Source organism: Arthrobacter sp. Soil761 (assembly GCF_001428325.1).
Classification (GTDB): Bacteria; Actinomycetota; Actinomycetes; order Actinomycetales; family Micrococcaceae; genus Arthrobacter.
Map to the genome: position 1 here is coordinate 56500 of NZ_LMSF01000003.1, position 83915 is coordinate 140414.

Consider the following 83915-nt stretch of genomic DNA (forward strand, 5'->3'; position numbering starts at 1 on the left):
AAAATATTATATCGCCTCATACTCCTGTATAGACTACTCAGGTGGACCCCGACTTGAACCCGTTTGCTCCCGGCTCCGGCCTTAAGCCCCCAGCTCTGGAGGGACGCCAGGCAGAAATAGAGGCCTTCGACCGCCTGATTGCCAGGACAAAGCGGAAGGCGGCCGAACGCGGCATGCTCTTATCCGGACTTCGGGGCGTCGGTAAGACCGTTCTGCTGAATAACTTCGCTGCACAAGCGGAGCGGCACGAATGGTTCGTTGTTCAAATAGAAGCTCAGCCCTCGACCGAGGGCCGCAAAGCGACCCGGCAAAAGCTCGCAAGAGCGATCGAGGCCGGCGCCCGGCGGCTACGGGCAAAGTCTGCTTGGGGATACGTAAAGGACGTTTTGGGCAGTATCGGGTCGTTCAACATCTCCCTTGGTGCCGCCGGAGTGTCAGCCACCCTAGGAACCACAACCGGTCGAGCGGACTCAGGGAACTTGGACATCGACCTTGAGGAGCTCGTTGAAGACCTGGCAACGGCCATGGCCAAGAGCAAAGCCGGCTTCGGGATCTTCATAGATGAAATGCAGGACCTGGACGACGAACTGCTAGGTGCCCTCATATCTGTGCAGCACTTGTCGGGGCAGAAGGGGTGGCCCTTCTTCATAATAGGAGCCGGACTACCCAACCTACCCGGCAAGCTGAGCGCAACTAGGTCCTATTCTGAACGGCTCTTTGATTACCGAACCATCGGGGCGCTCGATCCGGCATCTGCGGCCGACGCCATCGGACTCCCCATGAATGAACTAGGGGTCCACCTCGATGCAGACGCCCTCCGCGCTCTTGTTACCGCAGCAGACGGTTATCCATTTTTCCTCCAGGCCTACGGCAAGGCAGCCTGGGACGTTGCCTCGAGCAAGATCGTCAACCTTGACGATGCAAGGTTGGCCATCGAAATCGGCACTGAACAACTCGATGCCGGATTCTTCCGGTCACGCTGGCAAAGGGCCACCCCCGCCGAACGCCAGTACCTTCGTGCAATGGCTGACGACCACGACGAGGCATCGTCAACCGCTCAGGTAGCGTCACGTTTAAACAGGACTGCCAGTCAACTGACAGTGGCCCGGTCAAATCTCATCAGCAAGGGCCTCATCTACGCACCCGACCATGGGGCAGTTCGTTTTACCGTGCCTGGTATGTCCGCCTTCATCAGCCGGCAGTTCGAACCCTAAGTCGATAGGGTCGCTCCACCCCTTAAAAGCAATCCATGAGAACCCCTCAACTCCCCCGCCGTAGTCCTTCTACCTGACCGAAGGTGTTTACACGTGGTATCCCAGACCGAACCCGAGCAGGAAATTTCAGAGTTCGCAAGTGGAAACCTCGCGCTAGTGCTGGCGACAAAACAGCGCGGAACGGAGGTAACTGTTCGTTTCCGCAACGGAAACGAAGCACGGTTCACCCATGACGACTACTCCACAATCAAGCGCGGTGATGTCATCCTCGTTGGCAACAACGGGTGGGTGAAGGTCCCGAAAAGCGCGTGGCAGGAACACCCCGTCGTTTACGTCGTGCGACGAGTACTGCCGGGCCGACTGCTCGTCGAGGCCGGAAGCATCACGAAAACTGTGCCGTATTCAGGCGAGGAGGAGCTCCTACCCGGATACACAATTGAGTACTTTGAAATCTCTGAGAAGGTCACTGTCCTTGCTGAAGCTCCGATCCGTGCCCTCGATCACCGAGACAGCTACCAAGATCTGGCTTCACAATTCGAAATCAACTTCGAGGAACCTCTCGGACTTGAGCGATTCGGTGGATACAAAAGCGTGGTGCAGAGAGCCAACGAGATTCTTCGCCTTCAACTAGACCAGCAGGATTCCATCAAAGCCATCGGTGCCAGACCCATCCGCGGCGTCATCTTTTCCGGCCCGCCGGGCACAGGAAAGACGATGCTCGCGCAGATCATAGCTAGCCTTTCCCAAGCGAAGTTCTTTGTCATCAGTGGACCCCAAATCGTTTCAAAGTGGCTAGGCGAAAGCGAAGAAATCCTGCGGAGTATTTTCGAAGCAGCCAGTAAGGCCCCCAAGGCGATCATCTTCTTTGACGAGATAGACAGCGTCGCCTCACGGAGGTCCGAAGACACACACGAAGCATCAAATCGTCTCGTTGCTCAACTCCTGACGCTGATGGATGGAACAAACAAGGATGAAGGCAACGTCGTCGTCGTGGCAGCCACCAACAGGATCAAGGAAATCGACCCTGCTCTGATGCGCCCCGGACGATTCGACTGGGAAATCGCCTTCGACCTTCCAGACCTCGATGACCGCTACGAGATCCTCCACAGGAATGGCGCCTCCATAGCCAGCGTCGGGGACCTGCCCTACGAACTCGTTGCTGAGGAAACGGAGGGTTGGTCCGGCGCGGAACTTGGTGCCATCTGGACCGAATCCATGATCTGCGCCCTCCGGCACGGGGCAAGAGCAGTGTCCAGCGATGACTTCATCGAAGGTCTCGAGCGTGCTGCCGTTAATCGTGAGCAGAAAAGGAAGGGGTCGTCGAATGCCGACTAAGTGGAAGTGGTGGTTCTGGCTTCTTCCTTGGAAGTGGCATCCAAAACACCGTCGGAGAATTGCGGCGCCTACACCCGCTGTGTTGCCGTTGCGCGAATTTGTGTACTTGGATGAGGTGAGCCTGAAGAGCTTGCTCGTATCGCAGCAAGGAGAACTCGCCACGGAATTTACGGACCAAAACGTCCTCGTTGAACAGGCTGAAATCTCCAGTAAGATCTCAGCCGCGCCAAAGGGTATGGGCGCGGAGATAGGCTCCAGGTTTCAATCTACCTCTACTCTGGGTCGGCAGACTTTGCGCAAGTCCGTGGCACAGTCCCAATTCAAGACCCTCCTTGAGTTGGACTCCGTCGATATCCGGTTTCGCAGCAACGGCCAGCGGGGATCATCCGTCTCCCTTGAAGACCTGAAACAGGAGGATGAAACGGCCCATTCAGTCCGCGTAGATCGACTGAGGCGAGGTGACTTGGTGGAGCTTGAGGTTGAGCTAACAGCCGATCCGATCTACCGCTTTAATCTGACGATGGCGGAGCTATCAGATCTCGCGACGAAATATCCCGAGATGATGAACACCCCTGGGGCTGCAGACGTCATGGAACAAATGGGGCCCGTAAGCAAGATGCTCGAGCAACTATTGGTTGGCTTGGTTCCGATTCGCGCCCGCTGCCTTAATCTTGCCTTGGTTGAACATGACGGAAACTCACACGTCGTCCGAAAGCCGGACGCCGAAGCGTTGGGACTCGCAACACAACCCATCGACGTCGTTGGGGTTACGGATCTTGACCAGTACTGGAAGGACGTCAGACGGGTACTTTTCGCGCATGGATCATTCAAGATGCTCTGCCGTGTGGCGAGAGACGGGCTTCATGAGGAATGGTCTCCAGTCAAAGGCGCAGAAGTCCTATCGGAAATTGCACCACAGTTCCCGGGGCTTCTAGAAGCTGCCGGGCGAACAGAGTACGGAGTTCCCAAGGACGCCCGCACGGAAAAACAACGACAAGCATTGGTAAAAGCCCTGAAGCTGTTCGCGACGAAGCTTCTGGATCTCTCCATCCCGCCCCACCCTTGGAGTCAATGTGACGGGCTTGACGCCCTGATTGCCGAACAAAGCGACCGCGCTTCAAGCGCTTCAGGCCAGCGGGAGGCTTTCGATGCAGTGGCAGAACTAGTCACCAGAGTCGCAGCTGTCTCTCCAACCCCAGCCCAGATTCAAGAATTCCGCATGTTTGCACGTGAGACCGAGAAACTCAGATTCTCGCTCAACCAGATGCCGACCGAGTCAGTCGAATCTATCCAGAAGCCTCGCGGTCCAGAAAGACTGTTGGATGTCGAGATCGTGGCCATCTACTGGTGATGAAGCCGGCGACATGGGAGACGTACCGAGGCACAGTTGCTGTACTCAAACCACCTATTTGCTACCTGTTCAGGGAGAGGTCGTCTGGTTAGAACAGACCCAGCCTGACGAACTCGAGCTGTAGGTCTTGACTTTGTTCTTGGATGAGCCTAGAACTCAACCTGACAGGATGAGGGTTGGGAGGTGCGATGGCTGGACAGCGAATCGGGTACGTGCGCGTGAGCACGCTCGACCAGAACGAGAAGCGTCAGCTGGAAGGCCAGGTTCTGGACCGGATTTTCACGGACAAGGCCTCTGGTAGGGACACAGTCAGGCCGCAGCTCACCGAAATGCTGCGGTTCGCCCGCGATGGGGACACGGTGGTTGTGCACAGCATGGACCGGCTCGCCCGCAACCTCGATGACCTGCGGGCCTTGGTCCAGGGACTGACACGCAAAGGCGTACGCGTTGAGTTCCTCAAAGAGAGCCTGGTCTTCACCGGAGAGGACTCCCCCATGGCCAACCTTATGCTCTCCGTTATGGGCGCGTTCGCTGAATTCGAACGCTCTCTCATCCGGGAACGCCAGCGGGAGGGCATCGCCCTGGCCAAGCAGCGCGGCGCTTACAAAGGGCGGAAAAAGACCCTCACACCGGAGCGGGCAGCCGAACTGGTCCAGCGCGCCGACGGCGGCGTTCCGAAAGTCGTTCTTGCCCGTGACTACGGGATCAGCAGGGAGACGGTCTACCAGTACCTGCGGCAAGCCAAGGCGACGCGAACCCTCTCCCCCGCTGAGTCGCCCTTTGGGCCGTAGCCTTACAGAATCGCCATTATCGGCTCTTTAAAACGGGCAGGGGAGTAGAAGTAGCTGCGAGAACACCTGCTCTGAACGGCTGGGCTTCCGGGAACCAGAGGAGGTGGTGCTCAGGATCTAAGCCGATTTGGGTCTTTACTGCTCATCGCTTACCCGTCGGCCCTTTTTGCTCCGCCGTGTTCTGGCGGACTCAACAGCGAGCACTCGTGAAAAGAGAACTGATACTAAGAAGAGGGCGGTAACCCCGCCGCTGCCGACGTAGTTAGCTGCTACGACGAACAGGATGAGTGCGGTCGCAGCCAGAACTGCGGCCGGTACGGGAACCAGCGATGCCGGCGTCCCGGACGGCGTAGCAGGACGTTTTGTGCTGAAATCTTTTTGCGCGATCACCTATTTCTCCTTCGCTACAAGAAAAGGCCAGCTGGCGGCATAGGAATGCGGCATCGCTATCTGGTCACCGCTCTAAGTCGGACTCCCGCTGCGCTGTGAAGCCCTATCGACGTCCCAACCTCCCCTTTCCCGAATTGGTAAAGTCCGGAAAAGGGGAGGATTCGGGGTTCGCTGGTCAGTGATTGAGGCCGTTTCCGCCGGGACTTATTGAACGGGACGAATCAGCGGGTAGGTGGTTGCGTTCGGTGCCTCCACCCGGTACGTGCTGCCTTCAGGCATGGATGCAAAGCCGAGTACACCCTCCGCTGAGGAGATTTCGACGGCGTTGGCGTCAAGAATGATGCGAACTTCTCCTCCTGAGTAGGGGGTCTCATGGGTCTCTGAGGCAGTCTTTGCTGTAAGCGTCGGAGCGTTGGCGTCAAGCAGAAAGACCGTGTTCCCGCCTGAAGTTACGCGCAGAAGCTCTCCTGGTTCCGGGCACCAGATGATGTCGCCGGAAAGGCCGGGAAGCTCTCCTTCTTCTGCAGGTGAGGTTCGGTATTTCTCGATGTCTGGGTGGGGGCTTGCGATCAGCCGATCGTCCTTATAGGTGAGAACGTGTGGGATGCTGTGTGCACTGGCCCACCCCGCTTCCTCATCGGCAATTCCACGCATCCAGAAGGTCAGGCAGGGCCGCCCGTCGGTGTCGCGGAAGAACGAGGGGGCGTAGTAGCTTGGGCCGTAAGTAAGGCGTCCCCAGGAGCGCGCATCGAAGTGGCCCTCGGTGTAAGCGCCTACGGCATAACCCGCGTAGTGCAGTACATCGTCGTCCCAAACAGAGGAGACCATAACGTGCTGGCCGTCGACTTCAAAGATCTGCGGGCACTCCCATAGCGCTCCGAGCCATACTGGATCCCTTTCCTTGGTAGAGCGTTCCAGGGCGATGCCCACGTATTCCCATGCCTGCAGGTCAGACGACGTGTAACTCAGTGCCATTGCCGTCCCGTCCGACGAACCGGCACCGACGAACATCCGCCAGCAATCTGCGTCCTTCACAAGAAAGGGGTCGCGGTAGGCGATGATGTCGAGGCCCTCCGGGGCCTCGGCCACAAAGTCTCCCTTCTCCCATTCAATCCAATCACTGTCCTTCGGTACGGCAGTTCGGATGCGGCCGATCCCGATATTGGGCTGGGCTGTGGAGGTGTAGAAGATGCGGGTCTGATTGTTGTCATCGGTAACGAGGGAACCTGTCCAGATTCCGTCGTCGCCTTCGCCCGGCGCGATTGCGACGGGAAGCTGTTCAAGGGAGAACAGGTCTGTACCCCGGGCATGTCCCCAATGACAGTTCGGTGCCCAGACCGTGCTGTCTGGGACGTACTGGTAAAAGAGGTGGTATTCGCCGTTAGTGACAGTGATGCCATGGGGGTCGTTGATCCAGCCGCTCTTGGCGGTGAAGTGGAATGCCGGCCGCATTAGTTGTCCTTCCCGGCAAAACGTGCACGGATGTCACGGGCGATTTCGGCGTTGCCCCGTTCCCAGTCATCGACCTGGCTGCGGCGTTGTTCGCGGAGCGCGTCGCGGCGGTCCACGAACGCGTCCATTCGCTTTGCGGCGGCGGCACGAGCCGCCTGTTGCTCTTCGTTTAGTTCAGGAAGGGGTGCCTGGATGACCCGGTCGATGGGACGCAGCGGCAACCGCTCCTCCATGGCGGGGATGTCCAGAACCGGGGAGGGAAGAGTTTGGTACCAGTAGGCGGTTGATGACCAATCGTCGGAAAGGTGATTCCCGTGGCCATGCTCGAATGACACCTTGATCCGCTTTTCAAAGCGGATGGGGTCGACCATGTGGAAGCGGTAGCTGTGGTGGAACCCGGGGACGTCTTCCTCGTGGACGATGGTTCCGTTGAACTGGTATGCGTTGTGCTGCATGCCCCAGGCGTGCCCGAAGTAGTCTTCCATGCCCGTGCCGTGCAGGCTCGGGGGCCAGGTGTCGTCGTCAATGAAGATCATGTCGTCTCCTTCCCCCCACCAGGATCCCTGAAAGTGACGGACGGCCAGTGTGCATCCGACGTAGTGACCACGCCCCTCGGTCTCCAGCGCGACGTAGTTATCCTTCCCGTCGAGATTGGCAACGGTCGTCTCGATGCTGTTGGCTTGCAGGTCCGGTGCCCAGCCCTGGTTTGGCAGAGCCCGGCGCCAGTGAGCGTGAAAGTAAAGCGTGTCCTCGGGAATCGGATCCTCGACGAGTTCATAGTCGATATAGAAGTACTGGAGGTAGGGGATGTCGTTCTGATTTTCGACGACAATCCTCGCCCGCTTACCAAAAGGCATGCGGAAGTAGCTGTTGAAAGCAGCGGACCCGCCAAAGGTGTGAAGTTCCGGTTCTTTCGCAGAGACCGACAGCGGCAAAGAGTCGTACGAACCTGAAAGAGAGTTCATTAGCCCAAAGAAGTCTCCCAGCGGGGCGACGACACTGGGGGTCTCCTGATCGTCCCAGTACATCTTCAGCACGATCTTGCGGTAGTAGTCAGGGTCCACCACTTCCCAGCTCACGCCCAGTGCGTTGTGGATTTCAAGCATGGGCACACCGACGACGTGAGGGTCAATTTGCCCGGGCCCGGGCTGGATGCGGCACGACTGCGTCATCCAGATGTGCGTGATGTAGCCGGGCCCTTCAATATCTGCCAGAGTCCTTTCCTCGCCCGGCATGACAATCCAGTTGTCCGTGTTCCGCCCGGTCTGGTCGAAGCTTGAAGCCCGCGCAGTCCTTGCTCGACGGGCTCGTGTCAGGTCCCCCAAGATTCCTGCGGGGGTTTGGTTTTCGGTCATCGTTGTCCTTCCGGGGATCAGCGCCACTTCCAGCATCAGTAGCAGAAAGCATCGAAACGTTTGCGTGGTGTGGATGCTAGACTCATTTGACCTGCGAACGCAACTGCGTTCCGGAATTTCCTGCGTTGGCGCGGGATATCCGGCGGGTGAAGGTTCTGTTGGGATTTGCGCAAACGATGCGCCGCTACATGATGAGGTGAGCTATTGGGGACCATGGTCGAGGTGGCACGGAAGGCGAAAGTCTCCGTTTCCACCGTTTCACACGTACTGAACGGCACCCGCAACGTTGAGCCGGAAACCCGCCAGCGAGTTCTGGATGCTATCGAGTCAATCGGATACCGGCAGGATGCGCTGGCAAGGGCGCTGCGCCGCTCGCAAACTGACAGCATTGGCCTGGTTGTCTCCAATGCCGGAGAGCCAGCCTTCGCCGAAATGGTTCACGGTGTTGAGCACGCCGCCGCCGAAGTTGGCCTTACCTTGGTGTTGGCCAGTTCCGCCGAGGACATTAACAGGGAGCGGAAAGCGGTTCAGACCCTCCTTAACCGCCGCGTGGACGGCCTGATTCTGGCCAGGGCGGCAGAATCCGATCCCGCACTCCTCGACTCTTTGGAGCAAGAAAAGCCACCCACCATACTCCTCGACCGGATCTTCCCGGACCTTCCTTTTGATCAGGTAGGCGCCGACAACCGGGAAACCATGCGCCAGCTGGCGGCACGCCTTCTCACCGCCGGCCACAAGCGCTTCGCGGTCGTCGCGGGAGACGTGCGCGTGCCAACACTCCGCGAGCGTATGGATGGCTTCGTTGACGCCATCTTTGAAGCCCGGATCAGCCTGGACGACCAGGTCGTAATCACCGGCACGGACAACGACGCCATTGCGGTCGAGTTGAAAACGCATGTTGGAACAGGGGCAATCACTGCGGTTATCGCCTGCAGCACCCCATTGGCAGCGCTTAGCCTTCAGATAATGTCCGACGCCGGGCTGTCCACACCGGGAAACCTTGCCTTTGCGACCTTCGACGGTTTCGATAAGCCGGAGCTCTTCACGCCGCAGTTGACCACGGTTCGGCAGCCTGCGTTCGACATGGGCGTGGCTGCGGTAAAACTACTGGTAGAACGGCTGCGATCCCCCGAGGCGAGCCCGCGGACGGTCCGGCTCCGCCAGCGGATCGAATGGCGGGAATCGACGGAAAATTACGTCCCTCGAAGCGATGTGACGGGCCTCACGCTTGACAACAAATCCGGAACGCTCTAACTTCAGACAAACGTTTCGCGCAAACGTTTCGATGGATTCGTAAATTTTGCCCAGCTTCCCACCCCCGGGTGGGTGCGCCCCCCCACCAGAACCCAGAGTGCCCGGATCCGGCCACTCGCTCGTCAAAGGAGATGAAAGTGTCGTTTTCCTTCAGCAAAGCGGGACGTTCCCGTCAGATTGCCGCTGTTGTTCTTGCCGCGTCCGCCACGGTGAGCGGCCTTGCCGGGTGCGGCTCAGGATCGTCGTCATCCGCAGGTGGCCCGACCACAATTTCACTGTCAATGCAGAACCCTGACGTCCAGACGGCCGATCCCGCGACCTGGGCAATCATTCAGGCCTTTGAGAAAGAGAACCCGAACATCAAGGTGGACGTCACGGGTGAGGCTGTCTCTGAGCACCTGCAGAAGCTCTCCATCGCAGCTCAAAGTGACACGCTGCCCGACGTTTTTTGGGTTTATAAGTCCAATGCGGAGGAGATGCTGCAAGGCGGGAAGCTCATGGACTTGGCTCCGGTGTTGAAAGATCTGAACCTCACCGACAAGTTTCCCAAGAGCACCGTTTCCAACTTCACGTCCGGCGATGCGATCTACGGAGTCCCCTACCAAGGGCTTCTCACCGGCCTCTGGTACAACAAGAAAATTCTGCAGGACAACGGGTTGCAGGTGCCTGTGACCTTCGACGACCTCTTGAAGGTGGCCAAGACGCTGAAGGAGAAAGGAATCACCACCATCTCCAACGGGGCCAATCAGTCGGCTTTCAGCGTGTGGAGCTTCCTTACTGACCTGGACCGCTTCGGATACGAGGACAAGATCCAGGGAATTCTGAAGGGCAACGAAAGCTACAACAACGCTGACTTCCTCCGCTTCTACCAGCACATTGCAGAACTGCGCGATGCTGGTGCCTTCGCTTCGAACGTATCCACCCAGACCTACCAGCAGGCAGTCGACCAGTTCACGAGCGGCAAGGCTGCAATGCTCGACGCCGGCGTCTGGGCATCCAGTGCCATCCAGAAGTCCGCCACTGCAGATAACGTCGGCTTCTGGTCAGGCCCACAGTTCAAAGACGGCGTCGGAAACCAGAACATCATCATGAACGTTGCATCCGCGCCCCTCGCGGTCAGCGCGAAGGTTTCAAAGGACAACGCAAAGATGGACGCCGTCAAGAAGTTCATCGCCTTCTACTACGGCGATCAGGCACAGCAGCTGCTCGTTGACAACGGGCAGCCGCCCGTGACGACCTACGCACCCAAGGTGGACCAGGCGTCCCAGAGCGCCTTGAAGGCGGCCCTTGATGCTGCGAAAGCCCCCGGCGTAACAAGCCCTGAGTCCCAGCCGGATCTGCTCGTTCCGACCACGGTTGCGAACGCCATGTATGACAGCATCTACGGCGTAATTCAGAATCAGTTGACGCCTCAGCAGGCCGTCGACCTGGTTCAGTCCGCAATTCAGTCAAAGTAGTCGGCTCAGGTGGCCCCGGCGTCAGAGCCGGGGCCACCGTCGCCACTCTGATAGCAGAAAGTATCCAACCGTGGTCTGGATAAGTTCCCGCTGGAAGATCATCGCGATGATCGCTCCGGCACTGGTCCTTTTTACCCTCTTCGTCGTCTACCCGGTCATCTATTCGATGGGCTTCAGTTTCACCAGGTTTCGTGGCTTCGGCACCCCCGACTTCATCGGCCTTGAGAACTACATCTCGCTGGGGCAGGACCCCTTCTTCTGGCGGGCCCTGCAGAATACGGTCATCATCCTCGTCATCAGCATCGCCGTCCTCGTCCCGGCATCGTTCGGGTTGGCGTTGCTGCTTCGCCGCAAGATCCCCGGCACGGGTGCACTGCGTGCCCTTGTCTTTGGACCCGCCATTATCGCCCCGATCCTTATTGGCCTCATCTGGGTCTTCATACTCGACCCAAAAATCGGTTTGCTGAACCGGGTGCTGGGCCTTCTCGGGGCCGCCCCCGTCCAGTGGATCGGCGGTGACACCTTGACCCCTTACGCCGTCTCCCTGGTCTTCATTTGGAGCAGCATCGGCTTCGCCATGACAATCTTTTACGCCGGCCGGCAGGTCCTCCCGGAAGATGTGATGGAAGCCAGTGCGCTCGACGGGGCCACCGGCCTCCAGCAACTGCGCTTCGTCACCATTCCGATGATGCGCGAAACCTTCGCCATCGTCACGATCCTGATGATCACGAACGTCTTCAAAATCTTCGAACTCGTCTACATGCTGACCGGCGGGGGCCCCGTCCACCGCTCCGAAACCCTCGTCAGCTACATGTACTTCACTACCTTCACCAATCAAAAGTACGGACTGGGCATGGCTCTCGCCGTCATCATCACAGTGCTCGGCGCCATCGTCTCCATTGCCTACCTGGCACTTTCGCGGGAAAGAAAAACAGCATGAAGACCGCACTCCCCCTCCCCGCCCCTGAAGTCGAAATCAGCCGCCCGCACGATTCGCCCGCGGGCAAGCCGAACCCCAAGCGCGACCGCCGCCGCAGGTTCGCCCTCATTTCGGGCGCCATCGCCTACCTCATCACCTTCATCATCGTGCTTCCCCTGTTGTGGATCGTGCTGCTCTCATTCCAACCAAGCGGCAACATCCTGGGAAACCCCTTCTCCCTGACCAACCTCACCTTCGACAACTACGTCAAGGTCATCGGCTCGCTGCCGCTGCTGAAGATGTACGGCAACACCATCTTGATCGCCGTGATCTCAGTCTCCGTCGGAACAGCAGTTTCGTTCACCGCGTCATTTGCCCTGACGCGCATGATCTTCCGACGCAGGAAGACACAGTCCGGCCTTCGCTATTACCTCCTGGCCGGCCTCGTCGTTCCCGTCTACATCCTGCTCTTTCCCGTGTATCGCATGGACCTCGCCCTCGGGGTTTTTGGAACCTACGCCGCACTGATCCTGCCCTACATAGCCGTCTCCATACCCTTCAACACACTGCTGCTGACAGGGTTCCTCCGCGAATTCCCGTCCGAACTTGAAGAAGCCGCCATCATCGACGGGGCGGGCCTGTGGCGGCTCTGCTGGACGGTCGTTTTACCGCTGATGAGGCCTGTGATCGCCACTATTCTCATCTTCAACGTCGTATACGTCTTCAACGAGTTCCCCTTTGCCTCGATTCTGATCAACAACCCGGACATGGTGACGGTTTCCCTGGCCGTCTCCCGGTTCCAGGGACAGTACACAGTTGACTATGGCGGCATGATGGCATCAGCGACTCTCGTGCTGCTCCCCCAGCTCATCATTTACGCGCTCTTCCAAAAGCAAGTCATCGCAGGCATGACCGTTGGTGCCGTGAAAGGTTAGCCCCTCCGGCCCCGGACGGGACCACGCCAGAGGCTTTCACATGGCACTGACTCCACAACCTGTTCGGCGTGCCGCGCGTTGGGACTCAAACCGGCGAGAACAAGGACCACGAATGCTCGACAAACGAAAAACGAACTTGTATTCGGTTGCCATTCACTTGGCACACCGAAGGGACCTGGACACCAAGGTCGACAAGGCGGTGGCCGCGGCCATCGAAGCCGCATCCAGGCACGGCAGGCAAGGAATCCTTGTCTCACGCCAGGATCACCGGACTCTGACAGTGGAACTGTCCGATACGGTCCCATACGGCCAGATAAAAGAAGTAGACCTCCGATGGCAACACATGTGAAACCGTCACCCCGCCGGCACAGTCTTTAGGCCCTACGGCTTCCGCCACACGCTAATCCTCAGCCGCGCCAGCGGGAACCGTTCGAACAGCATCTATACAAGTGATCCAGTATGCCGGGGCTGGCCGTGAACAAGCGGGCCCACCTCGAAGACCCATTCCGCTGGCTGGAAAGCCAGCCCACCCCAGCACGTCTGCACAGGAGGATACCCATGCAGAAATTCTTTGGCGCCAGCATCCGCCACTCCATAAGTGATGCACCACAAGCTTCGTCTCTCGAGGGCTATCAGGCCCAGCTATCCGAACCGCGCCACCAAACTGACCCTCATGTTTTGGTTGTGGGGGAAGCACTCATCGATATCATCGCCGTGCCCGGCAGAGCAAAGGAATCCCCCGGCGGTTCACCAGCAAATGTCGCTCTGGGGCTGGCCCGCCTAGGCATTAGGACCTCCTTCCTCACTGCACTTGGCCCTGATTCAAAGGGCCAGGCGATCGCGAGCCGCCTCCGCGCTGCCGGAGTAGAAATACTGCCCGAATCCTGGTCTCTTCCCGCCACATCGACGGCACGTGCCGAGATTCAAACAGACGGCTCCGCGCTCTATACCTTCGACATCAATTGGACGGTCCCCGCACAGGTCTCCCTCCCACAGGTGGACCACGTCCACATCGGCTCCATTTCCGCTTTCATTTCCCCCGGGGCCGACGAGGTCGAGAAGATCGTGACAGCGCTTCGACCGCATGCAACTGTGAGCTTCGACCCGAACATCCGCCGCGACCTGGTCGGCAATAAAGCGGCGGCGCTGAAGCGCTTTGAGCGTATTGCCGGTCTGGCTGACGTTCTTAAACTCAGCGACGAGGACGCTGCTTTCCTGTATCCCGGCCTCACGGAGGAAGAAGCAGCCCGCACCATAGCAAGTAAAGGCCCAGTCACCGCGGTCACCAAAGGAGCCCGCGGCTCGCTGCTCCTGTCCGCCGGCGAGATCATTACCATCGACCCGATCCCGGACGTTAGAGTCCAAGACACCGTGGGCGCCGGGGACAGCTACATGGCCGCACTCCTCACCGCACTCCTACGACGAGGGCGCCCACAACTCGAGCCCCTCGCAGGGTCAGAACTGCTTTCGGCCGGGACCTTCGCCGCTGACGCAGCCGCCATCACCGTCTCCCGCACAGGAGCTGAGCCACCTACACTGCTGGACCTGCAAGCCTTCGTCACCCACCCCAGCTCAACGTCGGATACTGACCAGTTCGCGATCTGATACTCGTCCGGGTGCTGCCTGCACACAATTGGCTCTGTTATCAGAAACAAGTACCAGGCCACATATCAGGAGACCGCCGATGAAGAACCGACTGTATGGCGCCTTGCTCATGAGAAGGGCCGTCCTCGCCGCCGTGTCTCTGCAACCCGCCGCTTCGGTCTCGGGACCGATTGCTGGCAATGTATGGAAGTGGCTGGGAGGCAGAGCCCATTTGGGACACTTTCCCCCTGAATCGTTCCGTTCGGGACGAACTGAGGAGCGTTGCGTACCTAGTCAGGCTGGGCAGCTGACTTGGACCAAGCGTGAACCGGCTGCTTCCAACTGGTGCAGCATCCTGTGTAGGGGTCGGTCTATCGAGCAGAATTTCTCCGTTTCATGAACCGCGCAGCCGTCCGTGCTGGGCCATGGAGGGGATTCGCTCGCTTGCTGAAAGGGATTGGGGTGAGGACGGCGCAGGCCTTCCTCTTATTGCACCGAGCAGGAGTAGACCCTGTCGGTCGTCCATTCCTCCTCCCGCCCAGGCCGGACAAATGCAGCTAGTTACCGGGGCGCACCGTCCCGTGCAATGGACATCGGCGTTCGGCTTGAGGCAGTCTGCAAATCAGTAAGGGGAGTCCTTCTGAGACTTTTCATTGCAGGAAACCCGAGTTTGCGGAGTGCGCCTCGATGCTATTTCCTGCGGTCAGAGGCATTTCGTCGTCCCTGCGGCCCCGGACCATTTGCTTCCTGGTCCGGGGCCCACAGTCAGTCATGCACTTCCCCCTCTGGCACTTCAGGGGAGAGAGCTGAACTCATGACTTCTCTTCCTTGTTCACCTCTTATTTGGAGCGAGGTTCTACCACGCGGAGCTTACTTGTGTAGCGGTGAACGAGTTGAGCGTCGCTGTTCCTCCATTAGCAAACGCTTGAACTGCCTGGCTTGAAGGGTCCGGAAAGATTTGGTCCGTAAGGACTAGTTGCCCATCGTTGGCAAACACCTCTACTGAGGACCAATCCACAAGCACACGCAGTTTGACCGTGCCGTTGTTAGTTGGCAGATGTGCCCTTTGGATCCCTGGGAAACTTGATGCAAATCCGCTGTTGCCGGAGTTGGTCCTGTCCAAATAAACATCGCCGGTGGCGTTGTCATACCCGATGAGGGTCTCCTGCGCCCCTCCGTCCCTCACTTTCAGCCCGTAAGACGTGGCGGTTCCAGCCGTGAAGGTGGCAGTGATGTCCATCGCTTGACCGTTGGCCGGAAGAGGCGTGGTTCCAGGAGGGAGCGCTAGGTTTTGCGTTGCCGCCGGCTGGCCAGTGTACAGCTGTGCGATCTGGTCTACCGGGTTCTGCACCAAGGTAGGTTCGCCGTTTATAAGGCTAAGTGAAAGCTGTTTGGGAATTGTCATCGCGCTTCGCCACGGCGAGGTCGGGATTGCTTGGCCGTAGTCCCAGTTGTTCATCCAGCCAATCATGATTCGTTTTCCGTCCGGAGCGTCGTTGTAGGTTACGGCAGCGTAGTCATCCCTTCCGAAATCGACCCAGTGCGTGCGCTGCAGAACGGCAGGGACGGAGGTGTCGGAGAGGCTGATCTGGTCGGCAAGGATGTGTGCCCATGCCCCTCCGTAGGTGTTGGCATTGTTGTCGTCGACTTCTATGTGTCCGGTCCTGCCTTGCAGGTCGCTCAGGTCCCAGCTGGTCCAATCCAGATGCTCACTGTCCTGCCCAGTGGCACTCCGAGCGACCCGGCCATCCACAACGAGCTTTACGGAAGTGTCCTGGGCAACCGAAACCGGGTGGTCTCCGGACATGATCTGGTCGACAAGGATATGGCCCCATCCGCCGGAGTTCTGGTCGACGATCTGTATCGAGGCCGACCTTCCCTGGTAGGCGTCAAGGTCCCAGCTGATCCAGCCCAAGTGCTCGCTGTCTTGTCCCGTTGCCGTTTGTATGACCTGGCCGTCAATGACAAGGTTCACTGCTGTCGGGTTCGGGCTGCCCCAGGGGTGGTTCCCACCGCCGACCAGAAGGTTCACGTACCGATGGGAGACGGTGAAGGCGGGAGAGGTGATGGACCCTGTCGGACCGTCACCATTGGTGAAGGTATTCACCAGGTGATTACCTATGTACCCGCTGACTGGATTTTGGTTGGCGAGGGTGCCGGAGGCCGGCCCGGTGTTCATGAAGTCTCCGGTCGTCTGCCACCCTGATCCGTAGTCGGCCCCTTCAAAGTCAGCGAGTGTTGTTCCTTCTGGGATTCCGTCAGGTGTAACTTGGCCAGGCACGTAGGGATGGTTTCCGCCGCCGATCAGGAAGTTCAGGTAGTTTTTGTTTATGTTGAAGTCGGGTGTGCTTAGCTTGCCGGTTGATGCGTCACCGCCGTTGAAGCTGCTCGCATAGCCTGCTCCGGCCCAGCCTGTTACAGGCATTTGCCCCGGTAGGGTTCCTGTCGCGGGTCCAGAACCGAATGCGGTTCCTGTGGGAGTTAATCCGTCGAAGGTACCGGTGTCGAAACTTCCCAAGGAAGTCCCTGCGGGCGGGATCCCGTCCGGTGTGAATCCGTGCACCGGGTCAAAACTGCCGGTGAAATACTGGGCACCTGATCCACCCGCGATCCCGCCGGGATTAAGGTTGACGACGAGGACCCATTTCTCCTTTGACGGATCCGAGGGGTCAGGCAAGGGAAAAAGATCGGGGCATTCCCACGGGCCTCCGGTGGCTCCTGCTGAACCGAAATCATTGAGGTGTGTCCACTGCTTCAGGTCGGGTGAGCTGTAAAAGGTGACTTTGTGCTGATCCGAAAGAGCGGCGGCCATGATCCACTCGTTTCCGGGGGCGTACCAGAATACCTTGGGATCGCGGAAGCTATTCGATCCGATGTCCAGTACCGGGTTCCCCGCATACTTAGTGAACGTCTGGCCACCGTCGGTGCTGTAGGCCAGAGCCTGTGATTGGTTGCCAGTTGTCTTGTTCGCTGCGGTGTAGATCGCTACGAGAGCAGGGTTACCAGGTGAGCCGAAACCGGCTGTGTTTTTAGTGTCGACCACCGCGCTGCCGGAGAAAATCATGTCTGCATCGTCTTGGGGAATGGCTACAGGAAGCTCGGTCCAGTGTGTTAGATCAGGACTCACGGCATGGCCCCAAGACATGTTTCCCCATGTGCTGCCAGACGGGTTGTACTGGTAAAAGAGGTGGTACTGACCGTTGTAGTAGACAAGGCCGTTCGGGTCGTTCATCCAGTTCTGCGCCGGGCTGTAATGGAACTGTGGACGATAGGTTTCCGCGTAAGTCGTACTGGCGATGGCAGCTGCGGTGCTCACTGGGAGCACGAGGCCTGCAGCCATGGCACCCGACAGAATGGCGATGGCGCTCCGTGTACGGAATCTACTCTTACTGTTGATCTTCCTGATTCTTCTCAATTTGGGTTTCAAGTTGATTTGTCACCTTTCTTTCGATCTATCCCTGGAGTAAATGCTGAAGTGAAAGTTTGACGTCAGGCCCGCGGTGCGTGCATGGCAGGTTCTGGGTGACCGATGGCTGGGCCAAGAGATCCCCGTGACTCGGCCGCATCCAAGGGCATAGTTCTCCACCAGACTGTCTGGGTAAAGAAGAGGCACTGCCGCGCGGGGCAGTACCTCTTCTCCCTGACGGCGTGCCGACGCATCTTCCGCTCGGACTGCCTAAGCCTGCCGTTACATTCCTATCTTTTGATCCCTGACACGCAGCATGCAAAGGGCGAACCAGCGGTTATGCGCCAGCGACTCTTATGGCGTGGGAACCAGGGTGTAACTCGTGGTGTAGGCGTTGAGTTGGCTATTTTTTGCGCTGTAGATGATTCGCGTGGCGGTTGTACTGCCGTCGAGGACTACCATCGCCGACACGTTGCTGACGATATTGTTGGTGGCCAGGTAGTTACTGTCACCGCTCTTCACCAAAATTATTGTCGGGGTGGCACCTGCAGGGGAAATGCTTGAAGCCGGCACGTTGAAGGAAAACATGTTGCCCGTCACCATGTTGTTGTTTCCTTCGATGTGGACCAGCCCGAACAGGTCATCAAAGCGGGTCGACGTGCCGTCGCCAGAGACCCTGCGGAAGTGGTTGGCGGCGATGAGGTTCTCGGAACAGTTGCCCAGGAGGGCGATCATGCTTGGGAAGTTGCTGAGAAGCTTGTTGGAACTGATGGAAACCCGGTTGCAGTTACTCAGCGTTATGTTTGCAGCCCATAAGATGCTGTTTCCCGTAATGAGTGGACCCTCGGCATTTTCTGCGTAGATGGAGTATCCAGCCCATGCGCTGATGAGGAAGTTGTTGGTAATTTTGGCGACCTGGGAGGCCCCGGTGAGTTCTATGCAGTTGCCGCACTCGGCGATGAAATTGTTGGTGATGTTGGGTGCGTCTGCGCCTTTGATGATGATTGCGTGTTCGAGGTAGACAAACCCCATGCCCTCTACGTGAAAGGAGTCGTTGTCCGATTGCACCGAGATGCCGATTTTTGAATTCCCCGGCGAGTAGGGTTTGCTGTCGGTCACGCCGTCAAGACAGAAGCCCTTGAATTCGATGCTGTTCAGGCGGCCGACGACATTCGGATCTCCTGAGCGGGAGACCAGAAAGGCTTCCCGGTTTCCGTCGGTGTTTTTCACACGGATATGACTGGCGCCCGGCTGGGTCTCCATCCAGGAACTTGTTGAGGACTCGTCGCGAATTGCCTCTGAGAGGAAGCCGTGCCCCGAGCCCTTTATTTGCAGGAAACTTACGTCGACAACCACACGTGTGAGCAGGTCGTAGTGCCCCGGGGGGATGTAGATGACTGCACCGGGACGCGTGGTCTGGGTTGTTTGGTTGGCCTTGATGTCAGCGATGATCTGATTGATAACGGCACCGATATCAACGTAGGGGGAAACTGTTGCCCCAGACCACGTCGTCACATCGTAAACAGTGTTAGCCATAGCTGTCCTTTCGTAGGGAGATATTGAAAATCAAGGTGCGGAAGCATGCCTCGCTAGAGAACGCCGACGATGGCGTGATACGGCGGGTGCCCCGGGCCAGGCAAGGGGTGATCGACCGGAGTTGGTGCCGTCGTAACGGCCGCCTGGGCGGCGCCGCTGAACGCGACTACGGATACAAGACCTGTGAGTCCGCCTAGCAAGATATTGCGGCGTGAAACGGGCCGTTTGGCTGCGTCCATTAGAAGTTCTCCTTCGGGTGGGTAAAGCGGCAGTACTTTAAGCGTTGATGTGGACCGGAGTAAGGATGTTTGCGGGTATGCCGTTTGTGTTGACCGGCAGGAGCTCGAAAGACAAAGCGTCGGTGGTGTACCCTCTCGCAGTCGACCACGCAAACGTTTCGATCAAGTTATGTGATGTTCACCACTCTGTCAACAGCCGTGGTACGGGGATCCTCATCCAAAGGCGGGGTCACTTCCCCTTCTAGTCCCGGCGCGGGAGTGATACAAAGCAAAACGTTTCGATGTCGACTGCAAACTGCTAAAGCTCACCACGAGACGGGGCGCTGAAACCGGCGGCATGAGTAAACGGAGCGGCGAGCCGATGACCACCCACCAAAGCGAAGACAGCCGCGGAGGCTCGGTTCTTCCACGTCGAACCAAGGTGGGGTCGCCTCAACATGTGCTGCGGGGTAAAGCTTTGATGGCCCCGTGACGCTGGAAACGCAATTCACAATAGGCACACCCCAATCGGACGTCAGCTGGCGGGGCAAATCACGTCCGGTTAGGGCCGCGTGGGCAGAACCTGACAACTAGATCTCAGAGTCTAAGATTTCAACCTGACACAGGAGTTATCGCTCTTGGTATGGAGTTCGTCCGAGTTGGCCAGCTCTTCACGGGCAGAAGTTACGCAACCGGCCAATCTTCGGGATTACGACGACATGACATGCAGCCATGATGGGTCGAAGAGCTTCTTCCGCGGTGATGCCTTGTTTTAGTCCACCGGACGAGTGTTCGAGGATTTTCAACCAGTTTTTCTGTCCTTTTTCAGGATCTTTGTACAATTCCTTGAGGGAGCCTGCGCAGCTTGCCGTACCTTGGGTCGCACCGAGTCCAAGTTTCAATTTTTCGGCAAAGCCAGTTTCGTCAGTGACCTTTGCGGCATCCGCGGCGGCTTCTTGTCCGCTCTTGATGCAACTATAGATTGCCCCGGCAGCAGGGTTTGAAGCCTTCAGCTGGCGCTTCAGTATGAACTCCTTAACACCTTCATCCAAATTCCCTGACTCGGCGTTGATATCCAGGTTTTCCAGCGCCAGCTTCTGGCCCAGCCAGCCGGAGGTGAGCGTCGGTTCGGGTGCCCACGCAATCTGGCCGGGCCATTCCTGGGACGCCGGCTTCACCGCTTCCCCTGGCACCACGTAAACCAGTTGTTGATCCCCGCGGCCTACGCCGGCTCTAAAGAAGGTTGCTTCGCTCGTCGTTTGTGGGGCAAAAGCCCAAATCGTTGAGGGTGCCATGACCCAGACTTGGCTGCTGTTGTTGTACAGCACGTAGTCCCGGTCGATCCTGGACCGGCAGAGGTTGAAGCCTGCAAAAAAGCCGCTATAGTCCCGATCCTGAGGGTAGAAGGTTGTGCCGGGACCCGCATAGCTGTACTGGTCGTAGGCTGCACTTGGACAGGGGCCGGACTGCTGCACGGGCTCAGGAGCAGCAGGCGGTTCATTGACGGCGGGTGGTGCCTCGGCGACTGGGGGTGCGGGCATGTTGGGGGAACCGCTGCCCTGATCTTCTGTTTTTTTCTCGCATGAGGTTATCGTCGCCCCAAGGACGAGTGCCAATGCCGCGGTTAGTGCCGCGATCCTGTTTCTCTTTGCAGAAAACATAGCCGTTACCGCCTTACGACGACGCGGGTGGCAGCTATGGTACGCCTGACTTTGTGGCGGAGATAGGGGACTTGCACCCGTTGGGCCATTGTCCAGACGCCTCTGGAGTTCGCTGCCCACAGCCGGGGATAATCCTGATGGGTTATCCACCGCTACTGCTGCTGAGTGAGCTTTCTCGATGGCTCCCGGTTTCAGCCGTGGATAACCCGGATTGACCCCAACTGTGGACTGCTCGTTTGAGTGCCCTTCGCCGCGCACTTCTTATTGCCCAGCTGATTCGAAATTTAGCCGTGGTCCTGATTGATCTCCTCAGTTGGCTGTTAATATGTCTGTCAGTGGCGCATCCGTTCGTTCAACAGGCTGTTAAAATCGGCTTATGGCAAAAAAGACGGTCGTGGTTCTGGAAGATGACATTGATGGCTCAGAAGCTAGCGAAACGATATCTTTCGCCCTCGACGGCAGTGAATATGTGATTGATCTGAACGATGGGCACGCGAATGAACTGCGCGGAGCCCTGAGCCGTTTTACCGACGCTGGACGCAGGGTATCTGGCGGACGTGGTCGTCCGGCGGCCCGTACCAAGTCCTCGCAAGGTGGGCCGGACGCAAAAGCGGTACGGATGTGGGCGGTTGAGAACGGCATCCAGGTAAATACTCGTGGTCGTATTCAAGCGGAAGTCGTAGAGAAGTACGAAGCCGCTCACTAGGGCCGAAACAAAGAAAAGTCGGGGCTGGGATCCATAACAGATCCCAGCCCCGACTTATTTTATTGCGCTGCCCTCATCCTGTAGCTGCCGGATTCTAGGTGGGAATAGCCCGCACGTCCGGAAACCAGCCGCCTGGGGCCTTCTTTGGTTCGAGGTGTTCGGGGTCGCGGTGCTTTTGCATGTCGCATTTGTAGAACGGTCCGCGCGGATCCAGGAGCACGCTCATGTGGTGGTCTGCGTGGTCTTTGAACCAGACGCTCATGCCCGTGGCCCCGTCGAGCCTGAGATGTTCCCAGGCACGCCACAGTGCTTCCACCCGCGAGACAGCTTCCGGGTGGAAATACCACTCGAGGCACCACTTAGCTGCACGACCGTCGACGTCGCGGACGTAGGTGGGCAGCAGCTGCTCGTGCAGAAATTCTTCGGCCGAGCCGTAGACCAGCTGCGGGGGCTTCTGCTGCTCGCCGCCATTAGCGCCAGCTTCCTGTACGTCCGAGCTGGGAGCTTCACTGAAGCGCCCGATGTCTATGGTCATGCCCTACTCCCCTACCCGGTTACCCATGGATTGGTGATCGGCGCCGCTGCCACCGGTACCGGTTCTTCCTCCGGCTGCGGGCTGTACCTCTTGATGGACGATTCCACAGTGTCCTTGTGCGGGCCGGTGTACCAAGGCATAGTGCGGACCAGGGTGGCTGGGGCGCCGGAGGCCAGGACGACGGCGCGGCCGCGGTCCAGCTCGGCAAGGTTGGAGACGTCGAAGATCCGTTCCTTGCTTTCCTGCCGGGAGCGGCTGGATCCGGACTTCCCTGATGAGACGGAGACGTTGATGTAGCTGTAGTCGCCCACCAGGTCCGAGAGTGCGCGGAGGAAGCCTTCTTCGGCGACACCGCCGCCGTAGACCTTGACGTTCGCGGCGGACCAAATCTTCCGCATGTTCGCTTCCCCCCAAAGTTCGACGCCTTGGGACCAGGACTGCAGGATGCCCATGACGATCAGGCCCTTGGAGCCGTAGTGGCTGAACTGGTCCGGCAGGCCGGCCCATCGGACGACGTTGGCCAGCTCGTCAAGGGCGAACAGGGCAGGCTTGGGCAGGCGGCCGCCGCTGCGCTCTGCCCGTTCCTCCATGGCCTCAGCAATGGCTACTGTCAGGGCGGTGGTGAGCGGTGCCGCCGAGCCGGCCCCTTCCTTGGAGAGGATGTAGATCGTCTCCTGGGATGCGGCGAAGGCATGAGGATCGAACTGGCGACGAGGGTCTCCTGTTACGCCCGCACCACGGCTTGGGGCCACCCAGCGGAGAGTGTTGCGGCTCTTGAGGCACTGGATCATCTTCTCGGCGGTGCCGAAGATACCGTCGCGCTGCTTGTCGGCCAGCTTCAGCGTGGACTCCAGGCCCTTGTACTGGAGCTCGTAGTCATGCTCGCGGAGGATTTCGATGGGTTCCTGGCTGACCTGCTCAGTCACCCACAGGTAGACCTGCGTGATCGGCAGATCGCCCAGTGCTGCAGCGAGGAAGTAGGAGGAAAGAATGTCTTCGGCTTTGGGGTCGAAGTAGGCATCCGGCTTGGACCCCGGAACCCGGGAACCGACCGCGAAGTGCTGGGTGAGCTTGTACGCCTTCTCTTCGTCGGTGACGTAGGAGAGGGGGTTCCACCACCAGTCCGGTTCTTCCTGGGCGATCTTTTGCGGATCGAACACCCACACTGGGGCCGTGGCCTCGCGGACGCCACGGGTTCCGTCGACGACGTCACGCTTATTGGATGTCGAGACCACCGCGCCGGGAGCGTCCAGGATCGCGGGTATCACCCGGGAGGTCGATTTACCGGTCCGTGGTCCCCAGATGTCGAGGCTGAGGTCTTCCCAGGACTGGACGAATCTCTGCCCGGTGGAGACCACCTTGCCGACGACGATGCCGGGGTTGTCCTTGATGCCCAGCCGTTCGGCTTTGGCTTGGGCTCCCTTGTCGGAGAACGCGGCGAGGGACTTGCCCCGGCCCAGATAGCGGCCCGCCTTGTCCACACGGGCGCGCTTGGACGCACCCTGCCGCCACGCCACCAGGACGACGACGGCAAGGGCCAGGACCAGTCCGATCAACGCAAAGACGACGACGGTGGCCTGGGGCGGCCACGGCACCTTGCCCTTGATCAGCCCAGCGATCAGCTCAACGGGGTGAGCCGGAGGCGCGTCGATGCCCGCCATCCAAGAGCCGAGGTGCACAGCGGCGTACGTGCCGCCGCCGAAGACGACGATAAAGCCGATGGCCAGCCACACGAGGATGGCGTCACCGAGGCCCATGCCTCTGCGGTTCGGTGCGCTCACAGTGAGCCTCCTTCAATCGGCATGACGGGTGCGGCCGGGTCGAGGATCGGTTCCGGGGAGCCGTGCCATTTACCGTCGGTGTCGTTGACCCCGTCAGGGCCGTGCTCCACGGAGGTCAGGCCCACTTGGACCGGGATTCCGGGGCGGCCGCCGACCTTGATGAGGAACTTCCCACGCCCTGGCGGCTCGACGTCGACACCACGGGAGTCCCAGGCGGGCGGATCCTGCCAGAAAATAAGCTTTTGCTGCTCCTGCCGGGACAGCGGTATCGCGGAGGTCAGCAGCGGCATCTCGGAGGCGGGCAGACCCCCACAGATGACCATGCCGGAGCGTTCGACGAAGCCGCGGGCTTTCATCCGGTCCTCTTCTGCAGGCAGGGCCAGCAGGTCGGACATCGTGTGGGAGATCATGATCTGCCCGACGCCAACGGACCGGTTGAGCCGGGTCAGGGCGTCCACCCGGTCAACCATGCCCTTGCCGGCGCGCAGGGCCCGCCACAGCTCATCCAGGACAACGAAGTAATTCCTGCGCGGCTCCAAGCCCGCTTCGGCGAGGGCGTTGGCGACGTTCACGGTGCCGAAACCGTAGGACCAGCAGGCCAGCAGCACGGCGGCCTGCAGATCGGTCTCGGTCTCGTCGATGCTAGAGACATCGAAGACCACGGCCCGGTCCCGCTTCATGGGGTTCGTGGTTTGCCGGGAGAAGATTTCGCCCAGCTTCCCTCCCCCGGTCAGGCCCAGGAGGGTTGCTTCCAGTGCCCGGGTCTCCTGCAGATAGATGTTCATGTCCCCGCGGTCCAGCGCGACCTGGCGCAGCTCGTCCGGCGCGGAAACGATCACGTCCAGCAGGTCTTTCAGAACCGGGACGCCGTCAAAGCGTTCATCGAGGACGCGCAGGGCCCGGTCCAGGATGGTCTGTTCCTGATCGGTAGGCGGGTTATTGCGGCTGATGGTAATGAGGGAGACGACCATGGTCAGGCGCCGGCCGTGGGCGTCGGCACGGACCCGGGCTGCGTCTTCATGGTGGCCGCTGTCTTCCAGCAGCTGGGCCGCTTCGACGGCCTGGCCCGGGTCGAGGATGTTCATGTAGCCGACGCCGCGGCCGAGCTTGATCACCTGACCGCCTAGGGCTTTGACGGCTTTGACGTGCTCACCTTTGAGGTCGCCCAGGATCAGGGGATGCACTCCCTGCGCGGAGAGGCCGATGAACATCCGGCGCACCACCGTTGACTTTCCAAGGCCGGGTTTCCCGAGGATGAACGCGGACGGGTTGGAAATCAGTCGCGCGCGCTGGAACCAGCTGATCGGGTCACAGCACACCGTTGCCTGCGTTTCCTCATGCCGGCCCAGCGGCACCCCAATCATGGGCGAGGACGCACCCGAAGAGAACGGCCACAGCCCGCAGACCTGCACCGTCGTTCCCCGATACTCCCGAAGGGACGGGAGCAGCTGGGCCATGCCGCCGCCCCGTCCGGTCCAGCCCCGCGAGCCCGGCCCTGCTTCCTTAGCCGGAGCTTTTACTGTCTTTACTGTCTTTGCCTTCTTTGCTGTCAAAAGCCTCATGCGGACCATTAGAGGGCGTCCCTAATCTCGGTGGGCACCATGCTGTGCTTGGGCAGGACCAGCCCCAGGGGCAGGGATGCGGCGAAGGCGGTGTCTTGGGAGCCGTAGGCGCGGCGCAGCAGCACCCGGGCGGTACCAGAGGTCTGCTCGATGGCGGCAACGGCGTCCGGCAGGCGTTCCTTGTCGGTCACCGTGGCCGTGACGACCATGCCGAAGTTCACCAGCCCGGCGCCCTGGGCTTCTTCCTGGGCAGTCTGCACGGCGGAGCGGGCATCGATCAGTGCCCGCGCTGTGGGGCGGGTGCCGGAGGTGATGCGGACGTTGGCGTTGTTCTGGTCCCGCTCAACGACCGTTGCGGCGCGGGCCGAGTCCATCGGGCGGTACAGCAGGGATACGCGCCTGCGGTCAATGTCCCCGTGCGGGGCCAGCAGCCGGGACAGGACCGAGGAGTTCACGGACCCGCGGGGAGCCCCGGTCATGGTCCAGGAAGCCGAGAACGCGGAGTCGTGGCGGTAGTCGTCCCAACTGGCCTGCGTCGCGGTCGGGCCGACCTCGCCCCACTTCAGGGACACAGGGGTGCCGGCGGCATGGGCTTCGTCAATGATCAACGCTGCGGGCGGATCGTAGGCGATCCGCACTACCTCACAGAGTTCCTGCGCGGACATGGGCCGGGCGATCCCGGCACCGGTGGATTGCAGCCGGGCCGACAGCCCGGGGATCCGGGAGGCCAGGTCGCGGGCAATGTCTTCAGGGGTGCGCTTCTTCGACCCTGCCCGCAGGGACGCGTTGAAGGTCAGGGACACCCAGGCGCGGACCGTGGCCGATCCTTCCGGATAGGTGTCGACGACCTCATGGAGCATGTCCCTAGCGAACTGAGGGGCGTCCGGGTCAATGTTCATCATGACTTCATTCCGCAGCCGGTATCCGGAGTCCGGAGCCGTCTCAACGGTGACGGCCGCGGCGTCCAGGCCGGCCTCATCGGCCAGGCCAGCGAGCCAGCCGCCCCAGTTGGCCACCCAGGCATCAACCTGCTCCGGGTCCACGAGGGAAGCCCCGTCGGGTTCGGTGGAGAAGATCACGGTGAAGTGGCTAGTGGCCGGGACGTGCAGCATGGCGAAGGGGCGCTTGTAGGAGTCGGTGAACTCGTACAGCGTGGACTTCGCCGCCAACCCCGGCAGCTGGTACATGCCCCACTCCGTCACACCCAGCGGACCGGAACGGTACAGGTTGCTGCCGGAGGACTTAGCGACCTTGAAAGCCATGCGGACACCCAGACGGTCCACGACTGACTGGCCATGCTTGTCCTTCACGGTCAGCAACAGCGCGCAGGCGCCAGCAACGGCAAGGACGCCCAGGCCAACGAACAAGCCCCAGATCGCGAAGCTGACAATGCCCAGCAGGAGGCCGACCATCACTATGCCTGTGCCGATAGCGCCGAGGTTGCCCAGGCCCGCTGAGCGCGGGACGCGCCAGTTGCCGTAGGACGGTTCCTTGTATTCGGTGTTAATTGCTGCCACTGGGGCCCTCCCCCGTTGAATCCTGCGCGGTCGTCTTGATTGCCTCTGATGTCCTGGACGCCACCTGGACTCCGGCGGCTACAGCCATGCCAGCCGGACCCGCGGCCGCGGCTCCCGTCGCAGCCCCAGCACCCCCGGCCGGTGCTGCCGCTCCCGCCTTGCCGGCGGTGCCAGCAGCGCCGCCGCCCGGACCCGAAGAGCCAGGCGTGGGCTGCCCTCCCTCACCGCGGGGGCCTGAAGATCCAGAACTACCCTTGGGAGAATTGCCTGTGCTCGTGCTCGTTGTGCTGCTGGAGCTGGCTGGGATGGGCGCTGCGTTGCCCCGTCCACTGCCAACCCGGCCCATGGACACAGCCCCCGTGGCAAGGGCACCCACGGCGGCACCGGCTGCTGCCCCACTGCCAGCGGCAACGGCTCCCACCATCGGCGTGACGAACCGCATCAGGGCGGGAAGGGCGAACAAGGCAACGATCATCAACGTGAACCCTGTGATGGAGCCGATCAGGGCATCCTTCCCGCTGGTCTTGCTCATCAATAGGAATGCGACCGAGTACACGATGGCGGCAGCCGGCTTATAGAGAATGAAGGCGATCGTCCAGCCCACTGCCTTCTGGAACCACTGCCTGCCCATCTCGGTATTCGTAAATGCGGCGGTCGTGGGCAGGATACCGGCCAGGATCACCAGCATGCCGCTGCGGACGACCATGAGAACGATCTGGACCAGGGATGCAATCAAGCCGATCAAGCCGAGGACGATGAGGATGAAGACCGCATCGACTGTGGGAACAACGGCGATTTTCTGGAACGCGTCGGCAAAACCCTTGCCGTCCGTGGATCGATTGATAATGGCACTGGCGAAGGCATCAGCGGCAATGACCAAAATTGAGATGACGCCAAGGCCAAGGGCCGATACCAAAGTAAGCGTGAGCAGGGAGCGGAGCAGGTCCTTCAGTGGTGCTCCGCGCTGCTCCCAAATCATCCGAATGCCCCCAATAATCACGGCGAGAACTGCCAGAGTCAGCGTCCAAGGCATCAACTCGCTGTTCACAGCGGATACCACCGGACTGGCCGTTGCCCCCTCCTCGCTGGTGAGGTTCACAGTCGGCATGGACACCCAGAAGGTAGACAGAGTCGTCACCATCTGGCTCATGCCCTCCATGATGGACTTCGCTAAGTTGCCGATTGCATCGTTGGCAATGTCTTCGAGTGCGTTGCCCAAGCCACAACCTAGGTCTCCCCAACTGCATTCAGCCATGTCAGACTCCCGACCAGAGAATGAAGCCGCTCAGGTCCCTGACCTGGGAGATATGGCCGAAGGGGGCTCCGTCGTCCGAGGGTTTGACCTTCCAATCTCCGTCCAGCCAGCGCATGGAGAACGTTGTGCGGCCCAAGGCTCCCGTTTCCGTGGCGAAGGCGAGATCGATGGAAGCTTCCGACGGTGTGTAGGACTTAAGCAGGAAGCCCTTCACCTGAATCGTTGTGCTGCTGCCACTGGATGAGGTGCCGCTGGCCGTCTCCTTCATCGCGGCGTCTCTACCGGCTCCCGGGACGAGAAGCTTGTCGGCGACCTGCTTGAGAATGTCGGGTTTCCCCGAGGATCCAAGAGCAGCGACGTTCATAGCCGCATAGAGGGACCCCGTGGGTGAATGTGCGAAGCATGAGCGGAAGCCGTTCGTATCAGTTTTGCCCGGCCCAACCTCGGGATCCGTGGGGGTCGCCATCTTGCCTACCAACTCCCACTTTGAGCTAGGCGCTGCCCCAAGTGATGTCTCCGAGGAAGATGGAAGCCCACAAATGCTCTTGCCTCCGTCGCTCGAAGCGCTGGGGCTGGCGGTGACTGTGCTACTTGAAACCGGTGCGGGCTCCGCATTGCTCTGCCCTTTGGGGAGCAGGAAGATGACGATCCCTGCCGCAACCAACGCGACCACCAGCGCGGCCGCGATGATGAAGCCGGGTTTGGTGAACGGATTGCTTTCGGTGGTGCTCTCTGTTGACTGGATCATACGGAACCTCCCGTTGATGGTGCTGGTTTAGACGAAGGCGCGGACGATGCCTGCGGCACCGGTGATGATGATGCAGCCCATGAGGACCCAGCCGAGCTTGCCGATCGCCTGTGCTCCTTCACCGCGCTGGAGCTGGATGACCATGCCGATGCCGACGATGATGACGCCCAGGACGCCCAGGACCAGGCCGATACCGGAAGCCCAGTTCAGGATGGTCAGCAGACCGCCCGCCTGTGCCGGGATGACGGGGGTGGGGTTGGGAATAACGCTGGTTGAGAGTGCAGTGAACGTGTTCATGGTGAGACCTTTCAGCGGTTGGTTGACGTGGCCAGGGCGGTCACGTCGGTAATGAAGCGCTGGTATTCGCGGACGGCTGGCAGCGGCGTGATGTCCGTGTGCCGCCAGGCGTCCACCCAGGGCAAGGACCAGAATCGTGGCGCTCCGCCGCCCACGAGGGCGGTAAAGTCCCGAAGCGCTTTAGGTGTCTTTCCCGGGGCGTCTGCCAAGACGGCGAGGCCGAGCAGGTCGACCTGCGGCGCGGCGCCTGACACCCACTGGGTGAGTGCGTTCCTGGCAGTCGTCAGGCCGCGCATGTCTGCGCGGCAGACCAGCAACACCTGCGGCCTGCTGCCGCTGGGGAGGAAAGGCCAGCAATGGTCCGTGGAACGGGCGGATTCGATGAGGTCGGCAATCCGGCTTTCACCCGCTCCCCCGTGGGTACCGACAACCCAGAGACGGGCTGTGCCGGCCATGCTGCGGGTAGCCAGCCGGTCTGCCGCGTCTGGCTCGACCATGCCCCGCAGCGGTGTGCTGATGACCGCCGCCGGCGGGGCAGCCACATCTCGGGTTTCTTCAGCCGGTTCATCCGTCGTGGGGCGGGTCACCCAGGGGTTCAGGGTCTGTTGCATTGGTCCTCCTCTCAACTCTCAGATTCCGTAGGGGGCGTTCTAGAAGCCTTGGGCGACGGCGGCCGCCGCGGCGAGCCATGCCCGCTGCGTCGCGGGCTGGAGCGCCTCGTAGCGGATCGGCCCGTTGACCAGGGCGGGGTCGTACGGGATGCGGACGACGGCGCGAACGAACGGCTCGAAGCCGTCCGCGATCCGCTGCGCCTCGGCTTTCGCGCGCTTCAGGGCATCGCCGGTCATGCTGCGCTTGGCGTCGGTGGATTCGGAGACGATCACGACGGCGTTGCGGGCCAGCTCGGCGTCGTGCCCGCCACGGGATTCGAGGGTCTGCAGGGTCAGCCGGGCAGCTTCTGCGCGGTCCTCGATGGCGGTGACCGGGACAACGAGCTGGTCGGTGTGGTCAATCATCCGCCGCCAGTTCGCGGCCCGGGCGGTGTTGCCGGAGTCCATGATGACCAGCCGGTAGTACCGGGTAAGGACCTGATAGGCGATGTCCACTTCCTCTGCGGTGACTTCGTGGTCGCCTTCTTCGTTTTCGTCCGAGCGCAGCACGTCGAACTTGTCCGCGGTCTGGTGGTGGACGAACTTGGCGATCTCGGCCGCGTTCATGGACGGTGACAGCAGCTCGGTGGAGGAATCGATCAGGTCCAAGACACTGCGGTCGTGCGCACCTTTCTCGGTCCGCCATCCCAGGGTGCCCTGGGATTCGTTGTTGTCCCACGCCACCGTTGCCGCGCCGCTGTAGCGGGCAAGGATCGCCGAGAGCATCACAACGGTAGGGGTCTTGTTGGCCCCGCCTTTGCGGTTGACCACGGCGATGGTCCGTGGACCGGGCCAGTGCTGGCTGACGGTGCGGATGTCTTCGCGCTCGGACAGTTCCTCCTCCGAGGGGTCCATCCGGAAGCCCAGGCGCGTAAGCGCACCGCGCCAGCCCTGCGTGGCCGGCTCCAGCACCGGGGCGCTGACCAGGAAGGAGGTCTCCTTCATACTGCGTCGTGTCACAGGCGCATCGGCTGCAACAGCCTGTTGCGGCGCCTCATCGTCGGCCGGAGCCACGTCCTCGGCCAACGCCGTCTCCCCTGGAAGGGGCGGCCACGGCTGACCTTCCACCGTCGGCCGGGCAGCTTCAGGCTTCGCCGCAGGCGTTGGCGCTGGAGTGGCGTCTATAACTTCAGGGGTGGCCGCAGCGTGCGTGCTGGCGGGTGCGGCGGTGCGGCGGCGGGCCGGGCGGGTTTCGTAGGAGACGGATTCGACGTTGCCGCCCGGGTGGACGATCAGTTCGCCGTGGCCTTCGGGATCCTCGATGCGGACCCGGACGGGGCGCTGAAGCGTCTTGGCTTCGGCCACGACAAGGGCCAGAGCGTTGTCGCGCAGATCCTGCAGCGTCTCCCCTGCCGGTACGACGCGGGAGTTTCCTGCGACGACGACCTCGGCGGTGCCGTTGTCGCTGATGATGGCCTTAATGTTCGGGAAGGCCAGGACCTCTGTTGGAGTGGTGCTCATGAACCTGATTCCTTACGTTGACGGTGTTGGTGCAGTGCGGGCGCTTTACGGCTTGGGCGGGGTGAACCGGTTGACCTTCCACGGGGCCTCCGGGCCGGTGCGGAGCAGCTGCACGGTGTAGGTCGCGGCATCGGTGGGCACGGCCGCCATAACGCCGTAGCCGTTCGCCTCATCGACCGTCAGCGTCGCGGGGCCAGTGACCCGAGTGGCGGGGACATTGGCCGGATCCACGGCGGAGTAGTCGGCGGTGGCCTGCGGCGTGAGCCAGCGGGCGAGGTCGTTGGCCCACTGCTTGTCCTCCACACGCGGGCGGGCGAAGTCCGTCATGGCCTTCTGGGCGGTGTCTACGGCGGCGTCCTTGCTGGCCTGGTCCCAGCTGATGCCGATGGTGGCCGGCACGCTGCCGTCGGGGGCCTGCGGGCCGCTACCCGCGCTCAGGGAGACCGTTGCCGACGCTGGGGCCGTGGTGCTGGGCGCCGGGGCAGGTGTGGTGGTCGCCGCTGGTGCACACGCCGTGCACAGCAGCACCACCGCGGTCAGTGCCAGGGATTTCTTCACTTCTTCTCCTCTTGGGTGGGCAGGTACAGGAAGGCTGACGGGACCGTGTTGCTGACCGTCCGGGTGTAGTAGTTGTGGTCATCCGGAGGCGGGTTGCCGTTGTAGCCCTCTTCGACGTAGGTCCCGTTGTCCTTGACTTCCTTGACCACGGCGACGTGCCCATAGGTCGGGTCCGCTCCCCCTACACCGGGCGCATACCAGACGACAGCGCCGACCCGGGGAGTGTTGCCGGTGGCCCAGCCCTTGGCGTCCCAGCCGGCCTTCCACGTCAGCGCAGAACCCAACTTCTGACCGTCGGGCCGGAACGCGCCGTTGAGGAACTTGAACGGTGCGCCGGCGGACCCCATCCGCTGATTCAGCCTCCACAGGGCGAAGTCCACACATTCCCGGTAGAACATGCCCAGCGGTGACGCCGCCGCTACGCCCGCTCCGGATTGCAGCCAGGTCGGTGAGTTCTTCCACGGGTAGTCATCCCCGGCGCCGGACTGCCCCGGAATCGCGCAGCCGCTGCCTTCCAGCGAGAACTTACCGTCAGAGAGTGTCTGGACGAGTTTCACGGCCTCCGGCCAATACTTCTCATAGTGGTAGGGGTCGGCGTTGCGCTGGACCTTGTTGCCCGCAATGGTCGGCTCCAACAGCTCCCAGCCATCCACCTTCTGCAGCGCTTTGATGAAGTTTGTCGCGCTGATGGTCGGGTCCATGCGATCCGCGTACGATCCCCAGGCACCGTTCCCACGCTGCTGGAACAACCCCCGGGAGTCCGGGCCTGCGCCATCGCCGTGGTCCAGAACGCGCAGCCCCGACTCCCCCAGGGACACCATGACACTGATCATCTGGCCCTTCACGGACAGGTCCAGAGCCTTACCGGCTCCCATGATCGCCGCGGCGTTCTTCAACTGCTCTTGGGAATAGCCATCGACCTTTGTGTCGCCGCTGATGGCTGCTGCGAAGGTAATGCCGCAATTGGCGGCGGCAGGCTTGGCTGGTGAAAGCAGCAAAATGACGGAAAAAACCAGTGAAAAGAGGATGGCGGGAACCAGCACTATAAGGCTTGTGAATAGCCCCTTGGTCTCCACGGCTTCGAGCCCCTTCTTGTGCCGTATTGCAGTGATCGTGTTGCGGGAGCTCCATTGCCGTGTGCTGCCATCGCTTCCGACACGTCTCAACTGGTCGGATCAACAACAGCTCACTATTACCCATGTCTTTAGACATGTCTAAAGTTATCACGGATAGCGGCCATTCCTTCTTATGGAATGAAGCTATTTCTTGTCGTCTAAGGCGCTGTCTATGAGCTTTGCGAGAGACCTGACGCTTTCCGCGTCATAGACCTCACCGAGCGCTCGGAGAGCGAAGGATTTCACTTGGTTCTTCCGCATGATTTTGAGGAGCTCCAGTTGAGCTTCTACACGCGCTGGCATCTCTGATCCCGGGTCGGTGAGATATGCGCCAGGGACACCAAAAAATTCAGCTAACGCCTCAAGCAGTGCGATATCGGTAACTAGCGGACCATCCCCATCCCGCATGTAGTACCACCGTGCGCGCGAAAGCTTTACTCCCTTGGCTGCCAAAGCTGACTGGATATCTACGAATTCGTAGGGCCGCCCGCCCTCAGCAACAACAACGTCAAGTAGTACTCGGAGCCGACGGGCAAGCTCGGAACGGCGTTGCTCTGCGTAGGGGCTGTTCCTGGATATCAACGCATCGCTGCTTTCTGGCTATTCCTGGCGCCATCGGCGTAGTCATACAAAAGTGTCTCAACTTCTCTAACTATTTCTGCACTTTGAGTATCCATTACGTAGCCTCGAGTCTGAGCCCGAATCTCGCTGTCCCGGATCTCTGATATGCGTCGTTGCAGTCGCGCGACGCTCTTGACAGTTAGGAATTCAACTCTGGAGTACGGCTTTGAATCAATCACTAGATCCATCTCAGAGGATGCAAGGTTCCACCAGATCGGTTGGATCCGGCGGAGCATTCTTGCTGCCTTCAAGGTAAGGGCTAGCCGCTGGGCCACCGCTGCAAGGCGGGGCAAGGAGAGACCCAACGAAACCAGGATGACAATCACTTGCTGGGCTGTTTCGTAGAACCATTCAATTGCAGCCTTTGGCTCCGAACCTGCCTGGAGAAAGTTTCCAAGCAGGCGCACACCCGCTAGCGCAAGAGCCAGTGAAAATCCTGCAAGTACCATCCTGAATCCTGAGCGAAAAAGACCCTTCATCTGCTTCAGACGGGGCAAGCAGATCTTAAGCGCGCTGATGCTCACGGTCATAATGAAGGCCACGGCGAAGGTCTGGAAAACGAGAAGTGCAGGCTGGGCACCGTACACGCTCACAACCCACCTGGTGGATTGCGGGGCCCCCCACCAGGGAAAAGTCAGGAGCATTGCTATCGAGCAAATCGCCCACCACCCTCGCCACGCCTTGCCGCATGCTGCATTGGAAGGGGAAGTAGCCACTTGGAGTGACCGCTGAATCTGCCATAGGGCAGCAACTACGAATTCCGACAGAACGACGGCAACGACATTGCCTCCACCGAGCACACGATCTACTGCGAGATACACCGATGGTACGTAGAGAGTAAAGGCGACCGAGGCAAAGAGCGCTCCTAAGAAGGCGGGAAGTGCCTCGCGAATTCGAATAGTCGGAAGTCGAACTAGAGCAAGGCCCCAAAGTATGGCTGCAGGAATCCAGTCGTTCATCCAAAGACGCGGCCAAACGAGTCGGGAGTGGCCGCGCGAAGAGCTGAGGACCACGTAAGTCGGACTGACAGCAGGTCAGCTAGAACTTCTGCTTCTAGCTCATCGGGGCTATCGAAGCAGCGACGTCGAAGCAGCTGCGCCCGAATCATCTCAGGGTCCAGCAATTCGAGCATCTTGGTCATATCGTCCGGTACTCGTCCTACTGGACCCGATTGTTCATGGGCGAACAAGAGGTGTGCGAACTCGTGGCAGAGTATTTTGATTTTACGATGAGGACTTGCATCTCGGGGATAAGTGATGACTGCGTGGCTGTCCGTGAAGAGGACGCTTCCAGTTATAAGCGGGTCGTTGGTGGAGTCAGCCGGCCTTAATGTGATGCCGATGTTTCCCTCCCGCTCCACGACCGATTGAAGTGTCTCCAGGGACAGCTCTTGGGGTAATGACAGCTGCTGAAGTCGACGTTTTGCAGCCTGTTTAGCGCAACGAAAGGCTTTGTTTTTAGTTGGCACGGCGGCGCGGTCCCAGTTCACGCAGTGAGTAGCCACTCGGATATACGCCCCTGCCTGCCTTACCCGGAGTAAACCGAGATTGCGTTCGCGGTGGGCGCCGACGAAGCTGGGCGGCTCGAGCTCGAAGACCTAAGTTGACTCCGATCCTCATTACCTGGTTGGGAACCGGGAGCCCCAACGAACGGCTCAGCCGGCAGTCGTCGAATAATGTGGACAGAACCGGCGCAGCCAGCGGCGCGAGTGGGCGTGGGAGGCGATCTCGGAATAGGCTCATCGTGGAAGCCATAAGGCCCGCGCCCGCGTCACTTGGTGCAGAGTGCTGCTCCTCGTAGTCGTCCAGGAACCGAGCGGCCACCTCGTATGAGGCAAACGGGTGACCTATCCGCATACGCTTGGCCAGCTCCGCGTAGAAATCCGTTGCTGCTTGACGCTCAGCCGCAGTCGTTCGCCGTCTTCCATGCGTATCGCAGAACCGTATGGGAACGACCAGCAAGGTCGTCAGGACATATAAGAAATCATCATTTGTTCCTCTGATTCCCTTATGGACTCTGTTGAGTAGGTCCACCATTGCCCGTCCCCGCGCTCCATCAAATCCATCCTCGATCAGCTCATACATGACTATCGCCGTGTCCATTGAGCGCTTGGAAGGCCTGGCATGTACTTCCCCTGTCTGGGCAAGTACTTGAGCAATGTGAGGAATCGAGAAGTTGCGGTAGTACGAGAGGAAAAAGCCGATCTCAAATTCTTCGGCGAGGTCGAACATGACGGCGCGCCTGTAGGTAGCAGCCGCGTCGACATGAGGCTGTAGATCAGATTCCATACCTCCATTGTCGCCGATTGTCGCGCATGCTTTAACCATCGCGTTAGACATGTCTAAGATAGTGGTGGGGGGTGAGCCGTAGAGGAATCGAAGGAACCGACGCCAAAGGTCAAAGTCACATACGCGACACGCGGCCGTTTTCTGAAAACAAATGCCCGAGGTGCGAATTGCCCGGTGATAGTTTCGGAGCAGTCGCAACGACATCAGTCAGTCGGAGTGGCGTAGCAATGCAACGATGAAGCTGTAACCGCTCCGGCGGGTACAAAATCAAAGGACTCAGCACATGACAGCAGTAGCAGTAAATCGAGGCGGCGGGCGCCCCAGTAAAGGCCTGCGTAAGTTCATTGGTTTTCGCTCACCAGAACCAACTGCTGACGGTATCGCCAAGGTGGCGGCCCATAAGGGCCTCACAGTTACCGAGTACCTACTTTCCGTTGTAGAGCCAAAGCTCAAAGAGGACCTGGCCGCACTCGACCGGGATGACTATCAGCAGGAGCTGCCCATCCGTATGGCCTCATAACCAAAAGAAGGCCCGCACTAGGCGGGCCTTCGAAGCTTGAGACTTACCCTCTGGATTGCTTGCCGGCGGATCAGATTGTAAGTCGTGGAGGGCCTGAAAGGCCATCCTTTGTGTTGCTATGAAACCGATCTGGCAGGATCGGCCCTTTTTCGTACCTCAATCCTCGAAAGGATTACTCACATCGTACATCAGCACGTCTCCGTGCTGCCAGCACGCCTCCCTTCTGGCGTGTCAGGACAGCGACATGACCCAGCCACCGTTTGGGCAGCACTAACACCGTTTCTGGCCGGCCAGCCGCGCGTACGGTTATCGCGTGATGGGGGCAAGACCTACCCTCAAAGACATGAGCGGAACCTAACCGAAACACTTCCCTCGCTGCCCGCGGCCGTGAGAATTTTTGGTAAAGACGGTACCTGCGCGGCCATCTTTCTCGATTTCGACTCATCGCAAGCTGGATGCGATTGGGTTGAGGCGGATGTCCGAGCGGTTCAATCCTGGCTGCACTCGGTCGGTGCCCGGTGGATTGAGGACTACTCCCCCAACGGCGGGCGCCACGTCTATGTCCCCCTGTCACAGCGGGTCACCTTCAGTGAAGCGCGTGATCTTGTCGAGGCGCTGGGCACCAGGTACCGGACACTGGACAAGACCCCGCACCAGAACCTGCTGCACGGCTGTATGAGAACCCCCGGTTCACCGCACAAGCGCGGAGGCCACCAGGAACTGGCGATGAGTCTGTCCATGGCCTACGACATCGCTCGCCGACCCAACAATCCCACTGTATGGGCAGCCATGATCACCGACCTTGCCGCTGAGATCAAGGCTGTAAGGGCCCTGCGGCTTGAGCAGACTTTCACCGCAGTATCCTCCGACGCACCCGCGGTTGAGCAGCCGGTAGGGCGCATGTCCCGGGAAATGCAGGTGCTGGCCCAGACAGGCCTGTACGACACCAACCGGTACGCCTCAGACTCCGAGGCCCGTCAGGCCGTCGTCCTCGGCGCAGCGGCCGCTGGCCTCGAACTGGTAGATGTTGAGCGCCGAATACTTCAAGGAACCTGGCCAGGACTGGCCTCCTTCTACGCCCGCTATGCCACCCGCCACCGCCTTTCGTCCCTGCGGCGCGACTGGATGAGCGCCGTCAGTTACCTCAGAAAACAACCCGACACCGCCCACCCGAATAACAATGTCCGCAGATCCCCCACAAGCCCGCCAAATACACAGGGGGGAGGGACAAAGGGGATCACTAAGATTTCTGATTCCGATGCAGAGCATCGGTTCATTCGGACTTGGCGAAACGCACTCCGGATCAGGGAGGTCAACTATCAGGATTCCAGGACAGGGATGGCACGTCGGATGGTCCTCCGAGCCCTGGGCGAAGCAGCGCACATGACAGCGTCCAGGTTCGTTGAGTTCGGGGTCAGGTCCATTGCGGTGGCCACTGGCCTTGACCACACCACGGTTGGCTTGCACCTAAGGGAACTGCGCGCGGAGAAGGCGCCGATGGTCACCCTCGTTGAAGAAGCTAGGGGAACCAAGGGCGATTTGTACATGCTGACCGTGCCTGAGGAGCTGAAGGCGGTTGCCGAGCAAGCCAGCTGGCAGAAAGGGAAAGTTCATGCTCTTCGGCCGGCGTTCAGGGAACTGGGTTTGCCTGCCGCATTCGTGTATGAAGCCTTGGAGCACTCCCCTGCGTTGTCGATCGCCGAGCTCGTCAGGGCTACCCGGCTCTCTCGGTCAGCAGTGCACGAAGCGTTGGAGATTCTTGCGGCGTGGAACCTGGTGGTCAGGAGCACCGATAGGTCCTGGTCAATTGTGACGGCGACATCCTTGCGGCAGCTCGCTGAACACTTCGGGGTCCTTGAGGCTGTTGCTGCCCAGCTGCAGCGCTACCGGCAGGAGCGGATCATCTGGCGGGAATGGCTCGCCAGGAACGTTAACACTGTCGCGGAACTCCTCTCCCCCGGTGAAGACTATCCCTGGCACGAGTTCGAAGGGCCACCCGACGAATGGTCGCTGTCCAACATGGCGTTCGACAGAGCGGGATAGAGAGAGCCACAAGGTTTGCCCTCTGTGAGAACCCCGCCCCGGAGGCAACTCCGACAATTATTATGACCAGCCATAACTAATGCCATAAGTTAGGCCATAAGTACTACGGGAAGATGCGATTTCACTCTGCTTCGGTTTGTCCCGCCTGAATGTAGAGACCAAAGACGGTTGAGACGAGGGCGCTGCGTGACGGTGCGTCGAATTCGACGACCTTCTCGTCCAACCAGGCAACCTGCAGCCCGTCGAGGCGCAGTTGGATCTGAATGCCGGCCTCTCCCCGTTTCCGCGGGGCGCGGCGGGGCATCCCGGAGCTGGTCAGTGTGGTTTTGGGAATGAACTCCCTGGAGATCTGCTTGTCGTCGACCGCTTCGAAGGCATCAATCAACAGATCTGCATACGTGGTCCTATGTTGATAGACGGCGTCCTTGACCTGGGCCAAGAGCGCCGGCGGCAGGTACACTCCGACGTTACGCAGCGCTCCGGGAACCAGCTCGGAGGCTTTTGTCGCCTTACTTGTCTTCTTGGCAACCGGCTGCTGCGGCGTGGTGGCCTTTGGGGCCTTGACGGATGTAGGGGTGGGTTCATCCCGTTCCTCTGTTACCTCATGGGGCGCTTCCTCATCAGGTGCCCGAACAGTGGTGTCCTTGTTCGCCTGTGGGCGCTCAGCAGGTACTTGCGTGTCAGCAGACTCGGGTGTTGCTGCTGGCGGCACATGGACAAGCTCCCGGGTCGGCGCCGGTGCCTCCATGGGCTCATCGGTTTCTGGTTCCGGTGCAGGGGCAACCCTCCCGCGCTTGGGCGCTAGCAACCCTTGCAGCGCTGCACCGCGGGCAGGGGCTACAGGTGCGAATGCCCCGGCAAGGTTCTGTCGGCCGCTCATGCCTGGCTCCCGCTTTCGATCTCGTTGAGTCGGGCGAGGATTTCGCCAGTCAGCTGCTCGTACTCTTCAGCCAGTCCCCCAGCATTGCGCGAGAAGAATCCGTCCGCAGGTTTCTCCCCTGCCCGGAGCGCCTTCAGACGGTTCTTCTGGGCGTCGGTAACGGCACCTTCGAGCTCGTGGAAGAGTAGGCCTTTGCGGCGGGCGTCAGCGCTTGCGCTTTCGAGGTTCCTGATGCGAGTTTCGAAAACCGGGGCGACGGTGCCGAGCATCTCTTCCAAGGTGTCCCGGACGCTGCGCTCCAAGCGCAGGGAGCGCGGCCCGACGCCGAACAGGACGACGCCCGCCAACTGCAGGGAAGGGTTCCGGTCTCGCACGGCCATAAAGCGACGAGCGATGCGCTCAACACCGTCGATGCTCGCATCATCTGAACGGGTAGGAATGACGACTGCGCTGGATATCGCGAAAGCTCCTTCAACTAGAATCCGCTCCCCTGGCGGGGTGTCGATCAGTATCAAGTCGTATTCGTCTGCCACCGGGGCCAGGACGGCGTAAAGCATGTCGCCAAAGTCACCGGCGTCGGAGCGGCTTGATCGGGAAACCATGAGGCCCTGGATGTCTTCTAGGTCCTGGCCGCCGGGAATGACATCAAGGTTTTCCCGTACGTTGCGAAGGATCATCGGCGGTGTACCCGCGATGAGGGCCTGGAAGAATTCCCTGCCTGTCTGCCGCTCGTATCCGAGGTCGCGGGCCAGATCGCCCTGTGGGTCAAGGTCGATCAGCAGCACACGGGAACCGGCCAGCGCTACGTACCCTCCAACGTTGGCTGCGGTGGTCGTCTTGCCGACTCCGCCCTTGCCGTTCGCCAAAGAGACGACGCGGTCAATAGCCCGTGTCGCTTGGCGTTGCGGGGGTGCGGGGGTTTGCAGTGATCGTGCCATAGGCCAGCGACTCTCTTACTTGTGGGTTGCATATTGTCCTGCTCTCAACGCTATGTGTACTCCCCCGGCAACGCTGGCATTGACACGCATAAGAGGAATAACTGTGCGCAAAGCAGGTCTGTCCACGGCGTGCCACGTTCTAAGTGCGGTGTGATATGAGGCCTGTCGGCCGGTTCGATATCAAGCTCGGTGCCCAACAGATGTTCCACTGGTTGTTCACGCGGGGGTACTGGTGGTTCATGGAGCATGGGATCTCATTGGTTCTGGCGTTGGTGCGCGAATAGGTCTTTTCACCGTGGGGCTTGCTTTGGGACATATGGGGCGTTTTATTGGTCCGCCCCTTGTGTTACCTATGGCGCTTACGGTGGATGGCTGAGCGTAAATACCGACAGGTCTAATGGCTAGATATCCAGCGCGCCTCATGGCGAGGTTTCTAGCGTCTCGTCTAACGGGAGGTATGGCAGGGGTTATGGCATGAACGGCTCTTGGCCGGAAAATGACCGAATAACCTTCGATACAACAAGGAGTCGAGCCCCTGGCGGACCTGCAACCATGTTAGCCTGTGCCGCTTGCGCAGGCCGTGCCTTGGCCAAGTGGTAAGCGCTCAAAACAGTTGTGTCACTTAGTCGGTTGGGCTGACGACGGGGCTGGGGGGACCGCCAGGGGCAGGGGGATGCCTACCCTCCTGCCCAATCCACGGCCTACCCTTCAGGCTGCCAGGGCTCCGCTGGTCCGCGGTGGTGACCCTGGCATATCCAATACTCCCCAAACTGACCCCCAAAAGCTCATCAAAGGCAGCATCCCCTTTTGTTGCGAATACCTTGGGTGAGACACATTGTCGATGCGGTCCATCCCTTTGCGACGGCCTGAAAGACAGAACTGAAAAAGTCTGACCGGCGGCTCCCGTCGGTCTTGATAAGGGATCGTTTGTTGAGATTTACCGGGACGTATGCTCTGCAGCTGCCAAGGTCGTGCCCCGGGCAAACCGTCGCCTTCCAAGGGCTGTGAATCGCAGCGATAAATGGCCGTCTTTTCGATGTCACCCTCGGTGGGCCCGGCGGCTCCCTCAGATGCTGTAGGACGGGCGCTACCTTGGGAAAGACACTCACTGCATGCTCCTGCCTCCTGTCTTGAAACGCTAGTGGTTCGAGACCAGTAGGTTTCGAGGCAATTTGGAGGGACTCCAGCCGCCTTCGGAACCGCCGCGGGGTGGCCGGCTACCAGCGGATCCTATGAAGAAATTTCCGCAGAGCCTAGACAAGACTGTGCTTCACAACCTAGAGTGGTGGAAACGCAAACTCTTGGAAACGTTTCCACTCCCACCCTTTGGAAACGTTTCCAATAATCAGTTTGGAAACGTTTCCAAATCCGGCTCCCGACCAACTGGAGCTGGACGATGTTTCCACCTCAATGGAGAGAAGCAATGCCAGAAAAACCAAACCTTCACGATGTGGCCCGGTTGGCAGGGGTTTCACTTGCCTCAGCTTCGAGGGCGCTTACGGGGCAATCCGCAAGTGCTGAGACGGTAAAAAAAGTGCGTTCGGCAGCCAAACAACTGGGTTACATCCCCGATGCCACGGCACGCGCGCTCCGGCTGGGCGGTACCCGCCAGGTTGTCTTTGCTGTTGACGACATCGGCAACCCAAATTATGTCGCTATGCTCCGGGCAATTGAACGGGAGCTCGGCGGTCGGGGGATTCGTCTTAGCGTCTCTGCTACAGGAAAGGCCACGAAGCAGACGCTTGATCTTGTTCGCAGCCTGGATGTGGGCGTAGCCGATGGCCTCATTATCTCGCCCATTCGGGTGACGCCTGAACTGCGTCGGGCACTTACAGAGTGCCCTGTCCCCGTCGTTGTCATTGGATCACTTGACCAAGAGACCACCATTGACCGAGTCCGCGTTGACTCCGCCATGGCGGTGGAAATGGCCGTGGATCACCTCGTCGAGACGGGGCGTCGGAGGATCGCCTTCATCAACGGCCCGCTCGACACTAATCCAGGTGCGGCCCGTCAACGCGGCTTTGAATCAGCAGCTGCCAAACATGGCCTGCAGCATACGCCCGGACCGGTGGTATCCGCTGACGACTTTACGGGCCCGGCCGGCCTGGCGGCCGCAAAAAGGCTCCTGGAAAACGTTCGGGAGGCAGGCGAACCGATCGATGCCATCGTGGCTGCAAACGACCTCATAGGGGTTGGCGCGGTTAGCGCTTGCGTGAGTTCCGGGTACCGTGTCCCTGACGACATCGCCGTGACCGGCATCGACGACACCGAAATTGCCGCTCTGTTCAATCCGCCGTTGACGAGCGTGTCACTCAAGGCTGACAAACGTGGGAGCTTGGCTGCTCAGCTGCTGCTGAAGCGATTCGACGACCCCTCCCGGGACCCGGAACTGCTCACGGTCGATCCGGTTCTCATGGTCCGCGCATCTACTGCCTCAGTAGCGTTGGAAGGGGCATTGTGATGCCGCTGGATACAGAACCACGCGTCGATACCGCCGCTGCTCCCAAATTGAGTGTGAAACGAAAGAGGCGTTCACCTAACCAGGCGACGCCGTTGGAAACTGCCGGGCTCGTCCTGCCCTCACTCATTCCAATTCTGGTGCTGAGTGTCGGGCCTCTTCTCTGGGGCTTGTACCTGGGGTTCACCCAGGCCAGCTTCGCGCAAAACCGGCTTCCGAAATTCATTGGCCTGGACAACTTCGTAACCCTGGCCTCGGACACAGCCTTCTGGAATTCCTTTGGTGTCGGCCTTGTCTGGGGACTCACGGTAACGGCGGGGCAATTCGTGCTCGGGCTCGGACTGGCGCTATTGCTCAACACCAACATGCGGTTCCGCAATGCCGCGCGGCTCCTGGCTCTCCTGCCATGGGCAATGCCACCCGTAGTCGTCGCCATCATCTGGCAGATGATTTATTCACCCACGAGGGGTCCATTGAACTGGCTGCTCGGATCGATCGGGATGCCGTCAAGCATTGACTGGCTGGGCGACTTTACCTGGGCACTGCCCGCGGTGATTCTCGTGGGCATCTGGTCCGGTATGCCCCAGAACACCATCAGCCTGCTGGCGGGCCTGCAACAGATCCCCGCCGAGTTGCTGGAAGCAGCGGAAGTTGACGGCGCCGGAGTGTGGCGACGGTTCTGGCACGTAACCCTTCCCTCACTGCGCCCGATCATTGTGTCCATCACAGCATTGAGCTTCATCTGGAACGTCAATTCCTTCGGGCTCGTCTACGTCCTAACCCAGGGCGGCCCGGGCACCTCCACCATGCTGCCCATGCTCTTCACCTACACCGAGGCATTCAAGGCACGGAACATCGGCCTTGCCTCGGCGATGGGCGCCATCATCACCATCTTCATCATCGCCATCCTGGCCGTGTACCTATGGGCTCAATACCGAGGGGACCGCAAGAAATGAGACGCACTACTTCCCTGGCCAGAGGCGGCCAATACGCCGCACTGTTCCTCTTCCTGGTCTTCCTTGGGTTCCCGCTGCTGTGGCTCATTTCGGTCTCCCTGAAGACATCACCGGAACTCAACTCACTTGCCGTGAACCTGATCCCGTCACCAATCACCTTCGAGAACTACATCGGTGCCTTTACAGGGCGCGGGCTCATTTTGGCGGCCATGAACAGCATCGGCGTTGCACTGGCCTCAACGATCATCGTGATGATCATCTCCGTACCGGGCGCCTACATCCTGGCGCGGGCTAGGGGTTTCGCCCGCAAAGTGGGCACTGGGTGGATCCTCGTCAGCCAGATCATGCCCGTAATCCTCATCATCATCCCGCTCTTCCTCATCCTGAAGACCCTCGGCCTAATCGATTCCCTTGTCGGGCTCACCATCGTCTACATCGTCTTCACCCTGCCTTTCTCACTGTGGATGCTGCAGGGGTTCATCGCCTCCATCCCCATTGAGATGGAAGAAGCCGGCGCCATCGATGGAGCCAACAAATTCACCGTGCTCTACCGCCTGATCTTCCCGGTTATGCGCCCAGGTCTCATTGCGACGTCCATGTTCACCTTCGTCATGTCGTTCAACGAGTTCTTCTTCGCCCTGGTCTTGCTGCAGAACCCCAAGACCTACACACTGCCCGTTGCCCTGGCCGCGTTCGTTGGTTCGGACGGCCGGCTGGACGTAGGACCGCTCGCCGCAGCCGCCGTGCTCGCAAGCATTCCCAGCGTCATCTTCTTCGGCATCCTCCAGCGTCGACTCGGCAGCGGCCTGCTGGCGGGATCCGTCAAAGGATGACCCAGCCTCACCTCATCCCCCCCATAAGAAAAAACCCCAACCATGGAGACAAAGCAATGAAGCTTCAGAAATACGCGGCAGTCCTTGCCGCAGCCACCCTCACGAGCGGCGTGCTGGCTGGATGCTCGGGAAACAGCGCCCCCACCAGTTCGGGACCAGTAACGCTGACCTTCCAGGCGTTCGCGAACACTCCCGAAGGCCAGACCGCGAACCAGAAGATCGTCGACGACTGGAACAAGGCCCATCCCGACATCACTGTGAACCTCGTCATGACGCCCATCGACAGCGCCTACGAAAAGATCAGCACGCAGATGGCCGGCGGCACGGCACCCGACATCCTCATGGACGACGCGCAGGACATCCGCCAGTACGTCAACGAAGGCTACATAGCCGACCTCACCCCGATCTTGTCCAAAGACGCTATGAGTAGCATCGATCCGGGTGTGCTGGACACCGTCAAAATCAATGACATCGTCGCCGGCGTCCCGACCGAAATGCAGACCTATGTCGTCCTGGCCAACAAGGACCTGCTGGACGCCTCCGGCGCCACGGTGCCCACCGGAGACTCGATGACGTGGGATGACCTGCATTCGATCGCCAAGGCAACCACCAAGAATGGCGTCAGTGGACTCACCTGGGGCCTGAAGAGCCCAACCTCCGCTTTCGTCAGCCTCGGACTCGGCAACGGGGCCAAGTACTTCACCGGTCAGGACAAGGACGCCCAGGCGAGCGTGGGGTCAGCGGAGCAGGAGATCCCGCAGCGGGTTAAAACCATGATCACGGACGGCACGATGGACCGGGTTGGTGTCTCGCAGGCGAGCAGCGATGTTCTCCCCACGTTCTACAGCGGCAAAGCAGCCATGGTCATGACGCAGTCCTACCACATCGCCAACATCGCCAAGGATGCTCCGGCAGGTCTGAAGTGGGAGGTTCTTCCGCCACTCAAAGGCTCGACCGGCACCCAGCAGGCAGCAATTCCGACGACACTCTCCGTCACGGCCAATTCAAAGAGCCCTGAGCAGGCTGCGAAATTCCTCGACTACTACATGTCGGCAGAGAACCTGTCCAACCTGAACTTCGCCGAAGGTCTGATTCCTCCGACCAAAGATGCCCGTGCCGCATTGGCCAAGTCGACCGCGGACAAGAACGGCTGGGCAGCAGTCCTCAAGTCCGGTGAGAACCTCGTTCCCGCTCCGGCGTCGGCCGCGACCAGCTACCCGGCATGGAAATCCACCGTCGCCAACCCCGCGTACCAGCAGTTCTTCTCCGGCTCCATTGATGCCGACACATTGAAGAACAAGCTCGTCGACGGCTGGGCGACAGCTAACAGGAAATAGACCAAAACCCCAGGCCAGGGGACACTTCGGTTCCCTGGCCACCCCAACACCCTTATTTGGAAGGTTTGACATGAATTGGATTCGGGAACGCGCGACAGCGATTCTCGCAGGCTCGGCTATCGGCGATGCTCTCGGAGGTGCCACAGAAGGGTTTAGCCCCGCGCAGATTCAGGAACGCTACGGTTCCAGGGTCGGCGGAATTGTTCCCCCCTTCTACGAAAACTGGAAGACACAGCGCCCCGTCAGCCCCTACCACAAGGGCGACGGCCACATCACCGATGACACCCTGATGACCCAGGCACTGATCAAGGTCTATGCCAAGAAGCGCAGTCACCTAGATGCGTTCGCCATCGCACATGACCTCGTGCCCCTGCTGCAGACCGACTTTTGGTGGGTGCCTGAGTTCGAGCGCGAGTCCATCCTGCTGCAGCGGATCTTCCTGGCCGAGAAGTATCTCGTCCTGCGCCTGCAGTACGGACACATTGACCCCCGCGAAGGTGGTGTGGGCAACGCGATCAACTGCGGTGCCGCGATGTACATGGCGCCCGTCGGCATCGTCAACATCGGCAGCCCTGCCCGGGCCTACGACGAAGCGATCGACATGGCAGGCGCTCACCAGGCCAGCTACGGCCGGGAAGCTGCCGGAGTCTTCGCTGCAGCCGTAGCAACCTCGGCAGCTCCCGGAGCGACCGTGGAAAGCGTCATCGAATGGGCACTTTCCCTGGCCCACGACGGCACACGCGAGGCTATCGCCGCCACTGTTGCCGCCGCGCGGGAGCTGTCCGAGACCGCTACCGACGACGAAATTGGGACCGCGCTGCGCGACGCGATTCGGCCGTTCGACACCGTCGGCGAAAAATACCGTGAACCGAACATGGACGCCCGGACACCCTCCCGCACCAAAGCCATCGAAGAACTGCCTGTGGCCCTGGGACTGCTCGTGGCCTACAACGGCGACTTCCGGAAGTGCATCCTCGGGGCGGTTAACTACGGCCGCGACTCCGACTCCATCGCCAGCATGGTTGGTTCGATCGCCGGCGGCCTGGGAGGTACGGAAGCGATTGCAACCGATTGGTATGAGGAGATCCAGGCGGCTAGTAAGGCCGACTTCGACCACTACGCGGACCTCATAACTGAGGTCGCAGAACAAATCATCGATGAGGACTTGAAGGAAGCTAGCCAGCGCATTGAAGTCCTTCAAAGCCTCCGACCGAGCGAATCCGTCCTCCTCTAGCCCAAGGACTCCAACATGACCGTGACAAAACACATCACAACCCGGGACCGAGCACGCGGATCGATGGCCGGACTGGCCCTCGGTGACGCCATCGGCCGACCCGTTGAAGCGCTTTCCGCCCAGGAAATCCAAGCCCGATATGGGCGGGTGACAGGATTCGTCGAAGACAAACCTGCCGGAAGCGATGACACCGAATACGCACTGCTCACTGCCAAGACCATCCACAGGGTCGGGCTGGGAGCGACCCGCTTCGATTTCGCCCAAACATGGCGCGAAGACGTCCTGCCCCAAACCGACAACTTCGCGGGTGGAGGGTTCAGTGAAATGGCAGCGATCGATAACCTCCGGCGGGGCCTGGAACCACCCCTGACGGGGGACCATAACCACGCTTGGAGTGACGGACTCGCGATGCGGGTAGCACCCCTGGGTATCGTGGCAAACGGAGACCGCGAGCTCGCCGCCCACCTCGCCACAGAAGACGGCGTAGTGAGCCACAGCGGTGAAGGCGTCCATGCTGGCGTGGTCGTTGCCGTCGCCGTAACTGCAGCCATGACCGGCGCGAACGCCCGGGAATGCTTCCAGGCTGGTCTTGACGCGATTCCCGCCGACTCGTGGACCGCCCGCAGCCTCCGCGACGGACGCGATCTCGTTGATTCCGGGCTGGGTCACGACGAACTTGCCGTCGCACTTCACGACAGACTCGCCGTTCCGGACTATTTCTGGTCCGATGTCGCGCCGGAAGCCGTTGGTCTGGCCATGTCGAGCCTGCTGGTGGGTGACGGCGAATTCGCCTCCAGCATGCTCTTCGCCGTGAACATGGGCCGCGACGCCGACACGAACGCTGCGATCGCCGGTTGCATTGCCGGAGCGATCTCCGGGGCCGACTCGTTCCCCCCGGAGTGGCTTGCGGGGCTGCACCCGGTCGAGGGTTCCTGTATCGCATCTCTGGCTGGAATCCACCCACTGGACGCAGCTGACGACCTGCTGCGACTCATTGAAGGAAACACCAAATGACGACACTTACAGAGACCATCGTCCGTGGGCTTGCCGCCGGCGATACCAGCTCCTCAATGAATGCCGATTTCCACATCTACTCGCTTCCCCCGAAACGGGTGAACCGGATGCGCATTCTCAACAAGCTCGCTGATGACACCCGAACCACCAACGTCACGCGACCCTTCGCACATGCGAACCCGCCGGCACTGCTGCACCCGGCACCAAGCGAAGCACTCGAATGGTTCACGTTCTCGTTGCGACAGCAGCAGAACGCCCTTGATTACGAGGGTCGTCTGGCCGCATGGCTCGAGTTGGCTGACGTCGAACCGCCCATCCGCACACGGATCGGTACCCGTAATGCCCTCCTGAACCTGAAGAAGGGCCTCACGCCGGCCCAGGCGGGAAACGACAACCCGCACTACTTCGATGACCTTGCAATGGTTCGGGTGCTGGCAGCAGTCGTCACCTTCCCCCAGGATCCACAGGCCGCACTCGATGCAGCGACGGCGGACGCGGAATTCACCACCGCTTCTGACGGACTCTGGTGCGCTCAAGCAACCGCAAGACTTTTCTCACGACTGGCGGAGGGCGATTCACCCCGCGACGCCGTTCTGTCAGCGATTGAACTGCTGCCCGAAGAGACCTGGAGCCGCCGAATCTCCGAGTCGTCACTCAAAGTAGCCGAAGGTTGCAGCGGACCGATCGAACGGGCCCGACGTCTGAGCATCGACATCGGAGACTGGATCTACAGCTACCCAATAGCCGCTCCCGAGACCCTCGGCTTCCTGCTCGCGCATGTCGCTTCCGCCCAAAATGCGAATGACCTCATGCTTGGTGCCCTGAGCCAGCCGCGGAACGGGGCCGTCCTGCCTGCGCTTGCCGGAGCAGCCGCAGCGGTCATCTTCGGCACTGACTGGATACCTGCGGATCTCACCCTCGAAACCATCAAACTCAAGGGGATCGCGATCCCTCAATACCGGGGACAGAACGTCACGAATGGCGTCACGGTCAGCGCATGAGCAAGGACTCGACGGCTCGCGTGGCTGTCGTTGGAAGCATCAACCGCGACACATCAATCCGGGTGCTTCGACTCCCGCGCCCAGGCGAAACCACACTAGCAATCAGCGCTACTCAATCCGGCGGGGGGAAAGGAGCCAATCAAGCTGTCGCGGCAGCGCGGGCCGGCGCGGTGTTGACCACCCTTATAGGTGCCATCGGAGACGACCCTGCCGGGAAGGAACTGATGCAGGCCTTTTGCAATGAGGGCATCGACACCCTTCTCGAAGTAGTGGAAGGTGAGGCGACGGGGCAAGCATTCGTCAGCGTCTCAGAAGACGGAGAGAACTCGATCATCGTTGTGCCCGGCGCGAACACAGAGTTCCGCAGATTGACGCCCCAAGCTGCAGAAGCTGTAGCCCAGGCCAACGTCATTCTGTGCCAGCTCGAGACGCCCGCGGAACTGCTTTTCGACGTAGCAGGAGCACGGTCAGCCCAGTCCCTGCTCATCCTTAACGCGGCTCCGGCCCTACCCTTGGGTGAAACGGTATGGGATCTGGTGGATTTGCTGATCGTGAACGAACACGAGGCCGCTGAGTACGCGGGCGGTGGTCATGGTGACATTAACGTCATCGTCGCGCGCCTACTCTCCAAAGTGCCGATGGTGGTCATCACTCTCGGCAGTGAGGGCTGTGCATTTTTCGACACGAACGGCGAACACATACGGGTGCCAGCTCATGCCATTGAAGCGGTTGACTCAACAGGTGCCGGTGATACATTCTGCGGCGTCTTCGCCGCGCAGCTGGCACTCGGTGAGCCGATCGAGGAAGCCATGAAGGCGGCCGTGGCGGCTGCTGCGATAGCCGTAAGCAGACCCGGCGCGCAGACAGCAATACCCACGTTCAAAGAAGTAGGACAGCTCCTGCGATCGGATGCCGACCCCGCAGGAACCCACTACCCCCTCTAGGGAGCCGCAGCGGTTCCAGCTCCCGGGCCAGTTGTGAAAACGGCTGCTCTCACATGGCTTTCACGCTCGTCTCGGGCACCTTTGGAAACCTGCGGATTGGGCCTCGCTAAAGGGCGCCCCAATCCGCAGGTTTCCATCTCTCAGGTGAAGATCCACCAACCAAGTACAAGAAAAGCTGGACAAATTGGAATACAGATACTTAGGCAATAGCGGGTTCAAAGTCTCGGAGATCACGTTCGGCAACTGGCTGACCCACGGCTCCCAGGTGGAGAACGACATCGCCGCCCAATGCGTGCGGGCCGCCCTCGACGCCGGCATCAGCACCTTCGACACGGCGGACGTTTACGCTGATACGGCCGCGGAAACCGTCCTGGGCCAGGCCCTGAAGGATGAGCGCCGAGAATCCTTGGAAATCTTCACCAAAGTTTTCTTCCCCGCAGGCGCAAAGGGCAAGAACGATTCGGGCCTCTCCCGGAAACACATCATGGAATCCATCAACGGTTCGCTGCGGCGGCTGCAGACGGACTACGTGGACCTGTACCAGGCCCACCGCTACGACTTCGAAACGCCGCTGGAGGAAACCATGCAGGCGTTCGCGGACATCGTCCGGCAGGGCAAGGCGCTGTATATCGGCGTGAGCGAGTGGACGGCGGACCAGCTCCGCGAGGGGCACAGGCTGTCCAGGGAACTGGGCTTCCAGCTCATCTCCAATCAGCCGCAGTACTCCATGCTGTGGCGCGTGATCGAGGCCGAGGTGGTCCCGGCGTCGGAAGAGCTAGGCGTGTCCCAGATTGTCTGGTCACCCATGGCCCAGGGCGTCCTGAGCGGGAAGTATCAGCCCGGCCAGCCCGCCCCCGAAGGCAGCCGCGCCACGGACGAAAAGGGCGGTGCCAGGATGATCCAGCGCTGGATGCGCGACGACGTCCTGGCAGCCGTGCAGGAACTGAAGCCGGTTGCGCAGGAAGCAGGCCTGTCCATGCCGCAGCTCGCCGTGGCCTGGGTGCTGCAGAACCCCAACGTCGCGTCGGCGATCGTGGGCGCCTCCCGGCCCGAGCAGATTGCCGACAGTGTGGCTGCCGCCGGCGTGAAGCTCGAGGCGGAGGTCCTGAAGAGGATCGACGACGCCGTCGGTGGCCTTGCTGAACGGAACCCGACCCAGACGAAAGGTTTTATGCCTGCAAATCGATGAGCCCATGCGGGGGGCCTTCCGCGTCCCACTAGGCATACGCGGACGACGCGCGTTTTTACCCGGACATTCGCCACCGCTTATCCCAGAGGTTTCTCGGGCAGAATGGCCTCATGTGCGGCAGATATGTAATGTCCAAAGCCACCGGAGACCTTCTCGGCCACTTTGAGGCCAAAGAGGTCGAGGGAAGTCCCCCGCCGCCCAGCTGGAACGTTGCGCCGACCCAGAGCGTGCCGATCGTTGCCGAACGCTTGGATGAGGGCACGATTGACCGGCACCTGCTCGTCGCCCGTTGGGGTCTGGTCCCGTCCTGGGCAAAGGACATCAAGATCGGCTCCAAGCTGATTAACGCCCGCAGTGAATCAATCCTGGAGAAGCCGTCCTTCCGTAAGGCGGCGGTGAAGCGCCGTGCGATCGTCCCGGCGGAGGGCTATTACGAGTGGCAGAAGACTGAGGACGGTAAGAAGATCCCGAACTATCTCTACTCAGAGAAAGAGGCCCTGTTGGGGTTCGCCGGCCTCTATGAGTGGTGGGCTGATCCGGCTCTGGCCGAGGACGATCCGGAAAGGTGGCTGCTCAGCTGCACGGTGCTCACCACGACAACCCAGGACGCGTTGGGGCACGTCCATGATCGGTCCCCAGTCATCATCCCGCGGGACCGGTTCGCTGAATGGTTGGACCCGGATCTGACTGACAAGGACGGCATCCAGCACTTGCTGGACTCTATGCCGGAACCGACCCTGACACCTCGAATTGTCAGCCCTCGGGTCAACAGCGTGCGGAACAACGGGCCGGAGCTCATCGAGCCCGCTGAGCCTGCAGCCAAATAGAGTCATGCCGTGATACTTACCGGCACCATTACCAACCCGGACGGCAGCTACAACCACATCGAGGCCGAAGGCGACACTTACGAAGAAGCACGGGAAAACCTCTACGCGCTGCTGGAAGAAGGTCAAAACCTCATCGTGATCCGCACGGATCGCTAACCCTCGTGAAGCCGGGCCGGCAGGACGACATCGGGAGGGGATAGCTCCGGCCGAGCCCTGAGTATGCGCAGGGGGTGCCGGAAGGACCTTCCGGACCATGCGGTGTCGGCAGAGACCTCGACAACCAAGGGTTCCACGAGTGTCAATGCCACGGGTTCCTTGTCCCGGTTGAACCTGTCCAGGGCCGTGCCCTTCACGATGGCCGGCCACGGGTGCTCACCCTTTGGGGGTTGCAGCCACCGGGCCAGTTCCCGGCTTTCCTTCGTCTTCAGTGGGGTGGATCGGCCGACGATCCGCAGCTTGCCGTCCAGGATGAGGCCAGCGACGACCTCGGCGGGTTGGATGATCGGCCCGATCACGGCGCCGCAGATGATGTCCACTGTTTCCCTGTGCTTGAGCTTCATCCAGGAACGGGCCCCGGGCGTGTAGGGCTGATTTGTGCCTTTGATGACCAGCCCCTCGATCCCGGTGTGCGGAAGCTCTTCGAGCCACTGCTCGGCGACACTCCGGTCCGTGGTGGTGGGGGAGAGGGACAGCGGCGGTTCCCAGCTATTGGCGAGTTCCTCCAGGAGCGCACGGCGGTCACTTAACGGCAGAACCCTTGCGTCATGCCCGGCCACGGCCAGGACGTCGAAGGCAACATAGTTGGCTGGCGCTGCCATGACCAGACCTGGCAGGGTTCTTGGTCCGGCGCCCAAGCGCTGCTGCAGGGCGTCAAAGTTCAGCCGTCCCTGGCTCCAGATCACGGCTTCGCCGTCGATCACACATCCCGGAGGAACGGCCGAGATGATCGCTGAACAGAGTTCGGGGAAGTACCCAGAAAGTTCCTTCCCTTGCCTGGACCACAGTGTGGCGCCGTGGTCATCCCGAACTGCAACGCATCTGTACCCATCCCACTTGGGTTCAAATAGCAAGGAATCGTGTGCTGCGTCAGGTCGGGGCATTCTAGTGATCGCCCGCGCGAGGGCAACCTTAACTGGCGGTTCAAGGCCTGCCGGCAGACGTGCCCCCGAACGCGTTGGTCCCATAGCCTCACACTACGCACAGCCCCGGGCTCTCGAGTATCAGTATCAGGAAGGTCGGATCCGGTTGTTGGTAAGATGGTGCCACACCCCCAGCTGGCTTCGGCCGCTGGTTAGAAGGCCCCGAGCAATCGGGGCCTTCGGAATTTAAGAGCCTCCTTACGCTTCAGCTGCCCGGTGCTACACACTTCGCAGCCTGGGCATCAGCCTTCGGTGACGGATTCAAGCAACCACTGATCCGAGAGGGGTTCGCGGCGAAGTTCAAAGGTCCGCAGCTGCGAGTCCGACCCGCCGAGCCGAACCTGAACCCGCCAGTGTTCGATGTCTACGACGTTCCCGACTCCTACGGGCACGCTACGGCGGGTTTCCCACCAGGAGTCCCTGGTGAACCAATGGACAGGTTCTTCGGTCACCGCCCAGATTTTGTCGTCGTAGCGGACGGCCAGGGGAGTGCCGGCCTTGGTGAACCGGACATCCACTGGGGTGTTGAGAGTGGGGGCTTCTGGGGTGATGGTCATGTGCTTGGTGTCTTCCTGGCGGTGCAGAGGGCTGGTCAGGCGGCTTTGACGAGGGGAAGTTCGTCCCAGTGGGTGGTGTATCTGGGGGATAGCATGTCGCGTTTCATGGTCCAGTCCGGGCCGCCGCGGATGCCGCCGTGGCCCAAGCCGATGGAGCCGCGGCCGTACCTTCGGGTGACGTCCTCCAGAAGGCTTCCGATGTGCCGTTCCTCGTGCGGGTTCTCGAACAGTGACAGGGGCGCCTGGTTTCCGGTGGGGCGCAGGTCGGTGACCATGATCCCGGCCCTGGCGTACCGGACGCCCTCGACAATCCTGGGCAGGAGGGCGTGGCCGGCTTTGGTCAGGATCACCGGGTCAGCGGTCGGCATCGGCAACGGCACGCAGACGGACGGGTAGGAGGTGTCGTTGGGGTTGAAGTGCGAGGTGCCGGCGAACGCGGTGAGGACTTTGGCCTGCAGGCCGTGTTTGGCCAGCCGGGCCGAGGCCTGCTGCCCGTAGACGCTCATGACCTGCCGGATCCCGGCGGCCGTGGTGATGGGTTTGGCGAACGAGCGGGAGAAGATCAGCTGGTCCCGGCCGATCCGTTCTTCTTCCATGGGGATGCAGGGCGTTCCCTGCAGTTCCAGGACGGTGCGCATCATCACGACCGAGAACTTGTCCCGGATCGCGACCGGGTCGGCCCGGACCAGGTCGGCGATGGTGAAGATACCCATCACGTTCAGCCGTCTGGTCAGCCTCCCGGCGATGCCCCACACTTCTTCCACGGACAGCCGGCCCAGCAGGGCCTCCCGCTCGACAGCGGGGACGGAGTCCCAGTGGCAGACCCCGGCGAAGGCCTTGTTGTTCTTCGCCCACTTGTTGGCCAGCTTCGCCAGCGTCTTCGTCGGGGCGATCCCGACACAGACCGGCACACCGACGTTCCGCCGGACGGCCGCTTTCATGGACCTGCCCATCGCGGCCAGCTCAGCGGGTGTGCCTTTGACGCCGAGGAAGGCTTCGTCGATGCTGTAGACCTCCAGCCAGGCCGAGTAGCGGCCCAGCAGTTCCATCACCCTGGCGCTGATGTCCCCGTACAGCTCGTAGTTGCTGGAGAGTGCGACCAGGCCCCATTCCTTCGCCCGCGGCGCGAGTTTGAACCACGGCTCACCCATGCCGATGCCCAAGGCCTTAGCCTCGGGGGAGCGGGTAACAGCGCACCCGTCGTTGTTGGACAGCACGATCACGGGTTTGCCTTCCAGTGAAGGGTCGAACGCCCGCTCCGCGGAGGCGTAGAAACAGTTCACGTCCACGTGCGCGATCTGGGGCATATGCCGCATCAACGCCGGCTTAGACATCGCCGGCCCCTAAACGTGATGGAGGCATCGGGTCGCGACGCCCCAAATAGTCAGGTCGGACAGGGCCGGCACTTCGATGTCCGGGTACGCCGGGTTCTCTGCCTGCAGCACCACACCTGTGGGAGTGATGCGCAGCCGCTTAATCGTCAGCTCCCCGTCCAGCACCGCCACCACCACACAGCCGTCGTACGGTTCCAGTGCCCGGTTCACGATCAGCTCGTCACCGTCGCTGATCCCGGCGCCCTCCATGGACTCCCCGGACACCCGCACCACATAGGTGCTGGTGACGTCCTTGATCAGGTGCGCGTTCAGGTCCAGTCGGCCGTCAAAGTAGTCCTGCGCCGGCGACGGAAAACCCGCCGCCACCGGCACCGGAGAGACCAGCACCGACAACAGAGAAACGCCCGCATCTATCACACGGGGACCGACAATAATGCCCACAACACACCTTTATTCGAATATATGTTCGAGGTTATTCAGTCTAGTCCCAAGGGCTGACAGCCGGCACCGAAAAGAACGGGTTATACCCAATGGGGACAGCTTTGAGCTGTGCGGAGGGCTCCACCTGCCCGCCAGTGGGCATAACCCGTTCCCTCAGGCCTTGGGTTCCGCTGCGCTTCACCCTGTCCGGCGTCCGCTGGTGCGGCCGACTGTTGGGTCCAGTGCCGGCTCCGCAGGGCTCCGCCGTCCCTGAACCTGGTGTGTCTACGACGTTTTTTGGCTGCTGTCCTTCGGATCGTACGTGCCCGCTCCACCCCGTCTAGCCCCTCCTTCGTCGGGGCCTGCAGGCCAGGAATTTCCTTCGGCGCTCCTGCGTCGCTTATTTCCTCCAGGAATTTCCCGCCCTTTGCCCTTGCGGGTAGACGGGCCTCCGTCGGGCACAGCTCCGCAAAGCTCCGCCAGCAGCCAAAAAACAACGGGGGGAGAGGGGAAGCTGGCCGGTCACCACTGGTCGCCCCACCCACCACAATCCTCTGCAAAAGGAGCAACACCATGAACGAGTCCATCAAGTTCACCGCCCCCGCCGACATCCTGGCCTTCATCCCACACACGCTGGGACAGACCCCTACGGAATCCTTTGTCGCCCTCACGGTGCAGGGCAACAAGCTCGGCGCCACCCTCCGCGTCGACGCCCCGTTCGGGCAGGACCCGGTCGGCTACGCCCAGACCATCGTCAGCTACCTGACTGCCGACGAAGCTGCCACCGGCAGCCTGCTGGTCATCTACACCGACGAAAAGACCAACGACGGCGACCGCCCCTATGCCGGGTACTTGGAGGCACTGCGGACCGAGCTTCAAACTGCCGGGATGCCGCTGCAGGAGGCATGGCTGGTGACTTCCGAACTGTGGCGGAACTACCACTGCGCGGACCCCATCTGCTGCCCGGACCAGTCGCTGGATGCCATCACCACGAGCAACGGCAATGCCGCCTTGATCTACCGGGGGAGTGTTGTCACCGGGTTCACCGCCCCGGCACCGTTCACCGGCGATGAGAAGGCCCGCGAGGCGATTGCCGCGCACAAGCCCGACGGCTGGCCCGAAGACCTCGAAGCCAGCCGCGCCGCGTGGGCCAAGGTACTCGATGACCCCAAGAGCCTGACCACCGAAACCGCGCACCAGCTCGCAGGAGCCCTGCAGCACCCCACCATCCGGGACTACATGATGGGCGACATCATCACCCACGCGCCCGACCAGTTCACCTCCGTCATGCTCGGAGTGTTCCTCACCCGCCCGGACTGGGCCCGCGTGGACACCGCCCAGGAAGTCGCGTTCGAACTGATGAAAACCACCCCGGAAGGCCAGCGCGCCCCGATGCTGTGCCTGATCGGCTGGCTGGAATGGCTCAAAGGAAAATCCAGTTTCGCCGCCAGATACTTCAAACTCGCCCTCGATGATGTGACCGGATACCGGCTCGCGGAACTGCTGGCCGAACTGGTCAACCGGGGCCTGCTCGCCGACTGCACCCGCGACCCGAAGAAGGCGTATGACCGGCAGCTGAGCCGCTAAACCAAGGCAGGCCGGACCCCACACAAGGGGTTCGGCCTGCCTGTTTGGGTTTCCGAGGTGCGCGGGCGGCCTCCCCCGCCAGGGCTCCTCCGGCCGCGTATGACGCTGCCGCGGGCGCCGCCACTTCCAGCCAGCCCGCAGGAACAGCCGATACTGTGAAAGGACACCGCCGTCCCCACACAGCCAAGGAGCCCGCACGTGGCCGATCCCTTCCGCATGACCGAAGACGATACCGTTGCCCCGGATGCGAGCCCGCTCGAAGACATCCTGGAACTGAGCCTGTTGACCGCAGGGCCGGTCATAGGCCCCGTAGACCGGCCTGTCAAAGATCACCGGCTCGACGAGCAGTGACACCCGCGGCAATGACGCCGCGCCCTCGTCACTGACCAGATGCTTACCCTTTGATCTCCCCACACTGCCGGGCCACGTGGTGTCCTCTCTTGGGTGCGGTTGTGAGACCGCTTGTATGATCCGGAAGTGGACTGGTTGGTTTGTGGCAATTTCGCCTCGATTTCTTGTGGTACTTGGATCGGCCTATGGAGCGGGGCGATCGGCGCGCTTGTAGCAGCGTTCGTCGGAGGCATGGTTGCGCTGATGGTCGTCAGGCTCACAAATAAGCACCAGTCGAAACTCGCGGCCCAAGGCCGTGTTCTTGCTGCCCTTGCCGATTTCCAAGCTGCGCTTTCCGAGTTGCCACGTCGGTATGCCGAGGGCCATGAAGCGATACGAAACCTGGTTATGCAGGCAGACGCGGCGAGCAACCGAATCATCATGGACATGGATGATTTTCCGCTCGCGGAAGAACTGAGCCTTTGGCCCTTAGATCTTGGGGTGCTGGCCAAGCGCGCCGCTGAGCTTCACGAAGGGGGTTCCCTTGGTGTCACCGACTACGCGTACAGGATGCTCCGGGACGCCTTGGGCAAACTCATTGGCACAACTCAGCAGTGGGCCAGGACGCCTGCGAGACGCAGACGGAAATGGGCGCCACAACTGCGAGCACTGAGGCTCGAGCTCAAAGACAAAGTGGACGACATCTTGGTTTGAGGTTGTGCTTCTATATCGCTTGGAGCGCGCATGCTCACGGCACGCAAGTGCCGGCCTTTCCCTATCCCGGACGGCTGGTGGCAGCCATCCACCAGAACGCTGCAGCCGCGAGAGTGTTGAGCGCGGCGATGAAAACATCACCGCCTGCCTGCCGGCCTACTACCAGGTCGGCAGCCACCAGCATGCAGCAGGCAGCTGCGGCCCCGGTGAAAACCAAGGCCAGGATCCGATGGATCCCTGAATAGCCCGGCCCCGTTCGTGGGCGCCCGCTACTATCGCTGGGACGCTGCGCTGCCGGATCATTCATGCCCTCACCCTACGCAGAACCAGCGCGCGGAACGCGCTGGGGGTTTCGCTGCGCTACACCCTGATAGGCGTCCGCTGACGCGGCCGGCTGTGGGGCCCAGCGCCGGCTCCGCAGAGCTCCGCCGCCCCTGGCCCTCTTGTGTCTACGACGTTTTCTGGTTGCTGTCCTCCGGATTCTAGGCGTCCGCTCCACCCCGTCTAGCCCCTCCTTCGTCGGGGCCTGCGGCCCGGAAATTCCTCTCCGGCGCTCGTTCCTCGCTTATTTCCTCCGAGGATTTTCCCGGCCTTGCCCTCCGGGTAGACGGGCCTCCGTCGGCCGCCGAGCAAGCAAGCTTGCCAGCAACCAAAAAACAACGGGGGAGAGGGGAAGCTGGCCGGTCACCACTGGTCGCCCCACCCACCACAATCCTCTGCAAAAGGAGCAACACCATGAACGCAATCACCACCGAGACGGTGACCACCGCCGACACCGGCGAAGTCATCACCGACGCCCCGGTGCTGCGCGACTACCACGCCAACGGCGGCTACGACTGGATGGACCTCATCGCCGAACACGGCTGGACCGTCATCCCCAGCTGGGGCAGCGAGGGCTGGGACCTTGGCAACTGGCCCTACGTCATGGTCGCCGTCATCCGCACCGCCGATTCCATCGGCAACCTCTTCGGTATCGCCACCTACTGCGAGGGCGACGTGAAAACCTACTGGTGCAGATGCGTTATCCGATCAGTGCGCTATTCGGATAGTTCCCGCTGAGTAGTTCAGGGTAGGCGCTCCAGCTCACGTCCTTGCCTTCTTCGCGATCAAGTATCTACTGCGCGAGTCCCGTTCCCGGCTTGATGGTTGCAAGCGGCGGACGTCTAGATTTGATCTCTCTTTCTAGTCAATTGGACGGACAGGTATGGCCGGGCGGTCGGTTTCTGTTGGTGTCGGGCCGGTGCAGGGGGATGTCTCGTCCGGACCTAGTTTCGCTGGAACTCCCGCTCATTTCCCAGGCGTTTCCCCAGAGATCCCGGAGGCCCCGCCGCCAGCGTTGATAACGAATTCGCCGACGACTGTTTTTCCGGTTGCGTCGTAGACGGGGACGATGAAGGTTTTGCCCTTAACTGATTCCTGCCATGCGAGAGCATCGGCTGGGCTCTTGAAAGTCTTGCTGGCGGTTGTTCCATTGGCGTCATCGAGGTCGGTCCGATAGGCGTAGCCCTGTGTTCCGTTGGTTGCTATCACGGCGACCAGATCGGGGCTTCCGTTGTCGTTTTCTGCGCCGTAGGTATCTCCGTTGGCGTTTGCTCCCCAGTCGGTGGTTTTGGCGTCAACGTATTGGGCTGTTAGTTTCCAACGGGCCTCGGGGCTGGTGGTGATCGTGATGCTCTCATCTCCGGCCTCGAGAGGAATCGTATAGCCGCTCCAGTCCTGGCGTGTTCCCACGTCAGCTTGGCTGCAGATGATGTTAGCGCCGTCCTCAAGGGTGAAGCGCCCAGGGCTGAGGCAGTTCAGCTGGACATCGATGCCCGTAGCACCTTCGGGGGCCGGACCGAGCTGAACAGTGGCCGTTCCCGTGTGAGTCTCCGTCACAGGTGACGCCAACGGCGTTATTTGAGTTGAGCCCGGAATGGAGACCAGGCCCCCGGCGGTGGCGCCTACCCCGCCCAAGACACCAACGCCGGCCAACACGACTATGCCGGCCTTCAACCAGGTCCCTCTCCGGGTACGGGTGGGGCTAGTTTTTTCGACCCTTTCGATCAATTCGGCTCTCAGGGCATCACTAAAGACGTCATCAATATAGAGAGGTTTCATGGCCGTTCTCCTTCCAGGACGCGAGTTGGGGCAGTGGGAGTTTTGGTGGAGGGTTCAGGGCTCAGAGCGGCTCTTAGGCGCAGACGAGCCCTGTGCATGCGTGACTTCGCGGCGGCCGGAGTGAGATTCAGAACGGCCGCCGCGGCAGCGATCGTTTGTTCCTCGAAGACAATCAGGCTCATTAGATGCAAGTCCTCTTTGCTAAGCGTTCCCAGCGCGAGGGCAACGTCCTGATCGAGCTCGTTCTGGAAATGCCAGTGTGGATCTGCGGCAGGGTCGCTGGCCTCCAGAACACGCGGAAGGGAATTCAGAAGCCGCTGATAGCGTAGGGCAGCGCGGGTCCAGTTGCGCGCCACGTTCGTGGTCGTAACTAGCAACCAGGGAAGAATGGAACCTTCAACGATTCGAACGTGCTTTCGCCTGCGCCACAGTTCAAGAAACGAAGCGGCCATAATGTCTTCAGCATCGTGGTGGTTGCCGGAAAGACGATACGCATGGCGGAAGACCCTGTCTCGGTGTCGGTTGTAAAGAGTGCCGAACGCGTCGCCATGGCCCGAAAGGCTCCGGTGCCACAGCCCCTCTTCTCCCGTTTCTATGCTCCCCATACCCTTTAGTGTCCAGCAAAGCCCAAAAGGTTTCACCAAACGCAAAAAAAATTAAACGGAGTACAAGCCACACATGCTTCGCCTACCACCAGGCCCCACAAACCGGCTTCCGGTCGTTTGAGTGAGCCGGAAACTCGCCAGGAATGCTAGCGACCAACCAGCTGTTTCCCAATAAAAGACGAAGAAGACCGGCACCAAATCTAACCAAGGTGCCGGTCTCCCCACGGTCAAACTGTGCGGACCCTGTCGCGTCCGATACTTTCGCTCCCGGCTGTTTTCGTCTTGGCGGTCAACTTGGGCCCGACCCCGGCAAATGAAAACTTGTGGGAAGTTCTTCCTTAAGGAGAGCCGGGCGCGCGCCCGATCGAGTTCTCTTGCTCACCTGTACCAATGATTGTGAAGGTCCCGATGACAGTCCTCCCATCCGTCTCGAAAACGGGTATTTGCCGGTTTGCCTTACCTTCGGTGTCTTGCCATTGAATTGCTTCCTGCGGACTCCTGAAGTTCTTAGCAGCGGTTGTTCCGTTAGCATCATCAAGATGCTTTTTCAGCACATACCCGGATTCTCCGTTGTCAGCCTGAACAAGAATGAGATCCGGTTCTGTTTCTGGTGAAGTAGCTAGCAGTGCCGAGCCGAAGCTCTGTCCACTAGCATTGGTTTTGTAATCGGGGTTAGGCATGGCTTGCGTCTCTGTGCCCGGTGCCGCGGATACACCGTCCGGCGCAAAAATTGCCACAGCTGGTCCGACCGCTGCTCCAGCGCTTACTCCGGCCGCCGCACAAATTGAAACGCCGAGCAAAATTCCGATGGTTCTCTTGAATATTGACTTCTTCATCATCTCCCCCAAAGTTTTAGCTGTTTTGGTTTACGGTCCGGTATGTGTAGAACGCGTCATATCCTGACCCGTTCCATCCTTCGGTGACGCCGTAGCTGTACCAAGTACCCGAGTAGTATCTTGTGCAGGATCCGCCAACTGCATATGCGGTGTTGGAAGGGTTGTATCCAAAGGAACCTTCACAGCTGAGGGCGCCGCCGCTCGTAAAGAGCCTTCCCCGCGCGCCTGCGTATCCAATAGGTGTGTTGCCACCTACCCTGCGAGCCCAACTTTCAGCGGATGCCTGGCCGGTTGTAGTTTTGATTCGCGCAAAGTTTTCATATTGAATTCCAGCAACGGTGTAGTAGCCCGTAGTACCCCAAACATCCCCAGCGAAAGCAGCACCTGCACCAAAGGACGTGACAAAGGCTGAAAGCATAACCGCCGCTATAAGGTGCCGCTTTCTTTTGCGTCCTCTCATAGGCGCTGGACCTTCGATGACGTTAGATATCTGCATTTTTACCCCAAAGATTTTTCCGGACGGATGATGTGACGGTAATGCACGCCGCAGTAAGAGCAATAGGAAAAATGGCCTGCATCAAGGATGAAGGTACTTTCGAGGGGTCAAAGCGGACAGGATGGCATGGCATGCAAGTCGCCTCGAGGATGCGGCGGTAGAAGGTGTTTATTGCAGCGGACATTGTGAATGGAACTGATGTGAAAGAGCAAAACACGCAAGGGTGTCCTGAAATAGACACAAGAGTCTTCTGAAATCAGGGACTACTCGGGCATCACTAAGAAACTCAACAAGCGACCTGAATTACCCCCAATAATCGGCCCCCCTTGGCCGATTGGAATGATCTTATGAGCCGTCGATTATTAAATCAAGACCGTTTACAAGCTAAAAATTCCTTGCTGCGCCGGCTTCTCCAAACGCTTTTCAGAGGGCGTCGGCCTACCGAGACTTCGGATGGCCATCCTCTTCGAGGGCGATTTGACCCTGACGTAGGGCCCTATTGGATCAGGGAGCTATTCGAACACTGCTCAGTGCGCAGCTGGGGGTAGGCGTTCCAGGACCGAGCTGCCACTTCGGCCCAGCCAACGGCTGCTTCGGTGCCGAGCCCCGTGAGATCACATAAAGGCCGGATAGGCAGCTGCCCGGCCAGATTCGTCAGGGCTGCTCCACGAAGTTGCCGGGTATCAACTCCGACCTGGCGAAGCCCGCGGGTCAGAGCTGAAGAATTGGCATGCTCTCCGGCGTTGCGGGAGGGAAAGAACCACCCGTTAGGGTCTGATGAGGGGCGGGGGTAGGTTTCTTGCCGGTATTGGCGGATCAGCGCCGTTAGTGTGGGTTCCGCGAGAATATGTGATGTCCCGAACCAGAGTTGGGTTTGTGTGTCGTCGGCGCAGATCTTGGCGTTGGTGAGTGCCACGATGTGGGTGAGCCGCTGGGCGTAGAGCCCCACGAAAAGGCCGGCGATACGGATCTTTGGTGGGATGCTGGTATCCGTTTCAAGCCGATGAACCAGCTTGCGGTAGTCAGCTTCGGTCATCATGGAGGCCCGCTTGTCTGGCCTGTTGCGGTCTATCGAGAGCTTGGGCATCAGTGCGTTGGTCCAAGCCCACGAAAGAAACGACGGCAAATGGGTGCGGAAACGTCGACCACTAATCTCCAAGATGCAGGTTTCCAGATGCGTTTGGTTTGCTTCGGAGAGGGTGAGGCCGGACGCTGTCAGATGTTCGAGGTATCGGGCCGCCACCGTCAGTTTGTCGCGTCCATGGTACTGGGCGTTGCGGCTCAGAGGAGATCGACGGGCTTTGATCCGAAGGTTCCGTCCGACGTTCCAGCGCAGATAAGGCTCCAGCACGCTCTTTGCGTGTGGTGGCTGCGACCGAAGGAAGTTCTTGGCCCAAGTGTCGAAGCGGCGGAGGTTTTCGTCGCGGGCCGGGAGTAGTCCCGAAGCAGTCAGCAGGGCGCGGACGTACTCAGCGGATTTGGGCCGGTGCCATTGATCCAGGGTGTCGTGGTCGAGGGGAAGCTCATTGTTGACCAAGCCGCAGATCAACTCGGCAGCGGGTCTGGTGCTAGCAAAGTGGGTGACAGCGGCCATGGTGTGCCTTTTCAGCAAGTTCTGTCGGAGGGGTTCGAAGGCAGCGTTGATAACGCCGTTGTTGTCGGTGATGAGTTCAAGGGTGCGCAGCTGAGCGACGCAGGTGTGGCACCGTTTTCCATGTAGGTCGTCTTCGGTTCCGCAGTCGATGCAGGCGTACTGGGGTGGGACCCCCGCGCAGCCGGCGCAGCAGGGGCTGTTGTTCTGGTCGAGGTAGGCGATGATCCGCATGGCGCCGCAGCATGGGCAGGGCCGTGCAGTGGTTTTGAGTCGCCGGAAGCAGGAGCGGCATTGGGGCCCGCCGAGCCGGTAAGCGGCGATGCGGGCGAGAGTGCCGCAGCTGTGGCAGGTCAGGACCGTACCGGGGGCGCAGTGGTAGCACTGGGGCCCATCTGGGGTGCGCTTTACGATCTGACTCAGGGTGCCGCAGCCAGAGCATTCTTTTAATGAGGCAGGGTTTTTTCGCCAGCAGGACCTGCAATGTGCAACGCCGTCCGGGCGGGCGAGGATGATGGCTTCTTTGTCGCAGATGCCGCAGGGACGCAGTACCAGACGTCTTTCGCATCGGCCGCAGACGCGCCCGTCATCGGGCAGCGTTTTGACGAGCAGCCGTTCTTCCTTGCAGGCCATGCACAGGGGCAGGACGATCCCTTTGATTCCGCTCATTTGAAGGTCTCGAAGCAGCCGTTGGGCCAAGCGCGGCATGAACGGGTCGCCGTCGGTCGCGAAATAGGGGACCTGGAGGGCGTAATTACGCAGAATGCTTGTCGCCCGAATGGATGAGGCGTTCGTCTCGATCCATGTGCTGAGAAATGCTGCCTCGGCTTGGCTGGTGGGGCCGGGCAGGCTGGCGAGGATCTCCAGCAGTGAGGTGTCCAGGGGTTTCAGTTGCCGGGACGGCGGATTCGAGCTGGCACGGGGCGCAGATCACCGATGGGTTGCAGGCCTGCGGTTTCGCCGGAAGCTGTCCGCTCGGCCGGCGCCGCGGCCGTGGCTCGGGTGAAGGTGATGAGGTCGTTGGGGGTGCAGTCCAGGATGTCGCAGAACGCGGCGAGAACTTCGAGGTTGAGCCTGGACGGGGTCGACGTGACGAGCCGGTAGACCTGCTCGCGGGAGAGTGATACCCCGTGCTCGGCCATCAACGGCACCAGATCGGTGGTTTGGTAGAGCCCCTTTGCGGCCATGAGTTGACGGATGTTCCAGGAGATCACGTAAGCGTTGTTCATTGCTGGGGGCCTTGCTGTTCGGGCTGGCGGATCCGTGCCAGCGCCTTGGAAAGGATCCGGTTTTTGTAGTCATCGCTGACGTCGGTGTAGATCGCGGTGGACGAAGCGTAGGAGTGGCCTACCTGTTCCGAGACGAACCGTTCCGGGTACCCGTATTCAACCAGATGCGTCACATAGGAATGCCGCAAGCTGTGCAGGGTCAAGTGGGGATCAAGCCCAATCTCATCGCGCAGCAGCGCGAACTTCTCGTCCACGTGCCTCACCGACATCCGCGAGCGTCGCTCCGTCACCCAGACCGGGTTGAGATCCCCAGGCCGGAATCTTGGGCGGGCGGCCTCGACCCATTGCCGTAAACCGTCTACGGCCCAAGCGAACTCCGGCACGGCCAACACGGTGCGACGCCGCGATGGCCCGCCCTTGTTGGCCTTGGCAAACCGGACATGGACGCTGCCGTAGCTTCCCCAGTCGGGATTGTTCGGGTTGGAACGGAGATCGGCCAGATCCAGCATGCAGGCCTCCCTTCGACGCAATCCGAACGCGTAAACGGTCTTGAAGAACTGAGCGTCTCGCAGGGCGCTGAGCGCGCCCTTCTTTCCGGCAGCGATAATCCGTTCCACTTTCTCATCCGCGTGCCTGAAGAAGGCCTCGGCTTCATCAAACGTCAGGGCCCGCTTCGCCGGCCGGCCCTCAAACTCCGCAACGTGATGCCGCGTGTTCCAGTCATGACAGATCTGCACCGGGTACGACCCAAAGCGCTCCTGACAGACCTCGGGCCATTCATACCTTGGATCCGTGATGTACGAGCAAAACGTCCTGATCATGCCGTGATAGCCGCGCAGGGTCGAATGCGCCGCAGGTTCCGGCCGATTGATCAATGAAACCGTGAAGTCCTCCACGTCCGCGGGCTGCCACTGCCAGGGATATTCGCCAGTGAAATGGGCGAAGCGCTTCACCAACGCGATGTTGCTCCTCGTGGCGGTTGGATTCAGGCCGCGGCTGAGCCGTTGACGCTCCCACCCGGCCAGCATTCCTTCGAAGGCGGCCTGCATCGGATCCAACGGAACCACGTTCGACGGCAGCACTCTCACACCCAACGAACCAACCATCCGAACCCCCCCGAGCGTCGACCTTTAGCATCATTGAAGCATAAAACTACCTAATGATGCATTAAACGCAAGTCCCACGTTGCCGCAGAGTGCGGCATACAGGATGGGACCACCGGGTATGGCAGTCTTCGCTAGCGCTCAGCTGGCGGACGTCCGCTGGCGCGGCCGACTGGGGGTCTGTTACCAGCTCCGCAGAGCTCCGCCGGGCCCAGACCTGGGCTGTCTACGACGATGCTCCTATAGGCGTCAAATTGTGTTTTGAGCTGCTGTCAACCATCCCAATCATCTTGCCGGTAGATTTCCGGGCTGGGGCGCGCAATTGAGGCAGCGGACGAGTTCCCGGTTGCTTTTGCTGTCCGTCCGCCCTTTCGGTTGGCAAGATGCCATATGGACCAGGACGACATGATGCCGGACATGGTTGGCTTTGCGGACGGCCACTACCGAGGCCCGATTGCCGCTCCTTTTGCGGTAATGCCACTCGCCACTCTGACGGGTTCATCTCGCCAGGAATCCGCCATCGACGACGAGTTCCGTTCCCGTGACGAAGCTTGCGTCGTCGCTAACGAGATAAGCAACAGCCGCGGCGAGCTCGGCAGGGTCCGCTCGCCGACCGAGGGGTGTCTCCGGCACCACGCCGCCTTCCGGTTCGGCGGCGTTGATGGGGGTGTTCACACCGCCCGGCACCAGTGCATTCACTCTGATCCCATCCGAAGCAAGTTCGAGGGCGGCGGTCCGGGTGAGCCCGAGGAGCCCAGCTTTGCTCGACGCATACGAGGCGTACCCGATGGCTCCGGACGGCCCAAAGATTGAGGAGGTGTTCACTATCGAGCTGCGGGTGCCCGCTCGAAGGAGGGGGATCATTGTCTGGATGCCGAGGAACGGGCCAGTAAGGTTCACGCTGAGGATGCGGTTCCATGTTTCGAGTGATTCTTCCGCCAGCTTCGTCACACGGACGATGCCGGCGTTGTTGACGAGAATGTCCAGTCGCCCGAACCTCGTATCGATCACCTCGTAGGCGCGATGCCAGTCATCCGGGCTTGAGACGTCGAGGTGAAGGTACGTGGCGTCGAAGCCTTTGGCCCGGAGTTCTTCCGCGGTCTTCTGCCCGTCTTCGTCGAGGACATCTGCGAGATAGACCGTCGCACCTTCGTTTGCCAGCCGAAGGGCATGGGCTGCTCCCTGACCCCGTGCGGCGCCGGTGATGAGAGCCACGCGATCGACGAGGCGCCGCGGGGATGGATCAATGAGAGATGGGTCGGTCGGCATGTTTCCCTTTCGGTTGAAGCTGTGCGGGGTCATCGTCACCACGTCGGCAACGGAACCTACTTGTGTGAGTCTTAGACGATCCCTTGGGCGAGCATTGCGTCGGCGACACGGATGAATCCACCGATTGATGCACCGGCCACGTAATTATCGGGGTCGCCCGTGTAGGTCGCAGCGGTGGCCCGGACGTGGTCATGGATGTGCCGCATGATGCTTTCGAGGCGGGCTTCGGTCTCCCCGCGGCTCCATGACGCCCTCGCCGCGTTCTGTTGCATTTCCAATGCCGAAGTGGCTACACCGCCGGCGTTGGCAGCCTTGCCGGGACCGAACAGGACTCCGGCATCTCGGAACAAGGCAACAGCACCAGCGGTGCAGGGCATGTTGGCGCCTTCAGCGACGGCCTGGACACCGTTGCGGATGAGTTCGGCCGCGTGCTGTTCTCCGAGTTCGTTCTGCGTCGCGCAGGGGAGCGCCACATCGCAGGGCAGATCGAAGACTGATCCTCCGGCCACGTACTTCGCTGAGGGCCGTTCGGCTGTGTATGCGGAGAGCCGGGCCCTCTGCACTTCCTTGACCTGCTTGAGCAGGGCGACATCAATGCCGGCCTCATCGAGAATGTAACCGCCGGAATCGGAGCAGGCGATTACGGTTGCGCCGAGCATCTGGGCCTTCTCGATGGCGTAGATGGCGACGTTTCCTGAGCCGGACACGACTGCTCTGCGTCCTTCGAGCGTCCGGCTCCGAGTCGCGAGCATGTCCCGCAGGAAGTAGACGGCGCCGTAGCCGGTCGCCTCGGTCCTGGTGTGCGATCCGGCCCACCCGATGCCTTTGCCCGTGAGGACGCCTGCCTCGAAGCGGTTAACGATGCGCTTGTACTGGCCGAACATGTACCCGAGTTCGCGGACGCCGACGCCGATGTCTCCGGCCGGTATGTCGGTGTGTTCACCGAGGTGGCGGTGCAGTTCGGTGATGAAGGACTGGCAGAACCGCATGACCTCGGCGTCGCTGCGCCCCGCGGGGTTGAAATCGCTGCCGCCTTTGCCGGCGCCGATGCCTTGTCCTGTCAGCGCGTTCTTGAAGATCTGCTCGAATCCAAGGAAACGGATGACACCGAGATCGACGGTCGGGTGGAACCGGAGTCCCCCCTTGAAGGGCCCCAGAGCGCTGTTGAATTCGACACGGTATCCGCGGTTGACCTGCACGATACCGGCGTCATCGACCCACGGGACACGGAACATGATTTGGCGTTCCGGTTCGACGAGTCGGTCGAGGATGCGGGCCTCGACGTACTCCGGATGCCGTACCAGGGCCGGTTCAAGGTTGGACAGCACTTCGTCGACTGCCTGATGAAACACTGCTTCTGCCGGGCTGCGTCGCCGAACGGTCTCGGCCAGGTCCGCGACATACGGGGATGCCGTGGTATTCAGGCGGGTATCCGTGATGGTCATGTTTGCTTCATTCCTTCTTCTTGCGTCGAATGCCTTTGACGGGCGCAGCGTGGCTAAAGCGCTACCGTGCCGGTCGCCTTAGCCTGGGAGGGGGATGTTTTGTGACCTTCGGCCGGGGACTGTGCTGCGGAGGCGAGGTTGCGGTTGCGGGTTTCCTCGGCCCAGAAGAGGCTGATCACGAAGCCCAGTGCTGTCAGCCCGGCGCCGATGAGCATGGTCGGTCCGGTACCGAGGCCGCTGAGCGAGACCGGGACCAGGTAGGTGCCAATGGCTGCGCCGATGCGGCTCACCGCGGTGGCCAGGCCCACGGCGCTGGCCCGCAGCTGAGTGGGGAACAACTCGTTCGGGTAGATGAACACCAGGATGTTGCCGGCCCCGTTGATGACCGCGAAGAGGAAGAAGAACGCCATAACGAACCAGCCGGGAGCGTCGGGCCAGATGCCCAGCGGAACGAGGGCGAGGGCCCCGAAGAGGAAGCTTCCGAGGATCAGTGGACGCCTGCCACGGCTCTCCACCCATTTCATGCCCGGGAAGGATCCAAGGAGGAACCCCAGGTTGAGGATGATCTGTCCAAGCGTCGCCCCGGCGGTGTCGTCGCCGAAGCCCAGGTGCGAGAGGATGATCGGGCCATAGGTGAACAGGGCGAACTGCGGGATGGCGAAGCACATCCAGGTCAGTCCGCAGAAGAGGATCCGTCGCAGGTTCATGCCGCGAAGCAGATTAGTGAACCTGGCAGGGCGCTGCGGCTCTTCCTGAGCCACCATGTCGGTGATTTCGTCGGTCGTAACTTCGCGGCCGAGAACCGACGAAATGTCCTTGCGCGCCTCTTCGGTACGCCCCTTGGTGATGAGCCATCTGGGGGATTCGTGCGCCCCCATGCGGAGCAGCATGACGATGACGCCGAACACGGCGCCACTGGCGAGCATCCACCGCCAGGAGCCGGCGCCGAGGGCGCTGGTGAACGCGAACCCGACAAGGTACGCGACGACGGCACCCAGAAGCCAGACCACCGACAGCAGCCCGATCATGGCGCCCCGGTACTTTTTGGGCATCCATTCGGTGAGCAGTGAGGTGGCGATGGGGTAGTCCGCGCCGACCGCGAGACCGACAATGAAGCGCAAGGCGATGAGCTGCCACCCCGCATCGATCCAGAGGCATGCCACCGATGCAATGATCATCACCAGCAGGTCCGCTGTGTACATCACACGCCGACCGATACGGTCTGTTACGGGGCCAAAGACCAGGCTGCCGACGAAGAGCCCGACGAGGGACACGGCACCAGCGATGCCGATGCTTGCAGGGTCCAGAGCGAGGTCGGAGTTGGCCCCGGTCAGTGCAACACCGATGATGCTTAGCAGGAAGCCGTCCAGGAACGGGCCGCCCGAGCAGGCCGCGATCAGTCGTTTGTGATATTTCGTGAGCGGGCTGTCGTCGATGAGATGGGTGCTGCTCATTGGGGGTCCTTGGGTTTGGTCAGGGGATTTGAAGAGATTCGTCGGGTCGGACAGGATGCTTCACTTCGCGAGCTTCGCCGGGTCCGCCGGGGCCGTGGCCGCGAATGCGTCGAGCAACCGCCCGGTGTCGGTGATCTGGTCATTCCAGATGTCGCGGGGGATGTCGATTCGGTCATCCGCTTCCTGGAGCCGCCGCAGGTAGGCGGCGATTCCTGCGTCGCCGTCCCGGGCGTTTTCGTGCATCGAGATCATCCGCGCGACGATTTTGGCTTGGACGCCGTAGACCGGGATCTGGGGGCCGCGGGGTGCGGTCATACCTATGTAGTAGAGCTTCTCGAGTCCTTGCGGGATGATGCCCGCGGCGTAGCGCAGCGGATTGCCCTTGCGCCGTGGGACAAGTGCGTCATCGAGGAAAGGCAGGCTGGAGTGGAAGCCTGTGGCCCACAGGATCGTGTCATAGTCCTTGGAGGAACCGTCCGAGAAATGCACCGTGTGCCCGTCGAAACGCTCAATGCCTTGGCCGATCACCCCAACGCGGCCGTGGTGGATCCAGTACAGCAGCAGGTCATTCACCACGGCAGGACCGTCGGCGAGGGCGCGGTGCTGGGGTACCGGGAGCCCGGGGTAGTCGGTGTTCTGGCCGATCGAGACGCGGGCGAGCAGCCGTGCAATGAGGTCCTGCTCAGAGGGGGAGAACTCGGCCATGAAGTCCAGTTCAGCGCGCGGGCGGCCGAAGTACATTTTCGGCTGGAAGTATGCTCCGTGCCGGATGAGGACGTCGGCTTCGAGCCGGTGTTGTGCGACGTCGACGGCGAGGTCGCAGCCCGAGTTGCCGGCGCCGACGACCAGCACCCGCGTCCCTTGGATGTCGCCGACGTTCTTGTAGGCGCTTGAGTGGATCTGCTTTCCGGCGAAGGTGCCGGACACCGAGGGAATCTTGGGATGCCACAGGTGCCCGGGGGCGATCAGCACCCCATCGTAGATTCCCGCGCCCTTGGATGTGGTCACGTTCCACCCTGCTGAGCCCACTGGGCCATCGGTTTCAACCGGGGTGACGGACAGGACTTCGGTGTTGAACATGATCCGCTTGTCGTGCCCTCTCGCCTTTGCGAAGGATGCGATGTAGTCGCGGATCTGGTCGCGCCGCGGGAAGTGTGGATAGTCCCCGGGCATCGGGAAATCCTCGAAGATTGTCTGATTGCGTGAAGTGATCAGGTGCAGGGCGTCGTAGTCGGTGTTCCAGTGCCCACCGACGCGGTCACTCTTCTCGTAGCAGTCCACGTCGAAGCCGCGCTGGGTCAGGACGTCGAGGGCGGACAGGCCGGCTGCGCCGGCGCCGATCACGCAGTAGGTGCTCATAGTGTTCGTTGTTCCTTTGGATGATGTGATGCGCGGGGTGGTCAGCGGAGGACGTCGCCGCCGGAGAGGACGATGGTCTCCCCGGTCATGAAGGACGCGTCAGGGCTTGCCAGGATCGCCACCCACCGGGCGATTTCCTCGGGCTCGGCCACACGGCCCAGCGGGATACCGGCGGACGTGGCTTCCATGCGGCCGGTGGCCGCGTTGCCGGGTGTGTTGACCCATCCTGGCGCGATCGCGTTGACGCGGATCCTCCTGGGTGCCAGTTCCAGGGCCAACTCCTTGGTCAGCATGACGACGGCTGCCTTGGAAGCGCCGTAGAGAAGCTGGCCGGGAGAGACAGTGAACGCGTCGACGGAAGCGAAGTTGACGACAGCCCCTCCATTGGGCATATGGGCCACGGCCTCCGCGGTCGTATTCAGGATGCCCAGCACGTTGACATCGAATATCCTGCGGTAGAGGTCCTCGGTGAAATCGGCCAAGGTGCTGGGCGGGTAGATACCGGCAACGTTTGCCAGGAGGCCGACTTCTTTCGATGTGGCAGCGACATGTTTTGCTATGGCGTCCCGGACCTGGTCACGATTGGTGACGTCCACCTCGACCGTTCGAATCGTCTCTCCTGCGACCTCGAACTCGGTTGCCACCCGGTCGAGGGCCAGGACGTCCCAGCCCTCCTTGACCAGGGCCTCCGAAGCCGACCGGCCCATGCCGCTCGCGGCACCCGTGACGATCGCGATTCCCATGCTCGAAGCAGGCATCATAGAAAATTCCTTAGTCTGGACTTGGCTCGTTGTGCAACAGGTCACTTGGGAACTGCTGATAATCCAGTATTGAGCGGGCTGAAAAGCCCGTCTACGGCCATCTGCGAGGGCCAGCCATAGGTTTTTCCTAGGGGCGGGGGCGAGGCCTGAACTCAGGCGGTGCTCGGGCTCCGCCGCGAGCCGGTCCCTGTCCGCGGGATCGGTGCGATCAGTCGGAGGCGGGGCTGGTGGGCCGGGTCCGGGCCATCTGCAGCCGGGCGAGGATGCGCCGCGCCAATCGCATGAATTCGGCGGTAGCGGGGGAGACCGCGCCGGCCCGGCGGGTAATGAATGCGTAATGCTCGGTTACGGGGGGCTCCAACGGGGCCCAGAAGAGTCCTTGCTCGGCTATCAGCGAGCGTCCCACGTGGAAGGATACGAGCGAGTCGCCGACCCCCCGCGCCGCGAGCTCAAGTGCGTGGGTCTGGAATTCGACCTCCACGATGGGATCGAGAGTCATGCCCGCCGACTGGGCACGCTCCAGGAGTGAGACGCGCAGCGGATCATCATGAGACCATCGGGATTCGGAGAGGATCAGCGGGCGCTGGGCGAGTGTGGTTATGTCCACCGGCTCGCGGGTATGTTCCGCTCGTCGCGAGACGTAGACCACCTGGTCCACGAACACGGATTGCGTCACCACGAGTTCGCGGCTGTCAATCGGGAGCTGGACGAGTCCTGCTTCGAGATTGCCCTCGCGCACAGCGTCTGCGACCTCCGATGAGTTCAAGCCGGTCACCCGGATCCGAACTCCCGGGTGTTTAATCCGAAACTCTTCGATCAGCTCGCTCAGGAGGTACAGATGGGCGCTGCTGAACGTGCCGAAGGACACCGTCCCCTCCTCGAGGGAACGGACTCGCCTGCTCATCTCGGCCATCGCTACGACGTCGGCAATCGCCCTTTCGGCAAGAGGCAGCAGGTCCTGGCCTGCGTCGGTCAGGATCAGTTTCCGGGCAGTGCGGGTGAACAGGGCGACCTCTAGGGTCCGTTCGAGTGCTGCGATCTGCTCGGAGAGGCTCGGTTGGGCGATGTGGTGAACTTCGGCTGCGGCGGCGAAGGTCCGCAGGCGCGCGGCAGTGACGAAGTACTCGAGCTGCCTGATCGTTGGGAGAGGCATGCAGCGGCCCATCTATAGGAAAATCCTTGGTCTTCCACAAGATACTCCATATTGCTCGTGGATATCCCCGTTGATGTACTTGGTGACCAACGCAGGGAAACGCTTCGGGGAGAAGAAAGCGAACAATCTCTCCGTCACAGTTGCCGCCTCACCGGCGACGTCCCGCTTCGCCACAGAGCCCGTCCGGCCTGAAGACCTCTCCGGCATTCGGTTCTGAATCTCCCAGTCGACCGCTCCGCCGCGCGAGTGGCCCGATGGCACTTTTTCCGGAAGCACCGCCCCCAAGCAAAGGAAGCACCCCGCCATGATGCACCCCCCGACGACCCGCACGTTCCGCACCATTGCCTTCCTCGGCGTCATCGCCGCGTCCGTCGCCCTTTCGGGCTGCGAGTCGGCAACGTCAGCTACGTCCTCCGTCTCATCCGATTGCACCCCGAAGGATAAAGGACTAACGACGTACACCCCGGGCACGCTGACCGTTGGTGTTCCCGAGAACCCGCCCTACACGAAGACCGAGGGGACCAGCGCCTCGGGCCTGGAAATCGACGTTGTGACGAAGCTTGCCGCAGCAGAATGCCTCAATGTCGCTTACGTTCCCATCACCTACGCCAACGGCATCCCGATGATCAGCGAGCAAAAGCGGACCGACATCAGCACCGGCGGATGGTACGTCACCGAGGCCCGCGCTAAGCAGGTCGGCTACACGACACCAACCTTCTACGACACCATGGGCATCGTCTCCAAGACAGGCGCCTCAACCGTATCCGACCTCCAATCCATCGGGACAGTCGGCACCGGCACCGGATTCTCCTGGAACGAGGACATGACTAAGGTCCTGGACGGGAACCTCAAGCAATACCCGGGCACCGTCGAAATGAAACAGGACCTGGTGAACGGGCGCCTGCAGGCCTCACTCGACGGGTACGCCGTCGCCGTCGCCGCGTATAAGGGGACCGACTTCAAGGTAGAGCCCGCCAAGAAGGATGACCGGGTAGCGATCACGACATCGCAGCCGACGATCGCCTTCCCGGTCGCAAAGGAGAACACCGCGCTCTCCAACGCCTTCAGCGCCCTGATCGACTCATACCGCACGGACGGGACCCTCACCTCCCTCCTGACCAAATACGATCTCCCGGCCGACCTCCTTGTGCCCGCAGACAAGGCAGCAACCTCCATCCGTTGACCCCTGAGCCGGGCGCCGCCCCTCGGCGCCCGGCTCGTACCCAAGGAGTTCCGTCCGTGTCCCAGCAGCTGATTACGGAATCACAACAGGTCACGTCCGCAGGCGTGACGATCACCAACCTCTCCAAGAAATACGGCGACAACCAGGTTCTCGACAACATCTCAATTAACGTCAAGCCAGGGAGCGTCACAGCACTGATCGGTCCCTCCGGATCGGGAAAAAGCACACTGCTGCGCTGCATCAACCTGCTTGAAATCCCCGACGAGGGCACAATCACGGTTGGGACAACTACCGTCGAGGCAGGCACGAAGGTCAGCGACCGCGCCCTCCTTGACCTCCGCCGTCAAGTCGGAATGGTCTTCCAGTCCTTCAACCTGTTCCCCCACATGAGCGTTCTTCGGAACATAGCCTTTCCGCAGGAAAAGATCCTTGGACGCAGCCGAGAGGAAGCCGAAGAACGTGCCCTGACCCTCCTGGACCGCGTGGGGCTCCGGGAAAAGGCACAACATCACCCTGACCGATGCTCGGGCGGTCAGCAACAGCGCATCGCCATTGTCCGGGCGCTGGCGCTGAACCCCCGGGCGATGCTCTTCGATGAACCGACCAGCGCCCTCGATCCTGAGGTCGGCCTCGAAGTCCTGGCCGTCATGCGGGAACTCGCCGCTGGCGGAATGACCATGATCGTGGTCACTCACGAGATGCAGTTCGCACGCGACGTTTCTGACCACCTCGTGGTCATGGCAGATGCGCACATCATCGAAGAGGGCCGCCCCGCTGAGATCATGGCCAATCCCGTCCAGGAGCGTACCCGCCGCTTCCTTAGCGCCGTCCTGGAACGCTGACGTGGAAGTCATCGCCATCGTCCTCCTAGGACTACCCATGACGTTGCTCGTGACGGTTTCCTCCTTTGGAATCGGTGCGATTATGGCCATTCCCCTCATGCTCGGGCTGCGTTCTAACTACCCCCCAATACGCGCTGTTTTTCGCCTGATCGTGGACCTCATACGCGGGGTGCCCACCATTGTGTGGCTGTTTCTGCTCTACTTCGGCGTGACCTTGGGTCACCTGCGGCTCACCTCGCTATCGGCCGCCATCGCCGGGCTCGGGATCGTCTCGAGCGCCTATCTCGCTGAGATCTACCGTGGCGGCTTCGCAACACTCGCCCGTGGCCAGATTGAGGCATCCCACGCGCTGGGTCTTAGTCCAGCCACCACCTTCATCCGTGTGCTCGCACCCCAAGCACTACGCACCTCGCTGCCGTCGATCACCACTTTTCTGCTGGCCCTCCTAAAGGATTCGTCAATCGCGTCGACCATCGGCGTGACCGAAATGGTGTTCTCGGCAACCACGTTCTCGCGCCAGAACCCCGGTACTGCTGGACTTACACCGTTCTTCATCGCTGCAGGCGTGTACGTCGTCGTGAGCGTCCCGCTCGCGATCGTCGCCCGGCGGCTCGACTCCCGTCTCCGGAGGAACAACTGATGGACTTCGTTCAATACCTGCCCCAGCTGGGCCAAGGACTGCTCGTCAGCCTCCAGCTGACTGCCATTTCGGTGACCTTCGGCTATGCGGCCGGCATGCTCCTCGCCCTTGGCGTCTCATCCCAGCTGCCCTGGCTGAAATGGCCCACGCTCATCATCGTAGAAGTCGGAAGAGGCATCCCCTCGCTCGTCGTTCTCTACGTCGTCTACTACGGTCTGCCATCCATTGGCCTGCTCTTCGACAACTTCGCTGCCGCTGCCGCCGGCCTCACTTTCACCGTTGCTGCATACTCATCCGAGATGCTGCGTGCGGGCATCCAATCGGTCCACCGTGGGCAGAACGAAGCCGCCATGGCCCTCGGGCTCCCACAAACATCGACCTTCACCCGCATCATCCTTCCCCAGGGTCTTCGCTCGTCTATACCGGCCCTCATGGGCCTGGCCATCCAGTCATTCCAAGGCACGTCCCTGGCCTACTCCATCTCAGTGAGCGAGTTGATGAGCAAGGCCTACCAGAGCAGTTCCATCACCTTCCAGTACTTACAGATCTACGCGATCACGGGACTCGTCTTTGCGGTCATCGCCGTACCGTCGACATGGACCTCCGTCTGGGTAGAACGCCGGCTTGCCAAGGGCTTCGCCTGATGAAGACGATAACTTGGCTCGAATCCACACACGGCGATCCCGAACTCAACGAGCTGTGGGAATTCCTCGCACAGCAGGTAGAAGTCCTCGCCGCAGGGCGCGCAAAGACGCAGCTACGACACGTCTCGGTGGCCGCGGGCGGCATCCGCGCGCCTGCGAACAGGCTCATGAACGACGCAGCGATTCTCGCCAGCAGCCTCAAAATGCAGATGGAATCCGACGCCGTAGTCATCGGTTGCTGGGGCGCTCCAACAGAAGCTGTTCGATCCGCGCTCGGAATCCCGGTCACCAGCCTGCCAGATGCCAGTACCCGTGCAGTTGGAAGCCTCGCCAAGCGGGCAGTCGTCGTGACCGTAGCACCCTCCCTCGCACCAATCTTCACCGACGACCTCGTCCGTCTGGGCGCCAGCGGATTCCTGGCGGATCGGCCGGTCCGATCCTATGACCCCGAATCAACCCACGAAGATGTATTACGAGCCATCAACGATCCAGCCGACCTGATTCATCGCTTCGACAAAGCGGCGGAAGAAGCAGTCCGGGACGGGGCGGACGCGATTGTCGTAGGTTGCGGCTACCTCGCTCCAATCTTCTCCGCTCATGGCTATGAGAGCGTCCTAAACCACCCGGATGTTCCGGTACTGGACTGCAACCGCATTGCCTTCGAACACGCCCTGCAACTGTTGGCTCTGGACACCGCAGGGATCCGGCCTTCCCAGCGGGGATACGTCCGCCCCATCGGAGCTCGACAGGACTTACTCACCGAGGCCGCAGGGCGGCTAACCGACTCCGACACCCCAAAAACCAAACGCCGCTCACCCCGGCTCGGACCTGCTGCCGCCACCGGTTAACGAAAAGGCAAACAATAATGAGACTTCAACACACCGTCCAAGCCATCGGGGAGGCCACCCCCATCGGGCCGCAGACCGGGGAACACTGCCCCACGACCGGGTGGTGGGTCGTACAGGGTTCCGGCCGACCGCGTTTCATCGCTGAAGGGGACCTAATGCCACCCTTCGACGGTCGTCCCGTGACCTGGGCGAAGCAACACACTTCTGATTCACCGCCGCGGAAGGTGGCTCCGATGCACGAACCACCGCCTGTTGACCAGTCAGCTTTCAGCTTTGGTCCCCAAGGGGGAGCTGTCCCGAGCCCCAACCCCGGAGGATGCGACGATAGGTGCCTATTCTGCTCGCTTCCGGAAACCGACTGAATGACCGTCCCCCTAAGGATGCTCCCGTAGGCGGAACTAGCCAACCCGGAAGCACCCAATTACTCAAAGGAGTAGGTGGGTGCTTCTCTGCTTGGGGCCCAGGCGCCAGCGAGGAGCTGCTCGCGTGGCGGCAGGCGAAGCCCGAACGGATAGCGAAATGCAGCAGAGAAAGCTCATACAGGCTGGCTTACGGCCTCTGGTAAAGCACACGTCTTGGCAGCTGATGTCAGGGGACGTGTGAAGCGTTGTACTTGGCACTGGTCCGTGAGCCATTGTCGGTAGGTTGCCGCCAAGTCGTCGTTACGGATGTGCCCGCGTTCCAGACGCGAGAGGATGGAAACCCACTGGCCGAGTTCGCCGGCCACAGTCGTGATAGTGATCCCGAGTTCGGTCCGCATCCGGCGGAGGTCGGAGTTATCTGGTGCAGGCCGGAGGTTGGTGATCTGGCGGTAGATTTCCCGGGCTGCGTAACGCTTGAGGCAGCGCATGATTTCGCGTTTGCTCTTGCCCTCGGACGTGCGTTTAGCCACGTAATCCTTGGTCCGTTGACACGAACCCATGCGCACCAGGACCACCTGATGCAAGGCGTTATTGGCGCTGCGGTCGCCGCCTCTACTGAGCCGGTGTCGGGTTGTCTTGCCGGATGAGGCTGGTACCGGGGCGACCCCGACGAGCGAAGCGAACTGGGCCTCGTTGCCCAGGCGGTCCGGGTTGTCGCCGAAAGTGATCAACAGCTGACTGGCTACCTCGGTCCCTACTCCTGGGAGATCACAAAGCATCGGAGCATAGCTATCTAGGATTTCCTTGAGCACCGCGTCAGCAGCCTCGATTTCTGCTCCCAGTGCTTGGCAGCGTGCTGCCAACGCCTTGAGCGTCATAAGCGTTACGTACTCGGGGTCAGCCATGTGCCCGGAAGGTCTCGTGCGTTGTAGGGCAGTAATCAGCGCGGAGGTGGCCAGCGCCCGGTATTTCGCCCGGATCTTGTCCGGGGCCGAAACGAGGAGCGCCTTGATCTGGTTGATGGCCGCGGTTCGGGCCTTGATGGCTGACGCCCGCCCGGAACGCACGATCCGCAGGCATTCAACGGGCCCATCCTTGGCCTTTGGGATCGCCTTCGTCCGCCCCTCGAGCACGGACTTGGCGGCCTGGTAGGCGTCCAACGGGTCGGACTTCCCCTTGAGCCGTCGTGCGGCCCGGTTCGGCCGGTTTACCTCCAGCACAGTGAGCCCTTCACCCCGAAGTGTTCGGGCTAGCTCGGCACCGTACGATCCGGTTCCTTCGACACCGATGGCCACGACTGTGCCGTAGGAGGTGATGAAGTCGATAATTTTCCGGTATCCGGATCCCACGGCCAGGAATTCCTTGTCCGCGATGGGTTTGCCGTGTTCGTTGATCACGGCCACATGGTGTGTGTCGGCGTGGGTGTCGATGCCCGCGATGACTTTAGTTGGTTCGCTTGCCAAGATGGAAATTGCCCCCTCAGTCGAGTTCGATACTGATCGGGCGCGGGCCAGGTGGGCAGACAAAACGGTAATGGGACTGGTCGTATCAGGCTCCTATGAGGTCATGTCCGCCTGGCTCGACACCCCTTTTAACGGACCTTGAGCCGGGGGACAGATCGTCGGGAAGACAGTGCCGCCTGGTACGTCAGTTTTTGGCTGGGTCACGCCGGCTCAAGGACTGTTCCAGTATTACCGTTTTGGCTGCTGTCCCAAGGGATTGTACGTGCCCGTTCAGCCTGTCTAGCCCCTCCGAAGTCGGGGCCTGCGTGCCGGAAATTCTTAAACTCAGGATCCTCGCTCGCTCAGATCCTCCCAAGATTTTCCGGCCCTTGCCCAAGGGCAGACAGGCTTCCATCGGTCACAGCTCCGCAAGCTTCGCCAGCAGCCAAAACAACGGGGGAGAGGGGAAGCTGGCCACTCTCCACGACCGCCCCCAACCTAATTCTCGGCAAAGGACAAAACCACATGAACGCGATCGCTACCGACACCGTGACCACCGCTGACACGGGCGAGGAAATTGAGGGTGTCACCGTGCTGCGGGACTACCACATGAACGGAGGCTACGACTGGATGGAACTCATCGAAGAATATGGCTGGGCAGTGATTCCAAGCTGGGGAAGCGATGGCTGGGGCCTGGGCCAGTGGCCCCTCGTCATGGTTGCCAGTATCCGGACGGCCGATGGCGTTGGCAACCTGTTCGGTGTCGCCACGTACTGCGAGGGCGACGTGACCTGCACCTTCTACCGCAGCAAGTCTGAGCAGCACGAAGCCATTACCAAACACGCCCACTACTGGTGGAAGAACGGGACTGCCCACGGGCCGGACAACCTACCCGAAATCGCCACCGAACTACCCGACCAGGACCGCCGTCCCTACACAGGCTGGACGGATTAAACGACCTGTGGTCAGGCAGGCCGCGTGGCGACCGCCTGTCTGGGCGCACTAATGATGCATCAACCGAATAATGCCCAGTCACCTACTACCGGACCAAAGCCCGGCTGTGGGACGCGATCACCGAACAAGCGTTCTCCAACTGGAAGAACGGGCAGGCCCAAGGCCCGGCAGACCTGCCCGAGGCCGCCGCCGAACTGCCCAGCCGCTACCGGATGCCCTACGCCGTGCGCGACGCCGCCTAACCAGCACTGACAACCGCTGTACTGCCCGGCCCGAGCCGGGCAGTACAGCACCCCAAACGACTTCAAAGGAGCCAGCACATGAGCAACGACACCACCGTTCCCAAGGGCATCACCGCCCTGATCTACCGCGACGCCCTGGGCACGGACTTCTCGAACCGGGGCATCTCCGCCCGCGTCATGGAAGTAACCGTCATCGGCGAAGGCATCGACCCGGTTTTCGAGGCCACCGAGGAACGGCCCCCCGTCCGACTCGTCAAAAACGAGCACTTCCACCGCGAAACCGTGATCCACGCCGTGCCCGTCACCCCGGAAGGCGAACCCGCCCCGTGGTACATGTTCGGCGGCACTTTCATCTGCAGCAGTGACGCAAGGTTCCGCCGCGCAGCTGGACACTACGGAGCCGTCCCGCTCCACGACCGCCGCGAATAGGCCCGAGGGTGGCCGGTCTTTTGGGGCCGGTCACCGCGGGCGGTCCGCCGTCGTGGCTGGCTTGCGCTGGTGGTTGACGGCGGCGGACCGCCCATCCCGCAGCGGCCAGGTGCCGGGCGGCGGGCGCCGGCGGCAAGCCCTTCGTTGGCAATGACCCTGGGGTTGTCCGTGGACGGTGGTGAGGCAGGCTCGCAGGGCTCGCCCTGGTTTCCGCTGCGCTTCAACCAGTTGAAGGGCGTCCGCTGGCGCGGCCGGCTGTTGGGTCCAGGGGGCGCCGTCGCAGAGCTCCGGACCCCCTGGCCCTTCTTGTCTACGACGTTTTCTGGTTGCTGTCCTTCGGATTCTAGGCGTCCGCTCCACCCCGTCTAGCCCCCCAGCAACCAAAAAACAACGGGGGGAGAAGGGGAGCTGGCCGGTCACCTAAGCCGCCCCACACCCCTCACGTCTCTGCAAGGACAAAAACCATGAACGACTTCATCAAATTCACCGGCCCGGCCGACGTCCTGGCCTTCATCCCGCACACGCTGGGCGAGACCCCCACGGAGTCCTTCGTCGCCATGACGATGCAGGGCAACAAACTCGGCGCGACCCTGCGCGTGGATGCCCCGTTCGGGCAGGATCCGGTCGGTTACGCCCAGACCATCGTCAGCTACCTGACCGCTGACGAGTCCGCCACCGGCACACTGCTGGTCATCTACACAGACGAGACCACCCGCGACGGCAGCCGCCCCTATGCCGGGCACGTGCAGGCACTGCGCACCGAACTGCAAACCGCAGGGATGCCGCTGCAGGACGCATGGCTGGTGACCTCCGAGTTGTGGCGGAACTACCACTGCACCGACATCACCTGCTGCCCTGCCCAGCCGCTGGACTCGATCACCACCAGCAACGGCAACGCCGCCCTGATCTACCGGGGGAGCGCCGTCACCGGGTTCACCGCGCCCGCACCCTTCACCGGTGACGAGACGGCACGGGCGGCAATCGCCGCGCACAAGCCCGACGGCTGGCCCGAACACCTCGAAGCCAGCCGCGCAACATGGGCCAAGGTGCTGGACGACCCCAAGAGCCTGACCACCCACACCGCGCACCAACTGGCAGGAGCGTTGCAACACCCCACCATCCGGGACTACATGATGAGTGACATCGTCCCCCACGCCCCGGAGCAGTTCACCTCCATCATGCTCGGTGTGTTCCTGAGCCGACCGGACTGGGCCCGCGTGGACACGGCCCAAGAAGTCGCCTTCGAACTGATGAAAGCCACCCCGGAAGGGCAGCGCGCCCCGATGCTGTGCCTGATCGGCTGGCTGGAATGGCTCAAAGAACGGTCCAGCTTCGCCGCCCGGTACTTCAAGCTCGCACTGGACGACGTCGCCGGATACCGGCTGGCGGACCTGCTGGGCGAACTCGTCAACCGCGGTCTCGTGGCAGACTGCACACGGGACCCAAGAAAGGCCTATGACCGCCGCCTGAAGCACTAGCTTCAATGAGGGCCGGACTCCACCACAAAAGGGGTCCGGCCCTCCCGCTTGGATCTTCCCCAGGTGCGCGGCGGCCTCCCCCGCTGGCGCTCCGCCGGCCGCGTAGCCGCTGCGCGGGCGGCGCGACTTCCAGCCCGCGCGCAGGAACTGCCGATACTGTGAAAGGACACCGCAGCCCGTACAGCCAAGGAGTCCCGAGCGTGGCCGATCAATTCCGCATGACCGAGGACGATACCGTTTCCCCGGACGCGAGTCCCCTTGAAGACATCCTGGAGCTGAGCCTGCTCACCGCAGGCCCAGCCACCGGCCCCGTGGACCGGCCCAGGAAGGACCACCGACACTACGAGCTGTAAAACGCAGGCAGGCGCTGACGCTGCCCCACAGATTCCCTTGCAGAGGAAACAGTCAAGAGCCGGCACCACGTGCCGGCTCTTGACTGTTTGCGCGAGGGGTTCACTAAACCCTTGCATCGCTGTGTTCCGCCGGTTGCCTCGCCCCCCGATTCCGCTGCAACTTGCATAACAGTCCCACGCTAACCCCCGCCGCGGCCGCCGGGGAGAAACTGAGGGTCCGCATTCCAATGGAATACGGACCCTGAGCTGGGTAAACATCCTGCTGCTTACGCCTCAAGCATGTCACACACGGAGGCTCCTGCAGGAGTTTTTGGGCCTTACCGTCACCGGCCAACTGGGGGGAACAGCCGGTGACGGAGGCAGTACAAGTTTACCGCCGCAAGGACTGGTTTCCGCTGCGCTTCAACCAGTTGATGGGCGTCCGCTGGCGCGGCCGGCTGTTGGGTCCAAGGCGCACCGTCGCAGAGCTCCGGACCCCCTGGCCCTTCTTGTCTACGACGTTTTCTGGTTGCTGTCCTTCGGATTCTAGGCGTCCGCTCCACCCCGTCTAGCCCCTCCNGCCGTCGCAGAGCTCCGGACCCCCTGGCCCTTCTTGTCTACGACGTTTTCTGGTTGCTGTCCTTCGGATTCTAGGCGTCCGCTCCACCCCGTCTAGCCCCTCCGTTCCTCCGGGGCCTACGGTGCAGGAATTTCCCTCCGGCGCTCCTTCGTCGCTTATTTCCTCCGGGAATTTCCCGCCCCTTGCCCTGCGGGGTAGACAGGGCTCCGTCGGCCGCCGAGCAAGCAAGCTTGCCAGCAACCAAAAAACAACGGGGGGAGAAGGGGAGCTGGCCGGTCACCTAAGCCGCCCCACACCCCTCACGTCTCTGCAAGGACAAAAACCATGAACG

General features: G+C 61.1%; 76 protein-coding genes. 37 read left to right on the plus strand and 39 right to left on the minus strand.

Annotated features, from left to right (window positions below; genetic code table 11):
- Window positions 1-41: 41 nt before the first annotated feature.
- The 4 genes from ASG79_RS04260 (at window position 42) to ASG79_RS04275 (ending at window position 4691) form a co-directional block, all read left to right on the plus strand.
- The gene (locus ASG79_RS04260; RefSeq protein ID WP_056388720.1) at window positions 42-1214 is read left to right on the plus strand and encodes an ATP-binding protein; all 1173 of its coding nucleotides are present in this window, start codon (window positions 42-44) and stop codon (window positions 1212-1214) included.
- 93 nt (window positions 1215-1307) lie between these two features.
- On the plus strand, window positions 1308-2549 hold the full coding sequence (locus ASG79_RS04265) for an ATP-binding protein (RefSeq protein ID WP_082581664.1): 1242 nt from the start codon (window positions 1308-1310) through the stop codon (window positions 2547-2549).
- The gene (locus ASG79_RS04270; RefSeq protein ID WP_156400160.1) at window positions 2539-3900 is read left to right on the plus strand and encodes a hypothetical protein; all 1362 of its coding nucleotides are present in this window, start codon (window positions 2539-2541) and stop codon (window positions 3898-3900) included. The genes ASG79_RS04265 and ASG79_RS04270 overlap by 11 nt, the downstream gene beginning before the upstream one ends.
- A gap of 188 nt (window positions 3901-4088) precedes the next feature.
- Window positions 4089-4691: a recombinase family protein gene (locus tag ASG79_RS04275; protein WP_056388726.1), complete on the plus strand. Its 603-nt coding sequence runs from the start codon at window positions 4089-4091 to the stop codon at window positions 4689-4691.
- A 594-nt stretch (window positions 4692-5285) separates the two neighbouring features.
- Here ASG79_RS04275 and ASG79_RS04280 read toward each other — a convergent pair.
- The gene (locus ASG79_RS04280; protein WP_056388727.1) at window positions 5286-6533 is read right to left on the minus strand and encodes a glycoside hydrolase family 32 protein; all 1248 of its coding nucleotides are present in this window, start codon (window positions 6531-6533) and stop codon (window positions 5286-5288) included.
- On the minus strand, window positions 6533-7888 hold the full coding sequence (locus tag ASG79_RS04285) for a glycoside hydrolase family 172 protein (protein WP_056388730.1): 1356 nt from the start codon (window positions 7886-7888) through the stop codon (window positions 6533-6535). Before ASG79_RS04285 ends, ASG79_RS04280 begins: the two co-directional genes overlap by 1 nt.
- A gap of 213 nt (window positions 7889-8101) precedes the next feature.
- Here ASG79_RS04285 and ASG79_RS04290 point away from each other — a divergent pair, with 213 nt between their 5' ends.
- From ASG79_RS04290 to ASG79_RS04315, 5 genes are all read left to right on the plus strand, one after another.
- Window positions 8102-9142 (plus strand): LacI family DNA-binding transcriptional regulator, encoded by a 1041-nt coding sequence (locus ASG79_RS04290; RefSeq protein ID WP_235509730.1) that lies wholly within the window; start codon window positions 8102-8104, stop codon window positions 9140-9142.
- A 137-nt stretch (window positions 9143-9279) separates the two neighbouring features.
- On the plus strand, window positions 9280-10599 hold the full coding sequence (locus ASG79_RS04295; protein WP_200953143.1) for an ABC transporter substrate-binding protein: 1320 nt from the start codon (window positions 9280-9282) through the stop codon (window positions 10597-10599).
- Window positions 10600-10669: 70 nt separating this feature from the next.
- A complete protein-coding gene (locus ASG79_RS04300; protein ID WP_056388736.1) occupies window positions 10670-11539 on the plus strand; it encodes a carbohydrate ABC transporter permease in 870 nt (289 codons plus the stop codon).
- A complete protein-coding gene (locus ASG79_RS04305) occupies window positions 11536-12453 on the plus strand; it encodes a carbohydrate ABC transporter permease (RefSeq protein ID WP_082581665.1) in 918 nt (305 codons plus the stop codon). The genes ASG79_RS04300 and ASG79_RS04305 overlap by 4 nt, the downstream gene beginning before the upstream one ends.
- 684 nt (window positions 12454-13137) lie before the next feature.
- Window positions 13138-14058, plus strand: coding sequence for a carbohydrate kinase family protein (locus tag ASG79_RS04315; protein ID WP_235509731.1), 921 nt, complete (start codon window positions 13138-13140; stop codon window positions 14056-14058).
- Window positions 14059-14893: 835 nt separating this feature from the next.
- Here the strand turns inward: ASG79_RS04315 and ASG79_RS04320 are convergent.
- The 3 genes from ASG79_RS04320 to ASG79_RS23425 form a co-directional block, all read right to left on the minus strand.
- Window positions 14894-17353, minus strand: coding sequence for a GH32 C-terminal domain-containing protein (locus ASG79_RS04320; protein WP_321165391.1), 2460 nt, complete (start codon window positions 17351-17353; stop codon window positions 14894-14896).
- Window positions 17354-17797: 444 nt separating this feature from the next.
- Window positions 17798-18979, minus strand: a complete 1182-nt coding sequence (locus ASG79_RS04325) for a NosD domain-containing protein (RefSeq protein WP_056388742.1) — start codon at window positions 18977-18979, stop codon at window positions 17798-17800.
- Between the two features lie 889 nt (window positions 18980-19868).
- The gene (locus ASG79_RS23425; RefSeq protein ID WP_156400161.1) at window positions 19869-20858 is read right to left on the minus strand and encodes a hypothetical protein; all 990 of its coding nucleotides are present in this window, start codon (window positions 20856-20858) and stop codon (window positions 19869-19871) included.
- 376 nt (window positions 20859-21234) lie between these two features.
- Between ASG79_RS23425 and ASG79_RS22975 the strand changes: the two genes are divergently transcribed.
- Entirely contained in the window at window positions 21235-21564 is a 330-nt protein-coding gene (locus tag ASG79_RS22975) for a histone-like nucleoid-structuring protein Lsr2 (protein ID WP_082581667.1), read from the plus strand.
- Between the two features lie 94 nt (window positions 21565-21658).
- Here the strand turns inward: ASG79_RS22975 and ASG79_RS04340 are convergent, their stop codons facing one another.
- From ASG79_RS04340 to ASG79_RS24450, 14 genes are all read right to left on the minus strand, one after another.
- On the minus strand, window positions 21659-22099 hold the full coding sequence (locus tag ASG79_RS04340; RefSeq protein ID WP_056388748.1) for a DUF4913 domain-containing protein: 441 nt from the start codon (window positions 22097-22099) through the stop codon (window positions 21659-21661).
- A gap of 11 nt (window positions 22100-22110) precedes the next feature.
- Window positions 22111-23880 (minus strand): type IV secretory system conjugative DNA transfer family protein, encoded by a 1770-nt coding sequence (locus ASG79_RS04345; RefSeq protein ID WP_056388750.1) that lies wholly within the window; start codon window positions 23878-23880, stop codon window positions 22111-22113.
- Window positions 23877-25451 (minus strand): helicase HerA domain-containing protein, encoded by a 1575-nt coding sequence (locus ASG79_RS04350; protein ID WP_056388752.1) that lies wholly within the window; start codon window positions 25449-25451, stop codon window positions 23877-23879. Before ASG79_RS04350 ends, ASG79_RS04345 begins: the two co-directional genes overlap by 4 nt.
- Complete coding sequence (locus ASG79_RS04355) at window positions 25451-26959, minus strand: SCO6880 family protein (protein WP_056388754.1); 1509 nt, start codon at window positions 26957-26959, stop codon at window positions 25451-25453. Before ASG79_RS04355 ends, ASG79_RS04350 begins: the two co-directional genes overlap by 1 nt.
- On the minus strand, window positions 26946-28178 hold the full coding sequence (locus ASG79_RS04360; RefSeq protein ID WP_321165393.1) for a hypothetical protein: 1233 nt from the start codon (window positions 28176-28178) through the stop codon (window positions 26946-26948). Before ASG79_RS04360 ends, ASG79_RS04355 begins: the two co-directional genes overlap by 14 nt.
- Before the next feature lie 37 nt (window positions 28179-28215).
- Entirely contained in the window at window positions 28216-28962 is a 747-nt protein-coding gene (locus tag ASG79_RS04365) for a hypothetical protein (protein WP_056388758.1), read from the minus strand.
- Between the two features lie 27 nt (window positions 28963-28989).
- Complete coding sequence (locus ASG79_RS04370; protein WP_056388759.1) at window positions 28990-29259, minus strand: hypothetical protein; 270 nt, start codon at window positions 29257-29259, stop codon at window positions 28990-28992.
- Between the two features lie 11 nt (window positions 29260-29270).
- Entirely contained in the window at window positions 29271-29870 is a 600-nt protein-coding gene (locus ASG79_RS04375; RefSeq protein ID WP_056388761.1) for a DUF6668 family protein, read from the minus strand.
- Between the two features lie 39 nt (window positions 29871-29909).
- A complete protein-coding gene (locus ASG79_RS04380) occupies window positions 29910-31370 on the minus strand; it encodes an AAA family ATPase (protein WP_056388762.1) in 1461 nt (486 codons plus the stop codon).
- 45 nt (window positions 31371-31415) lie between these two features.
- Window positions 31416-31928 carry a hypothetical protein gene (locus ASG79_RS04385; protein ID WP_056388763.1) on the minus strand — a complete coding sequence of 171 codons (513 nt, stop codon included), beginning with the start codon at window positions 31926-31928 and terminating at the stop codon, window positions 31416-31418.
- Window positions 31925-33004 (minus strand): CHAP domain-containing protein, encoded by a 1080-nt coding sequence (locus ASG79_RS04390; protein WP_056388765.1) that lies wholly within the window; start codon window positions 33002-33004, stop codon window positions 31925-31927. Before ASG79_RS04390 ends, ASG79_RS04385 begins: the two co-directional genes overlap by 4 nt.
- A 183-nt stretch (window positions 33005-33187) precedes the next feature.
- Entirely contained in the window at window positions 33188-33625 is a 438-nt protein-coding gene (locus ASG79_RS22980; protein ID WP_235509732.1) for a hypothetical protein, read from the minus strand.
- The gene (locus ASG79_RS04400; protein ID WP_156400162.1) at window positions 33622-34257 is read right to left on the minus strand and encodes a DUF6545 domain-containing protein; all 636 of its coding nucleotides are present in this window, start codon (window positions 34255-34257) and stop codon (window positions 33622-33624) included. Before ASG79_RS04400 ends, ASG79_RS22980 begins: the two co-directional genes overlap by 4 nt.
- Window positions 34258-35121: 864 nt before the next feature.
- Window positions 35122-36156 (minus strand): oxygenase MpaB family protein, encoded by a 1035-nt coding sequence (locus ASG79_RS24450; protein ID WP_082581668.1) that lies wholly within the window; start codon window positions 36154-36156, stop codon window positions 35122-35124.
- A gap of 79 nt (window positions 36157-36235) precedes the next feature.
- Here ASG79_RS24450 and ASG79_RS04405 point away from each other — a divergent pair, with 79 nt between their 5' ends.
- On the plus strand, window positions 36236-36472 hold the full coding sequence (locus ASG79_RS04405; protein WP_056388771.1) for a hypothetical protein: 237 nt from the start codon (window positions 36236-36238) through the stop codon (window positions 36470-36472).
- A gap of 201 nt (window positions 36473-36673) precedes the next feature.
- Window positions 36674-38515 carry a MarR family transcriptional regulator gene (locus ASG79_RS04410; RefSeq protein WP_056388773.1) on the plus strand — a complete coding sequence of 614 codons (1842 nt, stop codon included), beginning with the start codon at window positions 36674-36676 and terminating at the stop codon, window positions 38513-38515.
- A 121-nt stretch (window positions 38516-38636) separates the two neighbouring features.
- Here the strand turns inward: ASG79_RS04410 and ASG79_RS04415 are convergent, their stop codons facing one another.
- Window positions 38637-39395 (minus strand): hypothetical protein, encoded by a 759-nt coding sequence (locus ASG79_RS04415; protein ID WP_056388775.1) that lies wholly within the window; start codon window positions 39393-39395, stop codon window positions 38637-38639.
- A complete protein-coding gene (locus ASG79_RS04420) occupies window positions 39392-40333 on the minus strand; it encodes a ParA family protein (RefSeq protein WP_056388777.1) in 942 nt (313 codons plus the stop codon). The genes ASG79_RS04415 and ASG79_RS04420 overlap by 4 nt, the downstream gene beginning before the upstream one ends.
- Window positions 40334-41756: 1423 nt before the next feature.
- On the opposite strand from ASG79_RS04420, the gene ASG79_RS04425 reads away from it, so the two are divergent.
- The 11 genes from ASG79_RS04425 to ASG79_RS23430 all read left to right on the plus strand — a co-directional run bounded on the left by ASG79_RS04425 (window position 41757) and on the right by ASG79_RS23430 (window position 52282).
- Entirely contained in the window at window positions 41757-42794 is a 1038-nt protein-coding gene (locus ASG79_RS04425) for a LacI family DNA-binding transcriptional regulator (protein ID WP_056388778.1), read from the plus strand.
- A 92-nt stretch (window positions 42795-42886) separates the two neighbouring features.
- Window positions 42887-43747: a carbohydrate ABC transporter permease gene (locus ASG79_RS04430; protein WP_235509733.1), complete on the plus strand. Its 861-nt coding sequence runs from the start codon at window positions 42887-42889 to the stop codon at window positions 43745-43747.
- Window positions 43744-44580 carry a carbohydrate ABC transporter permease gene (locus tag ASG79_RS04435; RefSeq protein WP_056388780.1) on the plus strand — a complete coding sequence of 279 codons (837 nt, stop codon included), beginning with the start codon at window positions 43744-43746 and terminating at the stop codon, window positions 44578-44580. The genes ASG79_RS04430 and ASG79_RS04435 overlap by 4 nt, the downstream gene beginning before the upstream one ends.
- 56 nt (window positions 44581-44636) lie before the next feature.
- Window positions 44637-45917, plus strand: coding sequence for an ABC transporter substrate-binding protein (locus tag ASG79_RS04440; protein WP_056388782.1), 1281 nt, complete (start codon window positions 44637-44639; stop codon window positions 45915-45917).
- Between the two features lie 70 nt (window positions 45918-45987).
- Window positions 45988-47151 (plus strand): ADP-ribosylglycohydrolase family protein, encoded by a 1164-nt coding sequence (locus ASG79_RS04445; protein WP_056388784.1) that lies wholly within the window; start codon window positions 45988-45990, stop codon window positions 47149-47151.
- Between the two features lie 15 nt (window positions 47152-47166).
- On the plus strand, window positions 47167-48165 hold the full coding sequence (locus tag ASG79_RS04450) for an ADP-ribosylglycohydrolase family protein (RefSeq protein ID WP_056388785.1): 999 nt from the start codon (window positions 47167-47169) through the stop codon (window positions 48163-48165).
- The gene (locus tag ASG79_RS04455; protein WP_056388787.1) at window positions 48162-49166 is read left to right on the plus strand and encodes an ADP-ribosylglycohydrolase family protein; all 1005 of its coding nucleotides are present in this window, start codon (window positions 48162-48164) and stop codon (window positions 49164-49166) included. Before ASG79_RS04450 ends, ASG79_RS04455 begins: the two co-directional genes overlap by 4 nt.
- Window positions 49163-50110 carry a ribokinase gene (locus ASG79_RS04460; protein WP_082581670.1) on the plus strand — a complete coding sequence of 316 codons (948 nt, stop codon included), beginning with the start codon at window positions 49163-49165 and terminating at the stop codon, window positions 50108-50110. The genes ASG79_RS04455 and ASG79_RS04460 overlap by 4 nt, the downstream gene beginning before the upstream one ends.
- 184 nt (window positions 50111-50294) lie before the next feature.
- Complete coding sequence (locus tag ASG79_RS04465; protein WP_056388791.1) at window positions 50295-51299, plus strand: aldo/keto reductase family protein; 1005 nt, start codon at window positions 50295-50297, stop codon at window positions 51297-51299.
- Between the two features lie 110 nt (window positions 51300-51409).
- Window positions 51410-52126, plus strand: coding sequence for an SOS response-associated peptidase (locus ASG79_RS04470; RefSeq protein ID WP_082581671.1), 717 nt, complete (start codon window positions 51410-51412; stop codon window positions 52124-52126).
- A 9-nt stretch (window positions 52127-52135) separates the two neighbouring features.
- Window positions 52136-52282, plus strand: coding sequence for a hypothetical protein (locus ASG79_RS23430; protein ID WP_156400164.1), 147 nt, complete (start codon window positions 52136-52138; stop codon window positions 52280-52282).
- Here ASG79_RS23430 and ASG79_RS04475 read toward each other — a convergent pair.
- The 4 genes from ASG79_RS04475 to ASG79_RS04490 form a co-directional block, all read right to left on the minus strand.
- Window positions 52279-53226 (minus strand): ATP-dependent DNA ligase, encoded by a 948-nt coding sequence (locus ASG79_RS04475; RefSeq protein WP_414730903.1) that lies wholly within the window; start codon window positions 53224-53226, stop codon window positions 52279-52281. The two genes, ASG79_RS23430 and ASG79_RS04475, sit on opposite strands and share 4 nt — an antisense overlap.
- A gap of 281 nt (window positions 53227-53507) precedes the next feature.
- Window positions 53508-53822: a hypothetical protein gene (locus ASG79_RS04480; RefSeq protein WP_056388795.1), complete on the minus strand. Its 315-nt coding sequence runs from the start codon at window positions 53820-53822 to the stop codon at window positions 53508-53510.
- A gap of 35 nt (window positions 53823-53857) precedes the next feature.
- Window positions 53858-55156, minus strand: a complete 1299-nt coding sequence (locus ASG79_RS04485) for a Y-family DNA polymerase (RefSeq protein WP_200953144.1) — start codon at window positions 55154-55156, stop codon at window positions 53858-53860.
- Between the two features lie 9 nt (window positions 55157-55165).
- Window positions 55166-55597, minus strand: a complete 432-nt coding sequence (locus ASG79_RS04490) for a LexA family protein (RefSeq protein WP_056388799.1) — start codon at window positions 55595-55597, stop codon at window positions 55166-55168.
- A gap of 552 nt (window positions 55598-56149) precedes the next feature.
- On the opposite strand from ASG79_RS04490, the gene ASG79_RS04495 reads away from it, so the two are divergent.
- The 3 genes from ASG79_RS04495 (at window position 56150) to ASG79_RS04500 (ending at window position 58207) form a co-directional block, all read left to right on the plus strand.
- Window positions 56150-57163 carry a DUF4192 domain-containing protein gene (locus ASG79_RS04495; protein ID WP_056388801.1) on the plus strand — a complete coding sequence of 338 codons (1014 nt, stop codon included), beginning with the start codon at window positions 56150-56152 and terminating at the stop codon, window positions 57161-57163.
- Window positions 57164-57361: 198 nt separating this feature from the next.
- A complete protein-coding gene (locus ASG79_RS23805; protein ID WP_200953145.1) occupies window positions 57362-57514 on the plus strand; it encodes a hypothetical protein in 153 nt (50 codons plus the stop codon).
- A 126-nt stretch (window positions 57515-57640) separates the two neighbouring features.
- Window positions 57641-58207, plus strand: coding sequence for a hypothetical protein (locus ASG79_RS04500; RefSeq protein WP_056388803.1), 567 nt, complete (start codon window positions 57641-57643; stop codon window positions 58205-58207).
- A 61-nt stretch (window positions 58208-58268) separates the two neighbouring features.
- Here the strand turns inward: ASG79_RS04500 and ASG79_RS23435 are convergent, their stop codons facing one another.
- Complete coding sequence (locus ASG79_RS23435; RefSeq protein ID WP_156400165.1) at window positions 58269-58514, minus strand: hypothetical protein; 246 nt, start codon at window positions 58512-58514, stop codon at window positions 58269-58271.
- Window positions 58515-58942: 428 nt separating this feature from the next.
- Between ASG79_RS23435 and ASG79_RS04505 the strand changes: the two genes are divergently transcribed.
- Complete coding sequence (locus tag ASG79_RS04505) at window positions 58943-59266, plus strand: hypothetical protein (RefSeq protein WP_235509734.1); 324 nt, start codon at window positions 58943-58945, stop codon at window positions 59264-59266.
- A gap of 228 nt (window positions 59267-59494) precedes the next feature.
- Here the strand turns inward: ASG79_RS04505 and ASG79_RS04510 are convergent, their stop codons facing one another.
- From ASG79_RS04510 to ASG79_RS04515, 4 genes are all read right to left on the minus strand, one after another.
- A complete protein-coding gene (locus tag ASG79_RS04510; protein WP_056388805.1) occupies window positions 59495-60307 on the minus strand; it encodes a hypothetical protein in 813 nt (270 codons plus the stop codon).
- A complete protein-coding gene (locus ASG79_RS22990) occupies window positions 60304-60912 on the minus strand; it encodes an RNA polymerase sigma factor (RefSeq protein WP_082581672.1) in 609 nt (202 codons plus the stop codon). Before ASG79_RS22990 ends, ASG79_RS04510 begins: the two co-directional genes overlap by 4 nt.
- Before the next feature lie 338 nt (window positions 60913-61250).
- A complete protein-coding gene (locus ASG79_RS22995; RefSeq protein ID WP_235509735.1) occupies window positions 61251-61751 on the minus strand; it encodes a hypothetical protein in 501 nt (166 codons plus the stop codon).
- Between the two features lie 989 nt (window positions 61752-62740).
- Entirely contained in the window at window positions 62741-64069 is a 1329-nt protein-coding gene (locus tag ASG79_RS04515; RefSeq protein WP_056388808.1) for a hypothetical protein, read from the minus strand.
- Window positions 64070-64318: 249 nt separating this feature from the next.
- Here ASG79_RS04515 and ASG79_RS04520 point away from each other — a divergent pair, with 249 nt between their 5' ends.
- Window positions 64319-64621, plus strand: coding sequence for a hypothetical protein (locus tag ASG79_RS04520; protein ID WP_056388811.1), 303 nt, complete (start codon window positions 64319-64321; stop codon window positions 64619-64621).
- Between the two features lie 101 nt (window positions 64622-64722).
- On the opposite strand, the gene ASG79_RS04525 is transcribed toward ASG79_RS04520, so the two are convergent.
- The 8 genes from ASG79_RS04525 to ASG79_RS04560 form a co-directional block, all read right to left on the minus strand.
- Entirely contained in the window at window positions 64723-65064 is a 342-nt protein-coding gene (locus tag ASG79_RS04525) for a helix-turn-helix domain-containing protein (RefSeq protein ID WP_056388814.1), read from the minus strand.
- The gene (locus ASG79_RS04530; RefSeq protein ID WP_235509736.1) at window positions 65061-66146 is read right to left on the minus strand and encodes a tyrosine-type recombinase/integrase; all 1086 of its coding nucleotides are present in this window, start codon (window positions 66144-66146) and stop codon (window positions 65061-65063) included. Before ASG79_RS04530 ends, ASG79_RS04525 begins: the two co-directional genes overlap by 4 nt.
- 519 nt (window positions 66147-66665) lie before the next feature.
- The gene (locus ASG79_RS04535) at window positions 66666-67436 is read right to left on the minus strand and encodes an SDR family NAD(P)-dependent oxidoreductase (RefSeq protein ID WP_056388818.1); all 771 of its coding nucleotides are present in this window, start codon (window positions 67434-67436) and stop codon (window positions 66666-66668) included.
- Between the two features lie 71 nt (window positions 67437-67507).
- Window positions 67508-68881 (minus strand): NADP-specific glutamate dehydrogenase, encoded by a 1374-nt coding sequence (gene gdhA, locus ASG79_RS04540; RefSeq protein ID WP_056388821.1) that lies wholly within the window; start codon window positions 68879-68881, stop codon window positions 67508-67510.
- Window positions 68882-68934: 53 nt separating this feature from the next.
- A complete protein-coding gene (locus tag ASG79_RS04545) occupies window positions 68935-70335 on the minus strand; it encodes an MFS transporter (RefSeq protein ID WP_056388822.1) in 1401 nt (466 codons plus the stop codon).
- 60 nt (window positions 70336-70395) lie between these two features.
- Entirely contained in the window at window positions 70396-71694 is a 1299-nt protein-coding gene (locus ASG79_RS04550; protein ID WP_056388826.1) for a flavin-containing monooxygenase, read from the minus strand.
- 41 nt (window positions 71695-71735) lie between these two features.
- Window positions 71736-72455 carry an SDR family NAD(P)-dependent oxidoreductase gene (locus tag ASG79_RS04555; RefSeq protein ID WP_056388829.1) on the minus strand — a complete coding sequence of 240 codons (720 nt, stop codon included), beginning with the start codon at window positions 72453-72455 and terminating at the stop codon, window positions 71736-71738.
- A gap of 208 nt (window positions 72456-72663) precedes the next feature.
- Complete coding sequence (locus ASG79_RS04560; protein ID WP_056388875.1) at window positions 72664-73608, minus strand: LysR family transcriptional regulator; 945 nt, start codon at window positions 73606-73608, stop codon at window positions 72664-72666.
- 304 nt (window positions 73609-73912) lie between these two features.
- Here ASG79_RS04560 and ASG79_RS04565 point away from each other — a divergent pair, with 304 nt between their 5' ends.
- The 5 genes from ASG79_RS04565 to ASG79_RS04585 are packed head-to-tail and all read left to right on the plus strand — an operon-like array spanning window position 73913 to window position 77765.
- A complete protein-coding gene (locus tag ASG79_RS04565) occupies window positions 73913-74791 on the plus strand; it encodes a substrate-binding periplasmic protein (protein ID WP_056388845.1) in 879 nt (292 codons plus the stop codon).
- A gap of 56 nt (window positions 74792-74847) precedes the next feature.
- Complete coding sequence (locus tag ASG79_RS04570) at window positions 74848-75633, plus strand: amino acid ABC transporter ATP-binding protein (protein ID WP_308422253.1); 786 nt, start codon at window positions 74848-74850, stop codon at window positions 75631-75633.
- Between the two features lies 1 nt (window position 75634).
- A complete protein-coding gene (locus tag ASG79_RS04575; RefSeq protein WP_056388848.1) occupies window positions 75635-76273 on the plus strand; it encodes an amino acid ABC transporter permease in 639 nt (212 codons plus the stop codon).
- A complete protein-coding gene (locus ASG79_RS04580) occupies window positions 76273-76917 on the plus strand; it encodes an amino acid ABC transporter permease (protein WP_056388849.1) in 645 nt (214 codons plus the stop codon). Before ASG79_RS04575 ends, ASG79_RS04580 begins: the two co-directional genes overlap by 1 nt.
- Window positions 76917-77765 carry an aspartate/glutamate racemase family protein gene (locus tag ASG79_RS04585; RefSeq protein ID WP_056388851.1) on the plus strand — a complete coding sequence of 283 codons (849 nt, stop codon included), beginning with the start codon at window positions 76917-76919 and terminating at the stop codon, window positions 77763-77765. Before ASG79_RS04580 ends, ASG79_RS04585 begins: the two co-directional genes overlap by 1 nt.
- Before the next feature lie 535 nt (window positions 77766-78300).
- Here ASG79_RS04585 and ASG79_RS04590 read toward each other — a convergent pair.
- Window positions 78301-79653, minus strand: coding sequence for an IS110 family transposase (locus tag ASG79_RS04590; RefSeq protein ID WP_235509737.1), 1353 nt, complete (start codon window positions 79651-79653; stop codon window positions 78301-78303).
- A 441-nt stretch (window positions 79654-80094) separates the two neighbouring features.
- On the opposite strand from ASG79_RS04590, the gene ASG79_RS04595 reads away from it, so the two are divergent.
- From ASG79_RS04595 to ASG79_RS23810, 4 genes are all read left to right on the plus strand, one after another.
- Window positions 80095-80523, plus strand: coding sequence for a hypothetical protein (locus ASG79_RS04595; protein WP_056388855.1), 429 nt, complete (start codon window positions 80095-80097; stop codon window positions 80521-80523).
- Window positions 80524-80843: 320 nt separating this feature from the next.
- On the plus strand, window positions 80844-81194 hold the full coding sequence (locus ASG79_RS04600) for a hypothetical protein (RefSeq protein WP_056388858.1): 351 nt from the start codon (window positions 80844-80846) through the stop codon (window positions 81192-81194).
- Between the two features lie 464 nt (window positions 81195-81658).
- A complete protein-coding gene (locus ASG79_RS04605; protein ID WP_056388860.1) occupies window positions 81659-82672 on the plus strand; it encodes a DUF4192 domain-containing protein in 1014 nt (337 codons plus the stop codon).
- 200 nt (window positions 82673-82872) lie between these two features.
- On the plus strand, window positions 82873-83025 hold the full coding sequence (locus ASG79_RS23810; protein WP_200953146.1) for a hypothetical protein: 153 nt from the start codon (window positions 82873-82875) through the stop codon (window positions 83023-83025).
- Window positions 83026-83915: the final 890 nt, after the last annotated feature.

Coding starts and splice junctions, on each gene's coding strand:
- ASG79_RS04270 (WP_156400160.1), top strand. CDS start 2,539: ATGCCGACTAAGTGGAAGTGGTGGTTCTGGCTTCTTCCTTGGAAGTGG.
- ASG79_RS04275 (WP_056388726.1), top strand. CDS start 4,089: ATGGCTGGACAGCGAATCGGGTACGTGCGCGTGAGCACGCTCGACCAG.
- ASG79_RS04280 (WP_056388727.1), bottom strand. CDS start 6,533: ATGCGGCCGGCATTCCACTTCACCGCCAAGAGCGGCTGGATCAACGAC.
- ASG79_RS04285 (WP_056388730.1), bottom strand. CDS start 7,888: ATGACCGAAAACCAAACCCCCGCAGGAATCTTGGGGGACCTGACACGA.
- ASG79_RS04290 (WP_235509730.1), top strand. CDS start 8,102: ATGGTCGAGGTGGCACGGAAGGCGAAAGTCTCCGTTTCCACCGTTTCA.
- ASG79_RS04305 (WP_082581665.1), top strand. CDS start 11,536: ATGAAGACCGCACTCCCCCTCCCCGCCCCTGAAGTCGAAATCAGCCGC.
- ASG79_RS04325 (WP_056388742.1), bottom strand. CDS start 18,979: ATGGCTAACACTGTTTACGATGTGACGACGTGGTCTGGGGCAACAGTT.
- ASG79_RS23425 (WP_156400161.1), bottom strand. CDS start 20,858: ATGTTTTCTGCAAAGAGAAACAGGATCGCGGCACTAACCGCGGCATTG.
- ASG79_RS22975 (WP_082581667.1), top strand. CDS start 21,235: ATGGCAAAAAAGACGGTCGTGGTTCTGGAAGATGACATTGATGGCTCA.
- ASG79_RS04340 (WP_056388748.1), bottom strand. CDS start 22,099: ATGACCATAGACATCGGGCGCTTCAGTGAAGCTCCCAGCTCGGACGTA.
- ASG79_RS04350 (WP_056388752.1), bottom strand. CDS start 25,451: ATGGTCCGCATGAGGCTTTTGACAGCAAAGAAGGCAAAGACAGTAAAG.
- ASG79_RS04365 (WP_056388758.1), bottom strand. CDS start 28,962: ATGATCCAGTCAACAGAGAGCACCACCGAAAGCAATCCGTTCACCAAA.
- ASG79_RS04370 (WP_056388759.1), bottom strand. CDS start 29,259: ATGAACACGTTCACTGCACTCTCAACCAGCGTTATTCCCAACCCCACC.
- ASG79_RS04375 (WP_056388761.1), bottom strand. CDS start 29,870: ATGCAACAGACCCTGAACCCCTGGGTGACCCGCCCCACGACGGATGAA.
- ASG79_RS04380 (WP_056388762.1), bottom strand. CDS start 31,370: ATGAGCACCACTCCAACAGAGGTCCTGGCCTTCCCGAACATTAAGGCC.
- ASG79_RS24450 (WP_082581668.1), bottom strand. CDS start 36,156: ATGTCGTTGCGACTGCTCCGAAACTATCACCGGGCAATTCGCACCTCG.
- ASG79_RS04405 (WP_056388771.1), top strand. CDS start 36,236: ATGACAGCAGTAGCAGTAAATCGAGGCGGCGGGCGCCCCAGTAAAGGC.
- ASG79_RS04415 (WP_056388775.1), bottom strand. CDS start 39,395: ATGAGCGGCCGACAGAACCTTGCCGGGGCATTCGCACCTGTAGCCCCT.
- ASG79_RS04420 (WP_056388777.1), bottom strand. CDS start 40,333: ATGGCACGATCACTGCAAACCCCCGCACCCCCGCAACGCCAAGCGACA.
- ASG79_RS04425 (WP_056388778.1), top strand. CDS start 41,757: ATGCCAGAAAAACCAAACCTTCACGATGTGGCCCGGTTGGCAGGGGTT.
- ASG79_RS04435 (WP_056388780.1), top strand. CDS start 43,744: ATGAGACGCACTACTTCCCTGGCCAGAGGCGGCCAATACGCCGCACTG.
- ASG79_RS04440 (WP_056388782.1), top strand. CDS start 44,637: ATGAAGCTTCAGAAATACGCGGCAGTCCTTGCCGCAGCCACCCTCACG.
- ASG79_RS04445 (WP_056388784.1), top strand. CDS start 45,988: ATGAATTGGATTCGGGAACGCGCGACAGCGATTCTCGCAGGCTCGGCT.
- ASG79_RS04450 (WP_056388785.1), top strand. CDS start 47,167: ATGACCGTGACAAAACACATCACAACCCGGGACCGAGCACGCGGATCG.
- ASG79_RS04455 (WP_056388787.1), top strand. CDS start 48,162: ATGACGACACTTACAGAGACCATCGTCCGTGGGCTTGCCGCCGGCGAT.
- ASG79_RS04460 (WP_082581670.1), top strand. CDS start 49,163: ATGAGCAAGGACTCGACGGCTCGCGTGGCTGTCGTTGGAAGCATCAAC.
- ASG79_RS04470 (WP_082581671.1), top strand. CDS start 51,410: ATGTGCGGCAGATATGTAATGTCCAAAGCCACCGGAGACCTTCTCGGC.
- ASG79_RS04475 (WP_414730903.1), bottom strand. CDS start 53,226: ATGCCCCGACCTGACGCAGCACACGATTCCTTGCTATTTGAACCCAAG.
- ASG79_RS04480 (WP_056388795.1), bottom strand. CDS start 53,822: ATGACCATCACCCCAGAAGCCCCCACTCTCAACACCCCAGTGGATGTC.
- ASG79_RS04485 (WP_200953144.1), bottom strand. CDS start 55,156: ATGTCTAAGCCGGCGTTGATGCGGCATATGCCCCAGATCGCGCACGTG.
- ASG79_RS04495 (WP_056388801.1), top strand. CDS start 56,150: ATGAACGAGTCCATCAAGTTCACCGCCCCCGCCGACATCCTGGCCTTC.
- ASG79_RS23435 (WP_156400165.1), bottom strand. CDS start 58,514: ATGAATGATCCGGCAGCGCAGCGTCCCAGCGATAGTAGCGGGCGCCCA.
- ASG79_RS04505 (WP_235509734.1), top strand. CDS start 58,943: ATGAACGCAATCACCACCGAGACGGTGACCACCGCCGACACCGGCGAA.
- ASG79_RS04510 (WP_056388805.1), bottom strand. CDS start 60,307: ATGAAACCTCTCTATATTGATGACGTCTTTAGTGATGCCCTGAGAGCC.
- ASG79_RS22990 (WP_082581672.1), bottom strand. CDS start 60,912: ATGGGGAGCATAGAAACGGGAGAAGAGGGGCTGTGGCACCGGAGCCTT.
- ASG79_RS22995 (WP_235509735.1), bottom strand. CDS start 61,751: ATGATGAAGAAGTCAATATTCAAGAGAACCATCGGAATTTTGCTCGGC.
- ASG79_RS04515 (WP_056388808.1), bottom strand. CDS start 64,069: ATGCGGATCATCGCCTACCTCGACCAGAACAACAGCCCCTGCTGCGCC.
- ASG79_RS04520 (WP_056388811.1), top strand. CDS start 64,319: ATGTGCAACGCCGTCCGGGCGGGCGAGGATGATGGCTTCTTTGTCGCA.
- ASG79_RS04525 (WP_056388814.1), bottom strand. CDS start 65,064: ATGAACAACGCTTACGTGATCTCCTGGAACATCCGTCAACTCATGGCC.
- ASG79_RS04535 (WP_056388818.1), bottom strand. CDS start 67,436: ATGCCGACCGACCCATCTCTCATTGATCCATCCCCGCGGCGCCTCGTC.
- gdhA (WP_056388821.1), bottom strand. CDS start 68,881: ATGACCATCACGGATACCCGCCTGAATACCACGGCATCCCCGTATGTC.
- ASG79_RS04545 (WP_056388822.1), bottom strand. CDS start 70,335: ATGAGCAGCACCCATCTCATCGACGACAGCCCGCTCACGAAATATCAC.
- ASG79_RS04550 (WP_056388826.1), bottom strand. CDS start 71,694: ATGAGCACCTACTGCGTGATCGGCGCCGGCGCAGCCGGCCTGTCCGCC.
- ASG79_RS04555 (WP_056388829.1), bottom strand. CDS start 72,455: ATGATGCCTGCTTCGAGCATGGGAATCGCGATCGTCACGGGTGCCGCG.
- ASG79_RS04560 (WP_056388875.1), bottom strand. CDS start 73,608: ATGCCTCTCCCAACGATCAGGCAGCTCGAGTACTTCGTCACTGCCGCG.
- ASG79_RS04565 (WP_056388845.1), top strand. CDS start 73,913: ATGATGCACCCCCCGACGACCCGCACGTTCCGCACCATTGCCTTCCTC.
- ASG79_RS04580 (WP_056388849.1), top strand. CDS start 76,273: ATGGACTTCGTTCAATACCTGCCCCAGCTGGGCCAAGGACTGCTCGTC.
- ASG79_RS04585 (WP_056388851.1), top strand. CDS start 76,917: ATGAAGACGATAACTTGGCTCGAATCCACACACGGCGATCCCGAACTC.
- ASG79_RS04595 (WP_056388855.1), top strand. CDS start 80,095: ATGAACGCGATCGCTACCGACACCGTGACCACCGCTGACACGGGCGAG.
- ASG79_RS04600 (WP_056388858.1), top strand. CDS start 80,844: ATGAGCAACGACACCACCGTTCCCAAGGGCATCACCGCCCTGATCTAC.
- ASG79_RS04605 (WP_056388860.1), top strand. CDS start 81,659: ATGAACGACTTCATCAAATTCACCGGCCCGGCCGACGTCCTGGCCTTC.